This is a genomic window from Tardiphaga sp. OK246 (assembly GCF_900188215.1).
Taxonomy (GTDB): domain Bacteria; phylum Pseudomonadota; class Alphaproteobacteria; order Rhizobiales; family Xanthobacteraceae; genus Tardiphaga; species Tardiphaga robiniae.
The window spans coordinates 617,127-731,010 of record NZ_FZOX01000001.1 but is presented as its reverse complement, the minus strand read 5'-3'; the positions used below and the strand labels follow the sequence as shown (position 1 = coordinate 731,010).

Sequence of the window (113,884 nt, the reverse complement as noted above, 5' to 3'; positions counted from 1 at the left end):
GCGGCGGTGCCGACCCAGGGCAGCTTCGCGCCGAGCGGGCGGCCGTCCTCGCTGTCGTAAAAAAGCGACGGCGGGCCGACGCCTGCGGCGCCGTGATCGTCGCCAGGCTCGAAGAAGAACACCTGATACACGCCGTGTGCCGGGCCGTAGAACAGCGAGCCGATCGGTGTGGTCCAGCCGCGCGCCTTGCCGTCGGCGGTGGCGCGCTCGAGGATCTGGGCCCAGGTCATCTTGGGTTCGATCGGATTATCGAGGTGACGATACTCACGCTGCTCGTAAGGCGTCGGCGTGTAGTCCGAGAACTTCTTCATCAGCGGCGAAAAGACTTCGAAATACAGGTTCAGCGAGAACGCCGTGAACGCGATGATGAAGAGCAGGGCCCAGGTCCACAGGCTGAAGGCGCGGTGGATGTCGAAATTGATCCGGTAGGCGCTGCCCGAGGTCTTGATCATCCAGGCCGGCTTCCAGCGCGCCCAGAAGCCCTTGCCGAGTTCGCGCGCGACGGCGGGAGCGGCTCCCGCCTTGACGCGTTTGCGCGATGGCAGTGTCAGATAGAATCCGATGAAGCAATCGATGGTCCAGATGATGGCGATGACGCCGAGGATGCGCATGCCCCAGCGGTCGCTGCCCCAGAATTCCGGGATGTGCATTGTGTAATGCAGCTTGTAGAGGAACGAGACGAAGTTCTCGCGGGTCACGGGCCAGACGGCGCCCCAATAGCGGCGGCCGAGTTCCTCGCCGGTGTTGGGATCGAGGAAGATCTGATTGTAATCGAGTGTGTAACGCTTGCTTGTCGTGGGATCGATCCGCGGCAGAACAAAGAACGAGAGCGACTCATTCTTTTCCGGCGTCATGTACATGTGGATCACGCGCGCGCGCGGATCGCGCTGCTCGATCAAGCCCGCGAGTTCGATCGACGGTTTAGCGGGGCCTGCGGTGGTGACATCCTTCAGCTTGCTGTTGAGAAGATCGTCAAGCTCGTGATCCCACGAGATAACCGCGCCGGTAACGCCCGAGAAAAACAGAAATGCTGCGGTGAGGAGTCCAGCCCAGCGATGCAGGCGCCCGAAGATCGATCTCATGGCGTTCCGCCCGTGTTGTTGTGGTCGCGTTTACTACCAAGTGTCGCCACTGCCGGTCGAGAGACCGGCGGTGGCGTATTGTCGCGTTTTAGGGTGATTCTAATGTTCACCAGCGATAGGTCAGCTTGGCGACGACTTTGCGCGAGTCACCGTAGAAGCAACCATAAACGGGGCTGTAGCAGGATGAAACATAGCGGGTGTCCGCAATGTTGGTGACGTTGAGCGCGAGCCGGTAGTTCTTCTGATTATAGGCCAGTAGCGCGTCGACCACGGTGGCTCCCGGCACCTTGCTTGTGTTGGCATCGTCGGCCCAGCTATCGCCGATGTAGCGAATGCCGCCGCCGACCTGGACGCCCTCGAACAGGCCGCCTTGCATCGTGTAGTCGCTCCAGATGCCCAAGCGATTCATCGGCACGGTGGTCAGAGCCTTGCCAACATTCACCGGATCCTTGGTGACTTCGATGTCGATGTAGGAATAGGCGGCGCGGACATTGAAGCCGGCGGCGAGGGTGGCGGTGGCTTCCAGTTCGATGCCGCGAGAATTGACCTCGCCGGTTTGAATCGCCGTGAACGGCGCAACAGGCAGGAAGCGAACGACATTTTGCCGGGTCAAGTCGAAGGCGGCAAGCGTGATCATCGCATTGACGCCGACCGGCTGATACTTGATGCCGACCTCATGCTGATGCGCTGTTTCCGGCGCCAGCAGGCTGCCATTGGCGATGTTCAGCACCGGCAGGAACGACTCCGAGTAGCTGTAATAGGGCGCCACGCCGCTGTCGAAATTATACATCACCCCCGCACGACCGGTGAAGGCCGACGCATCGGTGGAGGTCGGTGAACCGTCCATGTAGTTGTCGTAGGTCGTCTTGGCAAAATCCTGCCGGCCACCGAGCTGGACCGAGAGCCTGCCGAGCTTGATCTGGTCCTGCGCATAGATGCCGACCTGCGATTGCTTCACGCGATAGTCTTCGTAGAGCGCGCCCTTGGTCCAGCTGTTGGTGTAGACGGGGTTGAAGACGTTGAGGGGATCGGCGCTGTAGCTCGTGTTGACGTCGGTCGATGTCGTGTTTCGATAGTCGATGCCGAACAGCGTGGTGTGGCTCAGGATGCCGGTGGTGAAGTGGCCCTCCAGCTGGTTGTCGACGGCGATGGAGTTGATCGTCGAGGCCGATGATCCGCCGTAGCGGTAGAGCAGCCCGGCGGCTTCGTCGAGGTAACCGCCGGCATTGATGCTGTCGGATTCGTTATGCATCCACGAGTAGCGCAGGTTCTGCCGGAAGGTCAGGTTGTCGTTGATGTTATGCGCGAACAGGTAGCCAACCGAAGCGATCTCGTTGTCGTATCTGTTGAAGCCGGGTTCGCCAGTGTTGCGGTTGATAGGGATGAGACGGCCCGCATTCGGATAGATCGTGCCGGATGCCGGCAGGAACTGCAGACCCCAGCCGTTCTTCTCCTTCTGATAATTCGCCAGCACTGTGAGTGTGGTGTCTTCGTTCGGCTTGAAGGTGACGGCCGGCGCGATGAAGACGCGGCTGTCCCTGGCGTCATCGACCTGCGTGCCGCCGTCACGGACCAGGCCGGTCAGGCGATAGAGCACCGTGCCTTCCTTGTTGGCGGGGCCGCCAAAATCGAACTCGCCCTGATAGCGGTCGAAACTGCCGCCTGACACCGAGATTTCGCCGAACTGCCGGGCGGTCGGAAGCTTGCTGACATAGTTGAGAATGCCGCCCGGTCCGCTGCCACCATACATCACCGAGGACGGTCCTTTCAGCACTTCGAGACGAGACGCGCCGAAGGGATCGAGGCTGTCGAAATGGATATAGGGCGTGCTGGGCAGCCGCAGGCCATCGAGATACAGCCCCTGCTGCGTCATGTCGAAGCCGCGGATCTGGATGCCGCCATTGCGGGTATCGGAACCGCCATTGACGTCGCCATTGGCGCCCGCGGTGTAGCGCAGCGCCTGAGTGAGGGTCTGTGCGTCCTGGGTCTTGATCTGGTCGGAGGTGATCACCGAGATCGATTGCGGAGTTTCCATGATCGGGGTGTCGGTCTTGGTGGCGGAGCCGCTGCGATTGGCGACGAAACCGATCACGGGGCCGCCGGCGCGCGCACCGGCGTTGGGATTGGCTGGTGCCGCCGGTGCCGCCTGCGGCGCACGGGCCGTGCGATTGGTGCGGGCGGCCCGGCTGGTCGATGCGCGCTGGGGCGGCCTGGCCGTCGCCGGACGCGTACGCTGCTGCGGCGCATCCACCGTCACTGGCGGCAGGGCAGACTGAGCGTCGGCAGTACCTGTCGGAATCGACAAAGCGAGACCGCTGACGGCGCAAAGACATAGAGCCCGAAGCGTGTGCAGCCGAGTTGCCGATTCGATGAAGTGGGATGTTGTCATGACGCTGCGATGCCCCAGTTAGGCCGGCTCTACCGGTAAAATTTGGATGCTTTCGCTTTAGCGCAGGCGAAGAATGAGAACAGAATTAGGGATTTAGAACGTCTTCAAACGCGCTACTTGAGCGCGATTTGTTGCTGAAACGACGCAGAATTATTCACGATCATGAATTGTTGCTGTTTTTGCCTGGCGGTCGCGCGAATCGTAGTGCGCGAGAGGTGTCCGGAAAATCGGCGGAGCGCGATCGACTGCGAATCGCGATCCCTTGTCCCGCCAAAAGCCTGATGGCTGTTTCCTATAGTCACGACGTGCCGAATTATCCGCCGCGCGGAAAGGCGTTGATTCTGTGGTGCATCGCATCTTGCTTCGCCGATCGTAGGCTTGCACTGCCGCACCAAGGGTGCCAATAGAACGATTCTGGACTGCGTGTTCTGCCTGTTAGGCAAGGACTAGTAGGCCTCTGCCGCCGTGGGGAGAATCGCGGGCGTCGGTTTTTTGCTTCAGGTCAACGCAAAGGCGTGACCGGGGTGTCTAAGCCGGCTGCAGATAAGAAAGGGTTGGGATCGTGACGACAACGTCTTCGGCGGAACACACGCGCCGTGATTTCTTGTTCGTGGCCACTGGGGCAGTGGCTGCAGTGGGCGCCGCAGCCGCCGTCTGGCCGCTGATTTCTCAAATGAATCCAGATGCTTCGACCATCGCGGCGGGTGCGCCGATCGAGGTCGATCTGGCCCCCATCGCCGAGGGGCAGGACATCAAGGTGTTCTGGCGCGGCAAGCCGATCTACATCATGAACCGGACCAAGAAGCAGGTCGAAGAGGCGCGCGCCGTTCCGGTGTCGAGCCTGCCCGATCCGCAGACCGATCAGGCCCGCGTCAAGGAAGGCCACGACCAGTGGTTGGTCGTCATCGGCATCTGCACCCATCTGGGCTGCATCCCGATTGCTCACGAAGGCGCTTACGACGGCTTTTTCTGCCCCTGCCACGGTTCGGTCTACGACACTTCGGGCCGCATCCGTCAGGGTCCGGCGCCGCTCAACCTGCCGATCCCGCCTTACGCCTTCGTCTCTGACACCAAGATCAAGATCGGCTGAGCTGTCGGATCCCATCCGATCTCGCGCCGATAGTGTTTTTCTCTTCTCAGGATCGCATCATGAGCGGACCATCGACCTACCAGCCGACCAATCCCGCTTTGCAGTGGATTGAAAAGCGTCTGCCAATTATCGGCCTCGTCCATTCCTCCTTCGTTGCCTATCCGACACCGCGTAACCTGAATTACTGGTGGACGTTCGGCGGCATCCTCTCCTTCATGCTCGGCGTGCAGATCGTCACCGGCGTGATCCTGGCGATGCACTACACGCCGCATGTGGATATGGCGTTCAATTCGGTCGAGAGCATTGTCCGCGATGTGAATTACGGCTGGCTGTTGCGTTATCTGCACTCCAACGGCGCATCGATGTTCTTCATCGCCGTCTACATCCATATGCTGCGTGGCCTGTATTACGGGTCGTACAAGGCGCCGCGCGAAATCCTCTGGATCCTTGGCGTGATCATCTACCTTCTGATGATGGCGACTGGTTTCATGGGCTACGTGCTGCCGTGGGGCCAGATGAGCTTCTGGGGCGCCACCGTCATCACCAACCTGTTCTCCGCGATTCCCTATGTGGGCGAGAGCATCGTGACGTTGCTGTGGGGCGGCTATTCGGTCGGCAATCCGACGCTGAACCGCTTCTTCTCGCTGCATTACCTGCTGCCCTTCGTGATCGCCGGCGTCGTCGTGCTGCACGTCTGGGCGCTGCATGTCGCCGGTCAGAACAATCCGGCCGGCGTCGAGCCGAAGACCGAGAAGGATACCGTGCCGTTCACGCCCTACGCGACCATCAAGGATGGTTTCGGCATGGTCTGCTTCATGATCTTCTACGCCTGGTTCGTGTTCTACATCCCGAACTATCTCGGCGATCCCGATAACTACATCCCGGCCAATCCGGGTGTGACGCCCGCGCACATCGTGCCGGAATGGTACTACCTGCCGTTCTACGCCATCCTGCGTTCGATCCCGAGCAAGCTCGGCGGCGTCATCGCGATGTTCTCGGCGATCATCGTGCTGGCCTTCCTGCCCTGGCTCGATACCGCCAAGACCAAGTCGTCGAAGTATCGTCCGCTGGCCAAGCAGTTCTTCTGGATGTTCGTCGTGGTGGCTGTCCTGCTCGGCTGGCTCGGCGGCAAGCCCGCGGAAGGCATCTACATCATCGCCGGCCGCGTGTTGACGTTCTGCTACTTCGCCTACTTCCTGATCGTGCTGCCGATCCTCAGCCGTATCGAAACGCCGCGCGCAGTGCCGAACTCGATCGCTGACGATGTGCTGGCCAAATACGGCAAGAAGGCAGCCTCCGCGATCGTCGCACTGGTCCTCGCCGGTGGCCTGATGGCCGGCGGTACGCAGAGCGCCAAGGCTGCCGACGAGCATGGCGGCCCGACGCCGCCGTCTCTGAGCTGGTCGTTTGCCGGCCCGTTCGGCAAGTTTGACCGCGGTGCCCTGCAGCGCGGTTACAAGGTCTACAAGGAAGTCTGCTCGACCTGTCACTCGATGAGCCTGATCCACTTCCGCAACCTCGCGGACGTGGGCGGCCCGGGCTTCTCTGCGGCTCAGGCGCTGGCAGTGGCATCCGAGATCAAGGTGCAGGACGGTCCGAACGATGCCGGCGACATGTTTGAGCGTCCCGGTCGTCTCGCGGATCCATTCCCCAAGCCGTTCCCGAACGAGAACGCGGCGCGCGCGGCCAATGGCGGTGCCTATCCGCCGGATCTGTCGCTGATGGCCAAGGCCCGCAACTACGACCGCGGCTTCCCGCAATTCGTGTTCGACTTCTTCACCCAGTTCCAGGAGAAGGGCCCGAACTATATCGACGCCCTGCTGCAGGGCTATGTCGATCCGGCGCCGAAGGATTTCGCGCTGCCGCCGGGCGCGTATTACAACAAGTACTTCCCCGGCCACGCTATCAAGATGCCGAAGCCGATCTCCGACGATCAGGTGACCTATGATGACGGCACCCCGCAGAAGGTCGAGAACTACGCCAAGGACGTTTCGACCTTCCTGATGTGGACCGCAGAACCGCATCTCGAGGCCCGCAAGCGTATCGGCTTGCAGGTGATGGTGTTCCTGATCATCTTCGCGTTCCTGATGTATTTCACGAAGAAGAAGGTCTGGGCGAACGCTCATTGAGCGTCGCAAACATCCTTTCAAAAGGGCCCCCGATGGGGCCCTTTTTCGTTTTCAGCCTGTGCGCGCCCGGACCATGGATTCTCGAGGAACCGTTGACTAAGCTTCGCGCAAGGGCGGGAGACGCGGGCTCGGTGAGCGTCACGGATATCCACGCTCATCGGGGGGGTGGATGGCGGGCGCGGCGATCGACGATATTCTGTTGAACATCAGTCCGGGTGGCCAGATGGCGCTCGGCATCGTGCTGGCGCTGATCATGTATGGCGTCGCACTCGATCTTCGCGTCGCCGATTTCGTCGATGTGTTCCGACGTCCGGCGGCGCCGCTCGCGGGGCTCGCCGCGCAACTGATCCTCCTGCCTGCGGTCACATGGGCGATCACCATGGTGTTAAAGCCGCAGCCTTCCATCGCGCTTGGCATGATGGTGGTGGCGGCCTGTCCCGGCGGCAACATTTCCAACCTCATCACCCATATGGCGCGCGGCAACACCGCGCTGTCGGTGTCGATGACCGGTATCTCCAGCCTGCTCGCCTCCGTCACGACGCCGCTGAACATCCTGTTCTGGGCCGGACTCAATCCGCAAACCGCCGCACTGCTGCGCCAGGTGAGCGTCGATCCCGTCTCGTTTATCGGATCGACCGTGCTGCTGCTCGGCGTGCCGATGGTTGCCGGTCTGCTCACGGTGCGTCATCTGCCGGGGCTGGCCGACCGTCTGCGCCGGCCGCTGCAGATCCTCTCTTTCGTGTTCCTGATCGGATTTATTCTGGCCGCGACGATCACCAACTGGCGCTACATCGCGGTATTCTCGACGGCGGTGCTGCCCTTCGTCGTGCTGCATAACGCGATCGCCGTCGCGCTCGGCTGGGGCGTCGCGAAGATCCTTGGGCTCAGCGACTACGACACCCGCGCGCTCACCATCGAAGTCAGCATGCATAATTCCGGCCTGGGGCTGGCGCTGATCCTCACGCAATTCGACGGCCTTGGCGGCGCAGCGCTGGTCGCCGCTGGCTGGGGAGTCTGGCACCTCGTCTCCGGCTGGGCGCTGGCGGCCTGGTGGAAACGGCGCGACCCGCATCCGGCACGCATTGAAGGTGCGGCATGAGCGACGCGATGGCGAATAGCGGCGTGCTGATCACCGGCGCGGCAGGCTTCATCGGCAGCGCTTTGCTGCGCGCACTCGCGGCCGGTGGCGACGGGCCGGTGACAGCGCTCGATCTGCGCGAGGTGCCGCCACAACAGCGCCTCGACGGCGTAGCCTATGAGCACAGCGACATTCGCGATCCCGGCTTGAAAGAGATCATCGCCCGCGTGAAGCCCCGTACGGTGGTGCATCTGGCTTCGGTCGTTGCCGTCGGCGGCGACGACCGGCGCGACTATGAGATCGATGTGCTGGGCACGCGCAATGTGCTGGAAGCCTGTCTCGCGGCAGGTGTGGACCACCTGATCGTGACTTCGAGCGGCGCGGCCTATGGCTATCACGCCGACAATCCCGTGCCGCTACGCGAGACCGATCCGCTGCGCGGTAACGAGGATTTCCCTTATGCACGCAACAAGCGTGAGGTCGAGGAGATGCTGGCGCACTGGCGTAGCGATCATCCGCAATTGCGGCAGACCGTGTTTCGCCCCTGCACCGTGCTGGGGCCGACCACGAACAACCAGATCACTGCATTGTTCGAGCGCCCTGTTGTCACCGGCCTCAGTGGCACCGCAACGCCGTTCTCGCTGATCGCCGATTCCGATGTGGTGGCGGCACTGGCGCAGGCCGTGCACACTGGCAAGGGCGGCATCTATAATCTCGCCGGCGATGGTACGCTCAGCCTGCGCGAGATTGCGCAGCTGAATGGCAAGCCGTTCATTCCAATTCCGCCCGCGGTGATGAAGGGCGCGCTGTGGTTGCTCCATGCGCTCGGGCTGACCAAACTGACGCCGCAGAATGTCAAATTCATCCAGTATCGTCCGGTGCTCGACAACACCCGGCTCAAATCCGAATTCGGTTATTCGCCCAAGCTTGATGCGCGCGCCGTGTTCGAACGCTATCGCGACGAACGCCCGGAGCTGATGTCATGACTTTCCTCGTCATCGGCGCCGGTCCCGCAGGTCTTGCCGCAATCCAGAGCCTGAAGGCCGCTGGCCATGCTGTGGAAGCCGTCGAGCAGAATGCCGATATTGGCGGGCAGTGGCTGTATGGCGCGGCGCCGAGTGCGGTCTATGCCTCGACGCATCTGATCTCGTCGAAGCGCACCACGGCCTTTGCGGATTTCCCGATGCCGGAGGACTGGCCGGCCTATCCGGGCCATCGCCAGGTGCTGGATTATCTGCAGAGCTATGCCCGGCATTTCGATCTCTATCCGCTGATCCGCTTCAACACTGGCGTGCGCAGTCTGACGCGGCAGGGTGGCGGATGGCGCGCCGTTTTCAACGACGGTACGGCAGCCGACTATGCCGGCGTCGTCATCGCCAATGGCCATCTCAGCGATCCCCTGATCCCCAAAACGTCAGGCACCTTTGATGGCCCACTGATGCATGCCAAGGACTACAAGACCGCCGATATCTTCACCGGCCAGCGCGTGCTGGTGGTGGGCATGGGCAATACCGGCTGCGACATTGTCGTGGATGCAATCCATCGCGCGGATAAGGTGTTGTGGAGCGTGCGCGGCGGCAATCATTTCGTGCCGAAGTTTCTCGCCGGCAAGCCGGCGGATGAAGGCAATCACAAGCCGAAGCGCTTCATCATTCCGAAGAACCTGCGCTCAAGGCTGCACGAGCCGATCCTGCGCTTCATCGTCGGCGCGCCGGAGCATTTCGGCCTGCCCAAGCCACAGCACCGGCTTTATGACCGCACACCGATCGTCAATTCGCTGGTGCTGCAGCATCTTGGCCAGGGCGATGTCGCCCTGCGCAAGCCAGTCCGCGAATTCAACAGCAAGTCGGTCGTGTTCGCCGATGGCCGCTGCGACGAGGTCGATCTGGTGTTGCTTGCGACCGGCTACCGGATCACGTTTCCGTTCCTCGGCGATCTCCGTGCACTCGATTGGCAGGACGCGATCGGTGCGCCCAGGCTGTTCATGAACATGTTTCCGTCGGAGGATAACGGTCTGTATGTCGCCGGGCTGCTGGAGGGCGCCGGCGTGGGCTGGGAAGGGCGTGCATTGCAGGCCCGCGTGATTGCGGCCTATCTCGCGGCCAAGGCCGCGCGGCCGGATGCGGCAGCAGCGCTGCGGCAGGAGATCACGCAATGGTTCGCGCAACCGCCACGGCGGGACGGCGGCGAACACGGACTGTTTGTCGATTTTCTCACCTACAAGCGAGACCTGCAGCGCGCGCTGGCCCGGTTGAGTTGACACGTGAGGGGTCTATAAGTTGCCCCGAACCATTCCAGCGGAGGACATCATGGGAACATCGATCAGCTTCAAGCGCCCCGACGGCAAGGAAGCCAAGGGCTATCTCGCCAATGCCCAGGCCGGCAATGCGCCCGGCGTCGTCGTCATCCAGGAATGGTGGGGTCTGCAGGAGCAGATCAAGGGCCTGGCCGATCGTCTTGCGCTGGCCGGCTTCGATGCGCTGGCGCCTGATCTCTATAATGGTGTGGTCGTGCCCTATCACGACACGGATGCGGCCGGCAAAGAAATGAACTCGCTCGATTTCATGGACGCCACCACGCAGACCGTGCGCGGCGCGGCGCAGTACCTGTCGCGCAACGGTGCCAAAGTCGGTCTCACCGGTTTCTGCCTTGGCGGCGCCGTGACCATCATCGGTTCGTGCAAGATTCCCGAACTCAAGGCCGCCGTGGCGTTCTATGGCATTCCGCCGGAGCAGGCCGCCAAGCCCGCCGATGTGCAGGTGCCGCTGCAGGGCCACTTCGCCAATCGCGACGACTGGTGTACGCCTGCGGTGGTTGATGTGTTCGAGAACGGCCTCAAGGCTGCCGGCAAGTCGGCCGAGTTCTTCCGCTATGACGCCGACCACGCTTTCGTCAACGAACAGCGCGTCAGCGTACATGACCGCGAAGCCGCCGAGCTGGCCTGGGGCCGCGCGACCGCGTTCTTCAAGAAGCATCTGGGCTGAGGCCTTTTGATCGGATGCTGATCCGCAGAGCACGACCCGATGAAGCGGCCGAGATATGCGATGTCTTGCGCCGCTCTATCGCCGAGCTCTGCGGCGCCGATCATCATGGCGATCCGGCGATCCTGAGACGTTGGCTCGCCAACAAGACTCCTAAAATAGTGGAAGGCTGGATCGCCCATCCGGACAATTTCGTTCTCGTCGCGGTCGAGGAAGAAACAGTGCTCGCCGTCGGCATCGTCAGACACGATGGCGAGATTACGTGCAACTACGTCTCGCCGGATGCCCGGTTCCGGGGCGTCAGCAAGGCGATGCTGGCACAGCTTGAGGCGACCGCACGGGACCATGGCAACGCTGTCTGCAATCTGATCAGCACCGAGACAGCCCATCGCCTGTATCTGTCTGCCGGCTATGAAGACTGCGGAGTGCCACAGGGAAAATTCGGCACGACATCATCCTTTCCCATGCTGAAGCGGCTCACCGGTGAATCTCACACATCGTGACGCATAGCCGCGTGGCAGCTTGATGCGACAGGCCTGACCCTGTAGGTCGAGGCCAATGACATCCGACTACACCATTTCCGATTTGCGCCAGCAGGCCGACTTCTTCGACATCGTCGCCGATCGGATCTGGCAGGCGTGGTGGAAGCGCCATGGCGTGCCTGAGGCCTATATCGTCGAGCGACTGCGCGAGAACATGCAGGGGACCGACCTGCCGATCGCGCTGGTGGCGCATCGTGGGCCGGACTTTCTCGGAACGGCGTCGCTGCTGGTGTCCGATCTCGACGAGCGTCCGCAATATACGCCCTGGGTAGCGGCGGTCTGGACCGAGCCCGATGCCCGCAAACAGGGTATCGCCCCGGCGCTGATCGAGCGGGCCTGCCTGGAGGCCTTCTCCCGGGGGCATGCCCGGGTCTATCTCTGCGCTGCCCCGCCCCGTCGGGCCTGGTACGAGAGCATCGGCTGGACCCCGATCGAGGACGGCGTCGGGGCGCTCAAGCTGACGGTATTCGTCCGGGAGCGGCCGGAGGCCGTCTAGTCCCTTGACCTTCGAGCCCGGCCATGGTGATTTGCCCGCCATGAGCACCCCTGTCCGCAACAGCCGTCGTTGGTGGCGCACCTCCTGAAGAGGTGGTCGGTGCGATTTGCTTATTTTCAATCGTCGAAGGCCGCCATCGCAGTGCGACGGCCTTTGCTTGTTTGTTCTGTGTGGCGCCCCCTCCGGCATGTTTCCTAAGAGGACACCATGAACAGGACTGTGTTTTCGCTCCCCGCTGACAGCGCCTACAAGACCCGCGCGGGTCTCTCCGTGACGCGCCATGTCGATTATTTCACCGGCGGCACCGCGCTGGACGATCTGATCGTCCGGCTCGACCAGCGTCGCGGCGTGGTGCTGTCGTCGGGCACCACGGTACCCGGCCGCTATGAGAGCTTCGATCTCGGTTTCGCCGATCCGCCGCTGCTGCTGGAAACCACCGGGACGGATTTCACGCTGACGGCGCTGAACAAGCGTGGCCAGGTGTTGATCGCCTTTCTCGCCGACACGCTGCAGGATCCCTGTATCGCGCTCGACGGGCGGACGATGTCGAAGCTCAAGGGCCACATCATCCGCGGCGAGGCGCCGGTCGAGGAAGACCAGCGCACCCGCCGCGCCAGCGTGATGTCGCTGGTGCGCGACATGGTCGCGCAATTGTTCTCCTCAGACGATTCCATGCTCGGGCTCTATGGCGCCTTCGCCTATGACCTCGTGTTCCAGATGGAAGACCTGAAGCAGAAGCGCGCGCGCGAGGCCGACCAGCGCGACATCGTGCTGTATCTGCCCGACACGCTGCTGGCCTATGACCGCGCTACCGGCCGCGGCGTGGTGATGTCCTATGACTTCACCTGGAAGGATCGCTCCACCGAGGGCCTGCCACGCGATACGCCCGACAGCGGCTACAACAAGGCGCCGCGCCAGGGCTTTGCGGATCACGCACCCGGCGAATATCAGCGCACAGTGGAGAATGCGCGTGCCGCCTTTGCGCGCGGCGATTTGTTCGAGGCGGTGCCCGGTCAGTTGTTCGCCGAGCCCTGCGAACGTTCGCCGGCGGAAGTGTTCCAGCGGCTGTGTGTCATCAATCCGTCGCCCTATGGCGCGCTGATGAATCTCGGCGATGGCGAGTTTCTCGTCGCTGCCTCGCCCGAGATGTTCGTGCGCTCCGACGGTCGCCGCGTCGAGACCTGTCCGATCTCTGGCACCATCGCGCGCGGCGTCGATGCCATTGGCGATGCCGAGCAGATCCGGCAGTTGCTGAATTCGGAGAAAGACGAATTCGAACTCAACATGTGCACCGACGTCGATCGTAACGACAAGGCGCGCGTCTGCGTGCCCGGCACGATCAAGGTATTGGCGCGTCGGCAGATCGAGACCTACTCAAAACTGTTCCATACTGTCGATCATGTGGAAGGCATGCTGCGGCCGGGCTTCGATGCGCTCGATGCGTTCCTGACCCATGCCTGGGCGGTGACGGTGACTGGTGCGCCGAAGCTCTGGGCGATGCAGTTCGTCGAGGACAATGAGCGCTCGTCGCGGCGTTGGTATGCCGGCGCCATCGGCGCCGTGTCATTCGATGGCGGCATCAATACCGGCATCACCATCCGTACCATCCGCATGAAGGATGGCCTCGCCGAAGTTCGCGTCGGCGCGACGCTGCTGTTCGATTCGGATCCCGTCGCCGAAGAGAAGGAATGCCAGACCAAGGCTGCAGCCCTGTTCCAGGCGCTGCGCGGCGATCCGCCGAAGCGGCTGTCGGCCTTCGCGCCGGATGCAACCGGTTCGGGCAAGAAGGTGCTGCTGATCGATCATGACGACAGTTTCGTGCATATGCTGGCGGATTACTTCCGTCAGGTCGGCGCGACCGTCAGCGTGATTCGTCATGTCCATGCACAGACCGTCCTGAACCGCGAGAGTTTCGATCTGCTGGTGCTGTCGCCCGGCCCCGGCCGTCCAGCGGATTTCAGCATTGGCAAAACGCTGGATACCGCGCTCGAAAAGAAGCTGCCGGTATTCGGTGTCTGTCTTGGCGTGCAGGCGATCGGTGAATACTTCGGCGGCGTGCTGGGCCAGCTCGCGCAGCCGGCGCATGGACGGCCGTCGCGCGTGCAAGTGCGGGGCGGAAAGTTGATGAACGGTCTACCCAATGAAATCGTCATAGGCCGCTATCACTCGCTGTTCGTCGAGCAGGACAGCATGCCCGATGTGCTCACCGTGACGGCCTCGACCGAGGACGGTGTCGCCATGGCCATCGAACACAAGACGCTGCCGGTCGGCGGCGTGCAGTTTCATCCGGAATCGCTGATGTCGCTTGGCGGCGAGGTCGGCTTACGTATCGTCGAAAACGCATTTCGGTTGGGGCAGCGCCCCAACTGATCTCCATCTGAAGAATCGAAAGACCCTGATGACACCCGAACTCGCGCACGATCTCAAAGCCTCCGTCCGCACCATTGTGGATTATCCGAAGCCGGGTATCCTGTTTCGCGACATCACCACATTGCTGGGTGATGCACGCTCGTTCCGCCGCGCGGTGGATGAGCTGGTGCAGCCGTGGGCGGGGCTGAAGATCGACAAGGTTGCCGGCATGGAAGCGCGCGGCTTCATCATCGGCGGCGCGGTGGCGCATCAGTTGTCGGCAGGTTTCGTGCCGATCCGCAAGAAGGGCAAGCTGCCGCACACCACCGTGCGCATCGCTTACTCTCTCGAATACGGCATCGACGAGATGGAAGTGCATGCCGACGCCATCAAGCCCGGTGAGCGCGTGATCCTGGTGGACGATCTGATCGCCACCGGCGGCACCGCTGAAGGTGCGGTCAAACTGATGCGCCAGATCGGTGCTGAGGTGATGGCCGCCTGTTTCATCATCGACCTGCCGGATCTCGGCGGCGCGGCCAAGCTGCGGGCGATGAATGTGCCGGTGCGCACGCTGATGACGTTCGACGGGCATTGATTGCCCGTCACGACCCCTGCAGCAGCAGTCCCAGCTCGATCTCCCGAAAGCTGAAATAATTCTTCCGGATCCACTGATGCAACTCGGTGGATGAATCCTGCTCCGAGCGCAAATAGCCGGTGAAGGAGAAATTCAGCCGGTCGATATAGGTCTTGAGGAACACCGGCAGTGCCGCGATGCGCAGCATGCGGCCCTGCGCCAGTGCCACCGGGATTTCGCCGCGCAGCACGTGTTCGTTGTCGATCACATAGAGCGAATTGCGGGTGAACTGCTGCTGCAGCATCTCGTAGCCGCGCAATGAGGCGCGGTCGCTGTCGCCCATGAAGAACACGATGGGCGCCACGCCGCGCCGTGCGGCTTCCTTGGCGAAACCGATCTCGCCGGTCATTTTGAAGAATTCATCGAAGGCGAAATAGCCGAGGTCGATCACCTTGGCGATGTCGTCATTGATGATGAGCCGGTCCATCAGCGACATCTTGCCGAACGTGTCATTGACGTCGGCGGTCTCGGTCAGTTTCGGCAGGAAATCCAGCAGCGACGGTTCTTTCAGGCTGACATCGAAGGCGGTGACGTCGCCGCGCTGCAGCTTCAGGAATTCGCACAACAGGCGCGCGACGAGGGTCTTGCCGACCATCGGTCGCGTCGAGCAGATGATATAAACGGGCGTGCGTCGCATCGGCGCAATATCAGGCGAATCCGACGCCGCTCCAATCGTTAAATGGACTTACTTCTCGCCGGGGCTGCGGGCGCCGGGCTTGTCGTGGACGATGTCGGTCAGCTTGATGCGGTCGAATTCGCTCCAGACGTTGGCCAGCCAGTGCCGGACATAGCCGCGCAGCACGAACGAATAGTTCGCGGTCTCGTCATGCGGTCCCTTGTTGGCGACGAATTTCAGGAACGGCACGCTGGAGACTTCGACCTGCTCATAGGCCATTTCGTTCAGCTTCGGGATGGTGATCTCGGTGGCGCCCTTGATGCGGTGGAAATAGGAGTTGTAGGTCGCCTGGTCCCATTCGAAGAAGCTGGTGTTGTTGATGAAGTTCTTCACCAGGAAATACTTGGCGCCGTCCATGAAGCCGGCGGTCTCGGCGATCTCGTCCAGGGAGGCGATCGACGGGCCGAGTATATGGAAAACGGCAAAGGTAATCTGGCCGGACTTGGCGGCATCGAGGAAGCCGATGTCACGCAGATCGGCCAGCGCCCGGGACAGCAGGCCTGCGCGGACGTCGATCACGGTCACCGAGGGGGATGCGCTGTTGAGCGTATCGAAGATCTTCATCTGGTCGGACGTGGTCGTCATGTCGACGATTTCGGTGATGTCCGAATGGAACCGCTTCAGCGTGCCGCGCGGCGCTTCGGTGTCGAAAGCGCGCGTCGGGACGTTGTTGGCGCTGAAATAGTCCAGAACCGTCCGCGAAACCGTGGTCTTGCCAACCCCACCCTTGTCCGCGCCGACGACAATCACTGCTGGCTTCGCCATGGAATTCCTTTGCCGCTTTCAACTGGAGCATCCGCGCGATGGAGATTCGCGCGCCGGAGAACACTACCCGATGCCTGCTTTGGGCGCGAACATGGCAGAAACAAGGGGGATTTCAATCGCTGAAAGATGTGGCCCACGGAAATCATTGGGAAATTCTCCATATTTGGTCGCGGGCATTGTTTTCCGCATTACGGCTACCCGACCGGGCTTGCAGGTGCCGGGGTCCCCGGCGGCGCTCACCACACCGTGATTGATGCGACGCACAAAATAGATTGCAGCCTAATCGATAGGGTCCTATCTAATTTCCATGCCCCACTCCCAAGCGCATATCCAGGCCGAACTGGGTCTGCTGGTTGCGCGACTGGCACGGGTCTGGCGCCGCAAGGCTGACCAGACCCTGTCGGCGCATGGCCTGTCCGAAGCCACGGCACATCCGCTGCTGATCCTGTCCCGCGCCGGTCGCGAGAACGTGCGTCAGGGCGTGCTCGCCGACGAAATGGGGCTCGAAGGTCCATCGGTGGTCCGGCTGATCGACCTGCTGGCCGCCGAAGGGCTCGTCGAGCGCCGCGAGGACCCGACCGACCGCCGCGCCAAGGTCTTGCACCTGACTCCGCTTGGCGAAGCCAAGGCCGAAGAGATCAGGCGCGTCATGCGCCGGCTGCGCGGTGACCTGATGAAGGGCATCGCGCCGGATGAACTCGCTATTGCCTTCGATGTGCTCGGACGGATCGAGCTATCGGCCAATCGCCTGTATGAGGCCGCCGAGGAGGCGGACGCGCTGCCATGACCTCCGCTGCTGCCAGACCGCCGTTTCTCGTCCGCCACGCCGATATCATCTTCTCCGTGAAAACCTTCATCGCCGGCATGATGGCGCTGCTGATCGGTTTTGCGATGGATCTGCCGCGGCCCTACTGGGCGCTGGCCACGGTCTATATCGCCTCGCAGCCGCTGGCCGGCGCCACGCGTTCGAAAGCGCTGTTTCGCGTCATCGGCACACTGGTTGGGGCTTCGGCCAGCGTCGTGCTGGTGCCAAATCTCGTCAATTCGCCGGAACTGCTCAGCCTCGCCATCGCGCTGTGGGTCGGTCTCTGTCTCTATGTCTCGCTGCTGGACAGGACGCCGCGCGGCTACATGTTCATGCTCGCGGGCTACACCTGCGCGCTGATCAGCTTTCCCTCGGTCAACGACCCCGCCGCGATCTTCGATACCGCCGTGGCGCGCAGCGAGGAAATCATCGTCGGCATTCTCTGCGCGACGCTGGTATCCACGATCTTGTTGCCGCGCAGCGTCGGTCCGGCGGTTGCAGCGCGGGTCGATAGCTGGCTCGCCGGTGCGCGCAGGCTGACGCAGGACGTGCTGGCCGGCCGCAGCGCCGATCCGGCCACGCGCGATCTGCGCCTCAAGCTCGCCGCCGATGCCGTCGATATCGATACGCTCGCCGATCATCTGGCCTATGATCGGCTCGGCGGACGCGAGACCTCACGCTGGATGCGCGCCCTGCGCACGCGCATGCTGACATTCCTGCCGCTGCTGTCATCCATGGGCGATCGCATCGACGCGCTGGGCGAAGACGCGCGGACGACCTCACCGCAATTGATGGCGCTGATCGACGACGTCTCCGCCTGGATTGCTGACAACAGCACCGACCGTGAACCCGCCGAGCGGCTGCGCAGCATGATCGCCGCGCAGCAGCCGAAGCTGAGCGCGTCGTCGTCATGGACCGAGATCATGATCGCGAGCCTGCTGATGCGGATGCGCGAGCTCGTCGATATCTCAGCGGATTGCCGGGTCCTCAATCAGGCGATTGCCGAGGGCGGCCGTCCGCCGGGCGCGAAACTCGCCTTTCAGGCTGAAGCCGGTGTGGCCCCGGTGCGGCATGTCGATCACGGCATGGCGCTATGGTCCGCAGCAGGCGTGTTCATTACCATCCTCGTCTGCTGCGCGTTCTGGATCGCTACCGGCTGGACCGATGGCGCGACAGCACCGACCATGGCGGCTGTCGGCTGCTCGTTCTTCGCCAGCATGGATGATCCCGCGGTGGGGTTGCGCGGCTTTGCCAAATGGACGCTGGCCGCGATGGTGATCATCGCGCTCTATCTGTTCGCGATCCTGCCGGCTATCACCGATGTCGAAGTGCTGGTCGCCGTGCTGGCGCCGCCGTTCCTGCTGTTTGGCTATCTCATCGCACGCCCCGCCACCTTCTTCATCGGCATGCTGCTGGCGGCGAATACCGCGACGCTGATGGCGTTGCAGACGACTTACAATGCCGACTTCGCAAGTTTCGCCAATTCCAGCGTGGCTTTCTTCGTCGGTACTGAACTGTCGGTCATCTCGATCCAGTTGATCCGCTCAGTCGGCTCCGAATGGAGTGTGAAGCGGCTGATGCGGCGCGGCTGGATCGCCATCGCGCAGGCTGCCGAACAGCGCGGCAACCGTGATCGCGCCGCCTTTGCCGGGTTGATGCTGAATCGCATCGGTCTGCTGGCGCCGCGGCTGACGGCGCTGAAAGACTCAGAACTGCGCATGGTCGATAATCTGCGCGAGCTGCGGGTCGGGTTAAACATCGTCGATCTGCGTCGCGCCCGCCATCATCTGTCGCTGCCGACGCTCAGAGCGATGGACGCGATGCTGGATGAGCTTGCCGTGAGTTTCCGCAGCTATAAAGGCGACGAGATGCCTGAGCCGCTGCTGGCCAAGGTCGATCACGCGCTGGCGGAAGCCATAAGCGAGCGCGGGGCTGGGCGCGCGGATGCTCTGATCGGCCTCGTCGGCATTCGCCGCGGTCTGTTTCCGACAGCACCCGCCTATCTGCCCGAACAGGGCCTTCTCGCCGGGAGTGTGGCGGCATGAGATATGAAATCGATCTGTTCGGTGTGCTGTTGCCATCGCTGATGCTGTGGCTGGTCATCACTTACGCCATCGGCGCACTGCTGCGCCCCTTGATCGAACGCTCCGGCCTCTATCGCTATGTCTGGCACCGCGCGCTGTTCGATCTTGCTCTGTATGTCTGCCTCCTGGGCGGCGTGGTCTATCTGTCTTCCGGATTGCTGTCATGAAAAACGCTGTGAGTTTTATTCGCCGTTTCGCCGTCACCGCGCTGGCCGTCGTCGCCGCGCTCGCCGTGGGGCGCTATCTCTGGGTCTATTATATGGATGCACCATGGACACGTGACGGCCGCGTCCGTGCCGACGTGGTCACCGTGGCGCCGGATGTGTCCGGTTTCGTTACCGAGATTCTGGTGAAGGACAATCAGAAGGTGGCCCGCGGCGACGTCATCATGCGGATCGACCGCGCGCGTTTCGGGCTGGCGCTGCAGCAGGCTGAGGCCGTTGTGGCCGGTCGCAAGGCCAGCCTTGAGCAGGCCGATCTCGATCTGAAGCGCTACAATGATCTCACCACCGCGGCCGTGTCGCAGCAGAAGAAGGAGCAGGTGTTGGCGACGCAACTCCTCGCCAAGGCGTCACTGGATCAGGCCGTTGCCGATCAGGCGGTGGCGCAGCTCAATCTCGATCGCAGCGAGGTTCATGCGCCGGTCTCAGGCGTGATCTCCAACATGGACCTGCGCCCCGGCACCTATGTCACTGCCGGCAAGGGCGTGATGGCATTGGTCGATACGTCGAGCCTGCATGTGGACGGCTATTTCGAGGAAACCAAGCTCTCGCGCATTCACGTAGGCGATCCCGTCCACATTCACTTGATGGGTGATGCCGCCAAGCTCACTGGCCATGTAGAGAGCGTTGCCGCCGGCATCGAGGACCGTGACCGTGCGGAAGGCAGCAACCTCCTGGCCAATGTGACGCCGACCTTCAGCTGGGTGCGCCTTGCCCAGCGCGTGCCTGTGCGCATCGCGCTCGATGCTGTGCCGGAAGGTGCGACGCTGGTCGCGGGCCGCACGGCGACGGTGGAGATTTTGCCGGGCAACGGGACGACGGTTGCGAAGGTGAACTGACGCTTCAGGCGTCCGTATCCGGCATCGTATCCAGCAGCATCGTCTCAAATCGCGCACGTATCTCGCGAGGTGTCGCGCCAAAACGCTTCTTGAAGGTGCGGTTGAAATAAGACAGATCGCCGAAGCCGACCTCGAAGGCGATGGTGCTGACGGCGCGATCCCCGCGGTTGCCATCGCGCAGCATATGGAAGGCGCGCTCGAGCCGACGCTCCAGCAGGTAGTCCGAAAACGTCCGGCCTTCGGCCTCGAACAATTTCTGGAAATAACGCGCGGTGACGCCATGGGTGGTCGCGAGCCGCTCCAGTGACAGCGTCGGCTGGCTGAGGCTGGCCTCTATATCGGCCTTGAGCGACAGCAGGCTGATGGTCGGCCGATCCTGGCGCCATGCGCCACGCCGCGCCGGCGCATCGGCTTCATCGATCATGGTGGCGACGAGGCCGTTCATATAATCGATAGCGAGGCCGGTCAGCGCAGCGGAATTCATCGGCAGCAAGCCGCGCATTACGGCAGCGGCGTAATGGCCAAGCGCGATCAGCCCGCCATTGTCATGGGCGATATGGCGCATGCCGGTATGGCCATTGCCGGCGAGTAGCAGGCAGTCGACGCGGCTCACATCATTCATGATGAACGTGGTGGCGCGGCCGGGATCGAGAATAATCGCCTCGCGCGGCATGCATGTCTGGCGCTGGCCATCCTGCTGGACGATCACCACGCCATCGGATGGCCGCAGCACCAGGATATCCTGCGGCGAGTCGTCGCCAGTCGTGGCGGTATCGTCGTCGGGCATGGTCCAAAGCGGTGCGGGATCGAAACACGACATCAGTCCAAGATGCGGCTGCATCCGCAGGATCGCCTTCGACTGGAAAGGGGCCGCGCGAAACGATCCCAGCGAATTGCGCTGCACGGTCTTCCACGGCAGGCGGCTTTCAAGCGGTTTGCGCAGGGTGTCATCGATATCGTCGGCAACCAGCCAGAGCGGGACGAGAGGGCAATCGGGAGCGGCATCGACGCAGGATGGAGACCGCGACTGATGCGCGTTTGCCACAGCATCGAATCCAAACCGCTTCGTTCGCTCCAGTCCGACTATCAATTCACCGAGTCCAAGTCATGCAATGGGCTGTGCCGTATCGCTGTGACGATAGACGGAATGCACAGGCGTAAGAAGAGTAAAGCCGTGGCTGGAATTTACATTGATTCCAAACTGCTGCGGCCTCGGTCGAATTGACCGGCTCGACCTCTCCAGTGCTTCGTCGCCACGAACATACGGAAGACTTCGAGCTCATGCGTTACAGCCAGTTCCTTCTCATCCCCGCCGTCGGGCTCATGTCGTCGCAGGCCGTTGCGCAGCAGAGCGCGGGCGTCACGCTCGACGAGATCACGGTAACGGCCGCGCGTGCCCAGCGCTCGATTTCGGATATTCCGCAGACCGTGCAGGTGGTCGATCAGAAGGAGATTGACGAGCAGCTCAAGCAGAGCGGCAGCGCATCGGCGCTGCTGGCAAAATTGCTGCCGGGCTTCTCGGTGTCGAACCAGACCATCTCCGGTGCTTCCGAAAGCTATCGCGGCCGCGACCTTCTGGTGCTGATGGACGGCGTGCCGCTGACGACGCCGCTCCGCGACGTCTCGCGCGTGCTGTCGCTGATCGATCTGAATTCCGTCGAGCGCATCGAACTGGTCGCCGGTGCATCGAGCCTGTATGGCGCCGGCGCGACGGGCGGTACGGTGAATTTCGTCACCAAGAAAGCGCAGCCGGGCGGTCCCCGTGTTAGCGTCAATACGGCGCTGCGCACCTTCACCGCCGATCCCGGCGGTTCGCTGGCACCGGAAATGTCGGCGACGGTCAGTGGCAAGGGCACGAATGGCATCGACTACGTGTTCGTTGGCAGCGGCCGCGGCGCGCAGAAGACTTATGACGGCGCGGGCCGCGAGCTGCCATCGGACGCCATGCTCGGGCAGGGAGGTGGCGATCGTCTCGCCAGCGGCAATTTCCTGGGCAAGATCGGTTACGATTTCGATGGCGGCAAGCGCATCGAAGCCTCGATCAGCCAGTTCTATCTCGACCAGACGCCGAAATACCTCACCGACTATTCCGGCGCCTATGCGAAGCCGGATTTCACCAAGCCCTATACCGGGCAGAGCGTGCTGGAAGATTCGCGCTCGTTCCAATTGCGCTACAGCGATACCGACTTCGTGCTCGGCAATCTCAGCGTGGTCGGCTTCTACAATGACATCAAGAAGCGCTTCAACTATTCGGAGTTCTCCTATCCCTATAACTCGCTGGTCTATTATTCCGGCAATCCGCTGAGCCCGACCAGCCCGGCCAACCAGACCACGCTGTATTCCGAGCGCGGCGGGGTCAATCTGACGATCGATACGCCGCTCGACCGCATCTGGAACGGCGCCAAGGTGACCTGGGGCACGGACGTCGTCCATGATAAGACATGGCAGACGCTGACCGATGGCCGCGATGTGTTCACGCCGTTGACCCAGGTGACGACCGCCGGATTTGCATTGGTACAAGTCCCGATCACCGATCGGCTGACCGCGCGCGGCGGCGTTCGCTACGAGCATTTCGATCTCAGCGTCGACGACTTCCTGCGTCCGGCCGCCTATGCCGCGATCTCGCCCGTGACGCGCTTCGTTCTGCCGGCGCTCAATGTTATCGGCGGCCAGTACGAATATGCCTCGCCGACCTACAATCTCGGTGCGACCTTCAAGCTCAACAACAAGATCGATCTGTTCGGCGGTTTCTCGCAGGGCTATGCGCTGCCCGATGTTGGCGCCTATACGCGCCGCGCCGGCCTGTCATCCACCGCCTTTGCCTGTCCGGTAGCGACGCCGAACTGCCTGCCGCTGGCACGCCAGACCATCTCTTTCAGCTCGATCGCGCCGGAAGCCCAGATCGTCAACAATTACGAAATCGGCATCCGCGGCGGCGACGGCCCCTACAAGGGCAGCATCACCGGTTTCGTCAGCACCTCCGAGAAGGGCGTGACCTTCGATCCCGTCACCAACCTGATCTCGCAGCAGAAGGAAATGATCTACGGCGTCGAATATATCGGCGAGATGGCGATCAACCGGAATTTCACGCTGGGTACCACGATCGGCTACAAGGAAGGCCGCTACGACACCAACAAGGACGGTGTGCTCGACTCGTGGCTGCCCAACAACCGCATCGGCAGTCCGGTGCGCGGTCTGATCTTCGGCGACTATCGCTTCGACAACGGCATCAAGCTGCGCGTCGAGGGCGAGGGCTATGCCAGCCGCAACCGCGGTATCAACCTGACCAATACGGTCTATCCCATTGAAGGCGGCTTTACGATGAATGCCGCGCTGAGCGGGCCGGTCTATGGCGGCGAGGCCTATGCGGCCGTCAACAACCTGTTCGATACGGAGCTGCAGAATCCGACCGCGACGTCGGTGCGCAACCTGCCGGTCTATTCCTGGGGCCGCACCGTGACGGTCGGCTATCGCAAGACGTTCTGACGCGACGAGGAGTTTGAAGATTACGGCGATGGTGGATCTGGAGATTGATGGGAGCCTGCTGACGCTGCGGTTCCTGCCGCCTTATGCGGAGTCGGACGAGCGCGATTATCTGGCCGCGCTGGCCCGGGTCGGCGAGCATGATGCGCCATTCGAACTTCTGACCGTGTTCGGGGGCGGCGGGAAACTGTCCGTCGCCGGCGAGCGGGAGCAGGCGCTGTGGTTCAAGGCGACGCGCGGCCATATCTCCGCGCGCTGCCGTGCTGTGGCGATTGTACGCCCCGGCGCCAACAAGAAGATGGAAGAGACGTTTCGGAAGCTCTGGCCGATGCCGCTGGTGGCGCTCGAGGACGAGATCGCCGCGCGCGCCTTTCTCGCCGAACATCGCGGCCTCGCATGAGCACCGCGGAGCTTAACGCATCTGCGCCGGTCGCCGTCATGGGACGCAAGCGGCTGTTCGTCGTGCTGGGCGGGCTGTATCTGGCACAGGCGATCCCGTCCTATCTGTTCGTCGCCGCCCTGCCGCCAATCATGCGCGAGGCCGGTGTGTCGCGCAGCGAGATCGGCTATCTCAGCCTCTGGTTCCTGCCGTTGCTGCTGAAGTTTTTCTGGGCGCCGGTCGTGGATCGTATCCGTCCCTTCGCGCGCGCGCATCGCGCCGGCTGGGTGATCGTGACTCAGACCGGCGTGATTATCAGCCTGCTGTGCCTGATCCCGCTTGGCGCAACCAATGTATGGGGCATCATCGCAGTGGGCCTGTTCGGCTCGTTGCTGATCTCGACGCAGGACATCGCCACTGATGGCTATGCCGCGAAATATCTCGCGCCGGAGGATCGCGCCATCGGCAATGCGATCCAGGGCGGCTCGGTCGCGTTTGGTGTCGTGATCGGCGGCACGCTGGGTCTCGTGCTTTATGCGCAGATCGGTTGGACCGGTATGCTGCTGACCATCGCCGGCTTCTCGCTGATCCCGCTGTTTGCCGCCTTCGCCATGCGCGAAGACGAAGCCGACCAGGTCGATCCGGCGAAGCCGCGGCCTTCGGTGATGGCCTTCCTGCGCCGCCGCGAGGTGCGCAACATTCTCTGGATCGCACTGATCTACCGGATGAGCGAGGGCCTCGTGAAGGCGATGGAGGGCAGCTATCTCGTCGATGCCGGCGTGCCGCTCAAACAGATCGGTTATCTTTCCGGCGGCGCCGCGACGACGGCGGGCCTCGCGGGTGCCGCTGGCGCAGCATGGCTGTTGCAACGCTGCGGCACCGGCTGGACGCTGGGGTTGCTCGGCATTCTCCGCACCATCTGCTTTGCGCTGTTCACGGCGCATGCGCTGGGCGTGGTGACCGGCATCTGGCCGATTTTCGGCGCGGCCGGATTCCAGACCTTGATCCGCTATATGGAGATCGTCGCGCTCTACAGCCTGTTCATGGCCGCGGCATCGAAGGATCAGCCGGGCACCGACTTCACCATTCTCGCCTGCGCCCAGCTCATTATCTATTTCATCGGCTCGATGCTGTCGGGCCGTATTGCCGATCTGCTCGGCTATGGGACGCTGTTCAGCGTCGCCACAGTGTTGTCGCTGATCGCGGCGATTGCAACGATGCGCATTCTCGCCGCGCAACCGCCCGCTAGTTTGACGCCGGCGCAGCCTGCGTGAAGCTGCGATCGACGGCCTTGCTGACATCGACCTGCTTCGACAGGATTCCGTAGCGCGTGGCGCGGTCGGAGGCTTCCTGGAACTCCTTCACCACGCCATCGTCGATGGCGATCGGCCGTGTGTCCTGCGCCTTGTAGGCGCGCGCCAGCACGTCTTCCGGCAGCTTGGTCAGCTCGGCGGTGTTCTTTGCATAGACCTCGACATTCTCACGCGACCAGGTGCGGGCCTTGTTGAGCCGCTGCAACAGGTCGGCGACGGCCTCGCGCTTGGTGGCAATCGCCTGTTCGGAAGCGACGATAAAGGTCAGGGTCGGGGTCAGACCGGTGCCATCGGCAACCACCCGCGCATTGTCCTTGAGCACGGCATAGGAGATGTACGGCTCCCATACGGCCCAGCCGTCGATCGAACCGGCGAGAAGTGCAATCTTGGCATCGACGGGACCGAGCGGCGCGAAAGTTGCTTCGCTGGTCTTGTAACCGGCTTTCTCCAGCGTCGCCTCAATCAGGAACTGGCCCCAGCCGCCGCGTGTGCCTGCGAGGCGCTTGCCCTTGAGGTCGGCAGCGGTCTTGATCGGTGAATCGTTGCGCACCAGGATCGCCTGTGTGTCCGCATTGGAGCGTGTGCCGCCTATCGCCTTGATCGGTGCGCCGTTGGCATAGACCGTGAGGAACGAGAGGTCGCCAGTGTAACCGACATCGAGTGCGCCGGCATTGATGGCTTCGAGAATCGGCGCTGCCGCAGGGAATTCCGACCACTGGATCTTGTAGGGCAAGTCCTTCGCCAAGCCGGAGATCTCCAGCAGCGAGCGGTTGCCGCCCTTCTGGTCGCCGACGCGCAGCGTGATCTGGTCCGCCGCGAAAGCGGAGGTGGCGAGCGTTGCGCTGAAGGCTGTGGCGATGAGCGTTGAATGCAAGCGGCGCGAGGTGGAAGAGGCGGTCATGGTCACTTTCTCTGATGCAATGGCGAGCATCAAAGCTACGTCCGACACGGATTCAGTCAATGAAATGGCTGACTGAATATCATCGAGCGAAAGCAACGAATGTAGCGTTGCTGGAAATGGCGTGGAAGTTTTGCGCTTTCAAAATCTGATGTGTTTTGGCCCACCGTCAACCTGCGTGCGCATTCCCGCCCAACTCTGCCGCCTTTCCGCCAGAATTCCCTTCCGCGGCGCATTTGGTGCGCCGCAGAATAGCCACGAGCGTCAGCCGAAATAGGGAATGGATTACTCCGAACAGACAAAAACCCTGGCGCTATTTCGCAATCGGGCCGTTTGGAGCGCGACGGATTTGGAAGTCGCCCGGCATTCGGGCCGGGAGCATTTCAAAGTGGGTTGTGTGCTTCAATTGATTTCGTCGCTGACCGTGGGCGGGTCCGAGCGACTGCTGATCAATTTCGCTGCCAGTTGCACGCCGGGAGAGGACATTCCGCAGGTTTTCGTCGTGATTAACGACTTTTTCCATCCCGATCTTGCTGCCGAGCTCTCCGCGACAGGTCATCCGGTCTACTTCCTTAAGCGCCCACCCGGGAACCGCAATCCACGTGTCATTCTAAGTTTACTCAACATCATCCGCCGTCACGATATTCGCATCATCCATGCGCATGACAGCGGCGCCAAGCACTTCGCCATGTTGAGTAAACTGTATCGTCCGATGAGCGTCGGCTACACGATTCACAATACCGGCCTCGTCAACGCGTGGGACCGCGTGAAGCTTCGGCTGCATCAGCGGTTCGTCGATTGGAACATCGCGATCTCTGCTGCGGTCGAGCGTGAATGTGAATCTGTCAAACTGAAGCGCCTGTTCAAGGTGCATAACGGCATACCGCTCGCGACATTCGATAGAGTGGCGCGGCAACGTCGCCTCGGACCGGCTCTGCGTCTGATCAATGTCGCCCGCATCTATCCCAAGCAGAAGGGTCAGGACATCCTGATCAAGGCGGTCAGCCTCTGCGTCGCGCGCGGGCTCGACATTCGCTGCGATTTCGTCGGCAGCCCACCGGAGGGCGACGAGTCGACCCTCCTGAGTTTGAAGGCGCAGGCGATCGCCGAGAATGTCGCCGATCGCGTTCGCTTCCTGTGCGGGCGTACCGATGTGCGCCATCCGCTGGACGAGGCCGATATCTTCGTCCTGCCATCGCGTTTCGAAGGTTTCGGACTGGTGTTGCTCGAAGCCATGGCGGTCGGCCTGCCTGTCATCGCCGCGGATGTCGATGGCCCGGCCGAGCTGCTGGTGGATGGATCGAACGGTATCAAATTCAAGGTCGGATCCGCCGAGGATCTTGCCGACAAGATCGCGGCGCTCGCGGCGCAGCCTGAGCTTGCCGCGAAGATTGCAAGGACGGCGAAGGATTTCGTCACCGAATTCGATATCGCCAATATGCGCGACCAGTATTTCGGCATCTACGGGCAGATGATGAGGGTGAGCTAGCCTGATGTCTTGCGTGCGCGCTTGCCGGTGGCCGCGAGTTTGTCAGCAAGAAATTCCAGCAGCACTTCGACACGGGCAGGGCGGGGACCGCCCGGCGGCGTGACGAGGTAGACACCGCTCGACGATTGCGACCAGTCCTGCAACACGGCTTCCAGCGCGCCGCTCGCCAATGCATCGCCGACGATGAAATCCGGCAGATCGCTGATCCCCAATCCGGCGATCAGCGCAGGCAGCAGCGCCTCGCCATTGTTGACGCGGAGCGGCCCGGCCGGCCGAACGTTGGCCTGTTCGCCGGCCGCATTGGTGAAGTGCCAGACGCCGGGCGTCGAGAGATAGGTGTAGCCAAAGCATTTGTGGTCGGCGAGGTGCATGGGATGCGTCGGCCGGCCGTATTTCGCGAAATAGGACGGCGCCGCCACAATGTAACGCTTCACCGGACGCAGCCGCCGCGCGATCAACGATGAATCCGGCAATGATGCGATGCGGATCGCGGCGTCGAAACCTTCGCCGATCAGATCGACGGTCGCGTCGCTGAGGCTGAGGTCGATGGAGACCTCCGGATACTGCGCCAGAAATTCCGGCAGCAGTGGCGCCACCGTGTTGGTGCCATAGGTCATCGGCACGGCCAGCCGTACCAGCCCGCGCGGTGTCGCCGACTGCGCCAGCGCTTCGTTCTCGAGCGCTTCGCCGTCCGCCAGCAATTGCGCGGCCTTCACCGCCAGCGTCTTGCCGGAGTCGGTCAGCGCCAGCCGCCGTGAGGTCCGGTTGAACAGCCGCGCGCCCAGGCGATCCTCGAGCCGACCGACCGCCTTGGAGACGGTGGCCTTGGACAGGGTCAGCTCGGTCGCCGCCGCCGCAAAGGACCGCAGTTCGACCACCTTGGCGAAAATCGCCAGCGCTTCGAAATCGGGAAGTTTGGGCATCTCAAAATCCGAAACGATGAGTTTCCATCATTTCTATTTATGCGCCATTTGAGAGGGCATATCCAGATGCCCAGGATGCAAATGCATCAAACGACGGAGATTTCGTCATGATCGACCTCAGACCTTTCGACAAACTCGGCGGCGCCGACCACGGCTGGCTCAAGGCCAAGCACCATTTCTCGTTCGGCAGCCATTACGACCCCAAGAATATGGGCCATGGCAGCTTGCGCGTCTGGAACGACGACGAGATCGCGCCGAACACCGGTTTTCCCGCTCATCCGCATTCCAACATGGAAATCATCACTTATGTCCGCGAGGGCGCGATCACGCATCAGGACAGTCTGGGCAACACGGGCCGCACCGAGGCCGGCGACGTCCAGGTGATGAGTGCGGGCTCGGGCATCCGGCACTCCGAATACAATCTGGAGGCATCGACCACGCGGATCTTCCAGATCTGGATCGAGCCCACCCAAACGGGCGGCCAGCCTTGCTGGGGCGCCAAGCCGTTCCCGAAGGCCGATCGCTCCGGCCAGTTCGTCACCATTGCCAGCGGCTTCAAGGACGACGCCGGGGCACTGCCTATCCGGGCTGACGCCCGGGTGCTGGCAACCACGCTGAAGGCCGGTGAGACCGCGCAATATCCGCTGGGTAGCTCGCGCAACGGCTACCTCGTGCCGGCGGCCGGCGCGATTGAGATCAACGGCATTCGCGTCAACGCCCGCGACGGCGTCGCCATCCGTGATGAAGCCAACGTCACGATCACCGCGCTGGAAGATTCCGAACTCGTTCTGGTGGACGCCGCCTGACGCAAGTCAAAGGCGCCCGCCAATCATCAACCCGACCTATTCATCCCAATCCAACGGAGACTGACCATGACCAAAGTACTCGTTCTGTATTATTCCGCTTACGGCCATATCGAAGCGATGGCCAATGCCGTCGCCGAAGGTGCCCGCGAAGCCGGCGCCACTGTCGACATCAAGCGCGTGCCTGAACTGGTGCCTGCCGAGGTCGCCAAGGCGTCCTACTACAAGATAGACCAGGCTGCCCCGATCGCGACCATCGACGATCTCGCCAATTATGACGCGATCATCGTCGGTACCGGCACCCGCTTCGGCCGCATGTCCTCGCAGATGGCCAACTTCCTCGATCAGGCCGGTGGCCTGTGGATGAAGGGCGCGCTGCATGGCAAGGTCGGCGGTGCCTTCACCGCGACCGCGACCCAGCACGGTGGCCAGGAAACCACGCTGTTCTCCATCATCACCAACCTGCTGCATTTCGGCATGACCATCGTCGGCCTCAATTACGGCTTCCAGGGCCAGATGAAGCTCGATGAAGTCACCGGCGGTTCGCCCTATGGTGCCACCACCCTGACTGGTGGCGACGGCAGCCGCCAGCCTTCGGCCAATGAGCTGGCTGGTGCTCGTTATCAGGGCAAGGTCATCGCCGAGACGGCCAAGAAACTTCACGGCTAAGCTGCGTGGCTAACTAAAAAGAGATGGCTGACAAGAGAAAGGCGGCGTTCTGATTGCAGAGCGCCGCCTTAATCTATGCTGGAACAAACGGATTCGATTTCATCATGCTCGACGTGTATTTCATTTATCAGCTGGCACGGCGGCCGCTACATGCGATGGCTAGGCGGTGGGTTTGCCGCGGCATCGCGCATGTGACCAGGGGCGAAGTGGTTTGCCCCGAATGCCGCCAACACTGAAACGTTCCTTGATCGTTGGACTGGCAAGGTTGCATCTACGGAAGTAAACTTGGGCTATGTCCAAATCAACCAGCCCGCCGGTGCCAGCCCTCAGTATCCGTATCGACCTCGATTCCGAGGGACGGATCGGACCGGGCAAGATTCAGCTTCTCGAACATATTCATGCCACCGGTTCGATTTCGGCCGCTGGCCGCGCCATGGCGATGTCCTACAAGCGCGCCTGGGATCTGGTGGATGAACTCAACCGGATCTGCGGGCAGCCTGCCGTCGAGCGCCAGACTGGCGGCAAGAATGGGGGCGGAGCTCTCCTCACGCCATTCGGCCTGACGCTCATCAAGCGCTATCGTGGCATCGAAAACGCTGCGGCTACAGCCGCGCGCAAGGAGTTGATGGCGCTGAAGGGCGATATCGGCAAGAAGCGTAGATTCTAATCGGTCAAGCCGGCGGTATCACCGTTGTATCCGGATAAATATATCGTGACGGTCACCCCGATCGCGCTTTCGAATGGCTCTATTCTGGAATAGGATTGATCCATCCTTGGTCGCTCGTGGCGCGCCGTGGTCTAAACTGGAACTTCGCAATGTTCGACGCCCAATGCGATCTGGCTGCACTTGTCTATGACAAGGATCAGGATCCCGACGTAGTGTTGCACACCTTCGCGGCGGATTTGAGCAAGCAGGGCATTCGCGCCGTCGGATTGGTGCAACTCGGGCATCGCGAATTCGACGTGCCGAAGCTGACTGCGGTCATGCTGCACACCGGTGCGCAAGTGCGCTTGTTTCAGGATCTCGGTCCCGGCGCCAAGGGCTGCAAGCTCGATGTCGGGCAATTGCTCGATGCCGGCACGCAGGTCGCCGACGCCATCGACGAGGGCGCCGATCTCGTGATCATCAACCGGTTCGGCAAGCAGGAGCGTGAGGGCAAAGGGCTCGCTTATCTGATTGAGCGTGCGCTCTCTAGCGATATCCCCGTGGTGATCGCCGTGCCGTCGCATCGCTTTGCCGAATGGATCGCATTTGCCGATGGCATGAGCGTGAAGCTGCATTGCGATCGCGAGTCGCTCGATGGCTGGTGGGCAAAAGTCTCCTGCCGCAGCGAGGGGCTCATGCGTCAGGACCATCGCAGCGTTTGCGAAGTGCTGAAATAGAATTCCATCAACGCACAGCCGTCAATCGTCCGAATACCGTTGCTCCTGCCACGGATCGCCGCGGTTGTGATAACCGCGGACTTCCCAATAGCCGGGCTTGTCGTCGCCGACGAACTGGATGCGCTGCAGCCACTTGGCGCTCTTCCAAAAATAGAGATGCGGCACGATCACGCGCACCGGGCCGCCATGGTCGCGCTCGATCGGGGAGCCCTGCCACGAATGTGCCAGCAGTGCGTCTTCGGCAGCGAAGTCTTCCAACGACAGGTTGGTGGTGTAGCCGTCATGGGATTCCAGCACCACAAAGCGCGCCTCGGGCTTCGGCTGGCAGGCGTCGAGCAGCGCGCGGGTCGAAAGACCTTCCCACTGGTTGTCGTAACGCGACCAGGTGGTGACGCAATGGATGTCTGAGATGAAGGTCGATTGCGGCTGTGCGCTGAACTGGCCGAAATCCCAGAACAGCGGCGTCTCGACGGCGCCGTAGACATCGAGGCGCCAGCGCTCGCGGGGGATGTTTGGCGTGATGCCCAGATCCAGCACCGGCCAGTCCTGGGTCAGGTGCTGGCCGGGCGGGAGCCGCTGGTCGTCCGGGCGCGCAATCTTGCCGGTGAGAAACCGGCCTTCGCGCGCCCAGCGCTGTTTGGTCTGCGTCAGCTTGGATTCCGGCGGGGTGTGATCCTCGGTCATGGCTGACGCTCCTTCCCTAGATCGACGCCGTCACTCGTGACGGTGCATCGCCGACTTGTGCTTGGTGTCGCGCATGGTGGCGTAAATCAGTAGCGACAGGAAGATCATGCCCGACAGGTAATAGTAGAACCACTGTTCATGACCGATCTGCTTGAAGTACAGCGCGATCGCCGGCGCCGTACCGCCGAAGATTGACACCGTCAGCGCATAGGGCACGCCGACGCCCAGCGCACGGATATTGGTCGGGAACAGTTCGGCCTTCACCACCGCATTGATCGAGGTATAGCCGGCCACGAAGATCCAGGCGCCGCAGATCAGCAGGAACGCCATGAATGGCGACTTGGTGGCCTGCAACGCTGTCAGGATCGGAACAGTCGCCAGCGTGCCGGCAACGCCGAAGAAGATCAGCAGCGGCTTGCGGCCGATGCGGTCGGAGATCGCGCCATAGATCGGCTGCAGCAGGCAGGCGAATATCAGCGTGCCGAAGATCACCGTGGTGGTCTGGTCCGCGGTGAGGCCGACCGAGAGCTTCACGAAGGTCTGCATATAGGTGGTGAAGGTATAGAACGCTGCGGTGCCGCCAGCTGTGAGGCCGACAACCAGCAGCAATTCTCGCGGATAGGCCATCAGCGCGCGCAGCGAACCCATTGGCTTGGCCTGCTTCTTCGCTTCAACGAACTGGTCAGTCTCGTGCATGTCGCGACGCATCACGGCGGTGAAGACCGCAAGACCCGCGCCGATCACGAACGGAATGCGCCAGCCCCAGTCCTTCAGCTCCTGCTCGGTGAGGAACACCTTCTGCAGCAGCAGGAGCACGATGATCGCGGTCAGCTGGCCGCCGATCAGGGTGACATACTGGAAGCTCGAATAGAAACCGCGATGCTTGGGATCGGCGACTTCCGAGAGATAGGTGGCGCTGGCGCCGTATTCGCCGCCGAGGCTGAGGCCTTCGATAATGCGGGCGAGCGCGAGCAGGATCGGTGCCGCGATGCCGATAGTGGCATAGGTCGGCGTGCAGGCGATGATCAGCGAGCCGAAGCACATGCACAGGACCGAGATCGTCAGCGATATACGACGGCCATAGGTGTCGGCGAGATAGCCGAACAGCCAGCCGCCAAGCGGCCGCATCAGGAAGGTGGCGGCAAACAGCACGGCCGCATTGAGCTGCTGAACGACGGGGTCGGAGTTCGGGAAGAAGGCCGGCGCGAAATACAGGGCGAAGGCTGTGTAGGCGTAGAAGTCATACCATTCGACGAGATTGCCCATCGAGCCGATGAAGATCGCCTTGATGCGTTTTTTGGCGTCGTCGAAATGGAGTTTGCCGTCCGCCGGCGGTGCGAATGAATCTGCCACGTAGAACCCTCGTATTCCGTGAAATGAAATGTCCCGTTGCCACGCTCGGCACGAAAAGCCAATGCCGCGGAATGCATTGCTGCTGGCAGGATCGTTCTGTCGGGCGATGCCCGCATCCCGGCCGTGGCCGCACATGACTAGCCTCGACATACGACAATGTGGCTTAGACAAAAGTCTATATAGGGCAGTGGTACTCCGGGCGGTCCTGCCCAAAGGCATCGTCCTGGCCGGCACAGGGCCAGCCAGGACGAGCGAGTATGAGGGCGGAGTTCCGTTACTTCGCTGGGCGCGGATCGATCGGCGTGGAATCGCGCAGGCCCAAAATATCTTCCAGCACGCGTGCGCCGGCGAGCAGCGAAGCTTCGCCGCGCGGCGGACCGACGACCTGCAATCCGACCGGCAGACCCTTTGAGGTGAAGCCGCAAGGCATCGACAGCGCCGGGCAGCAGGTCAGGGTGATCGCATAGACGATGCCCAGCCACTGCACGTAGTTATCGAATTTGGTGCCGTTGCACTCGGCGAGATAGCGCTGTTCGATCGGGAACGGCGGCGTGATGGTCGCCGGGCACAGCAGCAGGTCGTAGGTCTGGAAGAACTCGTAGGCCCGCGCAGCCAGTGTGACACGCTGCGCTTCCGCCTTCGCCAGGTCATCGACCGTGAGCTTCAGGCCCTGCTCGATGTTCCAGATTACTTCCGGCTTCAGCTGATCGCGCTTGTCGCGGAGCAACTGGAGCTTCGAGATCGCGAAGTCATAGGCGCGCAGCACGTGGAAGCATTCGTGGGCTTCGCGCAGATCGGGATGTGCTTCCTCGACGATGACGCCGGCGTCGGCGAATGCCATCGCTGCCTTGCGGGTGATGGCGACCACTTCAGGGTCTACGGGGGTGATGCCGAGATCCGGCGAATAGGCGATCCGCTTCGGCTTGGTGCCTGCGCGCACGGCGGAGCGGAACGAGGTCGGCAGTTTCGGCAGCGAGATCAGATCGGCAGGATGCTCGCCGCTCATGGCGTCGAGCATCAATGCGAGGTCTTCCACGGTGCGGGCCATCGGGCCCTGCACGCTCACCATCCGGGCGAGCGCCACGGCGGGCGTGGACGCAACGCGGCCGACGCTCGGACGCAGGCCGACGATGCCGCAGAAGCTGGCGGGGTTGCGCAGCGAACCGCCCATGTCGGAGCCATGGGCAATCCACGCCGTGCCGCTGGCAAGTGCTGCCGCGGCGCCGCCGGACGAGCCGGCGGCCGACCTCGACAGGTCCCACGGATTCAGCGTCGCACCGAACACTTCGTTGAACGTATTGGCGCCCGCGCCGAATTCAGGCGTGTTGGATTTCGCATAGATCACGCCGCCATTTTCTTCGAGGCGTTCGACCAGCACGTTGGACTTGGTCGGCACAACGTCCTTGTAGATCGGCGATCCCTGTGTGGTGCGGACGCCGGCGACGGCGGTGAGATCCTTGATCGGCACCGGCAGGCCGGCAAGGATGCCGCGTTCGCCGAGCGGCTTCTTCATCAATTCCTTCGCGTGATCGCGGGCGCGATCGAAACACAGGATCGGCAGCGCGTTGACCTGGCCGTCGACTTCCTTGATGCGGGCTTCCAGCGCGTCCAGCAGGTCGAGCGGCGTTACCGTCCCGGCATTGAGTTGATCGACCACGGCGCAGGCCGTTGCTTTGATGAGATCTTGCTGAGAGGCCACGCACGTCTCCAATTTCGGATGCAGAGCAATTCGTATGCTTGGGATGTCGATCCCGACGTAGCCGTGTAGACCATTTTCTGGATAAATGGGACTCGCAGGCCAAATCTCCTTAACCCAAGTCGCCTCACACAATGCAGGGATGCAACCATGAGTAAGCCTTTCGGCGATTCCAACTGGCGCGCGATGTCACGCGAGCAGCTCGATGCCGGTCTGAACAACTCGACTGCCGTTGCGGGCAGCGCCGACATCGCCGCCGGATGGGGCCAGCGCTCTGACGCGATGAAGGCGAAGTACCCTGCGCATCTCGACGTCGCCTACGGCCCGCGCGAGCGCAACAGGTTCGATTTCATCAAGGCCGCCGACGGCGGGCCGACACTGCTGCTGATCCATGGTGGCTACTGGCAGATGCGCTCGAAGGATTTTTTCACCTGCTTCGCTGCAGGTCCCATCGCCCACGGTATCAACGTCGCTGCAATTGGTTACACACTCGCGCCGGATGCGACGCTGGAGGAGATCGTGGCCGAGATGCATGCCGGCGTCGATGCGCTGGTTGAGAAGCTTCCCTCGCTCGGCGGCGATCCGAACCGCATCGTGGTGTCCGGCTGGTCCGCCGGTGGTCATCTCACCTCGACGACGCTGTCGCATCCGAAGGTGAAGGGCGGCGTCGCCATTTCGGGCATCTACGATCTCGAGCCGATCCGCGCGTCCTATTTGAATGAAAAGCTGAAGCTGGACGAGGCGATGTCGAAGCGGCAGTCGCCGCTGCTGCAGGATGGCGGCCCGAACAAGCCGCTCGCGCTGGTGGTTGGCGGCGGCGAATTGCCGATCCTGCGCCAGCAGACGGCGGACCTTGCCGTGCACCGGGCAAAGTACGGTTTGCCGGTGAGCTATGAGGAGATCCCGGGCGCTGATCACTTCTCGATCATGAAAGAGCTGGAATCGCCGACGGGGCGGATCACGACGCTGATCAAGGAATTGGTCGCGCGGATCTAGCGGCGGCGCTCTTTCTTGTCCCTCCCTCAAGCGCGGCGCAGCTGCGCGCAGTGGGGAGGGTGGCGCGTTTGAGAGCGTAGCGAACAAATGTGACGGGTGGGGAGCAACAGGCTCCGAGTTTGCGGAGGCACCCCACCCCGACCTCCACCATCGCAATGCTGCGCATTGCAATGGCTCGGTCGACCCTCCCCACTGCGCGCAGCTTCGCTGCGCTGGAGGGAGGGATCAGGCTGACATCTGCGCGAAGCACGATGTCGAAGGACCGCCTACAGCCCCTGTCCGCCCGACACCTCGATCCGCTGCGCGTTCACCCAGCGATTGTCCTCCGACAGCAGGTTCGCGATCATCGGTCCGATATCGTCGGGTAGGCCGACGCGGCCAAGGGCGGTCATGCCGGCGATCGTCTTGTTGATGTCTGGATTGTCACGCACGGCACCGCCGCCGAAATCGGTTTCGATTGCGCCGGGCGCGACCGTGTTCACGGTGATCCGGCGGCTGCCCAGTTCCTTCGCCATATACATGGTCATCACCTCGACGGCGCCTTTCATGGCGGCATAAGCGGCGTAGCCCGGGAGGCACATGCGGGTCAGTCCGGACGACAGGTTCACGATGCGACCGCCGTCTGCGATCAGTGGCAGCAGTGCCTGCGTGAGAAAGAACACGCCCTTGAAATGGACATCCACCAGCCCGTCGAACTGCGCCTCGGTGGTGTCGGAGATCAGTGCATAATCGCCGTGTCCGGCATTGTTCACGAGATGGTCGAACGTCTCGCGCGACCAGGTTTCGCGCAGCGCTGTTCGCAGACGACCAGCAAAGTTGGCGAGGCCGGCAATCTTGCCGGTGTCGAGTTGCAGCGCCACCGCCTTGCGGCCCATGCGCTGGATTTCGGAGACGACAGCCTGTGCGTCTTCGCTGCGGCTTTGATAGGTGAGGACGACATCGCCGCCGTGACGGGCAATGTTGAGAGCGGTATTGCAGCCGAGACCGCGGCTGGCACCGGTAACGAGGGTAATCTTGGTCATGGTCAGCTCCTGTGGTGTGACCATTCCGATATCGCTCCGGGAAGTCGGGCTTGGTTGCCCGAAGCTCGACGTTCCTTGCCTAATCCTCCAAAATCATGTGCTGGCGCATTTGTGATGATGTAGGCTGGGCGTCATGACCACGCTTCTCGATGCCGTTCGCCGTTACACAGAGGCCCATGCTGACAGTGCCGGCATCGCGACCACGCCGATCCTCGGCCTTGCTGCCGTGCGCGCAACCACGCCCAGCGATATCGTCCATGCGATCTTCCAGCCGCTGATCTGCCTCGTCGTGCAGGGCACCAAGCATGTCACCATGGGCACGGAGAGTTTTGTCTTCGCTGCCGGGGATTCGCTGATCATCACGGCCGATGTTCCGATCGTCAGTCAGATCACACGGGCGAGCATTGCCGCGCCCTATCTCTCGCTGGTGTTCGAACTTGATCTGGCCGTGATCGCCGAACTGGTTGTCGAGATGAAAGCGGAGCCAAGCGCCGATCTCGCGCGTGTCCGGGTCGAGCCCACCGATGCCGAAGTTGCGGACGCGGCGTTGCGGCTGATGCGCTTGCTCGATCGTCCGGCGTCATTGCCGGTGCTGCGTGCACAGCTGGTGCGCGAGATGCATTACTGGCTTCTGGCTGGTCGCCACGGGCCGGCGGTCCGACGGCTTGGCTGGCCGGACAGCCACGCACAGCGTGTCGCGCGCGCGGTTGCGGTGTTGCGCACCGAGTTCGCGCGGCCGGTGCTGGTCGAGCGTCTCGCAGATGTTGCGGGCATGAGCCCGTCGTCATTCCACCAGCATTTTCGCAGCGTGACGTCGCTCACGCCGCTGCAGTTCCAGAAGCAGTTGCGCCTGATCGAGGCGCGGCGGCTGATGTTGTGGGAAGGCGCGACCGCGAGCAGCGCGGCCTTCGCCGTCGGTTATGAGAGCGTGCCGCAATTCACCCGGGAATATGGCCGCATGTTCGGCGCGCCGCCGGTACGCGACATCGAGACTGCGCGTGACAAGGCACGCTCCGTGGCGTGATCGGGAGCGTCACGATTTTCTAGTGCGTACGCGCCAAACAGAAAGCGACGACCTGCTCCAGCGGGGTCTTCATCGGCGACGGAAACAGCGCCAGCGCATTGCCGGCCATGGCGCCGGAATGCCGCGCGGCTCATTCGATTGCGGCGACGCGAATGGGACGTGTTCCGACCGGAGCGCCGGTCTCGCGGTCGATGGTAACGGGATCGATCTCCGTTCCGGCCTCTGCGTCGAAAAACCGGGTGACGTCGCCCCCGCCGCGATGCTTGCGTCCCCACGCGCCGATCGCAAATAGCACCGGCAGAAAGTCGCGGCCGGCTTCCGTCAGCACATATTCGTCCCGTGGCGGACGCTCGGAATAGCGACGTTTCTCCAGCAGCCCTTCGTCGGTCAAGGCTGAAAGACGCCCAGTCAGCATCGTTGGCGCGATACCGAGGCCTTTGCGGAAATCATCGAAGCGGGTCAGCCCCGCATGGGCGTCGCGCATGATCAGCATGCTCCATGCGTCCCCCACTACCGCAAGGCTTCGGGCAATCAGGCATGGCTGGTCCGAAAGATTCTTCATGTCGGTATCTTTTTAGTAGTGACTTACTATTAATTCGATAGTAACACCGCCTCCAAGGATGTTCCACGATAAAATGAAGGCAGAAGCGATGAGTACAGGAGAGCGCAGCCGTGTCGGGTTGGTGACAGCACAGGTGCTGCGGCAATGGAGCAAGCAATGACGAGTGCTCCTGGCAACGTTGGATCAGGCGTGCGCTACGTTGAGGCGCCCAATCTCTCCATCAACGTCGGAGGAACTGCCTTTGCCTATCGAGATCTAGGCCCCCGGGGCGGCGTGCCGCTCGTTCTCCTCAACCATTGGGGAGCGGTGCTGGACAATTTCGACCCGCGGATCGTTGACGGCCTCGCCAGCAAACACCGCGTGATCGCGACCAACTATCGCGGCATCGGTGCGTCGGGCGGAACAGCACCTGTGACTATCGACGAAATGGCGCGCGACGCGATTGCCCTGATCCGGGCGCTGGGTTTCGAGAAGGTCGATCTGCTCGGCTTTTCCCTCGGCGGATTTGTGGCGCAGGATGTTGCGCTCAAGGCTCCCGGTCTTGTGCGAAAGCTCATCCTGACTGGCACCGGTCCTGCCGGCGGCAAAGGTATCGATAAGGTCGGAGCGGTGTCCTGGCCGCTCATGATCAAAGGTCTGCTGACGCTACGCGACCCGAAATTGTATCTGTTTTTCACATCTACGGCCAATGGTCGCCAAGCCGCGAAGGCCTTTCTGAAGCGGTTGAAGGAACGCAAGGCGGACAGGGACAAGGGCGCGACTCCTGGCGCCTTCCTGCGGCAACTCAAGGCAATCAAAGCCTGGGGCCGACAGGCGCCTCAGGATCTCGGCCGTATCAAGATCCCCGTCCTGATCGCGAATGGCGACAACGATATCATGGTCCCGACTGTGAACAGCACCGACTTGGCCGAACGCATCCCCGGAGCGCAACTGGTGATCTACGAAGACGCCGGGCATGGCGGGATATTCCAGTACCACGCTGATTTCGTGCCGAAGGCTCTTTCCTTCCTGAGCGATTGGCGCCGCTGCTAACTTGAGATTGGAGAAAGCCCATGAAGGCATTCGTCGTTGATAAGTACAAAAAGAAGGGCGCTCTGCGTCTGGCCAACGTGCCCGAACCGGAAGTGCAGGACACTGATGTTCTGGTCCGGGTTCACGCCACAGCTGTGAACCTGCTGGATTCCAAGCTCCGGGATGGAGAGTTCAAACTTATTCTTCCCTATCGTCCGCCTTTCATCCTGGGTCACGACGTCGCCGGAACGGTTGTCAGGACAGGATCCAGGGCCAGCCGGTTCAAGGTGGGCGACGAAGTCGATGCGCGGCCGCGCGATCATCGGGTCGGTACATTCGCCGAATTCATCGCCATCAATGAAGCTGACGTGGCGCTGAAGCCGAAAAATCTCAGCATGACGGAAGCGGCATCGATCCCGCTGGTGGGGCTGACGGCGTGGCAAGCGCTGGTCGAAGTGGGCAAGGTGAAGCCCGGCCAGAAGGTCTTCATTCAGGCCGGCTCCGGTGGTGTCGGGACTTTTGCAATCCAGCTCGCCAAGCATCTCGGCGCTACAGTTGCGACGACAACCAGTGCAAAGAATGCCGAACTGGTCAAAAGTCTCGGGGCGGATGTGGTCATCGACTACAAGACGCAGGACTTCGAGAAGGTCCTGTCGGGCTACGATCTTGTGCTGAACAGTCAGGATCCAAAGACTCTCGATAAATCTCTGGGTGTGCTCAAGCCAGGCGGCCAGCTCATTTCCATTTCCGGTCCGCCCGATCCGGCTTTCGCCAAGGAAGCCGGTCTGAACCTGTTCCTGAAACTGGTCATGCGCCTGCTGAGCCGAGGGGTCCGAAAAAAGGCTAAGGGCCTCGGTGTACGCTATTCATTCCTGTTTATGCGCGCGCAGGGGCAGCAGTTGAGCGAGATTACGTCCCTGATCGAAGCCGGCGTGATCCGGCCGGTCGTCGATAAGGTGTTCCCGTTCGAGAACACCGGGGATGCGCTGGCCTATGTCGAGACCGGCCGCGCGAAGGGCAAGGTGGTCATCGCGGTGCAGTGAGGTCTGGCCTTAGTGCGTCCGTGCCAGGCAGAACGCCACGACCTGCTCCAGTGCAGTCTTCATCGGCGACGACGGAAACAGCGCCAGCGCATCGACGGCCATGGCGCCGTAATGCTGGGCGCGGTTGATCGTGTCTTCCAGTGCGCGGTGCTTGGTCATCAGGCCGATGGCGTGATCGAGGTCGCCTTCGCCGATCTCGCCGCGCTCCAGCGCCTTGATCCAGAATTCGCGCTCGGCGTCGTTGCCGCGGCGGAAGGCGAGCACCACGGGCAGGGTGATCTTGCCCTCACGGAAATCATCGCCGACATTCTTGCCGAGCTTGGCAGCCTTGCCGCCGTAATCGAGCACGTCATCGATGAGCTGGAAGGCGATGCCGAGATTCATGCCGACCGAACGGCACGCGGTCTGTTCGGCCTTCGGGCGGTTGGCGATCACCGGGCCGACTTCGCAGGCGGCGGCAAACAGTTCGGCCGTCTTGCCGCGGATGACCGCGAGATATTCGTCTTCGGTGGTGGCGGTGTTCTTGGCGGCGGCGAGCTGCATCACTTCGCCCTCCGCAATGGTGGCGGCTGCCGAGGAAAGAATATCGAGCGCGCGCAGCGAGCCGACTTCAACCATCATGCGGAAGGCCTGGCCGAGCAGGAAGTCGCCAACAAGTACGCTGGCCTCGTTGCCCCACAGCATGCGCGCGGACAGCTTGCCACGGCGCAGTTCGCTCTGGTCGACCACGTCGTCATGCAACAGCGTCGCGGTGTGCATGAATTCGACGGAGGCCGCGAGCTTGATATGGCCATCGCCGGTGTAGCCGGTGAGATTGGCCATCGCGAGCGTCAGCATCGGGCGCAGCCGCTTGCCGCCCGACGAGATCAGGTGGTTGGCGACCTCGGGGATCATGGTGACTTCCGAGCCGGTCCGCGACAGGATCGTCGCATTGACGCGCTCCATGTCAGGAGCGACAAGGCTGACCAACTGGTCGATCGACGCTGTCGCGTGACTCTCGAAGGGAACAATCACCGCCACGCTGGGCTCTCCGAATTACAAGGGCGCTTCGTCGGGCCATGAAAAAGGCAGGCACTGGCAGCGCTTATATTCAAATAGGGCGAATTCACGTTGAAAACAGGTGTCCCCATCTGCTGAATTGCCGTCGACCGATATCGGGCCGCACAATAGAAACTGCGCAGCGGCGCGGCAAGGGCATCGGAACCTTGACTTCCCCATAGATACACACCCGGTTACTGGCAGGGAGCGACCTCCAATTGCGCGAAATCATGCGGACGAACGATGTGGTGCTGGTCTCGGCGGTGGGCGCGCTGCTCGACGGCGCGAATATCCACCATCTGGTGCTGGACCAGAATATGAGCGTGATCGAAGGATCGCTGGGCATCATTCCGCGCCGGATCCTGGTGCATGAAGACGATGACCTGCAGGCGCGCCGCGTGCTGACCGATGCCGGACTGGCCCACGAGCTGCGGCCGCAGGATTAATGTGATGGCTGACGCGATCGTGACCACGGAGGACGGCTTCCTGGGTGGCCAATTGCGGCTGCGGCAGCCGAAATCCGGCCATCGCGCCGGCCATGACGCGATCCTGCTGGCTGCTGCAACGTCCGCGCAAGCCGGTCACAAGGTCGTCGATTTTGGATCGGGCGTGGGGACGGCCGGTCTGGCACTCGCCAAGCGGGTGCCCGGCCTATCCCTGACACTGATTGAGATCGACCCGCAACTTGCTGAACTGGCGAGGGAAAACGCGACGGCGAACGGTATCGCAGTGGATGTCGTGACGCTCGATATCGCCGCGAGTGCCGATGTTTTCGCTGCCGCAGGCCTGCCGCAAGACAGCGCCGACGCGGTGCTGATGAATCCGCCCTTCAACGATCCCGCGCGCCATCGCGCCTCGCCGAACAAATCGCGCGAGATCGCCCATGTCGCGACGGAAGACACGTTGCAGACATGGATGCACGCGGCGCGGCGGCTGCTCAAATCCGGCGGCGTGCTAACGCTGATCTGGCGGGCGGACGGATTGGCCGATGTGTTGACTGCGCTGGACCGCGGCTTCGGCAGCGTCGCGATCATGCCGGTACATGGTGACACGACAGCGCCTGCGATCAGGGTGTTGGTGCGTGCTGTGAAGGGTGGCCGCGCGCCTGCGGCAATTGAGCCCGGCATCTCGCTGCGGGATGCGGATGGCGCGCCTGATCTCCATATCCAGCGCGTGCTGGCCGGGCAGGCGGTTCTGCCATGGTCGTCGCTTCGGGCATCGCTCTAGGCGATGCCGCAGTCAGCATGTTGTTTATTGAGGAGCTGTTTCGGAACGTTTCTGCGGCGCCGACGTGAAGTGGATCGCCGTGAGCAGCGTACCGATGATCAGCATGAGCAGATAGATTTTCATGTCTTCTCCCGCTGCGGCGTAAAGGCCTGTTATGGTTTTCAAACGCTGAAAGCGTCTCTCGGTTCAATGACAGCAGCGTGATAAGAGTTGGTTAATGTCGAGGAAATTTGAATGAGCGAATCCAATTTAAAAGCGGCGATCACAAGGCTGCTGCCTGCGCGTTTCCGTCGCGCATCTGCAGTCGTGCCGGTGGTGCGTCTGTCCGGCGCGATCGGCGCCGTCACGCCGCTGCGGCCGGGATTGTCGCTCGCAGGCGTCGCGAGGCTGCTGGACAAGGCATTTGCGACAAGGAATGCCAAGGCTGTTGCGCTGGTGATCAATTCGCCGGGCGGCTCGCCAGTGCAGTCGCGGCAGATCTATCTGCGCATTCGCCAGCTCGCGGCGGAGAAGAAACTACCGGTGTTCGTGTTCGTCGAGGATGTCGCTGCATCCGGCGGTTACATGATCGCCTGTGCGGGCGATGAAATCTTTGTCGATCCGTCGTCGATCGTCGGCTCCATCGGCGTCGTTGGTGGCACCTTCGGTTTTCAGGAACTGATCAAGAAGATCGGTGTCGAGCGGCGTCTCTATACGGCGGGTGAGCACAAGGCGATGCTCGATCCGTTCCTGCCGGAAGATGCCGATGATGTGGCGCGGCTGAAATCGCTTCAGCGCGAGATCCACGCGATCTTCATCAATCTCGTGAAGGACAGCCGCGGTGCCCGGCTGAAGGGCGCTGAGGATGTGTTGTTCTCCGGCGAATACTGGGCCGGCGAAAAATCCATCGCGCTTGGCCTCAGCGATGCCGTCGGCGATCTGCGCTCGGTGCTGCGCGCGCGCTATGGCGACAAGGTGCAGATGCCAGTGATCGCGCAGCCATCCGGCATGTTGTCAGGTCTGCTCGGTCGCAAATCCGGCGCGGGCTCGCAGCTATCGCTCGACGGCCTGTCGGGACTGCCGGATCAACTGATCTCGGCGCTGGAGACGCGCGCGCTGTGGTCCAAATACGGCTTTTAGCAGGACGGTATTGCGCGGCATTTGGTGGCTTAAAAGCTAATTGCAGGAATCCGGCACTTGCGCGAGACTATCCGCAGGGGGCTTGAGATGAACGACAGGAATCGACAGATGCCGCCGCTGGTCGCACTTGCAGGCGCGCTTGGGAGCGCAGCCGTTGTCCGCTGGGCCTACAGAACCGCCAAGCGGATCAATCATGAGTTGGAAGAAGCCCGCCAGGCGCGGGTGGCTGAACGCAGCGGGACCACGGAAGTCCCGACCCTGCGCCGCGATCCCGTCACGGGCGCGTATCGGCCGGGTTAGCCGCCGCAAACCGGGCCCCAAAACATTTGCGCCGGCCTGAGGACGGGGCACGTCCTCGAGACCGGCGACAAAGTTGGGCTTTCAGGCTTGGAGGTCCCTTGGCCCTGGAGATTTGGACAACTTAAGACTTGGAGGTCTCCGGTCCGTGCAACCGTCGTTGCCGGACCGTTCAATGGGGCAAGTCCCGACGACCGGGTTCGTTCCCACCGATGCCATTCAGGATAGTGCGCGGGACTTAACGACTAACCCTGCTGATCAGGCGATGTGCCGGTGCGGTTACCCGTCGGTTACCGCCAAATCGGGCCGCATTGCCTTGATTCCGCAAGGCCGCGCCGATACGGTCCGCGCGCTTTGATCCGCCTTGATCCCCTTGGCGAATCCCCGGAAAAACGGCCCAGAAACCACCATGGACTCCCTGCCTCCGCACATGCGCCCGGAACGTTCGTTCCAGGGCTTCATTCTCGCTCTGCAGCGGTTTTGGGCCGAGCAGGGCTGCGTGATCCTGCAGCCCTACGACATGGAAATGGGCGCCGGCACCTTCCATCCCGCGACGACCTTGCGGGCGCTGGGGCCGAAGCCCTGGAAGGCCGCCTACGTGCAGCCATCACGCCGGCCGAAGGATGGCCGTTATGGCGAGAACCCGAACCGGCTGCAGCACTATTACCAGTTCCAGGTGATCATGAAGCCGTCGCCGGCGAACCTGCAGGACCTCTATCTGCAGTCGCTGAAAGCCATCGGCATCGACACGGCGCTGCATGACGTGCGCTTCGTCGAGGACGACTGGGAAAGCCCGACTTTGGGCGCCTGGGGCCTCGGCTGGGAATGCTGGTGCGACGGCATGGAAGTCAGCCAGTTCACGTACTTCCAGCAGGTCGCGGGCGTCGAATGCGCGCCGGTGGCGGGCGAACTCACTTACGGTCTCGAACGTCTTGCGATGTATGTGCAGGGCGTCGACCGCGTGTATGACCTCAACTTCAATGGCCGCGACGGCGCCGACAAGGTGACCTATGGCGACGTCTTCCTGCAGGCTGAGCAGGAATATTCGCGGCACAATTTCGAACATGCCGATACCGCGATGCTGTTCGAGCAGTTCAAGATGGCCGAGGCCGCCTGCAAGAAATATCTCGACGCCGGCTGGAAGAGCGACAAGCGCGAAGAACATCTGATGGCGCTGCCGGCCTATGACCAGTGCATCAAGGCCAGCCATGTCTTCAATCTGCTCGATGCGCGCGGCGTGATCTCGGTCACCGAACGCCAGAGCTACATCATGCGCGTCCGCGAACTCGCCAAGGCCTGCGGCGAAGCGTGGGTGCATACCGAAGCCGGAAGTGCTGCCTGATGCCTGATCTTCTCCTCGAACTGTTCTCCGAAGAAATCCCCGCCCGCATGCAGGCCAAGGCGGCGGAAGACCTGCGCCGCATGGTCACTGACCGACTGGTTGCCGAAGGTCTCGTCTATGAAGGCGCCAAGGCCTTTGCGACGCCGCGTCGCCTGACGCTGACGGTGCACGGCATTCCCGCACGCCAGTCGGACCTCAAGCAGGAGCGCAAGGGACCTCGCGTCGGCGGCGCCGAAGCCGCGATCCAGGGGTTTCTGAAAGCCGCCGGCCTCGTTTCGCTGGATGAAGCCAAGATCCAGCGCGATCCCAAGGGCGATTTCTACATCGCGCTCACCGAGAAGCCGGGCAAGCCGACGGTCGACGTGCTGGCCGAGATTCTGCCGATCATCATCCGCACCTTCCCGTGGCCGAAGCAGATGCGCTGGGGCGCGGCTTCCGCGAAATCCAGCGCGCTGACCTGGGTGCGTCCGCTGCATTCCATCGTCGCCACCTTCGGCATCGAGACCGAAGAACCGGAAGTGGTGCAGTTCGACCTCAGCGGCGTCAGCGTCGGTCAGACCACCTACGGTCATCGCTTCCTCGCGCCTGATGCGATCCAGGTGCGCCGTTTCGACGACTACGTGGCGAAGCTGCAGGCCGCCAAGGTCGTGCTCGATCCCGAGCGCCGCAAGGAAATCATCCTGGCCGATGCGCGGCAGCTCACTTTCGCGCAGGGCTATGAGCTGGTCGAAGACCCCGCGCTGCTCGACGAAGTGGCGGGCCTGGTCGAATGGCCGGTCGTGCTGATGGGCTCGTTCGACAAGGACTTCCTGTCGATCCCCGACGAGGTGATCCGCGCCACCATTCGCGCCAATCAGAAATGTTTTGTGGTCCGGGATCCCAAGACGGGCAAGCTGACCAACAAGTTCGTCATAACAGCCAATATCGAAGCGAGCGACGGCGGCACGGCGATCATCGCCGGCAACGAGCGCGTCATCCGCGCGCGCCTGTCGGATGCGAAGTTCTTTTACGAGACGGATCTCAAGACCAGGCTCGAATCGCGGCTGCCGAAATTCGAGCAGATTGTGTTTCACGAGAAGCTCGGCACACAGGCCGCGCGTATCGCGCGCATTGAAAAGCTCGCTGCCGAGATCGCCCCGCTGGTCGGCGCCGATGCCACGAAGACCAAGCGCGCGGCGCAACTCGCAAAGACCGATCTGCTCACCGAAGTGGTCGGCGAGTTTCCAGAGTTGCAGGGCCTGATGGGCAAGTATTACGCGCTGGCGCAAGGCGAAGACGCCGCTGTCGCTGCCGCTTCCGAGGATCACTACAAGCCGCAGGGACCGACCGATCGCGTGCCGAGTGATCTTGTCAGTGTCGCCGTGGCGCTGGCCGACAAACTCGATACGCTGGTGGGTTTCTGGGCGATCGACGAAAAGCCGACGGGATCGAAGGACCCGTTCGCATTGCGTCGTGCGGCGCTCGGTGTGATCCGTCTGATCATCGAAAACAATCTGCGCCTCAAGCTGAAGTCTGTCGCGTCGTCTCATGCGTCGACGATGACCGGCTATGACGAGAGCAAACCGGCCGATCTTCTCGCCTTCTTCGCCGACCGCCTCAAAGGCCAGCTCCGTGACCAAGGCGCCCGTCACGATCTCGTCGATGCGGTGTTTGCGCTCGGCGGTCAGGACGATCTGTTGATGGTGGTCCGCCGCGTCGAGGCGCTCGGCAAGTTTCTCGACAGTGACGACGGCAAGAACCTGCTGGCCGGCACCAAGCGCGCCAACAACATTCTCGCCATCGAGGAGAAGAAGGACAAGCGCAAGTTCGACGGTGCCCCCGATGCCGCGCTGTTCAAGCTCGACGAAGAGAAGGCGCTGGCCAAGGCGATTGCCGAGGTCGGTCCGGAAGCGAGCGCGGCTGTCGCCAAGGAAGACTTCGCCGGCGCGATGACCGCCATAGCCAAGCTGCGGCCGGCGGTGGATGCGTTCTTCGACAGAGTGAAGGTCAATGACGACGACGCAGAGGTGCGCGAAAATCGTCTGAGGCTGTTGAACGAGATCCGCGCGGCAACGCGTGCGGTGGCGGATTTCTCGAAGATCCAAGACTAAGGCTTACACACGGGCCTCTCCCCACGTCATGGCCGGGCTTGACCCGGCCATCCACGTCTTTCTCTGTCGCCGAGGCGTGGATACCCGGCACGAGGCCGGGCATGACGGAGATGGAACCGAGGGCGCGGCAGTCGTCGGCTGACGCGATATTTCCAGCAATCTCCCGAAACATTTACCCTTCATTAACCATCCCTTGAAATGGTCCGGTTCCGTAACGGTTTCTTAACCGTCGCTTCCCAGCGCGGGCAGGACTGCCCAAGGATCGCCCATGACCTCGGTCAATACCGGCCTCAATCCCTATGCCAATTACGGCTCCGCCTATGCGCGCGCCGCCGCCACCGCCCAGCCGTCGCTGGCCAATGCGCTCAACAGTAATGAGAGCGCATCGTCGTCTTCGTCCGACGCGGCGACCAATCTGACGCTTTCGGAGGCGGCGCGGGCGAAGCTTGCGAGCTCCGGCTCCGACAAGGATATCGCGACCGTCGTCACGGATCTCAGGGCGAAGCTGGCGGCCCAATATGTGGCCGCGAAAGCGACGGGTCCGCTGGACAAGGACGGCAAGCTGACCATCGATCTCTCCACACTGGATCGCCGTTCCCTCTACGCCATGGCCACCAACAATGGCGGTACCTTCACCGCCGACGAGCAGAAGGTCGCCCAGGCCGAACTGGGCAATCGCTTCAATGCGGCGCTCGCGCCTGCCGCGGGGACGGCCAAGCTGACCGGCGATTTCAGCGGCATCTACAAGGCGGCGCTGGATTATCTCGATGCCGCCGGCAGCGAGGAGAAAGCCTCGGCGGCCTGGTCCGCGCAGCGCGAGGCCGTGCTGAAGGGCATTCAGGCGACCGAGCAGACACCGACCAAGGCGCCATCAGGCATCGCCAACGATCCGGTCGCAGCCTATCTCGCGCAGCCCGATACAACGACGCCCGTGCAGGACATCGCCACCGTTGCGAAGAGCGTGCGTGCGGCGCTGGATGCGCAGGCCAAGGCGGCGAAAGAGGCGGGCAAGGGCGAACTCGTTTATGACATCCGCCGCAAGACCGGCCAGCTCGCGGATTTCTCCGCCGTCGACAACCGTTCGCTGTCAGCGATGTCGCTCAATCAGGATGGTCTGTTCTCGAAGGAAGAGAGCTTTGCCGCCAAACAGGTGCTCGATTCACGCAATCGCACCAGCATTCTCGAGGCGTTGCAGGCAAGCCAGAAGAGCGGCGATCCCAGCCAGTTCAGCCTCGGCATTCTCAATACCTATTCGGCGATGAGCGATGAGGAGCGGACCGCCTCCAACTGGACGCCGAGTTTCCGCGACAATGCAGTGGCGAGCTACAAGTCGACCAATCACATCCTGTCGCTGCTGAAGAGTGGATAAGCGTCGATCCAGGAAGGGGCTGCAATACTCCGTCCTCATCCTGAGGAGCGGCATCTTCGCCGCGTCTCGAAGGATGGCTGCAAACGCCGGCGCTCACCCATTCATGGTTCGAGACGCGCGAAGTCGCGCTCCTCACCATGAGGCGGAGCTTGTGGCGTCATGCGCAAACAAAAAAAGCCCCGCCCGGTGGGGGATGACCGGGGCGGGGCTTCTTCGCCCGGTCGCCATTCGCGGCGCCCGAACGAATCTTCTTTCAACGTGACGTGCTAGTCGACGACCTGCACGATGCGGCGTGAGCGCGGCTCCACCAGCACCGTCTGACCATTCACCACGGTGTAGCGATACGGCGTCGTCGCAACCGTCTGCGGCACGTCGTAATAGGTCACGCCGGCTTCTGGCAGCGTGGTGCCGACGACGATGCGATCGGGCACGGTGAAGGTCGGCACGCGTTCGCGCACCACATACTCACGGAATGCCGGACGCTCCTGCACAGTGATGCCATCGGGATCGTTGTTGTCGACGATGACGCGATCGCCGCCTGATACACCGACGGTGACGCCCTGAGCCTGCACGGCCAGCGGAGTGCTGAGCGCGCCGACAAGGGCCGCTGCTGCAATAAGTTTGTTTCGCATGATCGTCTCCTTCGTGAACGATGTCCGGCTTGCCGCGCCGGTCTGTGCCATCCAGCCTGGTTTGATTTATTCACCGTCCGCCAATGCATGCCGCCAGCGATCGTTCCGGAATTTTCCACGCGCAATTGCTGGTTTTTGATGCACTGCAGGCAGGTATGCGGGAACCCATTGATGGGCAGGGCGTCTTTATGCTGCTAAATCCCCGCGGCGCATCGCACCCGAATCGATTCCCTCACGGAGACACTTCATGGTCATCACGGCAGCTCACATCCAGCCGATTGTCGCGCTTATCGCTGGCGTTCTGATTTTGATCATGCCGCGGTTTCTCAATCTGGTGGTGGCGATCTATCTGATCTTCGTCGGACTGGCCGGACTCGGCGTCTTCAGGATGTTGAAGATCGGCTAAATTTCGACACGGCCGTTACCTACAGCGGTACCTCCGGGCTGCTTGCGCCACGTCCCTGAAACGTGGTGTAACGCGGCACATTTCCCTGTCGTTTCCTCTCGCGGATTGATTGAGAACCATGGCCAAAACCGCCTCGAAGTCCAAGAAAGCCCCTGCGAAGTCAAAGTTGTCCAAGGCTGCGCCCAAAGTAGCTTCGGTGGCCCGCAAGGCGCTTAAGAAGTCAGCTGCAAAACCTGCAGCAAAATCCGCGGCGAAGGCCAAAACGGCTGTGAAAGCAAAGGTTGCTCCGAAGCCTGTTGCAAAGGCTCCCGCATCCAAGAAGGCGGTTGTAGCCAAATCTTCTACAGCCAAGACTTCGGCGACCAAGGCCGTCAAGAAGGCCACCAGCAAGCCGGTGACCGACGTCATCAAGGCCGGCAAGTGGGTTTATTCGTTCGGCGGCGGCAAGGCCGAGGGCAAGGCTGGCCTGCGCGACCTGCTCGGCGGCAAGGGCGCGAACCTCGCCGAAATGGCCAATCTGGGCCTGCCGGTGCCTCCCGGCTTCACCATTCCGACCTCGGTCTGCACCTATTTCTACGCGAACGGCAAATCCTATCCGAAGGAATTGCAGTCGCAGGTGGAGAAGGCGCTCGAGGCTGTCGGCAAGATCACCGGCAAGGGCTTCGGCGACGAGAAAAACCCGCTGCTGGTTTCGGTGCGCTCCGGCGCCCGCGCCTCGATGCCGGGCATGATGGACACGGTCCTCAATCTCGGCCTCAACGACACCACGGTGGAAGCGCTGGCCGAACTGTCGGGCGACAAGCGCTTCGCCTATGACAGCTATCGCCGCTTCATCACCATGTATTCCGACGTGGTGCTCGGCTTCGAGCATCATCACTTCGAGGACATTCTCGACACCTACAAGGACAACAAGGGCTACACACTCGACACCGATCTCGATGGTGACGACTGGGTCAAGCTTGTCGGCCAGTACAAGGAAGCCGTCGCGCGCGAAACGGGGAAGGACTTCCCGCAGGATCCGCACGAGCAGCTCTGGGGCGCCGTCGGCGCCGTGTTCTCATCCTGGATGAATACCCGCGCGGTGACCTATCGCCGCCTGCACGATATCCCGGAGTCGTGGGGCACCGCCGTCAGCGTGCAGGCCATGGTGTTCGGCAATATGGGCGAGACCTCGGCCACCGGCGTTGCGTTCACGCGCAACCCGTCGACCGGCGAGAGCAAGCTGTATGGCGAATTCCTGATCAACGCGCAGGGCGAGGACGTGGTGGCGGGCATCCGCACGCCGCAGGACATCACCGAAGACGCACGGATCGAGAGCGGTTCGGACAAGGCGTCGATGGAAGCGGCGATGCCGGAGGCGTTCAAGGAATTGACGCGCATCTACACCCAGCTCGAGAAGCACTACCGCGACATGCAGGACATGGAGTTCACGGTCGAGCAGGGCCGGCTCTGGATGCTGCAGACCCGCAACGGCAAGCGTACTGCCAAGGCGTCGATCCGCATCGCGGTCGAACTCGCCAATGAAGGCGTGATCTCGCAGAAGGATGCGGTATCGCGCATCGATCCGGCGTCGCTGGATCAGCTCCTGCATCCGACCATCGATCCATCAGCCAATCGCGACGTCATCGCCACCGGCCTTCCGGCGTCGCCGGGCGCCGCATCGGGCGAGATCGTGTTCTCGTCGGACGAAGCCGCCAAGCTGCAGGCCGACGGCAAGAAGGTTATTCTTGTTCGCGTCGAAACCTCGCCGGAAGACATTCACGGCATGCACGCTGCCGAAGGCATTCTGACCACCCGCGGCGGCATGACCTCGCATGCGGCGGTGGTCGCGCGCGGCATGGGCAAGCCCTGCGTCTCCGGCTGCGGCACCGTCCGCGTCGACTACGGCCGCGGCACCATGTCGATCGGTGGCCGCGTCTTCAAGGCAGGCGACGTCATCACCATCGACGGTTCGGTTGGCCATGTGCTGTCCGGCCGCATGCCGATGATCGAGCCGGAACTGTCGGGCGAATTCGCAACGCTGATGGGCTGGGCCGACAAGGTCCGCAAGCTCAAGGTCCGCGTTAATGGCGACACGCCAGAAGATGCCCGCACCGCGATCAAGTATGGCGCGGAAGGCATCGGTCTGTGCCGTACCGAGCACATGTTCTTCGAAGAGACCCGCATCCGCACCGTGCGCGAGATGATCCTCGCCGAAGACGAGCAGGCCCGCCGCGCCGCGCTTGCCAAGCTGCTGCCGATGCAGCGCGCCGACTTCGTCGAACTGTTCGAAATCATGAAGGGCCTGCCCGTCACGATCCGTCTGCTCGATCCGCCGCTGCACGAATTCCTGCCGCACACCCAGGGTGAAGTCGAGGAAGTGGCCCGTGTCATGGGTACCGATCCGCGCAAGCTTGCGGACCGTGCGCGTGATCTCGCCGAGTTCAATCCGATGCTCGGCTTCCGCGGCGTACGCATCGCGATCGCCTATCCGGAAATCGCCGAGATGCAGGCGCGCGCGCTGTTCGAAGCCGCGATCGAAGCGGGCAAGCGCACTGGCGAACAGGTCGGCCTCGAAGTCATGGTGCCGCTGATCGTTACCAAGATGGAGTTCGATCTCATCAAGGCGCGCATCGATGCCACTGCGGTGTCGGTGATGAAGGAGACCGGCGGCAAGCTGAACTATTCGGTCGGTACCATGATCGAACTGCCGCGTGCCTGTCTGCTGGCCGGCGAGATTGCCGAGACCGCCGAGTTCTTCTCGTTCGGTACCAACGATCTCACGCAGACGACCTTCGGCATCAGCCGTGACGACGCCGCGAGCTTCCTCGGTACTTATATCGCCAAGGGCATTCTGCCCGTCGATCCGTTCATCACGGTCGACCGCAGCGGCGTCGGCGAACTGGTGAAGATCGGTGTCGCGCGTGGCCGCAAGACTCGCCCCGATATCAAGGTTGGTATCTGCGGCGAGCACGGCGGCGATCCGGCATCGGTAGCCTTCTGCCATGAGATCGGCCTCGACTACGTGTCGTGCTCGCCCTATCGCGTGCCGATCGCGCGTCTCGCTGCCGCACAGGCTGCGCTCGGCAAGGAAATTTCCAGCCAGGCGTAAGTGCTTCGCTGATTTCATGATCTGAAAAATGGCCGGGGAGTTCCCCGGCCATTTTTGTTCGAACTACACTGTCATTCCGGGGCGCGGTCGGCTCTTGCCGAACGCGAACCCGGAATCTCGATATGCTTTGCGCTGTCGAAGACTCTCATGTCGGGATTCCGGGTTCGGTCCCTTCGCCTTCGCCTACGGCTTCGGTTCCGCCCTCAGGCACACCAATTGGTGTGTCGGGGAATGACGAACGTGCGTCGAAATGGAACTCGCAAACATTTTCAGGCATCCGCGAATTTCTCTTCATCATCTTTGTCAACGCGATGTTTACTACTTTTGTGGAGCCGCGGTTTACCAAGGCTTTCGAATGATTTTGCGCTGCGCTCGTACAGCTTGCGTGTGGCGTCGTTGCATCGCCGATTAACTCCGCGGCAACTTTGATTCCGTACTAACGAAATAGATCGAAATGTACGGATGTGCAGATTAGTGCCGTGCAGGGCGATGCTGGTGTAAGCGTTGCGTGAGCGTATCGATGTTAGTACTGCGTAACCGGCCGAAGGGCGCGCGTGGCGCGTTCTTCGGCTTCGGTCTCTGCGTTTTCGCATTGGCCCCGACAGAATCTGGCTATCAGGACATCGCCTCGCTGCTGGCTCGCCAGCCGGGCGTGACCGAACGCTGGCAGAAGCGCGTGTTCGCGCCCGCCGTCTCCTCCATCCAGGTTGCGACATTCTCGTTCGGCCGCCCGATGGGCACGGCCTCGCGCAATCCGACTTTGCAACTCGCCAGCCTCGACAATTCCGGCATCGCCGCCAGCGGAGCGCTGACTGACATCACCGGTGCACTGACCCGCAATCCGCTGGCGCAGCCGCCCCGCCGCTATGAAGCTGCAGATTTTCCAAAAGTGGATCGCTCGCTGAAGGGCGATCGCCTGGCCATCCGCGCGCCGGAGACCGTGGTGCCTGATGAGCCAGCCAGACAGGATTCATTCGACGACAACAGATCGGTGATGGGCGCGAAGACCGTCGATGCACTGCCATCTGCGCAGCATGCGCCCCTCGATCCCGAACTCGATGAAGCGCTGCGTGCCCCGCCGCTTGCGCAATACGACGCATCGCAGTCCGTGCAGCCCACCGAGGACGCCAAGACCGATGCAGCGGTGATCCCCGTGGAGCCGGCGCCGGCCAAGGACGGCTTCTCGGTGAAGACCGCAAGCCTGTTTTTCGGTAGCTCGTCGCTTGGCGCATCGGTCGAGACAATGGAGCGCTGGCAGCCCGGCGAAGAGCCGACCATCGTAATGCCCGGCACAGCCGTGCCAGGCATGGCCATGCCGGGCTCAAGCCTCGACCCGGACATGAAGGCTACGGCGGTGGTGCCGAATGCGGCGATCAACCCGACCGACGGCGGCGAAAGCGTTGCAGGCAAGGGCGAGGTCAACAGCGCCAATCAGCGTGCGAAGACGCCGGCCGAACGTATGGGCCTCACCGAGCAGACCCGTGGCAAGCAGGAAAAATGTCTGACGGAAGCCATCTATTTCGAGGCCCGCGGCGAAGCGGTACGCGGCCAGATGGCGGTGGCGCAGGTGGTGATGAACCGCGTGTTCTCAGGCTTCTATCCGACAACCGTCTGCGGCGTCGTCTATCAGAACAAGCATCGCCGCCTGGCCTGCCAGTTCACCTTCGCCTGCGACGGCATTCCGGATGTCGTGAAAGAGCCCGATATGTGGGAGCGCGCCCGCAAGATCGCGAAGGCGACGCTGGATGGCCGGATCTGGCTGCCGGAAGTCGCGAAGTCCACACATTACCATGCCTATTGGGTGCATCCGTCCTGGGTCCGCGAGATGAAGAAGATGTACAAGACCGGCGTGCACTCCTTCTATCGCCCACGTAACTGGGGCGACGGCAGCGAAGCGCCGAGCTGGGGCACGGCGGCGCAGACGGCGGAAATCTCCGCCAAGCTCTCCGAAATCAAGCCGTAGCAGCCACGACTTTACCTCCGAGCCTGCCAAGAGCGATGCCATGCCCGGCATCGCTCTTTCCATTCCGGATTCCGCAGAATGTCATCCCGACCCTGGGCTGTGATGAGGTCCGCGTGGCCCTGCATCCCAGCAATGCATCCCCCGAAATCCCCATCAACGCCATTGGGATTTCCATGCGAATGCATTAATCTCCCGTCCAATCCGGACCGGGCCTGCGCTCTTGGGCCGGCTGAATTTTCAATCCGAATTTGATCCGGGGAAACGACATGGCGGCAATTGACGGCGCGACGCGCCCGGCATCTGGTTTTGGCTGGCGTACGCCGCTGGTGATCATCATCTGCGGATCGCTGATCGGCATGCTCACCTTCGGGCCGCGCTCCAGCGTCGGCTTCTTCATGCAGCCCTTCAGCCAGGAGTTCGGCTGGGGCCGTGACGTTTTCGCGCTCGCCTTCGCCGTGCAAAACCTGCTCTGGGGCATCGGCCAGCCTTTCGCCGGCGCAGTCGCCGACAAGTTCGGCAGCGTGCGCGTGATCTGCGTCGGCGCCTTCCTCTATGCGGCTGGTTTGCTGATGATGCGTTATTCCTCGACACCGCTCGAGCTGAATATCAGCGCTGGACTGCTGATCGGTTTTGGCCTGTCGGGTTGCTCGTTCAATCTGGTGCTGTCCGCCTTCGGCAAACTGGTGCCGCCGGAATGGCGCGGCATCGCGCTCGGCGCCGGCACCGCCGCAGGCTCGTTCGGCCAGTTCATCTTTGCGCCTTTCACAGTGGCGATGATCGACAACACCGGCTGGCAGGCGACGCTCACCGTGTTCGCGGTGCTGATGTTGCTGGTGATCCCGTTGTCGCTTGCCTTGGCGACTCCGACCGCGAGTGCCGCGTCCGCCGACGCGCCGGTGGCGCAGAAGCAGTCGTTCAAGAGCGCACTCACGGAAGCCTTCGGCCATCGCTCCTATGTGCTCCTGGTGCTGGGCTTCTTCACCTGTGGCTTCCAGCTCGCTTTCATCACCATGCATCTGCCGGCCTATCTGGTTGATCGCGGCTTGCCCGCGGCTGTGGGCGGCTGGGTGATTGCCATCATCGGCCTGTTCAACATCATCGGCTCGCTGACGGTCGGTTATGTGCAGGGCAAGCTGCCGAAGCGCTACATCCTCTCCTTCATCTACTTCACCCGCGCGCTGGCGACGGTGGCCTTTATCATGCTGCCGCTGACGACCACCTCGGCGCTCGTCTTCGGCGCCATCAGCGGGCTTGCCTGGCTCTCCACCGTACCGCCGACATCAAGCCTGGTGTCGCTGATGTTCGGCACGCGCTGGTTGGCCACGCTGTATGGCTTTGCCTTCTTCAGCCATCAGGTCGGTGGCTTCCTTGGCGCGTGGCTGGGCGGTGTCGTGTTCGACAAGTTCGGCTCCTACACGCCGGTGTGGTGGCTGTCGGTGCTGTTCGGTGTGTTGTCGGCGCTGATCAACCTGCCGATCGTGGAAGAGCCCGTGAAGCGTCCGATTGCACAGCCGGCGTGATCTGCATTTCCCGGCGTTGACTCGCTGACCTCGAGCGATGAAAATTGATATCGGCCGTTCCAACCGGAGCGGCCTTCGTTCTCAGGGCGGGGTGAAAATCCCCACCGGCGGTAATCGGGCGCAAGCCCGGAAGCCCGCGAGCGCCTGACGGGTCATACCGTCAGGGTCAGCAGATCCGGTGCGATGCCGGAGCCGACGGTCATAGTCCGGATGAAAGAGAACGGGTATGCGCACGGACTCCGCTTCGGCGGATGCTCGGCGTGTGACCGTACGTCCTGATTCTGGTCTCAAACCGCGAGAGCATCCATGAATCAGCCTGTGATGAACTTCAAAACTTCCACTTCCGTAAATCTTGCACCATCGACCGGGCGGATCGCCTTCATCCAGTCGTGCTGGCACAAAGATATCGTCGATCAATGCCGTGTCGGCTTCACAGCCGAACTTGCGCGGCAAGGCGTGCCCGACAGCCAGATCGATATCTTCGAAGTCCCCGGCGCCTTCGAAATTCCGTTGCAGGCCAAATTGCTGGCGCGCACCGGGCGCTATGTCGCGATCGTCGCCACCGGGCTCATCGTGGACGGTGGCATCTATCGCCATGAATTCGTCTCTGAGGCGGTGATCAGCGGGTTGATGCGGGTGCAGCTCGACAGCGAGGTGCCGGTGATCTCGGCGGTGCTGACGCCGCAGCATTTCCACGAGCACGCCGAGCACGTCAGATTCTTCCGCGAGCATTTCGTTGTGAAGGGCACCGAGGCAGCGACGGCCTGTGCGGCGACCATCGCCAATATTGCGGCGACCCGGCAACTGGCCGCCTGATCGCCGCAACACCGCGTTATGCCGCCATGGCCGGGCAGAGCTGCAGAGCTCCTGCCCGGCTGGCGCGGGTGGCGTTTCCCGCAACGGCGCGGCATAATTCGGCAACAGAAATCACAAGCAAAAACTCGGGAGTGGCGTGTTGGGAACGTTCAAGGCTGTCCGCATCGACAAGGCTGACAAAGGCACCACGGTTGCGCTGACGCAGTTCGACGAAGCCGAATTGATGGACGGCGATGTCACCGTGCGGGTCGAATGGTCCACGGTGAATTACAAGGACGGCCTCGCCGTCACCGGCAAGGCGCCGGTGGTGAGGCGTTTTCCCATGATCGCCGGCATCGATTTCGCCGGCACGGTGGAAGCCTCATCCAATCCGAACTGGAAGCCCGGCGATAAGGTGATCGGCAATGGCTGGGGCATGGGCGAAACCCATCTCGGCGCCTATGCCGAAAAGACCCGCGTGAAAGGCGACTGGCTGGTGCGGCTGCCGGCCGGCATGACCACCCGCGACGCCATGGCGGTCGGCACCGCCGGCTACACCGCCATGCTGAGCGTGCTGGCGCTGGAGAAGCACGGGCTGAAGCCGGCCGATGGGCCGATCGTCGTGACGGGGGCTGCCGGCGGCGTCGGCTCGGTGGCCATCGCCGTGCTGTCGAAGCTCGGTTACCAGGTCATCGCCTCGACCGGCCGGACCTCGGAGGAGGGCTATCTCAAGGGCCTCGGCGCCAGCGAGATCATCGACCGCAACGAGCTGTCCGGCCCGGCCAAACCGCTGGCCAAGGAGCGCTGGGCGGGCGGCATCGACAGCGTCGGTTCGACCACCCTGGCGAATCTCCTGTCGATGACCAAGTATCGCGGCGCTGTCGCCGCCTGCGGTCTCGCAGCCGGCATGGACCTGCCATCTTCGGTTGCACCCTTCATTTTACGCGGCGTGTGTCTTCTCGGCATCGATTCTGTCATGTGCCCGATCGAGCTGCGGCAGCAGGCCTGGGCACGGCTGGCGACGGATCTGGATCACACAAAACTCGCTGAAATCACTCAGGAAATTCCGCTGGACCAGGTGATTGAGGCCGGCGCCAAAGTGCTGGCCGGGCAGGTCCGCGGGCGAATCGTGGTAAAGATCGGCTAACGACGTTCAGACTTTACCAACCAACCTGCTCCATTGTTGCCACGGTTGGTATGGTAAGCAGCGGGTAAAGACATCAGGCGGTCATCCGCGCTCGGTTGTTCGGAGTATCCTATGGTTGCGCGTTATGTGTTGGGAGCGGTGCTTGCCGCCACGGTGGCGACCCCCGCGCTGGCTGGGTCGATGACGGCCGAAGAGGCCCGCAAGTTTGTTGCCGGCAAGGTCTTTGCCTTTACCTGTTTCGACGGCACCCGCGGCGCAGGCCGCGTGTTCGACGATGGCGGTGCGGCGGGCGCTGTGCAGTTCTCGGGCTCGGGTCCGGCGCGCAACATGCGCCTGCCGGGCAATACGCTGCAGGTCCGCGGCGAGGCCATTTGCGCCTCGATCAAGGGCATCCCGTTCGAGCCGTGCTTCAATCTCAACAAGAATGACGAGCGCAGCTTCCGTGGCTCGGTTTCCGGCATGGGCTTCGCGTATTGCGATTTCCGCCACCAGGGCGGCCGCGGCCAGATGCTGATGGCCCGCTCGCTGTCGGCCCCGCGCTCGCTGCGCGCGCCGTCCACCACCCGTTCGGCCGATGCTTCCGCTGGCGCCGACAACACCGTGACCCGCGTCTCGACCCCGCGCGTCGAGAGCAGCAAGATCGACGCCGTCGGATCGATCAAGTCCGAGCCGGCCAAGGAAATTGCCAAGACGCCGGAGCCGGAAAAGACCGAAGCGCTCGAACTGCGCAAATCCACCAACTGAGACGAGTCTTAGGCGTGGCGACCCCAAGGTCCTTTGAGCGGGCCCTGTAGCGGCTCCTGCGCGCTGCCTGTAGGCGATTTGCCGTTGCTCCATGGGCCGGAGCGCGGTGGCAGCGGCGACGTGTCGTCGGCCGCTCCGGGCGCATCCGTATCGGACGGCAGTGCCATCCGGCCGGGATCGTGACCGCCGGCGAATTTCACCAGTGCAGCCACCCGCGAATCCACTGACGGATGTGTGGCGAACAGGTCGGCAAAACCCTCGCGGGGATTGTCGATGCACATCTCCATGACGGCCGATGTCGCGCCGGGCAGTTCGCCGCGATTCTCGATCTTGCGCAGCGCCGAGATCATGGCGTCGGGATTCTTGGTCAGCTCCACCGAACCTGCGTCGGCCAGCAGTTCGCGCGAGCGTGACAGTGCGAAGCGCACCACCAGCGACAGCGCCCAGGCCAGCGCGATCAGTGCCACGGCGATGATGATCACGAACACCGCACCGCCACCGGAGCCTTTGCTGTCGCTGTCAGACGAGGAAGACGATCGCGACGATCGGCTGCCGCCGAAGCGGAAACCGGAATTGATGAATATCCGGAAGAACAATTCAGCCGCAAAGCCGACCACGCCGGCGATAATCACGGCAACCACCATCAGTTGCACGTCGCCGTTGCGGATATGCGTCAGCTCGTGGCCGAGCACCGCTTCCATCTCGTCATCGTTGAGCGCGCGCAGGAGGCCCGTCGTGACCGTGACGGAATATTGCCTGGGGTTCAGGCCGGTGGCGAAGGCGTTCAGCGCATCAGAGTCCATCACCTTCAGCTTCGGCATGGGTATGCCGCGCGAGATGCAGAGGTTTTCAAGGAGATTATAGAGCCGCGGCTGCTCCTGCCGCGTGACGCTTTCGCTGCCGGTGATGCTGTCGATCATCTTTTGATGACCGAAATAGGCGATGACGATCCACAGCACCGCGCCGATAGTAGCGAAGGGAAGCGCCTTGATCAGGTCGCGCGTTGCAGCATTGATGTAATAGGCAACCGAGCCATTGCTGTTAACGGCCACCTCGCCGATCAGGGCGCCGGCGAACACCATCACGTAAATCAGCAGGAACAATCCCGCGAGCAGCAGCATCGAACGCGTCTTGTTCGAGGCTATATGCGTATAGAGACCATAGGCGGCCATGATGCAGTCCTAGGATTCACTATCAGCCGTCATTGCGAGGAGCTCTTGCGACGAAGCAATCCAGTCTTCGCTTATAGCTTTCTGGATTGCTTCGCTGCGCTCGCAATGACGTGGAGGGGCATGTGTTCTGGGTCTGAGGATCAGAACTTGACCTGCGGCACGGCTTCGACCTCCTTGCGGGTCTCGCCGAGATCGAAGAACTCCTTCGGGTGGAAGCCGAACGTGCCGGCGAACAGCGCCGCGGGCATCTGCTGGATGCCGGTGTTGTATTCGGACACGGCATTGTTGAAGAAGCGGCGCGACGCCGCGATCTTGTTCTCGATGTCCGAGAGTTCGCTCTGCAACTGCTGGAAATTCGTATTGGCCTTGAGGTCCGGATAGGCTTCGGACAGTGCAATCAGCCGGCCGAGGGCGCCGGAGAGCTGGTTTTCCGCGGCGCCGACCTGCGCCGGGCCCTGTGCATTCATCGCCGAATTGCGCGCTTTGATGACGTCGTCGAGCGTGCCGCGCTCATGCGCCGCATAGCCCTTCACGGTCTCGATCAGGTTCGGGATCAGGTCGTGGCGCTGCTTGAGCTGCACGTCGATATCGGCAAAGGACTGGTTAACCCGCTGGCTCAGCGCCACCAGCCGGTTATAGGCAGCAAATGCCAGGAAGACGAGGACAACGATGACGCCAAGAACGATCCAGCCGGTCGACATGTAAGAACCCCCAAAAGAAACCATCAAACCCAAAGCCTAGCCGATCATGCGGCCGCAGAGCAGGGGCCGCAGGCACGTCGCGGCACGGATTGGTCGCCGCGAGGGTGGAATACGTTCAAGGTGGCGAGGCGAAGAGGTCACCGCAGAACCTGCATGGCATGCGTGCAAACCAGAAGTGTTGCAACGTTGCATCATTGCATCGGTCTTCGAGACTTTTGCGCTCAATGCCTGCGGGTTAGCGCGCATGCGCCATTCGTCATCCAACCGTCATGCGCAAAACCTAATGAAATCCTAACCTTTGGGCTGGGGAATGAACTGTGATGTTGGAATGGCGTAACGGCGCGAGCCGGCTTGCGATGGGCGTTGTTGTGGCGGCGCTGTTCGCGCCGATGACGGCGGAGGCGACGGACTATGTGGTGAATCCGGGCGCGCCGGACACAACCCAGAAGACGCTCACCACGACCGACACGCTGACCGTCAATAGTGGTGGCACGCTGTCGACGACCGGCGCTGTGTCCGTGATCTGGAATGGCTCGTCCAACACTGTTATCAATTCCGGCACCATCGCCGCCACAGGTGCCCGCGCCGTTAATTCAACGGGGGCGACCACGTCACGCACCTTTACGTTCTTGAACAATATCGGTGCGGTCTTGAGTTCGTCGTCCGACGACGCATTCCGGATCAGCACGGTGCTCACGAGCGGCACCATTCTTCTCGACAATGCCGGTCTCATCCAGGCAGGCGGCACCGGCTTTGCGGCGCTGGGCAATGCAGTCGATATCCGGCCGGTTGCAAACAACGGCGTCACCATCACCGTCATCAATCGCGCGACAGGCATTATCGAAGCGACGACGACCGATGCCGTGCGCCCAGGACAGAATGCAACGGTCCAGAATTTCGGAATCATCCGCAGCTTTGGAGCGAATACGGGCAGCGGCGCTGATATTTCCGATGCGATCGATGCGGGCAATCTGACCGGCGTCAAGGTCATCAACTCCGGAAGCGGACTCATTTCGGGCGCGCGGCACGGCGTGAATGCCGGTGTCGACATCAATGTCGTCAACGACGCGGGCGCGACGATCATCGGTCGCAACGGCTCGGGCGTCGGCTCAGATGGCACCGGCACTGTGTTCAACTACGGGCGGATCACGGGCGCCTATGCCGGCGCCGGCAATATCTTCACCAATGCCGGGGTTGCGTCGCTCAACGGCGATGGTGACGGCGTTGATATCGACCTCGCGGCAACCATCACCAATTACGGCATTATCGAAGGTACCGGTGCCGGTGGTTTCGACAACAACGGTCGCGCCAACAACAGCGAAGGCCTGTCGATCGGCGGTGGTACCGTCACCAACTTCGGTACAATCAGCGGCGCGTCCTACGGCATCGTTGTGAACAATGATTCCAACGCTGATGGGACGCGGAGCGGCGTGGCGGCGACGACCATCATCAACAATGTCGGCGGAACGATTATCGGCCAGAATGGCTACGCGATCCGTCTGGAAAACAAGAGCACGGCAACGCCGGCAATCAATAACGACGCGATCGTCAACTACGGCACCATCATCGGCAACGGTGCGATCCCTGATCCGAACGCGATCGTGTTGATGAATACGGGCGTGGCAGATCCCAATTCCGTCGGTACGCTGAACGGCGTGACTTACACCGGCACGGGCTCCGCTCGTTTCATCCGCGGCGATGGTTCCGCGATCCAGATGGGCGAAGGCAACGACGTGCTGACCAATTACGGCACCATCATCGGCAACAACGGCCGCGCCGTGAACATGGAAGGCGGCAACGACACCGTCAACATCATGAAGGGCTCGCGCATCGTTGGTCTGGTCGATGGCGGTGTCGGCACCGACACGCTGAACTACAACAAAGCGGGCCTCACCGACGCCAAGCGCGCTGCGCTGCAAGCCGGTCAGACCGTGAATATCGGCGGTACACTCTATACGTCGTTCGAGGTGATCACCGGAACGTCGTCTTCGTTCGCGTCCTTTGCCAGCGCGGGCTCGCTCGGCGTCGCCTCGCTGTTCGACAATCTGCCGGCCACCGCCACCAGCAGTGCGGTGGTCAATCTGCTCGACAGCGTTGCCAGTTCGGCAGATGTCGGCGCGGCGCTGGCGCAGCTCACGCCCGCGGCCTATCAGGGCCTCGGCCGCATGACCATGAATGACGCGTTCCAGACGACCTCGCTGGTCGGCCAACACCTGACGCAGAACCGCCTTGGCGGCCTCGGCACCGACATGTCCGGCGTCGGCAATGCGCTGGCGATGTTCGATGGCGGCATGTTCGACAAGAATTTCAGTGCGGATCGTGCGCTGGCCGCGGTGACGTCATTCCCTGGCAGCGCAAGTTCTGCGCTGGCCGATGCCGGCTGGGGCGGTAATGCGGCCGATGCGATGGCCTATGCGCCGGTGACCAAGGCTCTGCCGGGTCTGCGCCCGGTCGCCGTCGCTGCCGAACAGGGCCTGTTCATCACGTCGGGCGCGAGCTTCGCCCGCGAAGGCGCACGCACTGACGCGCCGGGCTTCAAGTCGAACACCGTCAACGTGCTCGCCGGCTACGACCGGCGCATCACGGACAGCATCGTCGCCGGCGTGTTCGGTGGCTACGCGCTGACCCGCGGCGATATCGATAACGTCGGCAGCCACACCAAGATCTCGACCGGGACCATCGGCGGCTATGGCACCTATCAGGCGCCCGGCTGGTTCGCGACCGCCATGGGCCTCTATGGCTTCAGCGATTACGACACCACGCGCGTGGCGGTCGGCACGACGAACACCGCGGCGTTCAGCGGCGATCACTATGCGATCCGCGGCACGGTGGGCACCGACCTGCGCGTCAGCGGCTGGGTCGTCACACCGGAGATCGGCCTGCAATATACGCGGGTGATGACCGATGGCTTCGCCGAACGCGGCGGTGCGGCGGCCCTCGTGGTCGGCTCGGACAGTTCGGAATCGCTGCGCTCCAGCGTCGGCGCACGCTTCGCCTATGATTACGCGGTGAACGGCGGCGTGCTGACGCCGGAATTGCGGCTGGCCTGGCTGCATGAATTCAGCGACGGCGTGCGCGGCATCAATGCGAGCTTCGCCGATACGACACTGCCGGGCTCGTTCATCACCGCGACCGGCAGCGCGCTGCGCGATCGCGGCGTGATCGGTGCCGGCCTGTCCGGCAGGCTGGCACCGCTCACGGTACTGTCGGTGAACTATGATGCGATCGTCGGCAGCAATGACGCCGTCGCGCATCAGGTGATGGGCCGCATCCGGCATTCGTTCTGAGAGCGGGCTATCCGCAGGAAAACGAGATTCGCAAATACCGAATGTAGGTGAGGGCGGTGCCATGCCCCTCACCCGACATCCGCGCTACGCGCGCATGTCGACCTCTCCCCGCGCAGAGCGGGGAGAGGTAAGCACGGCGCCACCTTCCTTAACCTCGCCCCGCTTTTTGCGGGGAGAGGTCGACCGGCGAAGCGCAGCGAAGCCGGTCGGGTGAGGGGCCTTGCAGTGAGCTAGCCGCAATCTCGCGACTAGCGGGTCGTTCCAGCGCAGAAGCCGCTTACGGCTTCGCCATATGCCAGGCGCCGTTCAGGAAGCCGTCGCCATTGGTGTCGCCGGCGGCGGTGTCCTTCTTGAAAGTGTAGAGCGGCTTGCCTTTATAGGCCCACATCTTCTTGCCGTCGTCGCGCACGACGATGGTCATGTCGGCACTCGGCTTGGCATCGTCCACCGCGAACAGCGGCGGCCAGTTTTCGGCACAGGGGCCGTTGCAGGCTGACTTGCCACCGGCGTCCTTGTCGAAGGTGTAGAGTGTCATGCCCTTGGCATCGACGAAGGTCTTTCCCTTGGCGGTGTCGGCGGTCTTCAGCATCTGCGCCGAGGCGGCGCTTGAGGCGAGCATGAGAGTCAGAGCCGCGAGGGCGGCGAATGATTTGGTCATTGCAGCGTTACTCCTGATGATTGGGCGACGCAGTCGCGTCAGGAGAACAAACGCCAGCTGTAGAGAATTATTCCATGGATGATGTCGGTGAATCGAAAACCGCATCGCCCCAATCGAGCTTGCGGAACTTTGCATACTTCGCCTTGTCGCGGCGCGGTGCGTTTGCGGCGATAACGCCTGCATCTGTGCAGAGTTTTGCCGTAATCGCGATCTTTGTCGTTACCGGTTGCGTCAGCACGCGCGACGGCCGCTGCGCGACAGGCGTACGCGACAGCGCGACGTAAATAAATTTCTCGTCCTCATAGGGAAGTTCTGCGGATTTGAGTTGTTTATGCACACGGGACCGCTGCAGCCGCTGGCTGAAGTGGCACCAGTCCGGCTTCACCAGCGGACATGCATCGTCATGCGGGCAGGGCGCGATCACATGCGCGCCGTTCTTGATGAGCTGTGCACGCGCATCGAGAATGCGTTGATAGCCCGACGGCGTGCCGGGCTCGACGATAACAAGCGTATCATTCGTCTTCGTCCACATCGCCGCGACGAGTTTTGTCCGCGCGAGATCGTTGAGTTCGTTGATGACATAGCTCGCGATGACGAGATCGGCGGATGGGGCATTGGCGATTGTCGCGGCAGCGTCGCCGAGCGTGTAGTTCATCGCGGGGATGCGGTGGCTGTCCTGCGCCAGACCGAGCGCAAGCGTGCGCAGAGCGGGATTGGCATCGAGCAGCGTGAACGCATTGAGCGACGCGAAGGCTTCGGCGCAGGCCCATGTCGCCGTTCCCGGTCCGGCGCCGCAATCGAGCAGCGTGATCGGTGCGAAGTCCGGTCGTGTCTCCTGCAGCGCATTGAGGCTGGCGATGACCGCCGCATAGGTCGCCGGCATGCGGGCGAGCGCATAGGCCAACGCGTCGCTCTCGCTACGGATGGTCGTCGAGCCGCCGCCAGAGCGATAGGTCTGCGAGATTGCATCGGAGCGCGCAGCCGCGTCATTGCGCGAGAAGCCGTGCAGGCGGGCGTTGAGGGCCGCGGTGAGTTCGGCGGGGAGATCGGGTGCGGTCATAACTCAAGCGCGCCCTTTCTTATCCCTCCCCCTTGCGGGGAGGGTGGCCGCGCGTAGCGCGGTCGGGTGGGGGTGCCACATACTCAGCGGCGCGTGGGGCACCCCCACCCCGGCCTCCACTTCGTTCGGCCGACCCTCCCCGCCTAGCGAAGCTTCGCTTCGCACGGGGGGAGGGATTACGCGGCCGTCAGCGTTTTAATTACGAAGAAGTTACGCCACTTCCTGATCGAGGATCTTCACCGCGTTTTCGAGATCCACCGAGACCAGCTGCGACACGCCGCGCTCAGCCATCGTCACGCCGTACAGGCGGTGCATGCGCGCCATGGTGATCGGGTTGTGCGTGATGGTGATGAAGCGCGTTTCGGTCGAGGCGCACATTTCATGCAGCAGGCTGCAGAAGCGCTCCACGTTGTGGTCGTCGAGCGGCGCGTCGACTTCGTCCAGCACGCAGATCGGCGACGGGTTGGTGAGGAACACCGCGAAGATCAGCGCCAGCGCGGTCAGCGCCTGCTCACCACCTGACAGCAGCGACAGGGTCTGCGGCTTCTTGCCGGGCGGCTTGGCGACGATTTCGAGACCAGCCTCGAGCGGATCGTCGCTCTCGATCAGCTTCAGCTCGGCTTCGCCCCCGCCGAACAGTTCGACGAACATGCGCTTGAAGTGGCCGTTGACGATGTCGAACGAGGTCATCAGCCGTTCGCGGGCTTCCTTGTTTAGGCTCTGGATGCCGGTGCGCAGCTTCTTGATGGCTTCGACGAGGTCGTCGCGCTCGGTGGCGAGGCCGTTATGCGTGCCTTCGACTTCGTTGAGCTCTTCCTCGGCGCGCAGGTTGACGGCACCAAGACGCTCGCGATCGCGGCGCAGCTTTTCCAAGTCGGCTTCGATATCGGCCAGCGGCGGCAGCGTGTCGTCCTGGCGGACTTCGGCGAGGGCCGCGACGCCTTCCGGCTCGACTTCCAGCATGTCGCGGATTTCGCGCTCGATGTCCTCGAGGCGGCGCTTGCCGCTTTCCATGCGCTCTTCGGTGCGGGCGCAGGCTTCGCGCGCGGCCGACAGAGCCTCCAGCGAGCCGCGGGCATCGCGGTCGGTCTCGCGCATGGCGTTTTCGGCCGAGGCGAGGGCGTTGGCGGCAAGCTGACGGGCCTGTTCGGCACTCTCGACTTCCGAGATCAGCGCGCGGCGCTTCTGCAGATAGAGCGCCGGGGCGTCTTCGAGTTCGGCGCGTTCGCGGGTCACTTCGGCGACGCGCGCGGCAACCGTCTCGATCTGCGAGGCGGCGGAGGTCTTGCGGTTCGCCCAGTCGGTGCGCTCGGCGATGATCGCCTGCAGGCGGCGGTCGGCCAGCTCGGCCTCGCGGGCCAGCGCCTGCGCTTCGGCGCGCACCTGAGCGGCGCCGCGGCGATGGCCTTCGATCTCGCCGCGCACGGTGGCGAGCTGGGCTTCGGCGTCGGAGCTTTCCGGCAGATATTCCAGCGCGGCATGCGCGCTCTCATGCGCCGCTTCCGCCTCCATGCGATCGTTGGAGAGACGCGACTGCGCTTCGGTCAGTGTCGCGCGGCGCGCCGCATGGCGGTTGATCTCGCGCTCGGCATTGGCATGGCGCTCGCGGGCCTGGTCGACGTCGCGGCGGGCATTGCGCAGGGCATCGCGCGATGCGCCTTCGGCCGAAGCCGCAGCCTTCAGCGCCTGCTCTGCGCTTTCCAGCGCTTCACGCTTGGCAATGGCGTCGATCTTGGCGTTTTCCAGATCGGCTTCGATATCAGTCAGGCGGGCGCGCTCGGCGAGGCGACGGGCGGCGCCGGTCGGCGCATGCGCACCGGCGACGAAACCGTCCCAGCGCCAGACGTCGCCTTCCAGCGACACCAGCCGCTGGCCGGTCTGCAACTGCGAGACCAGGGCCGCGCCCTGATCCTTGGAGACGACGCCGATCTGCTTCAGGCGGCGTGCGAGTTCGGCCGGCGCATTGACATGCGAGGCCAGCGATTCCACGCCCGCAGGCAGCGCCGGATCGTTGGCGTGATCGCCGGCATTGGTCCAGCGCATCGGCGCCGAGGGATCGACCGGCGCGTCGAGATCGTCGCCGAGCACGGCGCCGAGCGCCTTTTCATAGCCCTTGGTGACGCTGACGCCATCGATGATCGGCGGCCACAGGTTCTTGGTTTCGCCGTTCAGGATCTTCGAGATGGTGCGGGCTTCGGTCTCGAGCCGCTGCACCTTCCTGTCGGCGTCGTTCAGCGGCGCACGCGAGGCTTCCAGCGTCTGCCGGGCGGCGACATGTGCGGCCTCGTTGTCGCTGACGGCCATTTCCGCCTGCAGCAGGATTTCCTGCGAGGTCTCCATCAGGGCTGCGAGTTCGTCCAGGTCGCCGAAGCCTGACGTCTGCGCCGTCAGCGCCTCGATCTCGGCCTCGACGCTGGCGATTTCCTGGCCCAGACGCGCAAGCCGATCGGCCTGGCTGCGCACGTTGGACTGCAGCTGGTTGCGCTTGGCGGTCATGTCCGCATGCGCGGTGGTGAGTTCGGTGAAGGTACGCTCGGCGGCGGCCAGCACGGCCTCGGCCTCAGAGACGCGGTCATCGACGCCGCCACGCAGCTCGACGCGCTGCATGATCTCTTCCTTGAGCATCGCGTCTTCTTCGTCGAGACGCAGCAGCGCGAATTCGGCGTCTTCCGACTGCTTCATCTCGCGCGCGACGTCGCTCTCGAACTGCGTCAGGCGACGGTCGAGCTCGGCGGCGCGCTCCTTGGCGCGCTCTTCCTCGCGGTCGAGCATGTCGCGGGCATTGGTCAGGCGCTGCAGGCCGGCGGCAGCGGCGGCTTCGGCCTCGCGCAGCGCGGGCAATTCAGAAGCGCGGATCGCCTGGATGCGCGCGGCTTCGCCCTGTTCGCGGGTACGTTCGGCGAGATCGCGGACATACTGGTCGTGCAGGGTTGCGGCTTCGGCATTGTCCTGATGTGCCTGCAGCCAGCGCAGGTGGAACAGCATGGCCTCGGCCTTGCGCACCTTGCCGGCGACTTCGCGGTAGCGGATCGCCTGGCGGGCCTGCTTCTTCAACCCTTCCATCTGGCCCGAGAGCTGGCCGATCACGTCCTCGACGCGGGTCAGGTTGGTTTCAGCGGCCTTCAGGCGCAGCTCGGCCTCGTGGCGGCGCGCATGCAGGCCGGCGACGCCGGCGGCGTCTTCCAGCACGCGGCGGCGCTGCTCGGGCTTCGCCTGAATGATTTCGCCGATCTTGCCCTGGTGGACGAGGGCGGGCGAACGCGCACCGGTGGCAGCGTCGGCAAACAGGATCTGCACGTCGCGGGCGCGCACGTCGCGGCCGTTGATGCGGTATTGTGACCCGGCTTCGCGCTCGATGCGGCGGGAGATTTCGAGGATTTCGGCGTCATTGACCATGGCCGGCGCGGTGCGATCGGTATTGTCGATCGTCATCACCACTTCGGCGTGGTTGCGCGAGGCACGGTTGCCGGAGCCAGCGAAGATCACCGCGTCCATGTCGGCGGCGCGCAGCGACTTGTGCGAGGTTTCGCCCATCGCCCAGCGCAGCGCTTCCACCAGATTGGACTTGCCGCAGCCGTTCGGGCCGACGACGCCGGTCAGACCGGGCTCGATCATGAAGTCGGTCGGTTCGACGAACGACTTGAATCCGTGCAGGCGCAGGCGCGTGAGTTTCATGGATACGGTACTCTAGGTTAGCCGAACAGCCCCGAGAATCGCGAATCCCCCAGCACGAACAATAGCATAAATGCAGCTGCCGCGCGGACGGAGACTCGCTGGTCGCGGCTCTCATTGGCCCGGACAATGGCGAGACGAGGGCAGGGGCGCAACCGCGGAACCCCGCTTTTCCCAAGGGTTTTGCGGGGGATAGGTGGGGGAGGGCGTGAAAAAGGGCTTGTTTTGCAGAGGTTTTGATTTGCCCGCCGCATCTGGCAGGCCGTTGAGGTGCCCCCCAGCATCACTAAACCACGATCGCAGTTGTCATTGCTGTCATCGAATCTGGCAATCCGATGCTTCAATGACAAAATTGGTGAAGCCGTTTGCCTCAAGGTCAGCTTGGATTTCTATTCTTGTTAGGGGGCAGCGAGGTCCAATTATCACGCGCTCGATCGCCCTTGATGGATCGCAGGTACTCTTTGCTCTACGTCCAAAAGGAAAGGTTTTGTATTCAACGCTTCCGCGCTGCCCATCTCGCTTGAGCGGCGCTTTCCAATAGATTTCAGTTCCGTCTGAAAATGCGGCTCTAGGTATCTCGGGAGAGGCTTGCTCGCTCGTCTGCATATGTACGAAGCGAATTTCTTGCTCGTGGGCCCAAGACCGGTGTTTTAGCGCGATTATCGCTGCCATAACGGATGTTACTGCGTCTATCCAATAGAACAAATCGTCGGGAGAGTGAGCACGGTCAAAGTCGCCAGCAATTTCTCTTACGAGCTGTCGAAAATCATCCGGCGTGCTGTCGCTCATGTATTTAACTTTTTGTATTCTCCCCGGCATCGACGTTATCGCTGAAGGACGAAATCCAATAGCTAAGCCGGAATAATTGCTCCCGTACTCGTTCCACATCGGGAGTCCGTCTTTAATTAGCGAAAAGCAGGCGCAAAATGCTCTTTGCGTGTTTTGATATCGTTCGACGTCGGCTTTTATCTTGTCCAGAAAGTCACCGACCGATCCTTTGAATTCGCTGCTTCGCACGAATTCAAAGGCAGTCATGAAATGCTGAAAGCCGAGTTTTAGTTCACGAGGGTCGTTCCCCTTGTTTAGGTCAGTGCACCATATTTCCTTGGAGGCGAGTATCCCTCGAAATCCGTCTACCGAGCAAAATTGATACAGTGTCTGTGTTGGTCGATATTCTAAGAACGCCATATTTGCACGAGAGCTCAGTGGTTCTGGAATTGCGATAGCACTGTGTTGTTCTTCGTCGATAACTACGTTGCGAGCCTCTATCGCAGGGGCTACTTCGGCGTCGTTGCCACGAGCCAGCCGAGACGCGACATAATGGTGAGCATTGCAACGGTGATCGCAAGACCACCACTGATCCACCAGCCGATATAGCCCTTGGTCGGCAGGTTGCCGATCCTCTCGACGACAGTGGCGTGGCCGACCTTGAGATCGGACAGGTCCTTGCCGGCGTCCTTGATGACGCCTTTCATCTCAGTGATGTCACTCTTGATATGAGCGACATCCGCTTCCAGACGGGCAACGCGAGCTTCCAGCATGCCATCGAATGTGCCCCCGCCGCCGGGCGGCTGCAAGGGCGGGCCGGGCGGTTTTTCGCCGCCGAAGCGCGACGATGCCTCGATGACGGTTGGAGCGTAGTTGGCCACCAGCCTATCGGGCATGGCCACGCTCACGGATTGCGGATGCCATAATGGCTGCCGCCAGTTGCCGTACATTGTTCTGGGCGTCGGCGTTCTGCCGCCGGAATTCGGTCAGTGTATCGTTTGCGGCATCGACGCGCCCGTTGGACCAGTCGACCACGATACTTTCCAGAGAAGCCTGAGCTTCCAGCGACCGCAACAGTCCGAGCAGGAGATGATCGATCTCCTGGCGTGTGAGAGGAAAGTTGAGGCGCGCGTCGGTGGGGATATCACCCCATTGCTCGATCAGCGCGGCTGGAATGGTGAAAAGCTCGGGTGGCGCCGGACGCACGACCTGCTTGTTGGATTCGTCCGGCATCTGGTCTCCCCCCTGGGGAACCAGAATAACGCAATATAGGCAAATAACAATCTAAAGTAGATTAAATGGTCCGCTCACACGTCCCGCGCATATCCATTCGGACGACGCTGCTGCGGTGCGCCGAGTACGGCGATGCAGAGGCCGAGAAATGCCAGGCCGATGATCTCGCAGATGAAATTTTCAAACATGATACGCCCCTCACGCTAATGGGACGAGAATGCGGAGATGGCGCTTAAGCGTTCCTTAATGCGCGTTTACACCTGGAATCAGGGTTAATCCGGGGGCGCGTCATCCGTTAAGATCCGGCAGGTGCGTGGCGCGGCTATCGCCGGGCGCCTATCGTCGGGCTGCTATCGCAGGTCTGCTATCGCAGGATGTCAGCGGGCGTGAGTCTGTGCGCTCTGCGGCATCGGGATTTTGGCCCTTAGCGCGGCTTCGCCTTCGGGCGTGATGCAATAACGCACCAGCGAGCCGGCCTGGAGCGCGATCCAGGTCTTGGCGACCATCTTGGACAGGGTCTTCGGCCCGGCAGGCATCAAATGCGGCGCAAGCAGGCCCGGCGTATCGCGCAATTTCTGAAGCGCGGTGCGCTCGACATAATGCGGCAGGTGGCTGGCGCGTGTCGGCATTGGGCAAGTCTCATCGGGTTGGACGAGGGGAACTGAACTATTCTTTTGGGTGAACTACATGAACGCTTGAGCGCGGCTTCAGTTGCATCCGGCATCGAAAAAAAAAGCCCGGCGGGCACTTGACAGTTTTCCTATAAGATTATAATCAAATCCTGTCCGGTTCGCGAGGGGCGCTTCATGAGGCGTCTTGAGGTGGGACAGGATGCGGCGCCTGCGGGTGTGGGGTGACGTACCCCGCACACTCGGGAGGCTTGGGGTCACCGTCCGGGCCCACTACGGGGCTCTGCCACTCATGCTGGCTGGACGTGGTATTGGTGAACGGCGCGAAATCGTCGGGATAATCGGAGTGCGGAGCTCTGCCCTTTACCCGGAAGAACGGTCCCGAAGCTAAAAAGACGTCGCGGTGGCGCGCCCTCAAGGCGTTGCGCGGTTGCAGCTTGCCGGCGTTCCGGTGGAGCGGATCGCGACACACACCACCCTTTGCGCCTGATGGCGCGCCGCCGCCCCTCATGTTTCAGGAGGGGGATTGCTCACACCTCGGACGCGCAAGCGCCGCGAGAATGCGAGAGCTCGGCTGTTTGAAGCGAAGAATCAGAGAACACGATGGCGCGGCAGCGCGCTAATGCGATGCGCTGGCCGAGAATGCGTTGACGATGACCACGCCGGTCAGGATGAAGCCGATGCCGATGATGGCGGCGAGATCGAGCGCCTGCCGGAATGCGAAATAGCTCACCGCCGAAATCAGCACGATGCCGAGCCCGCTCCAGATCGCATAGGCGATGCCGACCGGCATCACCTTCAGCGCGTGCGACAGGAAATAGAGCGACAGGATGTAGCAGACGGCCATGCCGAACGTCGGCCAGAGCTTCGTGAACTGCTGCGACTGCGCCAGCAGCGCCGTGCCGATGGTCTCCAGCACGATGGCGCAGCCGAGGGCGGCGTAGTTGAGGAAGGTCGGGGTCATGAAAGGGCTCGGGCGTTCAGGAATCCCTCCCCGCGTAAAGGCGAGGAGGGACAAGAAGACCTCAGCTCTTCAGCAGCGGGGTGATCTTCTTGGAGAATTCCTCGAACGACTGCTCGCCCTTCAGCATTTCGCCATTGATGAAGAAGGTCGGTGTCGAGTTCACCTTCAGCACTTCATTGGCATATTTCTGATCGGCGGCGATCTTGTCGAGCAGCGCCTGGTCCTTCAGGCATTCTTCCACGGCCTGCTGGCTGAGGCCGGCCTGCTTGCCGATGCGGGTCAGGGTCGCGGCGGTGTCCTTCATCACCCAGTCGTTCTGCTGCTTGAACAGCATGTCGATGACGGCGAAGTACTTGCCCGAATCTTCCTTGGCGATGCAGCGCGCCAGCATCGAGCCGGCGGCGGCCTTGATGTCGAGCGGGAATTCGCGGAACACGAAGCGGATCTTGTTGGTGTCGATGAAGGCTTCCTTGATCTTCGGGAACACCTGCTCGGTGAAGGCCGCGCAATGCGGGCAGGTCATCGAGGCATATTCGGTGACGGTGACGGCGGCATCCTTCGGGCCGAGCGCCATGTCGGGCAGCGACACCGGCTTGGCGACGTCGACGGCGTTCTGCGCGAAAGCCTCGGAGATCAGCTGCAGCGGCGACAGGCCGATGGCTGCTGCGGCGCCGGTCAGGGCAAGGGCGGCGGTGAAGTCACGGCGCGTGATGATCAAAGGAATGCTCCAAAGCGGCGGCGGACGCCGGGACAAGGTTCGCTTCGCTAACTTGAAACCACAAATGTGGCAAGCACGCGCCGGTTCCGGGCGAGCCGGAAAGCCTCAACTTCGCTTGATCGAGGCGCCGAGCCGCGCCAGCGCCTCGCGCAAGGCCTCGTCCTCGACCTCGGGCAGCGTTTCCGCGACCTGGGCGATGGCCTTGGCATCCGGCGGCTTCACGGTGCGGCGAGGCTGCGGCCGCGACAGCGGCGCCTGGCGCAGCGCGATCTTGCCGACCGCGTTCCAGCCGAAAAAGCGATTCACCCGCTGCAGGATCGCATCCGACGAATGCTGGATCTCCAGCGCCATCGGCCCCTCGACGCGCAGGATGAGCGTCGCCGGCTCCTGCGGCTGGCCTTCCACAGGCCGCGGCCACTGGATCTTCAAGGGCTCGGAGAAATTCGCCACCTGCTGGCCGGCGATCTCTGCCCAGCGCGTCACCAGCTCGCGCGAGGCAAAGCCCTGTTTGGCATAGGCATCGGCAAACACCCCGCCGAGCAGGACGGAGAGCGGCTTGGCGGAGATCGGGCCGGGCTTGTTCATGGTCGGGCGTTTTGGATACATGGTCGGCATGAGTCTATCAGCCGCCGCCACCCGACGAAAGAAACCTTCCGCACGGGATAGCGGGGAAAGCGCCGCCGCGAAGCGTCCGGCCCAATTGCTCGCCTGGTATGACAAGCATCGCCGCAGGCTGCCGTGGCGGCCGTTGCCGGGCGAGGGCATCGATCCCTATCGGGTCTGGCTGTCGGAAATCATGCTGCAGCAGACCACGGTTCAGGCGGTCGGGCCGTATTTCGCCAAGTTCCTGGCGCGCTGGCCCACGGTGAGCGATCTCGGCAGCGCCTCGCAGGACGACGTGCTGCGGATGTGGGCTGGGCTCGGCTATTACTCCCGCGCGCGCAATCTCCACGCCTGCGCCGTCACCGTGCTCCGCGATCATGGCGGCGCCTTTCCGGATACCGAGGACGGCCTGCGCGCGTTGCCCGGCATCGGGCCCTATACGGCATCGGCCATCGCCGCGATCGCCTTCGGTCGCCAATGCATGCCGGTGGACGGCAATATCGAGCGCGTGACGTCGCGGCTCTATGCGGTGGAAGAACCGCTGCCGAAATCCAAGCCTGTCATCGTGGGGCTGGCGGCGACGCTGCTCGGTCCGACGCGCGCGGGCGACAGCGCCCAGGCGCTGATGGATCTGGGCTCCACCATCTGCACGCCCAAAAAACCCGCCTGCGCGCTGTGTCCGATCAATGACGATTGCGCCGCCAAGACGCGCGGCGATCAGGAGACGTTTCCGCGCAAACTGCCGAAGAAGGCAGGCACGCTGCGCCGCGGCGCGGCGTTCGTGGTCACGCGCGGCAACGAGCTGCTGGTGCGCACGCGCCCGGAAAAGGGCTTGCTCGGGAATATGACCGAAGTGCCATCATCGGAGTGGCTCGCCGGTCACAATGACAAGGATGCCCTGAAGCAGGCGCCGACCTTAAAAAATCTCACGGCATGGCATCGCAAAGTCGGCGCGGTCACCCATATCTTCACACACTTCCCGCTGGAGCTCACCGTCTATACGGCGCATGTGCCGCCCCGCACCCGCCCCCCGGAGGGGATGCGCTGGGTGCCAATCGCAACATTGGATGACGAAGCTCTGCCGAATGTCATGCGCAAGGTCATCGCGCATGGACTGGATTGAAGTTTGAATCCAGACGCTTGAATCCGCGACAGTAGCGCGAGCTGTATCAGCCCGCGCTGGAAAGTTGCGACGATTGCGGCAGCGTCACGATCGGCGGCTTCGCATTGAGGCCTTCAACCTGGAATCCGGCGACGCGCTTGTAGTTGGCGGCGATATCTTCGAGTTCCTGCTGCGAGAGCACGTCGGTGACGACATTGAATCCCTGAGGCGCGCGCTCCTCGACGATCTGCATCACCTGTTCCGGTCCGTTGCGACGGTTCAGCATCACGAGGTCGGTGGTCGCGGGACGTCGTTCGGCCTCATAGGCTTCGAGCGCAGCCGGCACGTCGCCAAGCGCAAGAATCTCACGCGTCAGCACGCGCGCGTCGAGAATGGCCTGCGATGCGCCGTTGGAGCCGATCGGATACATCGGATGCGCAGCGTCGCCCATCAGCGTGACGCGGCCGAAGGTCCAGCGATCGACCGGGTCGCGGTCGACGAGGGGATATTCATAGGCGTGCGGGCAATTGCTGATCAGGCCGGGCACATCGAGCCAATCGAAGCGCCAGTCCTTGAACCAGGGCAGGAATTCCTCGAGCCGCGCCGCGCGGTTGTAGTCCTCGCGGCGCCATTCATAGGTCGGCGGCATGTGCCGTTCGGCGACCCAGTTGATGTCGTATTTGCCGTCAGCGTCCGGCTCCTGCGAGATCGGGTAGCAGACGAATTTCAGGATCTCGTGGCCGGCCATGATCATGGTGCGGCCGGTCAAAAACGCATCGCTCCTGGTGATGCCGCGCCAGAGAATGCGGCCGTTCCAGAGCGGCGCGCCTTCCTGCGGATAGAGCTTCTGGCGGATTGCTGAATGGATGCCGTCGGCGGCGATCAACAGCGTGCCGTCATAGCTGCCGGCGGATTTGCCGGTGGCCTTGTCGATGAAGTCGGCGCGGATGCCGTCCGGCGTTTCCGTCCAGCCGCTCAGGTGATGGCTGGTGAGGATGTTCTCGGCGCCAAGGCGTTCGATGGCGGTGTCGAGCAGGATCTGCTGTAGCCTGCCACGATGGATCGAGAACTGCGGCCATTTGTAGCCGGCCTCGATGCCGCGCGGTTCGCTCCAGATCGGCTTGCCGTGCTTGGAGAAGAAGGCGAGTTCGCGGGTGCGCACGCCCGACGCGTCGAGCTGGTCGTGCAGACCGAGCTCGATCAGCTCGCGCACCGCATGCGGCAGCACATTGATGCCGACGCCGAGCGGCCTGAGCGCCGGCACGCTTTCGAACACGCGGCATGGCACGCCGATCTGATGCAGGCTGAGCGCAAGCGTCAGTCCGCCAATTCCGCCGCCTGCAATGAGAACGGTCATTTTTTGTTGCCTCCCCTCGATTTGATCGAGGTCATGGCACGGGAAAGGCGATCGCGGCAACTGGGACGATCGCGACGGAAAAACGCGTCCGGATCGTCCGCCGGCAGCGAATTCATGGTGGACGGAACCTTAACGCAAAATTCAGCCGCGTTCCCTAATACCGGTGGCACTACTTTTTGGGTGAATCGGTCACCGACAGGTCAATGATGTCCAACCAGATTAAGCCGAGCGGCCGCGAGACGTTCTTTCCGGCATCGGAGCTCATCGTATCCAAGACGGATCTCAAGGGTCGCATGACTTATGTGAACCGTCTGTTCTGCAAGATGGCCGGTTATACCGAAGCCGAGTTGCTCGGCCAGCCGCACAGCCTGATCCGTCATCCCGATATGCCGCGCAGTGTCTTCAAGCTGCTCTGGGACACCGTCGAGGAACGCCGCGAGATTTTCGCTTTTGTGAAAAACATGGCGAGCAATGGCGATCACTACTGGGTCTTCGCCCATGTCACGCCGTCCTATGGTCTCGACGGCAAGATCGCTGGCTATCATTCCAATCGCCGTGTCCCGCCGCCGGATCTCATCAAGAAGACGATTGCGCCTGTATATGCCGACGTTCTGGCAATCGAGAAGCGACACGTGAACGGCAAGGAATCCCTCGCCGCCGGCTACAAGGCCCTTACCGATTTCGTTGCATCCCAGAAAGTCAGCTATGACGAACTTATGTTTTCTCTCAAGAGCGCAGCTTAGCACGCTCGTCGTCATTGCCGGCTCTACGCTTGCTTTGGTGCTTCAGTTTTTCAGCCTTCCGCTCGCTGCCATGGTCTGTCAGGCCGTCGCAATCGCAGCGGCTGTTGTGGCGCTTGTCCTGATGGGCAAGACGGCGCGTCTGATCGAGAAGGCGCGTATCGCCTGCCAGCGCATCGCGCAGGGAGATTTCGAGGCCCGCATTCTGGGAATCCCGGTGCGCGGCGTGACCGGCGAGTTGCTGCACAGCGTCAACGACATGATCGACGGCTGCGATGCTTTCGTGCGCGAATCCACCGCGGCGATGGCAGCGCTCAACGACAATAAATATTACCGGCGTATCCTGCCGGGCGGATTGCATGGCGGCCTGCTGCACGGCGCGAAAGCGATGAATGCGGCGACCGACAACATCGCCGACCGCATCCGGAATTTCGAGCGCCAGACCAGCCAGCTCGAATCCACAGTGGGCGGCATCGTATCCGCACTCGACAGCGGCGCGGTCGAGATGAGCAGCACCGCAGGCAATCTGCGGACGGGCGCATCCTCGACATTGACCCGCGTCACATCGGTGGCGGCGGCATCCGAACAGGCGTCCGCCAACATGCAGTCAGTGGCTTCGGCCACAGCGCGGCTGTCGTCCAGCGCCAGCGAAGTGGGCGCCGACGTCAATCGCTCGGCGGCGATTGCCGGCCGCGCGGTCGAACGTGTCGCCGATGCAGCCAGCAATGTCGACGTGCTTCGCGCTGTCGCCGTGCGCATCAGTGAAGTCGTGACCTCGATCAACGTGATCGCCAGCCAGACCAATCTGCTGGCGCTGAACGCAACGATCGAAGCGGCCCGCGCAGGCGATGCCGGTCGCGGTTTCGCCGTGGTGGCGCATGAAGTGAAGGCGCTGGCGACCCAGACCGCCAACTTCACCGCCGAGATCGAAAAGGAAATCGGCCAGGTTCAGTCGGCGACCGACAAGGTCTCCTCGTCGATCACCGAGATCGGCACCGTGATCGCGGAAGTGAACGAGATCACCGGCAAGGTCGCGAGCGCCTCCGAAGCGCAGTCGGCGGCAACGGCCGATATCGCGCGCAATATCGACGAGGCCTTCGCGGTGGTGCGCGAGATTTCAACCAACATCCAGTCGCTGGCAGCCACGGCCAAGGACACCGAACAACTCGCGACATCGACCATGGTGGCATCGGGCGATCTGTCGTCGCAGTCGGGATTGCTGACCAAGGAAATCCGCGGCTATCTCGGCGAGGCCCGGCAAAATCTGGTACGCCAGGCCGCCGCGCGCTGATCGCGTCCGCTTATTTCGATTGATCCGGAATTGGCGCCGCTGCGGCGCCAATTTCTTTGGCGGTGAAGCGCGCGACTGCTAGGCGCTGATATCCGTAAAGAAACCACTGGCGCTGCCGCCATTCTCGGTCTTCTTGTTCACGGCTTCCTTGATCTTGTCGGCAATCTTCTGCTCGACCTCCCGGCGTTGCTCCGGCGACATGTTGTTCAATTCTTCTTCCGTTACGCCGATGCTCGACAGCAGCGCATCGCGCATTTTTTCTGCTGGCGTCTTTTTCGCGTAGTCGAGGAATTTCTCTTCCGGCGATTTTGCTATCGCTGTTGCATTGCCGAGGCCGCTCTCGGCCTTGTCGGATGGCTGCAGTCTGGTCGGAAGCTTGAAGGACTGCATGCTGGAGATAATGGAGTTCGACATCTGAATTTCTCTTGCTGTGAGATATTTGCGACCCACTACGCAAAAATCAGGCCATCAGAAATATTCAGAAATCATAAGCGGTTAGGTATTTGTAGTTGCTATCAGGCGTTGCCTGCCGGCAAGCTTTGCCGGCAAAATTGACCGAGGCGCGCTGCGTCAGGCCGTGCGGCGCTTCGGCGGGTCGAGTTCGCGGCCGGTCTCAAGCATGATCTTGCGGAGCCAGATCGATCCGGAATCGAATTGCGCGCGTGTCGGCGTGAACATGAATTGTTCGTCGATGCCGGGATCGAGTGGTGGGGCAATGATTGTGAGCGATAGCGGCTGAGCCAATGCGGCAATCAGGCGTCGCGGCACAAAGGCCACGAGATCGGTGCGCGCCGCAACATGCAGCGCCTCGATATAGCTCGGGACGACGAGGGCAATCTGCCGCTCCAGTTTCTTGCTGAGCAGCCAGTCGTCGATGAGGTCTTCGCTTTGGCCTCGGAGCACCACGGCGATATGACGGGCTTTGAGAAACCCCTCGGTCGTTTTCAGGCGCGATGCCGCCGGATGGCCCCTGCGGACGGCGAGGGCATCGGAGTCGACATAGAGCAACTGACGATGGAAGCCGTTGAAGGCGTTGCCGATGCTGATCACCATGTCGAGGCTGCGGGCGAATTCCGCCGTCATGATCGCCGGGCCGCGCCATGGCACGACGTTGATCTGGACGCCCGGCGCGACGCTGTCGAGCTTCTTCATCAATGGCGGCATCAGCAGTTCGACGGCCAGATCCGGCATCATCAGCCGAAAGTGCCGGTCGCTTTGGCGGGCGTCGAAGACATCCGGGATGAACAGTCCGCGGACTTGCTCCAGTGTCTGGGCAAGTGGACCGCGCAGGGCCTGTGCGCGCGGCGTCAGCTCCATGCGGGCGCCGACACGGACCAGCAGGGGATCGCCGAGAACGTCGCGCAGCCGGCGCAATGCGTGACTCGCAGCCGGTTGCGACAGGCCGATCCGCATCGCGGCGCGGCCGACATTGCTCTCGCGCAGCAATGCATCGAGCGCGACCAGCAGATTGAGATCGAGCGCGGCCAAATTCATGGACCGAATATATATCATACGGACTATCGATTGGAAGAATGGGGATTGTCCAACCCATACTGCGTCATCGTTCAAGCGATGGAGCAGAATAATGAGCACGGCAGACAACAAGAAGCTTATTCAGCAGGTCTATAGCGATTCAGCCAACCGCAGCGGCACGACCTTCGCCGATCATCTCGCCGATGATGCATGCTGGATCGTGGTCGGTCAGTATTCCTGGGGACGCACCTTCAAGGGGAAGGATGCGATCCTCAACGGCCTCATGGGGCATTTCAGGTCGCTATTTGACATCCGGCCGCGCACGGTCGCGTCCAATTTCATTGCGGAAGGCAATCTGGTGGTGGTCGAGGCCAAGGGCGACAATGTCACCAAGACCGGCGATCGTTACGACAACGATTATTGCATGGTGTGGCGTGTCGAGAACGGCAAGATCACCATGATCAAGGAATATTGCGACACTGCGCTTGTGGAGCGGGTGTTGGGTCCTTTCCCGGAGGAGATGGCGCGCGTGCCTGCCTGACGCAAAAATGCCGGGCGCAGTGTTGCGCCCGGCATTCGTCGAATGGTTCGTGATCAGGCTGCGCTGGTGGCGAGATGCTTGAACATGGCGGCGCGGGCTTCGTCGTCCATCTCGGCCTTGAACTTGAATGTGTCCTTCAGGGCGACAGCCTTCGCGGCGGCCGGGCGTGCCGAGATCTCATCATGCAGGCGCTTTACGTTGGGGAATTGGGCAAAGCCCTCGTCGCCGAGAATGAAGTTGGTCATCCGCACCCAGCCCCAGATATCCATGTCGACGATCGTGTAGCTGTCGCCGACCATATATTGCCGTCCGGCCAGGCGGTCGTTGAGCACGCCGAGATGGCGTTTCGCCTCGAACTGATAGCGGTTATGCGCGTAATCGATCTTCTCTGGCGCGAAATGCTTGAAGTGCACGGCCTGGCCGAAAAACGGACCGACGCCGGTGGCGACGAACATCAGCCAGGACAGCATCTCGCCGCGATTGGCCGGGGTGTTGGCGGGTAGGAATTTGCCGGTCTTCTCGGCGAGGTAGAGCAGGATGGCGTTGCTGTCGAACACCTTGACGCCGTCGTCGTCGATCGCCGGCACTTTGCCGTTCGGATTGACCTTCAGGAAGTCCTGATTGAACTGCGCGCCTGTGCGGGTGTCGATGGCGATCGGCTCATAGGCTAGGCCGGCCTCTTCCAGAAACAACGCAACCTTGGTCGGGTTTGGCGACCCGTTGAAGTAAAACTTCAGCATTTCAAATCTCCCTGGATTTTGTACGTCAAAGCGCGAGGCGAGGACCGCGGGCGCGAACCATCGTCTCGTGCTTGGAATTCCGGGAGAGTGCAAGCGATGTTTTGACGAAGGCCGGGCGCATCCGTCCGGCGGGTAGTGTGAGCGGGGACTTTAGCCCGCGCCCATCTCGCTGCGGATTTCGGCGCGGAGTTCGTCGATCAGGCGCAGGCCCTTCTTGGTCTCGACGTGCCAGAACGTCCAGCCATTGCAGGAAGCCGAGCCCTGGGCCATCGCGCCCATGCGATGGATCGAGCCGACCTTGTCGCCGAACATGATGGCGCCGTCGGCGCGCACCAATGCACCATGACGCTTCTTGAGATCGACCAGCTTGGTACCGGGCGAGATCATGCCGCGCTCGACCAGTTCCGAGAACGCCACGCGGGGCGCGCTGCGGGCGGTCATGAACGGCGCCAGTGTTGCCTCGGGCAGCGGCTCGATCGCGGCGATGCGCGCTTCGGCAGCGGCGGCGTAGTCGCGGTCACGCTCGAAGCCGATGTAATTGCGGCCGAGGCGCTTGGCGACAGCGCCAGTGGTGCCGGTGCCGTTGAACGGATCGATGACGAGATCGCCGGGCTTCGACGAGGACAGCAGCACGCGGGCGAGCAAGCCTTCCGGCTTCTGGGTCGGGTGAACCTTCTTGCCGTCACTGCCCTTCAGGCGTTCGTCGCCGGTGCAAAGCGGGATCAGCCAGTCGGAACGTGCCTGCACGTCCTCATTCGCGGCCTTGAGGGCTTCGTAATTGAACGTATAGCCCTTGGCGTTCTCATCGCGCGCGGCCCATATCATGGTCTCATGCGCATTGGTGAAACGACGGCCGCGGAAATTCGGCATCGGGTTGGACTTGCGCCACACGATATCGTTGAGGACCCAGAAGCCGAGGTCCTGCATGATCGCGCCGACGCGGAAAATATTGTGATAGGAGCCGATCACCCACAGGGTCGCCGACGGCTTCATGATACGGCGTGCGGCCAGGAGCCACGCGCGCGTGAAGTCGTCATATGCGGCGAATGACGAGAACTTGTCCCAGTCATTATTCACCGCATCGACATGGGATTCATCGGGGCGCTTGAGATCGCCCTTCAGCTGCAGATTGTACGGCGGATCTGCGAACACCAGATCGACCGACCCTGCCGGGAGTTTTGACATCTCTGCGACGCAATCACCAATGACGATGCTGCTGCTCGGAGAGGTTTCGAAGTGAGAGCGGGGCGCCCTTGCAGACGCCCCGCGACGCGAAACAACCATGACTCAATTACTCTGACTCAGGCGACGCTGTCGGCGACGCGGGACTAAACAACCGACAGGCAGACATTGACCGGGCAAAGTAAAAATCGACTTAATTGGTAACGAGTTCGAACTAGGCAAGTTTTGCCGGGCAGGTTAATGCTTAATGGAATGGAAATTTTGCGCTGCAATTGCGTTATGGTGTTCGGATCGCGTCAAACCGGTCTAAAATGCTGCGACTTGAAATGAAGGAATTACCTCATGCGTTACGATGACTTCCGTCGCAGCGACAATATCGACGACCGTCGTGACGATAGCGGCGGCGGGTATGGCGGCGGAGGTGGCGGTGGTTTCGGAATTCCGGGCGGTGGCGGTGGCCTCGGCATCGGCACGGTGATCGTGCTTGGCCTCGTTGGCTGGGCGTTCGGTATCGATCCGCGCATTCTTATCGGCGGTGCAGAAATTCTCACCGGCGGCCAGCAGGCGCCGACCTATCAGACCGACCGTCGCTCGACGCCGACGAAATCAGGCGCACCCACTGACGAGATGGGCAGCATGATCTCTGGGGTGCTCGGCGAGATCGACGATCGCTGGGACGAAATCTTCAAGGAGAGCGGGCAGAAATATACCGGGCCGCAGATCGTGCTGTTTCGTAATGCCACCAATGGCGGGCGCTGCGGCAATGCGCAGTCGGCGATGGGGCCGTTCTACTGTCCGCCCGACAAGAAGATCTATCTCGACACAGGCTTCTTCCGTCAGGTCGAAACCAAATTCCGCGGTTGCTCGGGCAATGCCTGTAAATTTACCGCGGCCTATATCATTGCGCATGAAGCCGGCCATCACATTCAGAACCTGCTCGGGATCATTCCGCGCGTGACACGGCTGCAGCAGCAGGCGGGCAGCAAGGCTGAGGCCAATCTGCTGCAGGTCCGCGTCGAGTTGCAGGCCGATTGTCTGTCGGGCGTCTGGGTCAATCGCGAATCGAAGAAGCGCCCCGGTTTCCTCGAAGCCGGTGACATCGATGCTGCGCTGCAGACCGCGTCCGCCATCGGCGACGATACGTTGCAACGTCAGGCACAGGGCCGCGTCGTGCCGGACTCGTTCACGCACGGTTCTGCCGAACAGCGCAAGCGCTGGTTCATGACCGGCTATCAGCAAGGCACCGTGCAGGCCTGCAACACATTTGCGACGGATCGGCTGTAGCGATGGAGCCTGATGCGACCAAGGCCTTCGTGCCGCTCAACATCGCGGTACTGACGATCTCCGATACGCGCTCGCTTGACGACGACAAGTCTGGCGCGACGCTGGCGGATCGGCTGACATCGGCCGGTCACACGCTGGCGAAGCGAGATATTGTCACGGACGATGTCGAAGCGATCCGGACGATTGTGCGTACATGGATCGCCGATCCCGCCGTCGATGCGATCATCACGACCGGCGGCACGGGGTTCACCGGCCGCGATGTCACGCCGGAAGCCATCGAGCCGCTGTTCGAGAAGCGGATGGATGGTTTCTCGATTGCGTTTCACATGCTGAGCCACGCCAAGATCGGTACCTCGACGATCCAGAGCCGCGCGACTGCTGGCACCGCCGGCGCGACATTTATCTTCTGCCTGCCGGGTTCGCCCGGCGCCTGCCGCGATGGCTGGGACGGCATCCTTGCCGCGCAACTGGATTACCGCACAAAGCCCTGCAATTTCGTGGAGATCATGCCGCGGCTCGATGAGCATCTGCGACGTCCGAAAGCGAAGGGCGCGTCGGTCTAGAGCACGAGCTCCCAGGTCTCACCGATCAAATCCTGACCGAAACTGCGATGCGGCTCGGTGGCGACCAGCGCGAAGCCGGCATCCTGATAGATTTTTCGCGCTGCGCCGAGATTGCTCTGGGTCCAGAGCGTGATCCTGCGATAGCCGCATTGCCGCGCAAAGGCGATGGATTCCGTCACCATGCGCTGGCCGAGCTTTTGTCCGCGCGCCTTGGGATCGATCAGCAAGAGCCGAAATTTGGCGACGTCGTCGGATGCCTTCACGAGAAACAGCGAGCCGACGGGCGCGCCATCCATCTCGGCGATCCAGCAGCGTTCGCGCGTGGCATCGCATGATGCGACGAATTCTGCAGCGATGTCGGCTACCAGCGCCTTAAAGGATGCATCGAATCCGTATTCGGCCGCATAGAGCTCGCCGTGACTGCGGATGACCCAGTCGATATCGCCAGGCTGGAGATCGCGTAGCACTGCAAGCTGAACAGCATCGGGGGCTTGGGCGGCCATGATCAGGCAACGATGATCCGGCTGCGCAGCAATGTGCGTGAGGAGCGGCCGAGCTGGCGCAGCAACCGCGCCTCGGAGCGCCGGGCATCGGGTGCGTAGCCGCCGAGACGATCATAATGTTCGCGGGCGATCAGCAGGCCCTGATCGGCCTTGGGGCCCGTGATCATCCGGACGAGGTGCTTCAGGCCATCGCGAAAATTGGTCTCGTCATAGGGCGAGCGCGCATAGCGGAAAATGCCTGCGCGGGGGCGGTTGCTGGTCGATACGCGCTGGATGAATTGCTGGGTCTCCTCGATCCAGCCGGCATCGAGCACGGCGCCGGCATGGAGAAACATTAGCCAGGGCGAGCGCGCCTGCTTGGCGCCGGCGGCCATCGCCGCGGCGCGCGATCCCTGCGAGGTCAGGAAGCCGCAGCCCGCGACATCGGCGACACGTTCGATGACATCGGTGCCAGCGCGATCGACCAGCAGCACTTCGCGGATCACACCGGCAGCAGCGCCCGGCACCAGCGCTGCCAGTGTGGCAACAGCGGGCTGTTCGACGCCTTCGGTGGGGATGATCACGCTCAGCATGGGTGTCGGATAATACCTCTCAACAACGGGGTGGCCGCGTTATCGTTTCGTCATAGTCTATGCGGCACCGGCGGCTGCTGCAATTTCGGGGCGGTTCGACTTTCGGCCGCCTCTCTGAGGCGGCGGGAGAATGCACAGTGCCCCGGCCGTGTGCCACTCTATTTATGTTCTTGCTTTGTTCCATGCGTGCGCTATCGTGGCTTCATGAGTCGCCAGATCGCTGCCCTCAAGCACCCGCCGGTCCCGGCGCCCTCCGATAAGCCGGCGGGTGCGCTTTCCCCCTTTCCCGAGATCGCGGTGGCGATCGACCAGCAGCGGCGACGCGGCCGCGGTGCCCAGTCCAACGACAGCGGGCGCTACGAGGCCGAGGCCCGGGTCGCCTTTGATGACGGCTGGCAGAGCCTCGATGAATTGCCGCCGTTCAAGACGACTGTTGCGACGGACACCGCGCGCAAGGTCATCACGCGCAATGAATCGCCGGATATCGGCTTCGACCGTTCGATCAATCCCTATCGCGGCTGCGAGCATGGCTGTGTCTATTGTTTCGCGCGGCCGACCCACGCCTATCTCGGTCTCTCGCCCGGGCTCGATTTCGAAGCCAAACTGTTCGTGAAGCCCGATGCGCCGGCGCTGCTCGAGAAGGAGCTGGCCGCCGCCGAATATGAGCCGAAGATGATCGCGATCGGTACCAATACCGATCCGTATCAGCCGATCGAGCGCGAGCGTCAGGTGATGCGCGGCATTCTCGAAGTGCTGGAGAAGACCGGTCATCCCGTCGGCATCGTCACCAAGTCGGCTTTGGTGACGCGCGACATCGATATCCTAGCGCGGATGGCGAAGCGCAATCTGGTCAAAGTGGCGTTGTCGGTGACGTCACTCGATCCAAAGCTCGCGCGCACCATGGAGCCGCGCGCGTCGACGCCGTCGAAGCGGCTGGAAGCTTTGCGGCAACTATCGGAGGCTGGCATTCCGACAACGGTGATGGTGGCGCCGGTGATCCCTGCGCTGAATGACAGCGAGATCGAACGGATTCTCGATGCCGCCGCGCATGCCGGCGTCAAGGAAGCCAGCTACGTTTTGCTGCGGCTGCCGATGGAAGTACGCGATCTGTTTCGCGAGTGGCTGATCGCGAATTATCCGGATCGCTATCGGCATGTTTTCACGCTGATCCGCGAAATGCGCGGCGGCCGCGATTACGACTCGCAATGGGGCACGCGCATGAAGGGCACTGGGCCGATGGCCTGGATGATCGGCCGCCGCTTCGAGATCGCCTGCACGAAGCTTGGCCTCAACAAACGTCGTTCGAAGCTCACCCTCGATCATTTCGAGAAGCCGGCCGGTGCCGGTCAGCAATTGAATCTGTTCTAACTCCGCAGGTCTCGCAGCGTACGGAGTGGTGGAGAGGGGACGTTGGCAGGAAACCAGAGCCTGCCAACGTCCCTCTTTTCGATCTATAGAGTGAGTACAGGAGTGACACGCATGACGATGACGAAACCACCGACGCCGATCGCGCGCATGACGGTAATCACGCTGGGCGTGGCGGATATGCGCAGGAGCATTGCGTTCTACGAAGCGCTGGGCTTTACGCGAAAGGCCCGTGCCTCTGGCGAGGCCATCGCCTTTTTTGACACCGGCGCCAGCGTCCTCGCGCTGTTTCCATGGGATCAACTGGCGCAGGACGCGACATTGCCTGACCATCCAAGGCCGCAGGCGTTTCGCGGCAGCACGCTGGCGTGGAATTGCCGCTCCGAAGGCGAGGTCGATGCGGTCCTCGCTTTCGCTGTCGATTGTGGCGGATCGCTTTTGAAGCCAGCGCGAAAGACCGATTACGGTGGCTATTCCGGCTACTTTGCGGACCCGGATGGGCACGCTTGGGACGTGGTAACGGCACCGGGGATCGAGGTCGGTGACGACCGGCGGGTGCATCTGGACGATTAAAGCGGCAATCTGAATAGCGGGCACGATCCCGAGTTCCCGGTTGCGCGTGTTGGCCTGCTTCAGCAGGATCGCCGGATGATTCGAGATGCGAAAAAGAAGCCCCCCGCCAAGTCGCGCAAGAGCAAGATCGTTGTCGCGCCATGCTTTACGCGCGAGTTCGCGCTGCTGGAGAGAGGCATCTGGCCGGTGGCTGGTTGCGACGAGGCCGGGCGTGGTCCGCTGGCAGGACCGGTGGTTGCCGCCGCGGTTGTGTTGGACCCGAGCAACATTCCAAAAGGCCTCGACGATTCCAAGAAGCTGACAGAGAGCAAGCGCGAGGCGCTGTTCGAGGAAATCTGCGCTACGTCGTCCTTTGCCGTCGCCTACGCATCACCCACCCGGATCGACCGTGACAATATTCTGCGGGCGTCGCTCTGGGCGCTGGCGCGTGCGGTCGCGTCGCTCCCGGACGCGCCGAAACATGTGTTTGTCGACGGCCGCGACAAGATCGATACGACGGCCGATTGCGAGGCGGTCATTGGCGGCGACGCGTTGGTGCTCTCCATCGCAGCAGCCTCGATCATCGCCAAGGTGTCGCGCGACCGGCTGATGTGCCGGCTGGCCGAGGATTGCCCGGGCTACGGTTTCGAGGTCCATAAGGGCTATGGCGTGCCGCAGCATATGGCCGCGCTGAATGAATTAGGGCCCAGCATTCATCATCGCAGCCTGTTCGCGCCGGTTGCTGCGGCGCGTGCGCGTCATCAGACTGGCGTCCGTGCGGCGGGTCTGATCGAAGTCCACACCACCATCGATATCGAGATATCCGCCTGAGCGCTCAGGCGGTTGCCTCTCCCGGCTGTGCGCCGTATCACCTGAGCACGCTTCATTCCCTGCTGGCCGGTTCAGACGTTCAATGCGTTTCACCTCCCTGATCGTCGAACTGATCCGCGCCCGGCCACGGCTGGTGTTCTGGATCGTCGTGCTGTGTCAGGCCGCGATCTGGCTCGTCGTCCCCCTGCTGCTGTATCGTGGGCCGCCGGGCGATCTCGCCACCGTGTTGGCCTATGGCCGGGAATATCAGGTCGGCACCCATATGGGTCCTCCGCTGGCGTTCTGGTTGGCCGATATCGCCTTCCGGGCCGCCGGCAATCATGTCTTCGGCGTGTATCTGCTGGCGCAGATCTGCGCCGTCCTCACCTTCCGTGCGGTCTATCAGCTCGGCAGTGCCATCGTCGGCGGCCCGCAAGCGGTGATCGCCGTGCTACTGACGATGACGGTCACGGCCTTCAGCACGCCCGGCATCGAATTCGGCCCGCTGATCCTCGCGCGTCCGCTCTGGGCGATGTTCCTGCTGCATGCCTGGCTGGCGATCGGGCAGGGGCGTCGCAATGCCTGGTTCGCGCTGTCGATCGAGGCCGGCCTGCTTTTGCTGACCACGCCCCATGCGATGTGGCTGCTGCCGCTGCCACTCGTCTTCGGGCTCGCGACATCGCGCGGCAGGCGTAACCTTGCTTCGTTCGATCCGCTCTATGCGCTGCTGGTGATCGCCGTGCTGACATTGCCATGGGCGATGTGGGTGATCCGGGCCGGCGCGCCCGTTCTGCCGGCGCTGCCGCAACTGGATGATCTCGTCGGAAAGGCGCGGCAGTGGGGTATCCTGATCGCCTGGCTGCTTGCGGCCATCACGGGCGTGATCGTGCTCACGGTGATGAATTGGGGCCGCATCGTTCCTAAGACCGAGGAAGCTCCGATCATCTTCCGCCCGCCGGTCGATCCGCTGGCACGTGACTATGTATTTTTCTTCGCGCTGGTGCCGGGGCTGCTCGGCAGCCTGTTCGCTGCCCTCTACGGCCTCGATCGCGTGGTCGGCGGTGCCGGTATCGCGCTGGTGATGTCGGGTCTCGCCGTCGTCGTGGCGTCGGGCGACCTGATCGCGCTGCGGCGCCAGCGCGTGCTGCGTAAGGTCTGGGCCTTCGCCATCATCGCGCCGGCCCTCGCAGCTTTCGCCAGTTTCGTGATTCTGCCTTGGGTCGATGGTCCCGAGGATGTCACAGCGCTGCCCGCGCGCGAGATCGGGCGCTTCTTCGGCGAGAGCTTCGAGCGCCGGACCAATAAGCCATTGCCGGCGGTGGCCGGCGATGCGCAACTCGCAGCATTGATCGGGATGAGCGCGTCACGGCCGCATCTGCTGAACGATGCAGTGCCTTCCCGTACGCCGTGGATCACGCCAGCGAAGTTCGCCGAGACCGGCGGCGTCGTGGTGTGGCGCGCGGCAGATACGATCGGCACGCCGCCCGCGGAGATCGCGCAGCGCTTTCCCAACCTCGTGCCGGAAGTGCCGCGCGCCTTCGAACGTCTGGTGAATGGCCGGCAGCCCTTGCTGCGAATCGGCTGGGCGATCGTGCGGCCGAAGGCACCCTAGCTGGTCCTGCCCGACGGCGCTTCCAGCGCCTTCGCGATGGAGCGCAGATCCATCCAGGTCATCCGCTTATAAGACGGCGAGCGCAGCAGATAGGCGGGGTGGAACGTCGCCAGCGCTTTGATCTTGCGCGTGCCGGTGTCGTAGTCGACCCAGCGTCCCCTGGACTTCATGATGCCGTCGCGGGTCTGCAGCAGCGTCTGTGTCGACGGATTGCCGAGCGTGACGAGGATGTCAGGATTCACCAGCTCGATCTGGCGCTGGATGAACGGCAGGCAGATCTGCGTCTCCTGCGGCGTCGGCGTGCGGTTGCCCGGCGGCCGCCATGGAATCACATTGGCGATATAGACGTCGGTGCGCTTCAGGCCGATGGCGCCCATCATCAGGTCGAGCAGTTTGCCGGAGCGGCCGACAAAGGGCAGGCCCTCGATGTCCTCGTCACGGCCGGGTGCCTCGCCCACGAACATGATCCGCGCCTGCGGATTGCCGTCGGCAAACACCAGTTGGGTCGCGGTCGATTTTAGCGCGCAGCCGTCGAATGTATCCAGCATGCCACGTAACACCTCGAGCGAAGGTGCGGTGCGTGCGGCGTCGCGGGCGGCGGCAATCGCCACGTCCGGGGCGACCTCGACGCGGGCGGGTGGGCGTGCAGGGGGCGGTGGCATGCCATTCAGCGGTGGTCGCTTCGGCGCGCTGTCGGACATCTCCCGGGCAGGCGGCGGGAGGTCGTCGGACAGCCGGTTCACCGGCTCATCCATCAATGCGCAATCGACCCCGGCCTCCAGATAAAAGGCGAGCAGTTGCGCAACGCTGGGGTGGGGGTCAGGCGTCATGAGAGGGGTCACAGGCATGCCACCAATCTAGGCCGGATCGCCGCCCAGCGAAACGCCCCCTGTGCATTTAGGTGGTTGTTCTTCCGTCAAAAATCGGAAACAACAGCCCTTAGAAGCGTTCTGAACGGGTTGGAAACGGGTCCGAGACGAGATTATGAGCACTGAAGAACTTCCGCCGCGCGAGTCCATGGAATTCGACGTCGTCATCGTCGGTGCCGGCCCCTCCGGTCTGTCGGCTGCGATCCGGCTGAAGCAGCTCAATGCGGACCTGTCCATTGTCGTGGTGGAGAAGGGTTCCGAGGTCGGTGCGCACATCCTGTCCGGCGCGGTGATCGATCCCGTCAATCTCGACAAGCTGATCCCGGACTGGCGCGAGGATGCGGACTGCCCGCTCAAGACCCAGGTCAAGGACGACCAGTTCTATTTCATGACCAAGACCGGCGGCTTCAAGCTGCCGAACTTCCTGATGCCGCCGCTGATGAACAATCATCACTGCTACATCACCTCGCTCGGCATGGTGTGCCGCTGGCTGGGTGCGAAGGCGGAGGCGCTTGGCGTCGAAATCTATCCCGGCTTCGCAGCTGCCGAGACGCTGTATGACGACAATGGCGCCGTGCGCGGCATCGCCACTGGCGACATGGGCATCGGCCGCGACGGCAAGCCGAAGGATTCGTTCACCCGAGGCATGGAACTGCTCGGCAAATACACGCTGTTCGCCGAAGGCGCGCGTGGTTCGCTGACCAAGCAGATCATCGCCAAATTCGCCCTCGACAAGGATTGCGAGCCCGGCAAGTTCGGCATCGGCATCAAGGAAGTCTGGCAGATCGATCCGGCCAAGCACCAGAAGGGCACGGTGAAGCACTCGTTCGGCTGGCCGCTCGACAATGACGTGGGCGGCGGCACGTTCCTGTACCACTACGACGATAACCTCGTGGCTGTCGGCTTCGTGCTGCATCTGAACTACGAAAATCCCTACCTCTACCCGTTCGAGGAATTCCAGCGCTTCAAGACCCATCCGCTGATCCGCGACACCTTCGAAGGCGGCAAGCGCCTCGCCTACGGTTCGCGTGCGATCACCGAGGGCGGTTACCAGTCGGTGCCGAAGCTGGTATTCCCGGGCGGCGCGCTGATCGGCTGCGCCGCAGGCTTCGTCAACGTGCCGCGCATCAAGGGTGTTCACAACGCCATGGCGTCAGGCATGCAGGCGGCCGAACACGTCTCCGCCGCGCTGGCGGCCGGCCGCGCCAATGACGAGTTGATGGAATACGAGACCGGCTGGCGGTCGTCCTCGATCGGTAAGGATCTCTATCCGGTCCGCAATGCCAAGCCGCTGTGGTCCAAGTTCGGGACCCTCCTTGGCAACGCGCTCGGTGGCTTCGACATGTGGTGCAACACGTTCGGCTTCTCGCTGTTCGGCACCCAGAAGCATGAGAAGCCGGATCGCAAGGCGCTCAAGCCCGCCAAGCAGTATCAGCCGATCGTCTATCCGAAGCCGGACGGTAAGATCACCTTTGATCGTCTGTCCTCGGTGTTTCTGTCGAATACCAATCACGAAGAAGACCAGCCGATCCATCTCAAGGTTGCCGACATGGCGCTGCAGAAGTCGTCGGAGCACGACGTCTTTGCCGGTCCATCGAAACGCTATTGCCCGGCAGGCGTCTATGAGTGGGTTGAAGAGTCGAGCGGTGCGCGATTCCAGATCAATGCGCAGAATTGCGTCCATTGCAAAACCTGCGACGTGAAGGACCCCAACGGGAACATCACCTGGGTTCCGCCGGAAGGTGGCGGCGGCCCGAACTACGAGGCGATGTAACCGGCTCGCTGATTACGATTGTGTGAGCGGCGGCGCCTGTTGGCGGGCCGCTACACCGGCCGGATGTCACGATAACGCCACAGTGCGAGCGTTTTCAGGGGCAGTGGCGCAATCCGGCGGCCCAATTGCTGACAGGCTTCAAGGTGCCATTGGTGCGATCGCGCCCCCGATCCTTGCGATTGACCGCCAAACGCGGCATTGTTGGCATGCGCACTATTGCCGGGTCGGCTGCGCATCCGAGCCTGTCTTGCAGTCCTGCTCGCATTTTGCTCGATATCCTGCCCGTAAATCCTGGAGCTAGGCGAACCCTATGTTGTCCATCCGTTTCAATCGTTTGACGCTCGCTGCCGCGACGGTCGCCATCCTCGCGATGCCCGGTCAGCTGCTAGCGCAAACCCCGGATCATACCGGCGATAGCTCGGCTGCCCAGTTTCCCACATCCCGCGATCTGAAGTCGCTCACCACCGCCGGCAGTTATCTGGCCGCCCGCCATGCCAGCGTCGAGCGCGACGCCACCTCGGCTGCGGCGTTTTACCGCTCTGCTCTGCGCACCGATCCGAAGAACAACGAACTGCTCGATCGCGCCTTCATCTCCTCGCTCGCCGACGGCGATATCGATGAGGCCGTGAAGCTCGCCGATCGCATCCTGACCATCGACAAGTCGAACCGTGTCGCCCGTCTCGTTGTGGGTGTGCGCGATCTCAAGCTGAAGAAATACGCTGCCGCGCAGACCAATATCAACCAGTCGGTGCGCGGCCCGATCACCGACCTCGTTGCGACGCTGCTGTCGGCCTGGGCCGGCTACGGCGCCGGTGAGAGCAAGACGGCGATTGCCAATATCGACAAGCTGGCCGGTCCGGAATGGTATCCGATCTTCAAGGATTTGCATGCCGGCCTGATCCTCGATCTTGCCAACAAGCAGAAGGATGCGGGCGCCCGTTTCGAGCGCGCCTACAAGCTCGATGATTCCGCGCTGCGCGTGGTCGACGCCTATGGCCGCTGGACCTCGCGCAACAAGGACGACGCCGCAGCGCTCGGCATCTACGAGACCTTCAACAAGAAGCTCGCCCGTCACCCGCTGGTGCTGGAAGGTATCCGCGAGACCAAGGCCGGCAAGAAGCTGGCACCGCTGGTCGACAGCCCGCAGGCTGGCGCTGCTGAAGCGCTCTATGGCATCGGCGCGTCGCTGACACGCCGCGGCGGCGAAGACCTCGCGCTGGTCTATCTGCAGCTCTCGCTCTATCTCAAGCCGGACCACTCGCTGGCGCTGCTGTCGCTCGCCGACCTCTATGAGTCGGTGAAGAAGCCGCAGATGGCCATCAAGGTCTATGAGCGCGTGCCGGCCAATTCGGCGCTGAAGCGCAATGCGCAGATCCAGCAGGCCACCGATCTCGATGCGGCTGATCGCAGCGATGAAGGCATCAAGATTCTCAAGGGTGTTGTCGCCGACGATCCGAAGGATCTCGAAGCCATCATGGCGCTCGGCAATATCGAACGCGGGCGCAAGAAGTTTGCGGACTGCTCCGAAACCTACACCAAGGGCATCGATGTCATCGCCGCCAACCAGGACAAGCCGAACTGGGTGTATTTCTACTTCCGCGGCATCTGCCTGGAGCGTTCCAAGCAGTGGGCCAAGGCTGAAGTCGACATGCGCAAGGCTCTCGAATTGCAGCCCGAGCAGCCGCACGTGCTGAACTATCTCGGCTATTCCTGGATCGATCAGGGCATCAACCTCGACGACGCCATGAAGATGATCAAGCGCGCCGTCGACCAGCGTCCGGACGATGGCTACATCGTCGACTCGCTCGGCTGGGCCTATTACCGCATCGGCAATTTCGACGACGCTGTGAAACAGCTCGAGCGCGCCATCGACCTGAAGCCGGAAGATCCGACCATCAACGACCATCTCGGCGATGCCTATTGGCGCGTCGGTCGCAAGCTGGAAGCCAAGTTCCAGTGGCAGCACGCCAAGGATCTGAAGCCGGAAGCCGAAGAGATTCCGAAGATCGAAGCCAAGATGGAAAACGGTCTGTCGGACGAGCCATCGTCGTCGGCTGCATCCAACGACAAGAAAAAAGAAGACGGTAAAGGCGGCTGATTCAATGGTTGGGGGCACGACCGGTTCAACGAGCCCGGTTCTCGAAGAAAATGCGCGCGCCAAGGTCAATCTGACCCTGCGCGTCATCGGCCGTCGAGTTGACGGCTATCATGATCTCGAAAGCGTCGTGGCCTTTGCCGATTGCGCCGATAGATTGACGCTGGATGCGGGCGGCGATCTGTCGCTGACCGCGACCGGCCCGCGCGCGCAGGAATGCGGCGACACCGCCGATAATCTCGTGATCAAGGCCGCTCGGCTGCTCGGCGAGCGCGTCGAGGGTCTCACATTCGGGCGCTTTGCACTCGACAAGCACTTGCCGGTTGCCGCCGGCATTGGCGGCGGGTCGGCGGATGCTGCCGCAGCGCTCCGCCTCCTGGTGCGCGCCAACAATCTCGAAATGGACGATCCCCGCGTGCTCGAAGTGGCGCGCCTGACCGGCGCCGATGTGCCGGTTTGCGTGCCGTCGCACGCCTGCGTGATGACGGGCGTGGGCGAAAACCTGCTGCCGCTCAGCATTCCGCGTTTGCCCTGCGTGATGGTCAATCCGCGCGTGCCGGTAGCGACCAAGGATGTGTTCAAGGAGCTCGGCCTGAAGAATGGCGAGCTGCGTGTCGGCGTCAAAGACGTCCTGAAACGGGCTACCTGGCCGAATGAAGGCGGCTCACTCGATGCCTGGATCGACGCGCTCAATGCCGGAACCAATGATCTTGAAGCGCCCGCATTGAAGGTCGAGCCCGTGATTGACACCGTGCTGTCGGCCTTGCGCGGTGCCGAAGGCGTTCGCTTGGCTCGCATGTCGGGTTCGGGCGCGACCTGTTTTGCGCTGTTCGGCAATGACACCGACGCGCAGCGCGCGGCCGGCGCCATCCAGCTCGCTCATCCGCTGTGGTGGGTGCATTCTGGCGCACTGAGCTAGCGCGCCAACCGTGGCGCTAGCTGCCCCAGCCTGCGCTGTAGCCACCATCCACCGTGTAGATCACGCCGGTCGTATAGCCCGCGCGATCTGACGCCAGAAACGTCATCATGTCGGCGATCTCGCGCGGTTTCGCAGCGCGGCCGAGTGGCAAGCCCTGCTGCAATTCCCGGAAGCGGTTCTCGTCCCCGAATTGCGCCTTGGCGCGGGTCTTCATCAGCGTGATGTGGCGCTCGGTCTCCACCGGGCCCGGGTTGATGCCGACGACGCGGATATTGTCCTTCAGGCTCTTGCCGCCCAGCGCCCGCGTAAACGCCATCAGCGCGGCATTGCCGGCGCTGCCACAGATGTAATTGGCGTCGAACTTCTCGCCGGCAGCGCCGATGTCGTTGACGATCACGCCATGGCCGCGTGCTTTCATCTGCGCATAGACGAGGCGCGTCAGATTGATGAAGCCGAACACTTTGAGATCCCAGGCATGGCGCCAGGTCGGCTCGTCGATCTTGTCGAGCGAACCGCCGGGAATATCGCCGGCATTGTTGACGAGGATGTCGATATCGCCGGCGGCAGCCGCCAGCGACGCCAGATCGTCCGGCTTGCGCAGATCGACGCCATGCACGGCGACGTCGATCTGGTGGTTGGATCGCAGCCGGTCTGCCAGCGCTTGCATCTGCTCCACATTGCGGGCCGCGAGGCGGAGATCGCAGCCTTCTTCGGCAAACGCTTCCGCGGCCGCCGCGCCGATACCCTTGGATGCGCCCGTGATCAGGACGCGCTTGCCGCGCAAATGAAGATCCATGGAATGCCTCTGGATTGCAGAAGGGATTGTCTGCGACAGAGTTAGGCCCCTGCGGCAAAACCGGTCAACATTGCAGTGCAGCGTTGATCGCAGGCCGGCTTTGGTCCACATCTGCAGGCAGAATTACTGGCGAAGGAAACCCCACGTGAGCGCACAAAAAGAATATCGGATCGCGGTCATCCCCGGCGACGGCATCGGCAAGGAAGTGATGCCGGAAGGCCTGCGCGTCCTTGAAGCAGCAGCGAAAAAGCATCGCGTGAAGGTGCATTTCGATCATTACGACTTCTCGTCCTATGACTATTACGAGAAGCACGGCCAGATGATGCCGGACGACTGGAAAGCGCAGATTGGCAAGCACGATGCGATCTACTTCGGCGCCGTCGGGCTGCCGGCAAAGATTCCGGATCACATTTCGTTGTGGGGCTCGCTGATCAAGTTCCGGCGCGAATTCGACCAATACGTCAATCTGCGCCCGGTGCGCCTGATGCCCGGCGTGCCCTGTCCGCTGGTCGGTCGCAAGCCCGGCGACATCGACTTCTGGGTGGTGCGCGAGAATACTGAAGGTGAATATTCATCCGTCGGCGGTCGCATGTTCCCGGACACCGACCGTGAATTCGTTACCCAGCAGACGGTGATGACCCGCACCGGTGTCGACCGCATCCTGAAGTTCGCGTTCGACCTCGCGCAGTCGCGGCCGAAGAAGCACCTGACCTCGGCGACCAAGTCCAACGGCATCGCGATCACGATGCCCTATTGGGACGAACGCGTGAAGGCGATGGGCACGAACTATCCCGATGTGAAGTGGGACCAGTATCACATCGACATTCTCACCGCGAATTTCGTAATGCATCCGGACTGGTTCGACGTCGTGGTTGCATCCAACTTGTTTGGCGACATCCTGTCCGATTTGGGCCCGGCCTGCACCGGCACCATCGGCATCGCGCCATCCGGCAATATCAATCCGACTGGCGATTTCCCGTCGGTGTTCGAGCCCGTGCACGGCTCGGCGCCTGACATCGCGGGGCAGGGCATCGCCAATCCGATCGGCATGATCTGGTCCGGAGCGATGATGCTGGAACATCTCGGCGAGAAGGCTGCTGCGGATTCGATCGTCAAGGCGATTGAACGCACGCTCGGTGAACGCACGCTGCGGACGCGCGATCTCGGCGGTCAGGCCGATACAGGCGCTTGCGGCAAGGCCGTCGCGGAGATGGTGGAGTAATTCTGCTTCTTGCGCATCTACAAAAATGCCCGGCTTTTGAGCCGGGCATTTTCATTTTGAGAGTTCGCAGCGCTTAAGCCGCAATCCGCCGGCAATGCTTCCACGCCGCTGCGATCAGATTGATGCTGGCCTCTGGCGTGCGGAACGCGGAATGCGCCGATAGCGTCACATTAGGCAGTGTCGTCAGCACATGGTTCGCGGGTAGCGGTTCGATGTCGAACACGTCGAGACCGGCATGGCGCAGATGGCCGGAGCGCAGCGCATCGATCATCGCCGCTTCATCGACCACGGCTCCGCGCGCTGTGTTGACGAGAATGGCTCTCTTTTTCATCTGGCCGATACGTTCGCGCGTGATCATGCCGCGGGTTTCGTCGTTCAGCAGAAGATGAATTGAAACGACGTCGCTCTGCGACAGCACGGTTTCCATGTCAGTGAACTCGACACCGGGATGGGTCTTCGGCGACCGGTTCCAGGCAATCACCTTCATGCCCGAACCGAGCGCAATACGCGCGACTTCCGCAGCGATGCCGCCGAAGCCGATCAGACCAACCGTTTTGCCGGTGAGCTCCATGCCTTCATCGCGCAGCCAGTTGCCGGCCCGCATTTCACGGTCCTGCTGGGCAAGGCCGCGTGCGGCAGCCCACATATGTGCAATGGCGCATTCGGCGACGGCGGTATCGCCATAGCCGCGGATCAGGTGCACCTCGATCCCCAGCGCAGCAAGCTCCTCGATATGCATATAGCTGCGCGCGCCGGTGCCGAGAAACACGACATGCTTCAGGCCGGCGCACTGCTTGGCCACATCGGTCGGCAGATAGGTGTGATCGATGATGGCGATCTCGGCACCGTCCAGCACCCCAGGCAAATCTGCTGACTTGATGTCCTCATCCCGATTGATCTTGATTGCGATGTCGCCCGGCTGCGTCAGCCGTCCCAGAATCTTCGCCAGCTCTTCGCTGGCATCGACGAATACACCCCGCATCACTATCCCCTGTCTGTCTTCGTTACTTCGATGCGACGCCGGCAAGCGCCAGCACCGTATGCATCAATACATTGGCGCCGGCGGCGCAATCTTCCTGCGTCGAGCTTTCGAGCTCGTTGTGGCTGATACCATCCTTGCTCGGAATGAACACCATCGCTGTCGGCATGATGTTGTTGAGATTGCAGGCATCGTGACCGGCGCCAGAGGTGATACGGCGATGCGAATAGCCGAGCGACGTTGCCGCTGTCTCGACCGCATTGACGAAGTCCTTGTTGAAGTGCGTCGGTGGCTTGTGCCAGACCTTGTCGAAGGCGACGTCGACCTTGCGATGCGCAGCGATCTCCTTGATGGCATCGCGCACGCCTTTCTCGATGGCGTCGAGCTTGCCGGCGTCGGCGCTGCGCAGATCCATGGTGAAGGCGATCTCGCCGGGGATCACATTGCGTGACGGATTTGCGATCACGGCTTCGCCGATGGTGCCGAGCGCGCCGATATTGCTGACCACACGCTCGGTGGCGAGCACGATCTCCGACAATGTCGCCAGCGCATCCTTGCGCAGCGGCATCGGGGTCGAGCCGGCATGGCTCTCGAAGCCGGTGATCTTGCCGTCGAACCACAGTACGCCCTGGCCGGAATCGACTACGCCGATGGTCTTGCTTTCGGCCTCCAGGATCGGGCCCTGCTCGATATGCAGTTCGACGAAGCCCGAGAATTTCTGCGTGCCGACCGCGACGTCGCCGCGATAGCCAATCTCGTCGAGCGCTTCGCCGACGGTGACACCTGCAATGTCCTTGCGCGACAGAATGTCGTCGGTGGTGAAGTCGCCGACATAGGCGGCGGAGGCCATCATCGCCGGCGCAAAGCGCGAGCCTTCCTCGTTGGTCCAGTTGGCGATGCAGATCGGCATCTCGGTTTCGATGCCGGCATCGTTCAGCGTGCGGACGACTTCGAGCGCGCCGAGCACACCGAGAATGCCGTCGAACTTGCCGCCGGTCGGCTGGGTGTCGAGATGCGAGCCGATGCCGATCGGCGCCTTCGACATGTCGCGGCCCTTGCGCAGCGCGAACATCGAACCCAGCGCATCGACATGCACCTCCAGGCCAGCGTCTTCGCAGGCCTTGCGAAACCAGTTGCGGACCAGTTTGTCTTCAGGCCCGAGCGTCAGGCGTCGCACGCCGCCTTTTGGGGTGCCGCCGAATTTCGCTGTCTCGTTGATCGTGTCCCACAGCCGTGCGGAATCGATTTTGAGGTTGTCGCCAAGCTTGGTCATGCGGTCTGTCCCGAGAAAGTTTGTGTTGAAGAGCCTGCTTTTCAATGACCCGACGATGCCGGCTCGTCAACCAATGGGCTGTTCTGCGCCAGTTGCGCAGCAATGCCTGCGACGAGTTCGATCGCGGCCGTGTCGGGTGACGCGAGCCAGCTTGCCGAAAATGTCAGCGGCTGGAGCTGCAGGTTGGTATTGAGCAATTGCAGGCGTCCGTCCGCGAGTTCGTTCTCGATGATGGCTGTCGGAATTAGTGCGATGCCTAAGCCTTCGATCGCCATGTGCATTACGGTAGACAGCGACGCGCTGGCGTGCAGCCGGATCGGTGGCAGGTCGGGCCGGTTGAACAGCGAGCGCGCGATCTCGTAGGGCCGGGTCTTGCGCGAGAAGGTGATGATGGGAAATTTCGCGAGGTCGTGGATCGAGAGTGGACCGTCGCCGAGCTTGAGCGAAGGGCTGGCGAGAAAGCCGACGGGGTAGTCGCACAGCACACGGTTGCGAATGTTGGATGTCGAAAGCGGCCCGAGCACGAAAGCGAGATCGATCTCCTGTGCCTGCAACCGCGCGTTCAGGTTCGGCGTGATATCAACCTCGATTTCGAGCGACAGGTTCGGATACGAGATATTGACGTGCTTGATCAGCCGCGTCAGCAAAGTGTGGACGATGGTCTCGGCGACGCCGAGCCGCAGCACGCCACGCATTGCCGAGCGATCGCCAACCGCCGCCATCATCTCTGAGCGCAGGCCGATCAGCTTTTCGGCGTAGACCAGCATCTGCCGCCCGGCCGGCGTCGGCGAGGCGATACGGCGGTCACGCTGCAGAAGCCGCACGCCCATCTCGTGTTCCAGTTGCGCGATACGCTGGGAAATTGCCGGCTGGGTCGTGTTGAGCTTCTGGGCCGCGCCGCGGAAGCTGCCGAGATTGACCACCCAGAGAAAAGTCTCCAGCGCCTTGAAGTCCGCCATGGATGCGATCCGGCTATATATAAGTAGGATTTATGGATGTCGATTAAAAACAACGATTAGACATTATACTAGCCCTGAGTTTCAGTGCGTGTCGAGGCAGAATTAGGCAGGACACTAAGATGGCTATTTCTTCGGCAGCGCAGCAAAGCGACGATCGATCCTCGGATTTGCCCAGCGCGGTTGCTCGCCGCGAATATCGCGCGGGCAAATATGGCAGCACCGCCGGAGTGGCCCCGGGTTATGTCCAGGGCAATCTCGTCATTCTGCCGGAAGCCCAGGCCGCGGCTTTCCATCGCTTCTGCCAGCTCAATCCGAAGCCGTGCCCGATCATCGGCATGTCGGATGTCGGCAATCCAAGCATTCCCGCCCTCGGTCTTGATCTCGATATCCGGACTGACATTCCGCAATATGTCGTCTGGAAGGATGGTGAGGCGATTGATGGCCCTTACGAGGTGACGAAGTACTGGCGCGACGATCTCGTGTCTTTCGTCATCGGATGTTCGTATTCGTTCGAAGAAGCCATGATGGCCGACGACCTGCCGATCCGTCACATCGAACAGGATGTGCTGGTGCCGATGTATCGCACAAGCATCGCCTGCAAATCCGCTGGCCCGTTCGCCGGGCCGATGGTGGTGTCGATGCGCCCGCTGAAGCCGGCTGATGCGATCCGTGCCGTCCAGATCACCTCGCGGTTTCCCGCAGTGCATGGTGCGCCGGTACATCTGGGTCTGCCGCAGTCGATCGGCATCAAGGATATCAACAAGCCTGATTACGGCGATGCGGTGCACATCAACGACGATGAAATCCCGGTGTTCTGGGCCTGTGGCGTCACGCCGCAAGCGGTCATTGCTGCAGCGCGCGTGCCGTTCGCGATTACGCATGCGCCGGGTGTCATGCTCGTCACGGACCTGAAGAATAAGCATTTGGCTGTTTTATAAGAAGCAGCTTGCCGATCTTTCGGGCTTTACCGTAACCTTGATTAGTTTCATCGATAGCCGCCGGTCACAAAGGACAAAGACATGACGATTTCTCGCCGAAACGTATTGCTTGGAGGCGCCGCTTCCGCCGCGCTGCTGCCTCTGGCCAAGCCTGCGCGCGCGCAGGTCAAGGAAGTCGTGATCGGCGTGATTTATCCGCTGTCTGGCGCCAGCGCGCAGATCGGCGTCGACGCGCAGAAGGCTTTCGAAACTGCTGCCGATATCATCAACAAGGATTACGATTTCGCATTGCCGATGGCGAAGGGCGAAGGCTTCACCGGTCTCGGCGGCGCCAAGGTGCGTCTCGTTTTCGCCGACCATCAGGCCGATCCGCAGAAGGGCCGCGCTGAAGCCGAACGCCTCATCACCCAGGAGAAGGTCTCGGCCATTGTCGGCACCTATCAGAGCGCCGTCGCCGTCACCGTCAGCCAGATTTGCGAGCGCTACCAGATCCCGTTCCTGTCGGCCGACAACTCGTCGCCAAGCCTGCATCGCCGTGGTTTGAAATATTACTTCCGCGCCGCCCCGCATGACGAAATGTTCTCGACGGCGATGTTCGATTTCTTCGATGCGCTGAAGAAAAAAGGCCAGAAGATCGAGACGCTGGCGCTGTTCCATGAAGACACCATCTTCGGCACGGACTCGGCGAATGCGCAGCTCAAGCTCGCTGCCGATCGCGGTTACAAGATCGTCGCCGACATCAAGTATCGCGCCAATTCGCCGTCACTCACTGCCGAAGTGCAGCAGCTCAAGGCTGCCAATGCCGACGTACTGATGCCGTCGAGCTACACCACCGATGGCATCCTGCTCATCAAGACCATGGGCGAACTTGGCTACAAGGCCAAGAACATCGTCGCACAGGACGCCGGCTTCTCCGAGAAGGCGCTGTATGATGCGGTCGGTGACAAGATTCCGGGCGTCATCTCGCGCGGTTCGTTCTCACTCGATCTCGCCGCCAAGCGTCCGATGGTCGGCAAGATCAACGACATGTTCAAGGAGAAGTCCGGTAAGGACTTCAACGACTACTCCTCGCGCCAGTTCATGGGCCTGATCGTGATGGCCGATGCCATCAATCGTGCCAAGTCCACCGATGGTGAGAAAATCCGCGAAGCGTTGGTCGCCACCGACATGCCGGGCGAAAGCACGATCATGCCGTGGGCCAAGGTCAAGTTCGACGAGTTGGGCCAGAACAACAACGCCGATCCGGTACTGCTGCAGTATAATGGTGGCAAGTTCGTCACCATCTTCCCGCCGCAGGCCGCCGTGGCGGATGCGATCTGGCCGATGCCGTAAGGCGCGTTCTCTAAACGCATGTGGTGGCGTCGTCGGACTCGACGATGCCATCACATACTCCGGTGTCATCCCCGCCTAGCACGCCGAAGGCGTGCGGGGGGCGGGGATCCATATCCTCCGAAGGATTGGTTTGCACCTGGTCTGACCGGCATCGCCCAGTTGTGATGTCGGTGGTTATGGGTCCCCGCTTTCGCGGGGACGACAGACAGAGAGGATTACTTCGTGACCGCCGCGACCATCATCCAGAGCCTTGCCAGCGGATTGCTGATGGGGCTGCTCTACGGCCTGCTCGCGGTCGGCCTTGCGCTGATCTTCGGGTTGATGGACGTCACCAACTTCGCCCATGGCGAATTCCTGATGTTGGCGATGTATCTCACCTTCTTCCTGTTCATGTTCTGGGCGGTCGACCCACTGCTGTCGATCCCGCTGGTGGCCGCCGGCATGTTCGTGTTCGGCGCGGTGATCTATCTCGTGATCATACGCTTCGCCATGCGGGCCAAGGCCAATATCGGCATGGTGCAGATCTTCGCGACCTTCGGCCTCGCCATCCTGATGCGCGGCCTCGCGCAGTTCTTCTTCACCCCGGATTATCGCAGCATCCCGGCCTCGATGCTCGGCGGCAAGACGATCTCGATCTTCGGCGTATTTCTGCCGGTGCCGCAGCTGGTCGGCGCGCTGATTTCCATTGCTGCCTTCGGCGCACTCTACTTCTTCATGAAGAAGACCGATTTCGGTCGCGCGCTGGAAGCGACCCGTGAGGATGCTGGTGCCGTGGCGCTGGTCGGCATCGACAAGAACAAGGTGTTCGCCCTCGGCTGGGGCCTCGGTTCCGCGCTGATCGGTCTCGCCGGCGGCGTGATGGCGATCTTCTTCTACATCTATCCCGACGTGGGCGCGTCCTTTGCGCTGATCGCTTACGTCACCGTGGCGCTCGGCGGCTTTGGCAGCGTGTTCGGCGCGTTCGCGGGCGGCATCATCGTCGGTCTGGTCGAGGCGACCACGGCGATGATCCTGCCGCCGTCGCTCAAATCGGTCGGCATCTATGCCGTCTATCTTCTCGTCGTCTTTGTCCGGCCGCGCGGCCTGTTCGGATCGATCTGATGGACAGCTTCACCCAACGTCGCCGCCGCGACCTCATCCTCGCCGCCGCGCTTGCGGCCATCGCCGCCTGCGTGCCGTTCTTCGTCAAGGACGTCTATGTCCAGAACATCATGGTGCTGACCCTGATGTATGCGGCGCTGTCGCAGGCCTGGAATATCCTTGGCGGCTATTGCGGCCAGATCTCGCTAGGCCACGCGCTCTATTTCGGCCTCGGCGCCTATACGACGGCGCTGCTGTTCACCAAATTCGGCGTGCTGCCGTGGTTTGGCATGCTCGGCGGTGGCGTCATCTCCGCGCTGATCGCGCTCGCATTGGGCTATCCGACCTTCCGCCTGCGCGGCCACTATTTCGTCATCGCCACCATCGTCATCGCCGAAATTGGCTTCCTGCTGTTCCACAATTGGGACTATGCCGGTGCGGCGCTCGGCATCGACATCCCGGTGCGCGGCGATAGCTGGGCCAAGTTCCAGTTCACGCGCAGCAAGCTGCCGTTCTATTACTTCGCGCTGGTGTTCTGCTGCGTCGCCTGGTTCATCACCTGGTGGCTGGAAGACTCCAAATGGGGCTTCTGGTGGCGCGCGGTGAAGGATAATCCCGATGCGGCCGAAAGCCTCGGCGTCGTGGTGTTCAATTCCAAGATGGGCGCCGCTGCCGTCTCCGCTTTCCTCACCGCGATCGGCGGTGCGTTTTACGCCCAGTTCGTCTCCTATATCGATCCTGAAAGCGTCATGACCTTCCAGTTCTCGCTGCTGATGGCATTGCCTGCGGTGCTGGGTGGTATCGGCACGCTGTGGGGCCCGGTGCTCGGCGCGGTCATCCTGATCCCGATGACCGAACTGACGCGCTCCTTCATCGGCGGCTCCGGCCGCGGCGTCGATCTCATCCTCTATGGCGCAGTGATCGTCGTGATCTCGCTGGCGCGGCCCGATGGTTTGATCGGCCTGTTCTCGCGACGTCCGGCTTCGAAAGGAGTGCCGCAATGACGGCACCTCTTCTCGAAACCCGTGGCGTCTGGCAGCGCTTCGGCGGCCTGATCGCCAATAGCGACGTCTCGATCTCCGTCGGCGCTGGCGAAATCGTCGGCCTGATCGGGCCGAACGGCGCCGGCAAGTCGACGCTGTTCAACCTGATCGCCGGCGTGCTGCCGCCGACGCAGGGCACGATCTGGTTCAACGGCGAGAACGTCACGCAGATGCCGGCGGCGGAACGCTGCCAGCGCGGTATCGCGCGCACCTTCCAGGTGGTGAAGAGTTTCGAGACCATGACCGTGATCGACAACGTCATCGTCGGCGCGCTGATCCGCAACGAAAAGATGCGCGATGCGCGGCGCAAGGCACATGAGGTGCTTGAGTTCTGCGGTCTTGCCCCGCGCGCCGACAAGCTTGCTAGGGATCTCATTCCGTCGGAGAAGCGCCGCCTCGAAGTGGCGCGTGCGCTCGCCACCGAACCGAAGCTCCTGATGCTCGACGAATGTCTCACCGGCCTGACGCCGCTCGAGGCGCAGTCGGGCGTGGCCCTGGTCCGCAAGGTCCGCGAGACCGGCGTCACCGTGCTGATGGTCGAACACGTCATGGAAATCGTCATGCCGCTGGTCGACCGTGCCATCGTGCTCAATCTCGGCAAGAAGCTTGTCGAGGGCAAACCCGCGGATGTCGTGCGGCATCCTGAAGTCATCAGTGCATATCTCGGGGATCGCCATGCTGTCGGTGCGTGAGGCCACCACCGCCTATCAGGGGCTGGTCGCCATTTCGGACGTCACCATCGACGTCGCCAAGGGCGAGATCGTCGCCGTCTGCGGCTCCAATGGTGCCGGCAAGTCGACGCTGATCAAGACCATCGCCGGCGCCGAGCGCCCGCGTTCGGGCACCGTCACCTTCGATGGCGAGCAGATCAACGGCGTGCCGCAGCATCTCATCACCGCGCGCGGCATCGCCTATGTGCCGGAAAACCGCCGGCTGTTTCCGCGGTTGTCGGTGGAAGACAACCTCCGCCTCGGCAGCTACATGTATCGCGGCAAGCCCGATCGCGACGAGCCGTTGAAGCTGGTGTTCGACCTGTTCCCGCGCCTTTCCGAACGTCTCGAGCAGCGCGCCGAAACCCTGTCCGGCGGCGAGCAGCAGATGCTGGCCATCAGCCGCGCACTGATGACCCGTCCGCGCCTGTTGATGCTCGACGAGCCGTCGCAGGGCATCATGCCGAAGCTGGTGGACGAGATCTTTCAGGCGGTCATCAAGATCCGCGACGCGGGCATGACCGTGCTGATCGTCGAGCAGCGCATGGCCGAAGTGCTGGAGATCGCCGACCGCGCCTACATCCTGCAGACCGGCCGCGTCCAGATGCAGGGCAAGGCCTCGGAGATTGCGACCAATCCGGATGTGCGCAAGGCGTATCTGGGGCTGTAAGTCCCGGAATTGTCCCGTTTAAAGCCGCTGACGAACGTGTTATCGTTCTTGGATGAGCAACGTCGAAGACATCGAGAAGGCGATCGAGAATCTGCCACCGGCAGAGCTAGCGCAATTCCGTGCCTGGTTCGAGGCTTTTGACGCCGAAGTGTTCGATCAAAAGATTGCTGCTGATGCATCGTCAGGGAAGCTGGACGGCTTGGCCGAGCAAGCTCTGAACGGCTACAGCCAAGGCCGCGCGCGCGACCTGTGAAACACCTCGCCAGTCCGGAATTCTGGGCGGCATATCGGCGATTACCCGTTCACGTTCGTTCATTGGCAGACAAGAATTTTGCACTGCTGAAAAGTAACCCCAGTCACCCTTCGCTGCACTTGAAGAAGATCGGCCGCTACGTTTCGGCGCGCGTTGGCCTGCGTTATCGGGCTTTGGCCGTTGAGGTTGATGATGGTTTGCTATGGTTCTGGATTGGATCGCACGCCGACTACGATCAACTCCTTAAATGAGCCGCCTGGCTCAATCGTGCCCATGCGCGTCATGATCGGGCAGAACCAGCCCGAACGTCGCCACCAGGTCCTTCACTTGTGCCGGCGTCAGGTGCCGCGGGTTGAGCCCGCGCAGCAGCAGATAGAGTTTCGCGGTTTCTTCGAGTTCCTCGATGGCATAGACCGCTGCTTCCAGCGTGTCGCCGGACACCACCGGGCCGTGATTGGCCAGCAGCACGGATGAATATTTGCCGGCGAGGCCTTTGATAGCGTCGGCGACGGCGGGATCACCCGGCCGATAATACGGCACCAGCGCGGTCGCGCCGCATTTCATCAGGTAATAGGGCGTCATCGGTGGCAGCGCTGCGCGCGGATCGATCTCCGGCAGCATCGACACCGCCACCGAATGGGTCGAATGCAGATGCACCACGGCGCGGGCGGAGTTGCGGGTCTCATACAGCGCCGTATGCAGCGGAACCTCTTTGGTCGGCGCATCGCCAGACATGAGGCGGCCGTTGCTGTCGAGGCGCGACAGCCGGGCCGGATCGAGTGAGCCCAGTGACGCATTGGTCGGGCTCACGAGCCAGCCGCCATCATCGCAGCGCACACTGATATTGCCCGATGAGCCCGGCGTCAGCCCACGGTCGAACAGCGAGCGGCCGAGCCGGCAGATCTCTTCACGGAGCTTTGTGTCAGTCACCGGATGTCCTCGGTCTTTTCTAGGCATTTCCTCGTGATGCTTTTTCCCACGCTTTGGCATGATGGCCAAGCCGTGTTACCGAGAGGCAAGGCCGCCTCAAGCTGGCCATCGAGGACCCCTAGGGAATTGCCGCATGTCACCTGCATCTGAGAAACCACGCGTCGCCGTTATTGGTCTGGGGTCGATGGGTTATGGCATGGCCCTGTCGCTCAAGAAGGCCGGCTTCACGGTGACCGGCTGCGACGTCTCGGCGGATGCGGTGAAGCGCTTCGTGGCGGACGGAGGGCAGGGCGCTGATACCCCGGCCGGCGCTGCGCAGGGCGCGGATATTGTCATCAGCGTCGTCGTCAATGCCGCGCAGACGGAGACCATCCTGTTCGGGACGGATGGCGTTGCCGAAACGCTGCCGAAAGGTGCGGTATTCGTATCGTCCGCGACGATGGATCCCGATGTCGCCCGCCGCCTCGCTGGGGATCTCGAAGCCACCGGTCGACATTACCTCGATGCCCCGATCTCCGGCGGTGCACAGCGCGCGGCGCAGGGCGAACTCACCATTCTTGCATCCGGCAGCGAGGCTGCCTTTGCCAAGGCGCGGCCGGCGCTCGATGCCATGGCCGCCAAGCTCTACGAACTCGGTGATGCCGCCGGGCAGGGCGCCGCTTTCAAGATGATCAACCAGCTCCTCGCAGGCGTACATATCGCCGCCGCCTCGGAAGCCATCGCGTTTGCCGCCAAGCAGGGTCTCGATATCCGCAAGGTCTACGAGGTGATCACCGCCTCCGCCGGCAACTCCTGGATGTTCGAGAACCGCATGCCGCATGTGCTCGATGGCGATTACACGCCGCGCAGCGCGGTCGATATCTTCGTCAAGGATCTTGGCATCATCCAGGACATGGCGCGTACAGCGAAATTCCCCGTGCCGGTCTCCGCTGCGGCTTTGCAGATGTTTCTGATGACCTCGGCGTCAGGCATGGGCCGCGATGACGACGCGTCGGTGGCGCGGATGTATGCCAAGGTCACCGGTACCAAGCTGCCGGGTGAGTCGAATTAAGAACACGAGGACGATCGATGCCCCGCTTCGCCGCCAATCTCAGCATGATGTTTAACGAACACGCATTCCTCGATCGCTTCGATGCCGCGGCCAAGGCTGGCTTTACTGCGGTGGAGTTCCTGTTCCCCTACGAGCATCCGCCGGAAGCGATCGCCGAACGACTGGAACGCAACGGGCTCAAGCAGGTGCTGTTCAATCTGCCACCGGGCGATTGGAATGCCGGCGAAAAGGGTTTCGCCGCACGTCCCGACAAGTTCGATGAGCTCCGGCAGAGCATTCACACGGCACTGCCCTATGCCCTGGCCACCAATGTCCGCCGGCTGCACATGATGGCCGGTCTCGCCGATCGCCGCGATCCGAAGGCCGTGGCGGCTTTCCGCAAATCCATTGAATGGGCCGCGAATTTTCTCGGCGAACATGGCGTCGACGTGGTGATTGAGCCGATCAACCCGCGCGACGTGCCCGGGTATTTTCTCAACGACTTCATGTTCGCGCGCGACATCATCGCCGACATGAAGATTCCGAATCTCGGGCTGCAGTTCGATATCTATCACTGCCAGATCATTCATGGTGACGTCACGATGCGGCTGCGCGAGATGCTGCCGTGGATCGGGCATATCCAGATCGCCAGCGTGCCGTCGCGCAACGAACCGTCCGGCGAGGAACTGAACTATCCGTTCCTGTTCGATGAACTCGACCGGATAGGCTACGACAATTATGTCGGTTGCGAATATCGCCCGGCCGGCGACACGGTCGCAGGACTTGGCTGGTTCAAGCCCTATGCCGGAGTGAAAGCATGACGCTGGCGCTGGGCTGCATCGCTGACGACTACACTGGTGCGTCCGACCTGGCCAACACGCTGACCCGCTGCGGTCTGCGCACGGTGCAGACCATCGGCATTCCTGCTGATGATCTGCAGCTGCCGGACGTCGATGCCGTTGTAGTATCGCTGAAGAGTCGCTCGATCGCGGCCAGCAGGGCGGTCGAGAAATCGCGCGCCGCCGAAAAATGGATGCGCAGCCGCGGCGCGGATCATGTGCTGTTCAAGATCTGTTCGACATTCGACTCCACCGATGCCGGCAATATCGGCCCGGTGATGGACGCGTTGCGGCTCGATTCCGGTGACAATATCGTGCTGGTGACGCCGGCATTCCCCGAGGCCGGTCGGACGGTCTATCAGGGCAATCTGTTCGTTGGCTCCGTGCCGCTGAACGAGAGCCCGCTCAAGGATCACCCGCTCAATCCGATGCACGACTCCAATCTCGTCCGTGTGCTGGCGCGGCAGAGCGCGACAAATATCGGGTTGGTCGATCTCGGAGTTGTCGCCTGCGGCGCCGACGTGGTGCGGACGCATCTCGATGGACTGTCGGAGAATGGCTTTGGCGCGGCGATCATCGACGCCGTATTTGCCAGCGATCTGGAAACCATCGGTGCGGTCGCCCTGGGTCATCGCGTCTCTGTCGGTGCATCCGGTATGGGGCTTGGCCTGGCGCGCGCACTGGTCGCGTCCGGCCGCGTCAAGGCGAATGCGGCGACCTCGATCAAGGATACGCCTGTGGGTGGCGCTGCAGCCTGTCTGGCCGGCAGTTGTTCGCAGGCCACGCTGCAGCAGATCGCGCGCGCCGAACAGGTGATGCCAGTGCTGCATCTCGATCCCGAACAGGTGATGGCCGGCGGCGCGGAAGTTCAGCGCGCGCTTGGCTGGGCGAAGGAGCGGCTCGGCAAAGGCCCGATCCTGATCGCCAGCAGTTCGACGCCGGATCAGGTGACGGCGCTGCAAAAGCGCCATGGCCGCGATGCCGCGGGGCATGCCATCGAGCAGGCGATGGCCGATCTCGCCGAAGGTCTCGTCCGCGCCGGCGTACAACGGCTCGTCGTGGCTGGTGGCGAGACATCTGGCGCTGTCGTGGATCGTTTGGGCATTCCGGGTTTTCTGGTCGGTGCGGAAATCGCCGCCGGTGTGCCGGTGTTGCGCGCGGTCGGTGCGGCGGAGCGCCAGATGCTGCTGGCGCTGAAGTCCGGCAATTTCGGCGGGCCGGCTTTTTTTGAAGATGCGCTTGGCCTGATGACCTGATGGATGTCGCCCAATCCCGGGGCGACAGGCTGCCCGAATAGGCAGGGCGCTGCTTGCGCCGCGCGCATTACAGATAGTTCATCTTGACCGGCTCGTGACACTTCTGGTGTCACGGGCCGCAGCCGCGTCTTTTTAAGCCTAAAACTGTTGTGCGGACGCCACGGCGGCCCGGAAACAATTAACAATACCGCTGAAGTGAATTGCCGTGAGGCTTCGCGCGTTAGCTATTTTGTCGCAGGTCGGGTAAATCTGGTGGCGTGGACAGGCCGGGAAACCGCTCGTTCGCAGCCCTTCATGCAAAGAGGATTGCCCGTTCATTCATGAACCGAGCCGATAGGCTTATGCCGGCCCGGCTCACTAATCGGATGCGGACGATCTCTCTAAACAGGTGAATTCGATCGTGGGCAGGCGGGCTTCCGCAGTGCCCCTCTCGTCAATGTATCGAGGACTACCCGTTCATGATCTCGTTGGTGCGCATCGCCCTGACCCGGCCTTACACCTTTGTGGTGCTGGCCCTGCTGCTGCTGATTGTCGGGCCGCTGGCCGCGCTTCGCACACCTACCGATATTTTCCCTGACATCCGCATCCCGGTCATCGGCGTGGTCTGGCAATATACCGGCCTCCCGCCGGACCAGATGTCCGGCCGTATCACCACGCCGTTCCAGCGCGCACTGACCACCACGGTCAATGACATCGAGCATATCACTGCCAATTCCTATGCCGGCTTCGGCATCATCAAGATTTTCTTCCAGCCCAATGTCGACATCCGCACCGCCAATGCGCAGGTCACCGCGATCTCGCAGACGCTGATCAAGCAGTTGCCGCCCGGCGCCACGCCGCCGCTGATTCTGAACTACTCGGCCTCGACGGTGCCGATCATCAACGTCGCATTGTCGGGTGACGGTCTCACCGAGCAGAACCTCGCCGATATCGGCATCAACCAGCTTCGTACCCCGCTGGTCACCGTGCCCGGTGCCGCGATCCCATATCCGTTCGGCGGCAAGCAGCGCCAGATCCAGATCGATCTCAATCCGGGCGCGCTACAGGCGCGTGGTCTGTCCGGTCAGGACGTCGCCAATGCATTGGCGGCGCAGAACCTGATCACGCCGGTCGGTACACAGAAGATCGGCGAGTTCGAATATACGATCAACCTCAACAATTCGCCGCTGAAGATCGAAGAACTCGGCCGGCTGCCGATCAAGAGCGTCAATGGCGCCATGGTCTATGTGGATGACGTCGCCACCGTGCGCGACGGCAATCCGCCGCAGACCAATATCGTGCATGTGGATGGCAATCGTTCGGTGCTGATGCAGGTGCTGAAGGCAGGCTCGGTTTCCACGCTCGATATCATCTCCGGCATCAAGCAGAAGGTGATCGATTATCGCGCCGCGCTGCCGGACGCATTGAAGATCAGCTATATCGGCGACCAATCCGGCTTCGTGCGCGGCGCCATCGAAGGCGTGGCCGTGGAAGGCGTCATCGCGGCATTGCTGACGTCGGTGATGATCCTGCTGTTCCTTGGCAGCTGGCGTTCCACCGTCATCATCGCGGTGTCGATCCCGCTGGCGGTGCTCGGCGCCATCATTATGCTGTCGATGATTGGCGAAACACTGAATATCATGACGCTGGGCGGTCTGGCACTTGCGGTCGGTATTCTCGTCGACGACGCCACTGTGACCATCGAGAACATCAATTACCATCTGGAGCAGGGCAAGGACGTCGAGACCTCGATCATGGACGGTGCGGCGCAGATCGTGACGCCGGCTTTCGTGTCACTGCTGTGTATCTGTATCGTGTTCGTGCCGATGTTCTTCCTCAACGGCATTGCGCGCTTCCTGTTCGTGCCGATGGCCGAAGCGGTGATGTTCGCGATGGTCTGGTCGTTCCTGCTGTCGCGCACGCTGGTGCCGACCATGGCCAAGTATCTGCTGCAGCCGCATGTCCATCATGACGGCGAGAAGCCGCCGACCCGCAATCCGCTGGTGCGCTTCCAGCGTGGCTTCGAAGCCGGCTTCGAGCGGATCCGCGGCGGCTATCACGGCCTGCTGGATATGGCGCTGGCGCGGCGCCCCGTTTTTGTGATCGGCTTCCTCG

105 protein-coding genes, 2 pseudogenes and 1 riboswitch (2 of these 108 only partly in view) are annotated in these 113,884 nt (G+C 62.3%); of the genes and pseudogenes, 67 read left to right on the top strand and 40 right to left on the bottom strand.

Translation table 11 applies throughout. The annotated features are described in order from the left end of the window. Both fsrB and CHC01_RS03600 read right to left on the bottom strand, forming a co-directional pair. Window positions 1–1,082, bottom strand: the 5' portion of a protein-coding gene (gene fsrB / locus CHC01_RS03605) for a siderophore utilization protein FsrB (RefSeq protein ID WP_089262527.1). 208 nt of this gene lie to the left of the window's left edge; 1,082 of the gene's 1,290 nt are visible here — the first part of the coding sequence; its start codon is at window positions 1,080–1,082; the stop codon falls past the left edge of the window. Between the two features lie 106 nt (window positions 1,083–1,188). Beyond that, window positions 1,189–3,387: a TonB-dependent siderophore receptor gene (locus tag CHC01_RS03600; protein WP_502695619.1), complete on the bottom strand. Its 2,199-nt coding sequence runs from the start codon at window positions 3,385–3,387 to the stop codon at window positions 1,189–1,191. 646 nt (window positions 3,388–4,033) lie between these two features. Between CHC01_RS03600 and petA the strand changes: the two genes are divergently transcribed. From petA to CHC01_RS03550, 10 genes are all read left to right on the top strand, one after another. Then, on the top strand, window positions 4,034–4,561 hold the full coding sequence (petA, locus tag CHC01_RS03595; protein WP_068733107.1) for a ubiquinol-cytochrome c reductase iron-sulfur subunit: 528 nt from the start codon (window positions 4,034–4,036) through the stop codon (window positions 4,559–4,561). Window positions 4,562–4,620: 59 nt separating this feature from the next. After that, window positions 4,621–6,690 (top strand): cytochrome c1, encoded by a 2,070-nt coding sequence (locus tag CHC01_RS03590; protein ID WP_089262525.1) that lies wholly within the window; start codon window positions 4,621–4,623, stop codon window positions 6,688–6,690. 169 nt (window positions 6,691–6,859) lie between these two features. Further along, window positions 6,860–7,789, top strand: coding sequence for a bile acid:sodium symporter family protein (locus CHC01_RS03585; RefSeq protein WP_089262523.1), 930 nt, complete (start codon window positions 6,860–6,862; stop codon window positions 7,787–7,789). Then, a complete protein-coding gene (locus CHC01_RS03580; protein WP_089262521.1) occupies window positions 7,786–8,754 on the top strand; it encodes an SDR family oxidoreductase in 969 nt (322 codons plus the stop codon). Before CHC01_RS03585 ends, CHC01_RS03580 begins: the two co-directional genes overlap by 4 nt. Next, a complete protein-coding gene (locus CHC01_RS03575) occupies window positions 8,751–10,028 on the top strand; it encodes a flavin-containing monooxygenase (RefSeq protein ID WP_089262519.1) in 1,278 nt (425 codons plus the stop codon). Before CHC01_RS03580 ends, CHC01_RS03575 begins: the two co-directional genes overlap by 4 nt. Window positions 10,029–10,077: 49 nt before the next feature. Further along, window positions 10,078–10,752 carry a dienelactone hydrolase family protein gene (locus tag CHC01_RS03570; RefSeq protein WP_089262517.1) on the top strand — a complete coding sequence of 225 codons (675 nt, stop codon included), beginning with the start codon at window positions 10,078–10,080 and terminating at the stop codon, window positions 10,750–10,752. A gap of 65 nt (window positions 10,753–10,817) precedes the next feature. Further along, window positions 10,818–11,252 (top strand): GNAT family N-acetyltransferase, encoded by a 435-nt coding sequence (locus CHC01_RS03565; RefSeq protein ID WP_349636608.1) that lies wholly within the window; start codon window positions 10,818–10,820, stop codon window positions 11,250–11,252. A 55-nt stretch (window positions 11,253–11,307) separates the two neighbouring features. Further along, a complete protein-coding gene (locus CHC01_RS03560) occupies window positions 11,308–11,787 on the top strand; it encodes a GNAT family N-acetyltransferase (protein ID WP_089262513.1) in 480 nt (159 codons plus the stop codon). A gap of 207 nt (window positions 11,788–11,994) precedes the next feature. Then, entirely contained in the window at window positions 11,995–14,157 is a 2,163-nt protein-coding gene (locus tag CHC01_RS03555; protein WP_089262511.1) for an anthranilate synthase component I, read from the top strand. Between the two features lie 28 nt (window positions 14,158–14,185). Beyond that, window positions 14,186–14,731 carry an adenine phosphoribosyltransferase gene (locus CHC01_RS03550; protein ID WP_068733118.1) on the top strand — a complete coding sequence of 182 codons (546 nt, stop codon included), beginning with the start codon at window positions 14,186–14,188 and terminating at the stop codon, window positions 14,729–14,731. Between the two features lie 7 nt (window positions 14,732–14,738). On the opposite strand, the gene CHC01_RS03545 is transcribed toward CHC01_RS03550, so the two are convergent. Beyond that, a complete protein-coding gene (locus CHC01_RS03545) occupies window positions 14,739–15,407 on the bottom strand; it encodes a hypothetical protein (protein ID WP_089262509.1) in 669 nt (222 codons plus the stop codon). 48 nt (window positions 15,408–15,455) lie between these two features. Then, complete coding sequence (locus CHC01_RS03540) at window positions 15,456–16,211, bottom strand: P-loop NTPase family protein (protein WP_089262507.1); 756 nt, start codon at window positions 16,209–16,211, stop codon at window positions 15,456–15,458. Window positions 16,212–16,518: 307 nt separating this feature from the next. On the opposite strand from CHC01_RS03540, the gene CHC01_RS03535 reads away from it, so the two are divergent. From CHC01_RS03535 to CHC01_RS03520, 4 genes are read left to right on the top strand one after another with little or no spacing between them, the layout of a single operon-like run. Next, window positions 16,519–16,998 (top strand): MarR family winged helix-turn-helix transcriptional regulator, encoded by a 480-nt coding sequence (locus CHC01_RS03535; protein ID WP_089262505.1) that lies wholly within the window; start codon window positions 16,519–16,521, stop codon window positions 16,996–16,998. Further along, complete coding sequence (locus CHC01_RS03530) at window positions 16,995–19,061, top strand: FUSC family protein (protein WP_089262503.1); 2,067 nt, start codon at window positions 16,995–16,997, stop codon at window positions 19,059–19,061. Before CHC01_RS03535 ends, CHC01_RS03530 begins: the two co-directional genes overlap by 4 nt. Then, a complete protein-coding gene (locus CHC01_RS03525; RefSeq protein WP_068733131.1) occupies window positions 19,058–19,267 on the top strand; it encodes a DUF1656 domain-containing protein in 210 nt (69 codons plus the stop codon). The genes CHC01_RS03530 and CHC01_RS03525 overlap by 4 nt, the downstream gene beginning before the upstream one ends. Beyond that, window positions 19,264–20,160, top strand: coding sequence for an efflux RND transporter periplasmic adaptor subunit (locus tag CHC01_RS03520; RefSeq protein ID WP_089262501.1), 897 nt, complete (start codon window positions 19,264–19,266; stop codon window positions 20,158–20,160). Before CHC01_RS03525 ends, CHC01_RS03520 begins: the two co-directional genes overlap by 4 nt. Window positions 20,161–20,164: 4 nt before the next feature. Here CHC01_RS03520 and CHC01_RS03515 read toward each other — a convergent pair whose 3' ends face one another. Next, a complete protein-coding gene (locus tag CHC01_RS03515) occupies window positions 20,165–21,205 on the bottom strand; it encodes a helix-turn-helix transcriptional regulator (RefSeq protein WP_244558197.1) in 1,041 nt (346 codons plus the stop codon). Between the two features lie 236 nt (window positions 21,206–21,441). Between CHC01_RS03515 and CHC01_RS03510 the strand changes: the two genes are divergently transcribed. From CHC01_RS03510 to CHC01_RS03500, 3 genes are read left to right on the top strand one after another with little or no spacing between them, the layout of a single operon-like run. Further along, window positions 21,442–23,646, top strand: a complete 2,205-nt coding sequence (locus tag CHC01_RS03510) for a TonB-dependent receptor (protein WP_089262499.1) — start codon at window positions 21,442–21,444, stop codon at window positions 23,644–23,646. Window positions 23,647–23,659: 13 nt separating this feature from the next. Next, window positions 23,660–24,043, top strand: coding sequence for a hypothetical protein (locus CHC01_RS03505; protein ID WP_244558196.1), 384 nt, complete (start codon window positions 23,660–23,662; stop codon window positions 24,041–24,043). Then, window positions 24,040–25,296: an MFS transporter gene (locus CHC01_RS03500; protein ID WP_089262496.1), complete on the top strand. Its 1,257-nt coding sequence runs from the start codon at window positions 24,040–24,042 to the stop codon at window positions 25,294–25,296. Before CHC01_RS03505 ends, CHC01_RS03500 begins: the two co-directional genes overlap by 4 nt. On the opposite strand, the gene CHC01_RS03495 is transcribed toward CHC01_RS03500, so the two are convergent. Then, window positions 25,268–26,236 (bottom strand): ABC transporter substrate-binding protein, encoded by a 969-nt coding sequence (locus CHC01_RS03495; RefSeq protein ID WP_089263632.1) that lies wholly within the window; start codon window positions 26,234–26,236, stop codon window positions 25,268–25,270. The two genes, CHC01_RS03500 and CHC01_RS03495, sit on opposite strands and share 29 nt — an antisense overlap. Window positions 26,237–26,621: 385 nt before the next feature. Between CHC01_RS03495 and CHC01_RS03490 the strand changes: the two genes are divergently transcribed. Continuing rightward, a complete protein-coding gene (locus CHC01_RS03490) occupies window positions 26,622–27,722 on the top strand; it encodes a glycosyltransferase family 4 protein (protein ID WP_176454487.1) in 1,101 nt (366 codons plus the stop codon). Here CHC01_RS03490 and CHC01_RS03485 read toward each other — a convergent pair. Next, window positions 27,719–28,645 (bottom strand): LysR family transcriptional regulator, encoded by a 927-nt coding sequence (locus CHC01_RS03485; protein WP_089262492.1) that lies wholly within the window; start codon window positions 28,643–28,645, stop codon window positions 27,719–27,721. The genes CHC01_RS03490 and CHC01_RS03485 overlap by 4 nt on opposite strands. Before the next feature lie 107 nt (window positions 28,646–28,752). Between CHC01_RS03485 and CHC01_RS03480 the strand changes: the two genes are divergently transcribed. From CHC01_RS03480 to CHC01_RS03465, 4 genes are all read left to right on the top strand, one after another. After that, a complete protein-coding gene (locus CHC01_RS03480; protein ID WP_089262490.1) occupies window positions 28,753–29,451 on the top strand; it encodes a pirin family protein in 699 nt (232 codons plus the stop codon). Between the two features lie 66 nt (window positions 29,452–29,517). Beyond that, window positions 29,518–30,117: an NAD(P)H:quinone oxidoreductase gene (wrbA, locus tag CHC01_RS03475; protein ID WP_089262488.1), complete on the top strand. Its 600-nt coding sequence runs from the start codon at window positions 29,518–29,520 to the stop codon at window positions 30,115–30,117. Between the two features lie 292 nt (window positions 30,118–30,409). After that, window positions 30,410–30,784, top strand: a complete 375-nt coding sequence (locus CHC01_RS03470) for a winged helix-turn-helix domain-containing protein (protein ID WP_089262486.1) — start codon at window positions 30,410–30,412, stop codon at window positions 30,782–30,784. 149 nt (window positions 30,785–30,933) lie between these two features. Further along, entirely contained in the window at window positions 30,934–31,500 is a 567-nt protein-coding gene (locus CHC01_RS03465; protein ID WP_089262484.1) for a DUF2478 domain-containing protein, read from the top strand. Window positions 31,501–31,521: 21 nt separating this feature from the next. On the opposite strand, the gene CHC01_RS03460 is transcribed toward CHC01_RS03465, so the two are convergent. The 3 genes from CHC01_RS03460 to CHC01_RS03450 form a co-directional block, all read right to left on the bottom strand. After that, window positions 31,522–32,184, bottom strand: a complete 663-nt coding sequence (locus CHC01_RS03460) for a sulfite oxidase-like oxidoreductase (RefSeq protein WP_089262482.1) — start codon at window positions 32,182–32,184, stop codon at window positions 31,522–31,524. Window positions 32,185–32,214: 30 nt separating this feature from the next. Continuing rightward, the gene (locus CHC01_RS03455) at window positions 32,215–33,450 is read right to left on the bottom strand and encodes an MFS transporter (protein WP_089263631.1); all 1,236 of its coding nucleotides are present in this window, start codon (window positions 33,448–33,450) and stop codon (window positions 32,215–32,217) included. 361 nt (window positions 33,451–33,811) lie between these two features. Next, entirely contained in the window at window positions 33,812–35,236 is a 1,425-nt protein-coding gene (locus CHC01_RS03450) for an amidase (protein ID WP_089262480.1), read from the bottom strand. A gap of 147 nt (window positions 35,237–35,383) precedes the next feature. Here CHC01_RS03450 and CHC01_RS03445 point away from each other — a divergent pair, with 147 nt between their 5' ends. Then, entirely contained in the window at window positions 35,384–36,229 is an 846-nt protein-coding gene (locus CHC01_RS03445; RefSeq protein WP_089262478.1) for an alpha/beta hydrolase, read from the top strand. A 266-nt stretch (window positions 36,230–36,495) separates the two neighbouring features. Here the strand turns inward: CHC01_RS03445 and CHC01_RS03440 are convergent, their stop codons facing one another. After that, window positions 36,496–37,251 carry an SDR family oxidoreductase gene (locus CHC01_RS03440; RefSeq protein WP_089263630.1) on the bottom strand — a complete coding sequence of 252 codons (756 nt, stop codon included), beginning with the start codon at window positions 37,249–37,251 and terminating at the stop codon, window positions 36,496–36,498. Window positions 37,252–37,384: 133 nt separating this feature from the next. On the opposite strand from CHC01_RS03440, the gene CHC01_RS03435 reads away from it, so the two are divergent. Continuing rightward, entirely contained in the window at window positions 37,385–38,275 is an 891-nt protein-coding gene (locus tag CHC01_RS03435) for an AraC family transcriptional regulator (protein ID WP_089262476.1), read from the top strand. 19 nt (window positions 38,276–38,294) lie between these two features. Here the strand turns inward: CHC01_RS03435 and CHC01_RS32915 are convergent. Together CHC01_RS32915 and CHC01_RS03430 are read right to left on the bottom strand one after the other, a co-directional pair. Beyond that, window positions 38,295–38,402, bottom strand: a pseudogene (locus CHC01_RS32915) (polyprenyl synthetase family protein); the annotation flags it as partial. Window positions 38,403–38,405: 3 nt separating this feature from the next. Continuing rightward, window positions 38,406–38,837, bottom strand: coding sequence for a winged helix-turn-helix transcriptional regulator (locus CHC01_RS03430; protein WP_089262474.1), 432 nt, complete (start codon window positions 38,835–38,837; stop codon window positions 38,406–38,408). 156 nt (window positions 38,838–38,993) lie between these two features. Here CHC01_RS03430 and CHC01_RS03425 point away from each other — a divergent pair, with 156 nt between their 5' ends. Then, window positions 38,994–39,869 carry an alpha/beta fold hydrolase gene (locus CHC01_RS03425; protein WP_089262472.1) on the top strand — a complete coding sequence of 292 codons (876 nt, stop codon included), beginning with the start codon at window positions 38,994–38,996 and terminating at the stop codon, window positions 39,867–39,869. A gap of 20 nt (window positions 39,870–39,889) precedes the next feature. After that, entirely contained in the window at window positions 39,890–40,891 is a 1,002-nt protein-coding gene (locus CHC01_RS03420; RefSeq protein ID WP_089262470.1) for an NADP-dependent oxidoreductase, read from the top strand. Window positions 40,892–40,900: 9 nt separating this feature from the next. Here CHC01_RS03420 and CHC01_RS03415 read toward each other — a convergent pair whose 3' ends face one another. Then, entirely contained in the window at window positions 40,901–41,911 is a 1,011-nt protein-coding gene (locus tag CHC01_RS03415) for a polyprenyl synthetase family protein (RefSeq protein ID WP_089262468.1), read from the bottom strand. Window positions 41,912–42,147: 236 nt separating this feature from the next. Between CHC01_RS03415 and CHC01_RS03410 the strand changes: the two genes are divergently transcribed. The 7 genes from CHC01_RS03410 to CHC01_RS03380 all read left to right on the top strand — a co-directional run bounded on the left by CHC01_RS03410 (window position 42,148) and on the right by CHC01_RS03380 (window position 49,373). Continuing rightward, complete coding sequence (locus tag CHC01_RS03410) at window positions 42,148–42,375, top strand: putative signal transducing protein (protein ID WP_068733164.1); 228 nt, start codon at window positions 42,148–42,150, stop codon at window positions 42,373–42,375. A 4-nt stretch (window positions 42,376–42,379) separates the two neighbouring features. After that, window positions 42,380–43,156 (top strand): tRNA1(Val) (adenine(37)-N6)-methyltransferase, encoded by a 777-nt coding sequence (locus CHC01_RS03405; protein WP_089263629.1) that lies wholly within the window; start codon window positions 42,380–42,382, stop codon window positions 43,154–43,156. A gap of 234 nt (window positions 43,157–43,390) precedes the next feature. Next, the gene (locus tag CHC01_RS03400; protein WP_089262466.1) at window positions 43,391–44,275 is read left to right on the top strand and encodes a S49 family peptidase; all 885 of its coding nucleotides are present in this window, start codon (window positions 43,391–43,393) and stop codon (window positions 44,273–44,275) included. Between the two features lie 108 nt (window positions 44,276–44,383). Continuing rightward, entirely contained in the window at window positions 44,384–44,575 is a 192-nt protein-coding gene (locus CHC01_RS03395; RefSeq protein WP_089262464.1) for a hypothetical protein, read from the top strand. Window positions 44,576–44,981: 406 nt separating this feature from the next. Further along, on the top strand, window positions 44,982–45,914 hold the full coding sequence (locus tag CHC01_RS03390) for a glycine--tRNA ligase subunit alpha (protein WP_089262462.1): 933 nt from the start codon (window positions 44,982–44,984) through the stop codon (window positions 45,912–45,914). After that, on the top strand, window positions 45,914–48,004 hold the full coding sequence (glyS, locus tag CHC01_RS03385) for a glycine--tRNA ligase subunit beta (RefSeq protein WP_089262460.1): 2,091 nt from the start codon (window positions 45,914–45,916) through the stop codon (window positions 48,002–48,004). The genes CHC01_RS03390 and glyS overlap by 1 nt, the downstream gene beginning before the upstream one ends. Before the next feature lie 268 nt (window positions 48,005–48,272). After that, a complete protein-coding gene (locus tag CHC01_RS03380; protein WP_089262458.1) occupies window positions 48,273–49,373 on the top strand; it encodes a hypothetical protein in 1,101 nt (366 codons plus the stop codon). Between the two features lie 266 nt (window positions 49,374–49,639). Here the strand turns inward: CHC01_RS03380 and CHC01_RS03375 are convergent, their stop codons facing one another. Continuing rightward, window positions 49,640–50,005: a DUF1236 domain-containing protein gene (locus tag CHC01_RS03375; protein ID WP_089263628.1), complete on the bottom strand. Its 366-nt coding sequence runs from the start codon at window positions 50,003–50,005 to the stop codon at window positions 49,640–49,642. 247 nt (window positions 50,006–50,252) lie between these two features. On the opposite strand from CHC01_RS03375, the gene CHC01_RS03370 reads away from it, so the two are divergent. The 7 genes from CHC01_RS03370 (at window position 50,253) to CHC01_RS03340 (ending at window position 59,671) form a co-directional block, all read left to right on the top strand. Next, window positions 50,253–50,411 (top strand): DUF3096 domain-containing protein, encoded by a 159-nt coding sequence (locus tag CHC01_RS03370; protein ID WP_089262456.1) that lies wholly within the window; start codon window positions 50,253–50,255, stop codon window positions 50,409–50,411. A gap of 118 nt (window positions 50,412–50,529) precedes the next feature. Beyond that, window positions 50,530–53,502: a pyruvate, phosphate dikinase gene (gene ppdK, locus CHC01_RS03365; protein ID WP_170849757.1), complete on the top strand. Its 2,973-nt coding sequence runs from the start codon at window positions 50,530–50,532 to the stop codon at window positions 53,500–53,502. A 520-nt stretch (window positions 53,503–54,022) separates the two neighbouring features. After that, window positions 54,023–55,465 carry a cell wall hydrolase gene (locus CHC01_RS03360; protein ID WP_089262452.1) on the top strand — a complete coding sequence of 481 codons (1,443 nt, stop codon included), beginning with the start codon at window positions 54,023–54,025 and terminating at the stop codon, window positions 55,463–55,465. A gap of 266 nt (window positions 55,466–55,731) precedes the next feature. Next, window positions 55,732–56,985 (top strand): MFS transporter, encoded by a 1,254-nt coding sequence (locus tag CHC01_RS03355; protein ID WP_089262451.1) that lies wholly within the window; start codon window positions 55,732–55,734, stop codon window positions 56,983–56,985. A 73-nt stretch (window positions 56,986–57,058) separates the two neighbouring features. Continuing rightward, window positions 57,059–57,211: riboswitch (FMN riboswitch) on the top strand. Window positions 57,212–57,291: 80 nt separating this feature from the next. After that, window positions 57,292–57,801 carry a 6,7-dimethyl-8-ribityllumazine synthase gene (locus tag CHC01_RS03350; protein ID WP_089262449.1) on the top strand — a complete coding sequence of 170 codons (510 nt, stop codon included), beginning with the start codon at window positions 57,292–57,294 and terminating at the stop codon, window positions 57,799–57,801. A gap of 139 nt (window positions 57,802–57,940) precedes the next feature. Continuing rightward, window positions 57,941–58,927: an acrylyl-CoA reductase (NADPH) gene (acuI, locus tag CHC01_RS03345; RefSeq protein WP_089262447.1), complete on the top strand. Its 987-nt coding sequence runs from the start codon at window positions 57,941–57,943 to the stop codon at window positions 58,925–58,927. A 111-nt stretch (window positions 58,928–59,038) separates the two neighbouring features. Beyond that, window positions 59,039–59,671, top strand: a complete 633-nt coding sequence (locus CHC01_RS03340; protein WP_089262445.1) for a hypothetical protein — start codon at window positions 59,039–59,041, stop codon at window positions 59,669–59,671. A gap of 8 nt (window positions 59,672–59,679) precedes the next feature. Here the strand turns inward: CHC01_RS03340 and CHC01_RS03335 are convergent, their stop codons facing one another. Then, window positions 59,680–60,843 (bottom strand): M48 family metallopeptidase, encoded by a 1,164-nt coding sequence (locus CHC01_RS03335; RefSeq protein ID WP_089262443.1) that lies wholly within the window; start codon window positions 60,841–60,843, stop codon window positions 59,680–59,682. A 140-nt stretch (window positions 60,844–60,983) separates the two neighbouring features. Beyond that, entirely contained in the window at window positions 60,984–61,544 is a 561-nt protein-coding gene (locus CHC01_RS03330) for a LemA family protein (protein WP_089262441.1), read from the bottom strand. 320 nt (window positions 61,545–61,864) lie between these two features. Between CHC01_RS03330 and CHC01_RS03325 the strand changes: the two genes are divergently transcribed. After that, window positions 61,865–64,831 carry an autotransporter outer membrane beta-barrel domain-containing protein gene (locus CHC01_RS03325; RefSeq protein ID WP_089262439.1) on the top strand — a complete coding sequence of 989 codons (2,967 nt, stop codon included), beginning with the start codon at window positions 61,865–61,867 and terminating at the stop codon, window positions 64,829–64,831. 277 nt (window positions 64,832–65,108) lie between these two features. Here CHC01_RS03325 and CHC01_RS03320 read toward each other — a convergent pair whose 3' ends face one another. The 10 genes from CHC01_RS03320 to CHC01_RS03275 form a co-directional block, all read right to left on the bottom strand. Continuing rightward, window positions 65,109–65,489: a COG4315 family predicted lipoprotein gene (locus CHC01_RS03320; protein WP_089262437.1), complete on the bottom strand. Its 381-nt coding sequence runs from the start codon at window positions 65,487–65,489 to the stop codon at window positions 65,109–65,111. A 67-nt stretch (window positions 65,490–65,556) separates the two neighbouring features. Next, window positions 65,557–66,549, bottom strand: coding sequence for a small ribosomal subunit Rsm22 family protein (locus CHC01_RS03315; RefSeq protein ID WP_089262435.1), 993 nt, complete (start codon window positions 66,547–66,549; stop codon window positions 65,557–65,559). A gap of 210 nt (window positions 66,550–66,759) precedes the next feature. Further along, window positions 66,760–70,224, bottom strand: a complete 3,465-nt coding sequence (gene smc / locus CHC01_RS03310; RefSeq protein WP_089262433.1) for a chromosome segregation protein SMC — start codon at window positions 70,222–70,224, stop codon at window positions 66,760–66,762. 312 nt (window positions 70,225–70,536) lie between these two features. After that, window positions 70,537–71,256 (bottom strand): DUF2971 domain-containing protein, encoded by a 720-nt coding sequence (locus CHC01_RS03305; RefSeq protein ID WP_176454486.1) that lies wholly within the window; start codon window positions 71,254–71,256, stop codon window positions 70,537–70,539. Between the two features lie 242 nt (window positions 71,257–71,498). After that, window positions 71,499–71,885, bottom strand: coding sequence for a hypothetical protein (locus tag CHC01_RS03300; RefSeq protein ID WP_089262429.1), 387 nt, complete (start codon window positions 71,883–71,885; stop codon window positions 71,499–71,501). Continuing rightward, window positions 71,875–72,222, bottom strand: a complete 348-nt coding sequence (locus tag CHC01_RS03295; RefSeq protein ID WP_089262427.1) for a hypothetical protein — start codon at window positions 72,220–72,222, stop codon at window positions 71,875–71,877. The genes CHC01_RS03300 and CHC01_RS03295 overlap by 11 nt, the downstream gene beginning before the upstream one ends. A 377-nt stretch (window positions 72,223–72,599) precedes the next feature. Then, complete coding sequence (locus CHC01_RS03290) at window positions 72,600–72,851, bottom strand: hypothetical protein (RefSeq protein ID WP_089262425.1); 252 nt, start codon at window positions 72,849–72,851, stop codon at window positions 72,600–72,602. A 619-nt stretch (window positions 72,852–73,470) separates the two neighbouring features. Continuing rightward, complete coding sequence (locus CHC01_RS03285) at window positions 73,471–73,815, bottom strand: DMT family transporter (protein ID WP_068733204.1); 345 nt, start codon at window positions 73,813–73,815, stop codon at window positions 73,471–73,473. A 61-nt stretch (window positions 73,816–73,876) separates the two neighbouring features. Next, window positions 73,877–74,533, bottom strand: coding sequence for a DsbA family protein (locus tag CHC01_RS03280; protein WP_089262423.1), 657 nt, complete (start codon window positions 74,531–74,533; stop codon window positions 73,877–73,879). 105 nt (window positions 74,534–74,638) lie between these two features. After that, the gene (locus CHC01_RS03275; RefSeq protein ID WP_089262421.1) at window positions 74,639–75,118 is read right to left on the bottom strand and encodes a DUF721 domain-containing protein; all 480 of its coding nucleotides are present in this window, start codon (window positions 75,116–75,118) and stop codon (window positions 74,639–74,641) included. Between the two features lie 28 nt (window positions 75,119–75,146). On the opposite strand from CHC01_RS03275, the gene mutY reads away from it, so the two are divergent. After that, window positions 75,147–76,259: an A/G-specific adenine glycosylase gene (gene mutY, locus CHC01_RS03270; protein ID WP_089263627.1), complete on the top strand. Its 1,113-nt coding sequence runs from the start codon at window positions 75,147–75,149 to the stop codon at window positions 76,257–76,259. Between the two features lie 46 nt (window positions 76,260–76,305). On the opposite strand, the gene CHC01_RS03265 is transcribed toward mutY, so the two are convergent. After that, window positions 76,306–77,595, bottom strand: a complete 1,290-nt coding sequence (locus tag CHC01_RS03265) for a flavin-dependent oxidoreductase (RefSeq protein WP_089262419.1) — start codon at window positions 77,593–77,595, stop codon at window positions 76,306–76,308. 206 nt (window positions 77,596–77,801) lie between these two features. On the opposite strand from CHC01_RS03265, the gene CHC01_RS03260 reads away from it, so the two are divergent. Both CHC01_RS03260 and CHC01_RS03255 read left to right on the top strand, forming a co-directional pair. After that, window positions 77,802–78,338, top strand: a complete 537-nt coding sequence (locus CHC01_RS03260; RefSeq protein ID WP_089263626.1) for a PAS domain-containing protein — start codon at window positions 77,802–77,804, stop codon at window positions 78,336–78,338. A 37-nt stretch (window positions 78,339–78,375) separates the two neighbouring features. Continuing rightward, window positions 78,376–79,626: a methyl-accepting chemotaxis protein gene (locus CHC01_RS03255; RefSeq protein WP_244558194.1), complete on the top strand. Its 1,251-nt coding sequence runs from the start codon at window positions 78,376–78,378 to the stop codon at window positions 79,624–79,626. A gap of 78 nt (window positions 79,627–79,704) precedes the next feature. Here the strand turns inward: CHC01_RS03255 and CHC01_RS03250 are convergent, their stop codons facing one another. Further along, window positions 79,705–80,040 (bottom strand): hypothetical protein, encoded by a 336-nt coding sequence (locus CHC01_RS03250; RefSeq protein WP_089262415.1) that lies wholly within the window; start codon window positions 80,038–80,040, stop codon window positions 79,705–79,707. Window positions 80,041–80,196: 156 nt separating this feature from the next. Continuing rightward, the gene (locus CHC01_RS03245) at window positions 80,197–81,120 is read right to left on the bottom strand and encodes a LysR family transcriptional regulator (protein WP_089262413.1); all 924 of its coding nucleotides are present in this window, start codon (window positions 81,118–81,120) and stop codon (window positions 80,197–80,199) included. Window positions 81,121–81,211: 91 nt separating this feature from the next. On the opposite strand from CHC01_RS03245, the gene CHC01_RS03240 reads away from it, so the two are divergent. Beyond that, complete coding sequence (locus CHC01_RS03240) at window positions 81,212–81,640, top strand: nuclear transport factor 2 family protein (RefSeq protein WP_089262411.1); 429 nt, start codon at window positions 81,212–81,214, stop codon at window positions 81,638–81,640. Window positions 81,641–81,693: 53 nt separating this feature from the next. On the opposite strand, the gene CHC01_RS03235 is transcribed toward CHC01_RS03240, so the two are convergent. Together CHC01_RS03235 and CHC01_RS03230 are read right to left on the bottom strand one after the other, a co-directional pair. Next, on the bottom strand, window positions 81,694–82,380 hold the full coding sequence (locus tag CHC01_RS03235) for a glutathione S-transferase family protein (RefSeq protein ID WP_089262409.1): 687 nt from the start codon (window positions 82,378–82,380) through the stop codon (window positions 81,694–81,696). A 150-nt stretch (window positions 82,381–82,530) separates the two neighbouring features. Continuing rightward, complete coding sequence (locus CHC01_RS03230) at window positions 82,531–83,664, bottom strand: site-specific DNA-methyltransferase (RefSeq protein ID WP_089262407.1); 1,134 nt, start codon at window positions 83,662–83,664, stop codon at window positions 82,531–82,533. Window positions 83,665–83,904: 240 nt separating this feature from the next. On the opposite strand from CHC01_RS03230, the gene ypfJ reads away from it, so the two are divergent. Together ypfJ and moaB are read left to right on the top strand one after the other, a co-directional pair. Beyond that, window positions 83,905–84,846 carry a KPN_02809 family neutral zinc metallopeptidase gene (ypfJ, locus tag CHC01_RS03225; RefSeq protein WP_089262405.1) on the top strand — a complete coding sequence of 314 codons (942 nt, stop codon included), beginning with the start codon at window positions 83,905–83,907 and terminating at the stop codon, window positions 84,844–84,846. 2 nt (window positions 84,847–84,848) lie between these two features. Beyond that, window positions 84,849–85,409 (top strand): molybdenum cofactor biosynthesis protein B, encoded by a 561-nt coding sequence (moaB, locus tag CHC01_RS03220; protein ID WP_089262403.1) that lies wholly within the window; start codon window positions 84,849–84,851, stop codon window positions 85,407–85,409. Here the strand turns inward: moaB and CHC01_RS03215 are convergent. Beyond that, window positions 85,406–85,879: pseudogene (locus CHC01_RS03215) on the bottom strand (GNAT family N-acetyltransferase); the annotation flags it as partial. The gene moaB and the pseudogene CHC01_RS03215 overlap by 4 nt on opposite strands. A 35-nt stretch (window positions 85,880–85,914) precedes the next feature. After that, window positions 85,915–86,484, bottom strand: a complete 570-nt coding sequence (locus CHC01_RS03210; RefSeq protein ID WP_089262399.1) for a glycosyltransferase — start codon at window positions 86,482–86,484, stop codon at window positions 85,915–85,917. A 204-nt stretch (window positions 86,485–86,688) separates the two neighbouring features. On the opposite strand from CHC01_RS03210, the gene CHC01_RS03205 reads away from it, so the two are divergent. From CHC01_RS03205 to CHC01_RS03190, 4 genes are all read left to right on the top strand, one after another. Next, window positions 86,689–87,852 carry a PA0069 family radical SAM protein gene (locus CHC01_RS03205; RefSeq protein WP_089263625.1) on the top strand — a complete coding sequence of 388 codons (1,164 nt, stop codon included), beginning with the start codon at window positions 86,689–86,691 and terminating at the stop codon, window positions 87,850–87,852. Window positions 87,853–87,969: 117 nt separating this feature from the next. Continuing rightward, entirely contained in the window at window positions 87,970–88,422 is a 453-nt protein-coding gene (locus CHC01_RS03200) for a VOC family protein (RefSeq protein WP_089263624.1), read from the top strand. A gap of 75 nt (window positions 88,423–88,497) precedes the next feature. Next, window positions 88,498–89,232: a ribonuclease HII gene (gene rnhB, locus CHC01_RS03195; RefSeq protein ID WP_089262397.1), complete on the top strand. Its 735-nt coding sequence runs from the start codon at window positions 88,498–88,500 to the stop codon at window positions 89,230–89,232. A gap of 82 nt (window positions 89,233–89,314) precedes the next feature. Further along, window positions 89,315–90,823 carry a glycosyltransferase family 39 protein gene (locus CHC01_RS03190; protein ID WP_089262395.1) on the top strand — a complete coding sequence of 503 codons (1,509 nt, stop codon included), beginning with the start codon at window positions 89,315–89,317 and terminating at the stop codon, window positions 90,821–90,823. On the opposite strand, the gene CHC01_RS03185 is transcribed toward CHC01_RS03190, so the two are convergent. After that, entirely contained in the window at window positions 90,820–91,653 is an 834-nt protein-coding gene (locus CHC01_RS03185) for a uracil-DNA glycosylase (protein ID WP_089262393.1), read from the bottom strand. The two genes, CHC01_RS03190 and CHC01_RS03185, sit on opposite strands and share 4 nt — an antisense overlap. A 154-nt stretch (window positions 91,654–91,807) precedes the next feature. Between CHC01_RS03185 and CHC01_RS03180 the strand changes: the two genes are divergently transcribed. The 3 genes from CHC01_RS03180 (at window position 91,808) to CHC01_RS03170 (ending at window position 96,480) form a co-directional block, all read left to right on the top strand. Beyond that, window positions 91,808–93,466 (top strand): electron transfer flavoprotein-ubiquinone oxidoreductase, encoded by a 1,659-nt coding sequence (locus CHC01_RS03180; protein WP_089262391.1) that lies wholly within the window; start codon window positions 91,808–91,810, stop codon window positions 93,464–93,466. A 310-nt stretch (window positions 93,467–93,776) separates the two neighbouring features. After that, on the top strand, window positions 93,777–95,564 hold the full coding sequence (locus CHC01_RS03175) for a tetratricopeptide repeat protein (RefSeq protein ID WP_089262389.1): 1,788 nt from the start codon (window positions 93,777–93,779) through the stop codon (window positions 95,562–95,564). 4 nt (window positions 95,565–95,568) lie between these two features. Continuing rightward, the gene (locus CHC01_RS03170; RefSeq protein WP_089262387.1) at window positions 95,569–96,480 is read left to right on the top strand and encodes a 4-(cytidine 5'-diphospho)-2-C-methyl-D-erythritol kinase; all 912 of its coding nucleotides are present in this window, start codon (window positions 95,569–95,571) and stop codon (window positions 96,478–96,480) included. A gap of 16 nt (window positions 96,481–96,496) precedes the next feature. Here the strand turns inward: CHC01_RS03170 and CHC01_RS03165 are convergent, their stop codons facing one another. After that, window positions 96,497–97,276: an SDR family oxidoreductase gene (locus tag CHC01_RS03165; RefSeq protein ID WP_089262385.1), complete on the bottom strand. Its 780-nt coding sequence runs from the start codon at window positions 97,274–97,276 to the stop codon at window positions 96,497–96,499. A 145-nt stretch (window positions 97,277–97,421) separates the two neighbouring features. Here CHC01_RS03165 and CHC01_RS03160 point away from each other — a divergent pair, with 145 nt between their 5' ends. Beyond that, the gene (locus CHC01_RS03160; protein ID WP_089262383.1) at window positions 97,422–98,498 is read left to right on the top strand and encodes a tartrate dehydrogenase; all 1,077 of its coding nucleotides are present in this window, start codon (window positions 97,422–97,424) and stop codon (window positions 98,496–98,498) included. Between the two features lie 73 nt (window positions 98,499–98,571). Here CHC01_RS03160 and CHC01_RS03155 read toward each other — a convergent pair whose 3' ends face one another. The 3 genes from CHC01_RS03155 to CHC01_RS03145 are packed head-to-tail and all read right to left on the bottom strand — an operon-like array spanning window position 98,572 to window position 101,709. Beyond that, window positions 98,572–99,480, bottom strand: coding sequence for an NAD(P)-dependent oxidoreductase (locus tag CHC01_RS03155; protein ID WP_089262381.1), 909 nt, complete (start codon window positions 99,478–99,480; stop codon window positions 98,572–98,574). A 22-nt stretch (window positions 99,481–99,502) separates the two neighbouring features. Beyond that, window positions 99,503–100,750 (bottom strand): Zn-dependent hydrolase, encoded by a 1,248-nt coding sequence (locus CHC01_RS03150; protein ID WP_089262379.1) that lies wholly within the window; start codon window positions 100,748–100,750, stop codon window positions 99,503–99,505. A gap of 41 nt (window positions 100,751–100,791) precedes the next feature. Then, window positions 100,792–101,709: a LysR family transcriptional regulator gene (locus CHC01_RS03145; RefSeq protein ID WP_089262377.1), complete on the bottom strand. Its 918-nt coding sequence runs from the start codon at window positions 101,707–101,709 to the stop codon at window positions 100,792–100,794. 119 nt (window positions 101,710–101,828) lie between these two features. On the opposite strand from CHC01_RS03145, the gene CHC01_RS03140 reads away from it, so the two are divergent. From CHC01_RS03140 to CHC01_RS03105, 8 genes are all read left to right on the top strand, one after another. Beyond that, window positions 101,829–102,647, top strand: coding sequence for a putative hydro-lyase (locus tag CHC01_RS03140; protein ID WP_089262375.1), 819 nt, complete (start codon window positions 101,829–101,831; stop codon window positions 102,645–102,647). 81 nt (window positions 102,648–102,728) lie between these two features. Then, window positions 102,729–103,979, top strand: a complete 1,251-nt coding sequence (locus CHC01_RS03135) for an ABC transporter substrate-binding protein (protein ID WP_068733256.1) — start codon at window positions 102,729–102,731, stop codon at window positions 103,977–103,979. Window positions 103,980–104,246: 267 nt separating this feature from the next. Further along, a complete protein-coding gene (locus CHC01_RS03130; RefSeq protein ID WP_210269314.1) occupies window positions 104,247–105,080 on the top strand; it encodes a branched-chain amino acid ABC transporter permease in 834 nt (277 codons plus the stop codon). After that, window positions 105,080–106,063 carry a branched-chain amino acid ABC transporter permease gene (locus CHC01_RS03125; RefSeq protein ID WP_176454485.1) on the top strand — a complete coding sequence of 328 codons (984 nt, stop codon included), beginning with the start codon at window positions 105,080–105,082 and terminating at the stop codon, window positions 106,061–106,063. The genes CHC01_RS03130 and CHC01_RS03125 overlap by 1 nt, the downstream gene beginning before the upstream one ends. After that, the gene (locus CHC01_RS03120; protein WP_089262369.1) at window positions 106,060–106,794 is read left to right on the top strand and encodes an ABC transporter ATP-binding protein; all 735 of its coding nucleotides are present in this window, start codon (window positions 106,060–106,062) and stop codon (window positions 106,792–106,794) included. Before CHC01_RS03125 ends, CHC01_RS03120 begins: the two co-directional genes overlap by 4 nt. Beyond that, window positions 106,778–107,482, top strand: coding sequence for an ABC transporter ATP-binding protein (locus CHC01_RS03115; protein ID WP_068733264.1), 705 nt, complete (start codon window positions 106,778–106,780; stop codon window positions 107,480–107,482). Before CHC01_RS03120 ends, CHC01_RS03115 begins: the two co-directional genes overlap by 17 nt. A gap of 52 nt (window positions 107,483–107,534) precedes the next feature. Then, window positions 107,535–107,735 carry a hypothetical protein gene (locus tag CHC01_RS03110; RefSeq protein WP_089262367.1) on the top strand — a complete coding sequence of 67 codons (201 nt, stop codon included), beginning with the start codon at window positions 107,535–107,537 and terminating at the stop codon, window positions 107,733–107,735. Continuing rightward, complete coding sequence (locus CHC01_RS03105) at window positions 107,732–107,986, top strand: ParE family toxin-like protein (protein ID WP_089262365.1); 255 nt, start codon at window positions 107,732–107,734, stop codon at window positions 107,984–107,986. The genes CHC01_RS03110 and CHC01_RS03105 overlap by 4 nt, the downstream gene beginning before the upstream one ends. 10 nt (window positions 107,987–107,996) lie before the next feature. On the opposite strand, the gene otnC is transcribed toward CHC01_RS03105, so the two are convergent. Next, window positions 107,997–108,665 (bottom strand): 3-oxo-tetronate 4-phosphate decarboxylase, encoded by a 669-nt coding sequence (gene otnC, locus CHC01_RS03100; RefSeq protein WP_176454484.1) that lies wholly within the window; start codon window positions 108,663–108,665, stop codon window positions 107,997–107,999. 133 nt (window positions 108,666–108,798) lie between these two features. Between otnC and ltnD the strand changes: the two genes are divergently transcribed. From ltnD to CHC01_RS03080, 4 genes are all read left to right on the top strand, one after another. After that, window positions 108,799–109,716: an L-threonate dehydrogenase gene (gene ltnD / locus CHC01_RS03095; protein ID WP_089262361.1), complete on the top strand. Its 918-nt coding sequence runs from the start codon at window positions 108,799–108,801 to the stop codon at window positions 109,714–109,716. A 17-nt stretch (window positions 109,717–109,733) separates the two neighbouring features. Next, on the top strand, window positions 109,734–110,516 hold the full coding sequence (gene otnI, locus CHC01_RS03090; protein ID WP_089262359.1) for a 2-oxo-tetronate isomerase: 783 nt from the start codon (window positions 109,734–109,736) through the stop codon (window positions 110,514–110,516). Continuing rightward, window positions 110,513–111,790: a 3-oxo-tetronate kinase gene (otnK, locus tag CHC01_RS03085; protein WP_089262357.1), complete on the top strand. Its 1,278-nt coding sequence runs from the start codon at window positions 110,513–110,515 to the stop codon at window positions 111,788–111,790. Before otnI ends, otnK begins: the two co-directional genes overlap by 4 nt. 458 nt (window positions 111,791–112,248) lie before the next feature. Then, window positions 112,249–113,884: the 5' portion of an efflux RND transporter permease subunit gene (locus CHC01_RS03080; RefSeq protein WP_089262355.1), read on the top strand. The gene runs 1,562 nt beyond the window's last position; the window shows 1,636 of its 3,198 coding nt (coding positions 1–1,636); the start codon lies at window positions 112,249–112,251; its stop codon lies beyond the right edge, outside the window.

Bases quoted from the DNA above. Each gene is read 5' to 3' on its own strand.
- CHC01_RS03230 (WP_089262407.1), bottom strand. From the start codon at position 83,664: ATGGTTGTTTCGCGTCGCGGGGCGTCTGCAAGGGCGCCCCGCTCTCAC.
- CHC01_RS03375 (WP_089263628.1), bottom strand. From the start codon at position 50,005: ATGCGAAACAAACTTATTGCAGCAGCGGCCCTTGTCGGCGCGCTCAGC.
- CHC01_RS03295 (WP_089262427.1), bottom strand. From the start codon at position 72,222: ATGCCGGACGAATCCAACAAGCAGGTCGTGCGTCCGGCGCCACCCGAG.
- CHC01_RS03210 (WP_089262399.1), bottom strand. From the start codon at position 86,484: ATGCTGAGCGTGATCATCCCCACCGAAGGCGTCGAACAGCCCGCTGTT.
- CHC01_RS03325 (WP_089262439.1), top strand. From the start codon at position 61,865: ATGTTGGAATGGCGTAACGGCGCGAGCCGGCTTGCGATGGGCGTTGTT.
- rnhB (WP_089262397.1), top strand. From the start codon at position 88,498: ATGATTCGAGATGCGAAAAAGAAGCCCCCCGCCAAGTCGCGCAAGAGC.
- CHC01_RS03400 (WP_089262466.1), top strand. From the start codon at position 43,391: ATGAGCGAATCCAATTTAAAAGCGGCGATCACAAGGCTGCTGCCTGCG.
- smc (WP_089262433.1), bottom strand. From the start codon at position 70,224: ATGAAACTCACGCGCCTGCGCCTGCACGGATTCAAGTCGTTCGTCGAA.
- CHC01_RS03540 (WP_089262507.1), bottom strand. From the start codon at position 16,211: ATGGCGAAGCCAGCAGTGATTGTCGTCGGCGCGGACAAGGGTGGGGTT.
- moaB (WP_089262403.1), top strand. From the start codon at position 84,849: ATGGAGCCTGATGCGACCAAGGCCTTCGTGCCGCTCAACATCGCGGTA.
- CHC01_RS03145 (WP_089262377.1), bottom strand. From the start codon at position 101,709: ATGGCGGACTTCAAGGCGCTGGAGACTTTTCTCTGGGTGGTCAATCTC.
- CHC01_RS03315 (WP_089262435.1), bottom strand. From the start codon at position 66,549: ATGACCGCACCCGATCTCCCCGCCGAACTCACCGCGGCCCTCAACGCC.
- CHC01_RS03140 (WP_089262375.1), top strand. From the start codon at position 101,829: ATGGCTATTTCTTCGGCAGCGCAGCAAAGCGACGATCGATCCTCGGAT.
- ltnD (WP_089262361.1), top strand. From the start codon at position 108,799: ATGTCACCTGCATCTGAGAAACCACGCGTCGCCGTTATTGGTCTGGGG.
- CHC01_RS03320 (WP_089262437.1), bottom strand. From the start codon at position 65,489: ATGACCAAATCATTCGCCGCCCTCGCGGCTCTGACTCTCATGCTCGCC.
- CHC01_RS03420 (WP_089262470.1), top strand. From the start codon at position 39,890: ATGAAGGCATTCGTCGTTGATAAGTACAAAAAGAAGGGCGCTCTGCGT.
- CHC01_RS03585 (WP_089262523.1), top strand. From the start codon at position 6,860: ATGGCGGGCGCGGCGATCGACGATATTCTGTTGAACATCAGTCCGGGT.
- CHC01_RS03485 (WP_089262492.1), bottom strand. From the start codon at position 28,645: ATGCCCAAACTTCCCGATTTCGAAGCGCTGGCGATTTTCGCCAAGGTG.
- CHC01_RS03495 (WP_089263632.1), bottom strand. From the start codon at position 26,236: ATGACCGCCTCTTCCACCTCGCGCCGCTTGCATTCAACGCTCATCGCC.
- mutY (WP_089263627.1), top strand. From the start codon at position 75,147: ATGAGTCTATCAGCCGCCGCCACCCGACGAAAGAAACCTTCCGCACGG.
- otnK (WP_089262357.1), top strand. From the start codon at position 110,513: ATGACGCTGGCGCTGGGCTGCATCGCTGACGACTACACTGGTGCGTCC.
- CHC01_RS03165 (WP_089262385.1), bottom strand. From the start codon at position 97,276: ATGGATCTTCATTTGCGCGGCAAGCGCGTCCTGATCACGGGCGCATCC.
- CHC01_RS03180 (WP_089262391.1), top strand. From the start codon at position 91,808: ATGAGCACTGAAGAACTTCCGCCGCGCGAGTCCATGGAATTCGACGTC.
- CHC01_RS03245 (WP_089262413.1), bottom strand. From the start codon at position 81,120: ATGAATTTGGCCGCGCTCGATCTCAATCTGCTGGTCGCGCTCGATGCA.
- CHC01_RS03340 (WP_089262445.1), top strand. From the start codon at position 59,039: ATGGTTGCGCGTTATGTGTTGGGAGCGGTGCTTGCCGCCACGGTGGCG.
- CHC01_RS03445 (WP_089262478.1), top strand. From the start codon at position 35,384: ATGAGTAAGCCTTTCGGCGATTCCAACTGGCGCGCGATGTCACGCGAG.
- CHC01_RS03330 (WP_089262441.1), bottom strand. From the start codon at position 61,544: ATGTCGACCGGCTGGATCGTTCTTGGCGTCATCGTTGTCCTCGTCTTC.
- CHC01_RS03170 (WP_089262387.1), top strand. From the start codon at position 95,569: ATGGTTGGGGGCACGACCGGTTCAACGAGCCCGGTTCTCGAAGAAAAT.
- CHC01_RS03545 (WP_089262509.1), bottom strand. From the start codon at position 15,407: ATGCGACGCACGCCCGTTTATATCATCTGCTCGACGCGACCGATGGTC.
- CHC01_RS03235 (WP_089262409.1), bottom strand. From the start codon at position 82,380: ATGCTGAAGTTTTACTTCAACGGGTCGCCAAACCCGACCAAGGTTGCG.
- CHC01_RS03390 (WP_089262462.1), top strand. From the start codon at position 44,982: ATGGACTCCCTGCCTCCGCACATGCGCCCGGAACGTTCGTTCCAGGGC.
- CHC01_RS03265 (WP_089262419.1), bottom strand. From the start codon at position 77,595: ATGACCGTTCTCATTGCAGGCGGCGGAATTGGCGGACTGACGCTTGCG.
- CHC01_RS03460 (WP_089262482.1), bottom strand. From the start codon at position 32,184: ATGACCGAGGATCACACCCCGCCGGAATCCAAGCTGACGCAGACCAAA.
- CHC01_RS03135 (WP_068733256.1), top strand. From the start codon at position 102,729: ATGACGATTTCTCGCCGAAACGTATTGCTTGGAGGCGCCGCTTCCGCC.
- ppdK (WP_170849757.1), top strand. From the start codon at position 50,530: ATGGCCAAAACCGCCTCGAAGTCCAAGAAAGCCCCTGCGAAGTCAAAG.
- CHC01_RS03285 (WP_068733204.1), bottom strand. From the start codon at position 73,815: ATGACCCCGACCTTCCTCAACTACGCCGCCCTCGGCTGCGCCATCGTG.
- CHC01_RS03370 (WP_089262456.1), top strand. From the start codon at position 50,253: ATGGTCATCACGGCAGCTCACATCCAGCCGATTGTCGCGCTTATCGCT.
- CHC01_RS03155 (WP_089262381.1), bottom strand. From the start codon at position 99,480: ATGCGGGGTGTATTCGTCGATGCCAGCGAAGAGCTGGCGAAGATTCTG.
- CHC01_RS03260 (WP_089263626.1), top strand. From the start codon at position 77,802: ATGTCCAACCAGATTAAGCCGAGCGGCCGCGAGACGTTCTTTCCGGCA.
- CHC01_RS03550 (WP_068733118.1), top strand. From the start codon at position 14,186: ATGACACCCGAACTCGCGCACGATCTCAAAGCCTCCGTCCGCACCATT.
- CHC01_RS03125 (WP_176454485.1), top strand. From the start codon at position 105,080: ATGGACAGCTTCACCCAACGTCGCCGCCGCGACCTCATCCTCGCCGCC.
- CHC01_RS03575 (WP_089262519.1), top strand. From the start codon at position 8,751: ATGACTTTCCTCGTCATCGGCGCCGGTCCCGCAGGTCTTGCCGCAATC.
- CHC01_RS03200 (WP_089263624.1), top strand. From the start codon at position 87,970: ATGACGAAACCACCGACGCCGATCGCGCGCATGACGGTAATCACGCTG.
- glyS (WP_089262460.1), top strand. From the start codon at position 45,914: ATGCCTGATCTTCTCCTCGAACTGTTCTCCGAAGAAATCCCCGCCCGC.
- CHC01_RS03500 (WP_089262496.1), top strand. From the start codon at position 24,040: ATGAGCACCGCGGAGCTTAACGCATCTGCGCCGGTCGCCGTCATGGGA.
- CHC01_RS03115 (WP_068733264.1), top strand. From the start codon at position 106,778: ATGCTGTCGGTGCGTGAGGCCACCACCGCCTATCAGGGGCTGGTCGCC.
- otnI (WP_089262359.1), top strand. From the start codon at position 109,734: ATGCCCCGCTTCGCCGCCAATCTCAGCATGATGTTTAACGAACACGCA.
- CHC01_RS03175 (WP_089262389.1), top strand. From the start codon at position 93,777: ATGTTGTCCATCCGTTTCAATCGTTTGACGCTCGCTGCCGCGACGGTC.
- CHC01_RS03275 (WP_089262421.1), bottom strand. From the start codon at position 75,118: ATGAACAAGCCCGGCCCGATCTCCGCCAAGCCGCTCTCCGTCCTGCTC.
- CHC01_RS03560 (WP_089262513.1), top strand. From the start codon at position 11,308: ATGACATCCGACTACACCATTTCCGATTTGCGCCAGCAGGCCGACTTC.
- CHC01_RS03570 (WP_089262517.1), top strand. From the start codon at position 10,078: ATGGGAACATCGATCAGCTTCAAGCGCCCCGACGGCAAGGAAGCCAAG.
- CHC01_RS03250 (WP_089262415.1), bottom strand. From the start codon at position 80,040: ATGTCGAACTCCATTATCTCCAGCATGCAGTCCTTCAAGCTTCCGACC.
- CHC01_RS03380 (WP_089262458.1), top strand. From the start codon at position 48,273: ATGACCTCGGTCAATACCGGCCTCAATCCCTATGCCAATTACGGCTCC.
- CHC01_RS03305 (WP_176454486.1), bottom strand. From the start codon at position 71,256: ATGACTGCCTTTGAATTCGTGCGAAGCAGCGAATTCAAAGGATCGGTC.
- CHC01_RS03120 (WP_089262369.1), top strand. From the start codon at position 106,060: ATGACGGCACCTCTTCTCGAAACCCGTGGCGTCTGGCAGCGCTTCGGC.
- CHC01_RS03110 (WP_089262367.1), top strand. From the start codon at position 107,535: ATGAGCAACGTCGAAGACATCGAGAAGGCGATCGAGAATCTGCCACCG.
- CHC01_RS03190 (WP_089262395.1), top strand. From the start codon at position 89,315: ATGCGTTTCACCTCCCTGATCGTCGAACTGATCCGCGCCCGGCCACGG.
- CHC01_RS03430 (WP_089262474.1), bottom strand. From the start codon at position 38,837: ATGAAGAATCTTTCGGACCAGCCATGCCTGATTGCCCGAAGCCTTGCG.
- CHC01_RS03455 (WP_089263631.1), bottom strand. From the start codon at position 33,450: ATGGGCAATCTCGTCGAATGGTATGACTTCTACGCCTACACAGCCTTC.
- CHC01_RS03335 (WP_089262443.1), bottom strand. From the start codon at position 60,843: ATGGCCGCCTATGGTCTCTATACGCATATAGCCTCGAACAAGACGCGT.
- CHC01_RS03150 (WP_089262379.1), bottom strand. From the start codon at position 100,750: ATGACCAAGCTTGGCGACAACCTCAAAATCGATTCCGCACGGCTGTGG.
- CHC01_RS03355 (WP_089262451.1), top strand. From the start codon at position 55,732: ATGGCGGCAATTGACGGCGCGACGCGCCCGGCATCTGGTTTTGGCTGG.
- CHC01_RS03580 (WP_089262521.1), top strand. From the start codon at position 7,786: ATGAGCGACGCGATGGCGAATAGCGGCGTGCTGATCACCGGCGCGGCA.
- ypfJ (WP_089262405.1), top strand. From the start codon at position 83,905: ATGCGTTACGATGACTTCCGTCGCAGCGACAATATCGACGACCGTCGT.
- CHC01_RS03555 (WP_089262511.1), top strand. From the start codon at position 11,995: ATGAACAGGACTGTGTTTTCGCTCCCCGCTGACAGCGCCTACAAGACC.
- CHC01_RS03240 (WP_089262411.1), top strand. From the start codon at position 81,212: ATGAGCACGGCAGACAACAAGAAGCTTATTCAGCAGGTCTATAGCGAT.
- CHC01_RS03300 (WP_089262429.1), bottom strand. From the start codon at position 71,885: ATGCCCGATAGGCTGGTGGCCAACTACGCTCCAACCGTCATCGAGGCA.
- CHC01_RS03435 (WP_089262476.1), top strand. From the start codon at position 37,385: ATGACCACGCTTCTCGATGCCGTTCGCCGTTACACAGAGGCCCATGCT.
- CHC01_RS03440 (WP_089263630.1), bottom strand. From the start codon at position 37,251: ATGACCAAGATTACCCTCGTTACCGGTGCCAGCCGCGGTCTCGGCTGC.
- CHC01_RS03360 (WP_089262452.1), top strand. From the start codon at position 54,023: ATGTTAGTACTGCGTAACCGGCCGAAGGGCGCGCGTGGCGCGTTCTTC.
- CHC01_RS03130 (WP_210269314.1), top strand. From the start codon at position 104,247: ATGGGGCTGCTCTACGGCCTGCTCGCGGTCGGCCTTGCGCTGATCTTC.
- CHC01_RS03530 (WP_089262503.1), top strand. From the start codon at position 16,995: ATGACCTCCGCTGCTGCCAGACCGCCGTTTCTCGTCCGCCACGCCGAT.
- CHC01_RS03205 (WP_089263625.1), top strand. From the start codon at position 86,689: ATGAGTCGCCAGATCGCTGCCCTCAAGCACCCGCCGGTCCCGGCGCCC.
- CHC01_RS03470 (WP_089262486.1), top strand. From the start codon at position 30,410: ATGTCCAAATCAACCAGCCCGCCGGTGCCAGCCCTCAGTATCCGTATC.
- CHC01_RS03395 (WP_089262464.1), top strand. From the start codon at position 44,384: ATGCCGCCGCTGGTCGCACTTGCAGGCGCGCTTGGGAGCGCAGCCGTT.
- CHC01_RS03465 (WP_089262484.1), top strand. From the start codon at position 30,934: ATGTTCGACGCCCAATGCGATCTGGCTGCACTTGTCTATGACAAGGAT.
- CHC01_RS03525 (WP_068733131.1), top strand. From the start codon at position 19,058: ATGAGATATGAAATCGATCTGTTCGGTGTGCTGTTGCCATCGCTGATG.
- CHC01_RS03290 (WP_089262425.1), bottom strand. From the start codon at position 72,851: ATGCCGACACGCGCCAGCCACCTGCCGCATTATGTCGAGCGCACCGCG.
- CHC01_RS03185 (WP_089262393.1), bottom strand. From the start codon at position 91,653: ATGACGCCTGACCCCCACCCCAGCGTTGCGCAACTGCTCGCCTTTTAT.
- wrbA (WP_089262488.1), top strand. From the start codon at position 29,518: ATGACCAAAGTACTCGTTCTGTATTATTCCGCTTACGGCCATATCGAA.
- CHC01_RS03590 (WP_089262525.1), top strand. From the start codon at position 4,621: ATGAGCGGACCATCGACCTACCAGCCGACCAATCCCGCTTTGCAGTGG.
- CHC01_RS03350 (WP_089262449.1), top strand. From the start codon at position 57,292: ATGAATCAGCCTGTGATGAACTTCAAAACTTCCACTTCCGTAAATCTT.
- CHC01_RS03510 (WP_089262499.1), top strand. From the start codon at position 21,442: ATGCGTTACAGCCAGTTCCTTCTCATCCCCGCCGTCGGGCTCATGTCG.
- CHC01_RS03425 (WP_089262472.1), top strand. From the start codon at position 38,994: ATGACGAGTGCTCCTGGCAACGTTGGATCAGGCGTGCGCTACGTTGAG.
- CHC01_RS03535 (WP_089262505.1), top strand. From the start codon at position 16,519: ATGCCCCACTCCCAAGCGCATATCCAGGCCGAACTGGGTCTGCTGGTT.
- CHC01_RS03405 (WP_089263629.1), top strand. From the start codon at position 42,380: ATGGCTGACGCGATCGTGACCACGGAGGACGGCTTCCTGGGTGGCCAA.
- CHC01_RS03520 (WP_089262501.1), top strand. From the start codon at position 19,264: ATGAAAAACGCTGTGAGTTTTATTCGCCGTTTCGCCGTCACCGCGCTG.
- CHC01_RS03480 (WP_089262490.1), top strand. From the start codon at position 28,753: ATGATCGACCTCAGACCTTTCGACAAACTCGGCGGCGCCGACCACGGC.